The 81,014-nt window shown below is 28.5% G+C and carries 67 protein-coding genes, 2 pseudogenes and 2 riboswitches (1 of these 71 only partly in view); of the genes and pseudogenes, 15 read left to right on the top strand and 54 right to left on the bottom strand.

Annotation, left to right across the window (positions count from 1 at the left end):
- Positions 1–255: 255 nt before the first annotated feature.
- The 3 genes and pseudogenes from IR152_RS10510 to garR all read right to left on the bottom strand — a co-directional run.
- The gene (locus IR152_RS10510) at positions 256–1,692 is read right to left on the bottom strand and encodes a four-carbon acid sugar kinase family protein (RefSeq protein WP_227451801.1); all 1,437 of its coding nucleotides are present in this window, start codon (positions 1,690–1,692) and stop codon (positions 256–258) included.
- A 71-nt stretch (positions 1,693–1,763) separates the two neighbouring features.
- Positions 1,764–3,146, bottom strand: a complete 1,383-nt coding sequence (locus IR152_RS10505) for a GntP family permease (RefSeq protein ID WP_227451800.1) — start codon at positions 3,144–3,146, stop codon at positions 1,764–1,766.
- Positions 3,147–3,282: 136 nt separating this feature from the next.
- Positions 3,283–4,191: pseudogene (gene garR, locus IR152_RS10500) on the bottom strand (2-hydroxy-3-oxopropionate reductase); the annotation flags it as partial.
- A 403-nt stretch (positions 4,192–4,594) separates the two neighbouring features.
- Between garR and IR152_RS10495 the strand changes: the two are divergent.
- The 3 genes from IR152_RS10495 (at position 4,595) to IR152_RS10485 (ending at position 6,485) form a co-directional block, all read left to right on the top strand.
- Positions 4,595–5,266, top strand: coding sequence for a GntR family transcriptional regulator (locus IR152_RS10495; RefSeq protein WP_227451798.1), 672 nt, complete (start codon positions 4,595–4,597; stop codon positions 5,264–5,266).
- A gap of 101 nt (positions 5,267–5,367) precedes the next feature.
- Positions 5,368–5,916, top strand: coding sequence for a hypothetical protein (locus IR152_RS10490; protein ID WP_227451797.1), 549 nt, complete (start codon positions 5,368–5,370; stop codon positions 5,914–5,916).
- Positions 5,917–6,176: 260 nt separating this feature from the next.
- The gene (locus tag IR152_RS10485) at positions 6,177–6,485 is read left to right on the top strand and encodes a hypothetical protein (RefSeq protein ID WP_021385744.1); all 309 of its coding nucleotides are present in this window, start codon (positions 6,177–6,179) and stop codon (positions 6,483–6,485) included.
- 164 nt (positions 6,486–6,649) lie between these two features.
- Here IR152_RS10485 and IR152_RS10480 read toward each other — a convergent pair whose 3' ends face one another.
- The gene (locus IR152_RS10480; protein WP_227451796.1) at positions 6,650–8,440 is read right to left on the bottom strand and encodes an ABC transporter ATP-binding protein; all 1,791 of its coding nucleotides are present in this window, start codon (positions 8,438–8,440) and stop codon (positions 6,650–6,652) included.
- Entirely contained in the window at positions 8,440–10,167 is a 1,728-nt protein-coding gene (locus IR152_RS10475; RefSeq protein ID WP_227451795.1) for an ABC transporter ATP-binding protein, read from the bottom strand. Before IR152_RS10475 ends, IR152_RS10480 begins: the two co-directional genes overlap by 1 nt.
- 590 nt (positions 10,168–10,757) lie before the next feature.
- Here IR152_RS10475 and IR152_RS10470 point away from each other — a divergent pair.
- Entirely contained in the window at positions 10,758–11,870 is a 1,113-nt protein-coding gene (locus tag IR152_RS10470; RefSeq protein ID WP_227451794.1) for an alanine racemase, read from the top strand.
- A gap of 311 nt (positions 11,871–12,181) precedes the next feature.
- Here the strand turns inward: IR152_RS10470 and IR152_RS10465 are convergent, their stop codons facing one another.
- Genes IR152_RS10465 through IR152_RS10455 form a run of 3 tightly spaced genes read right to left on the bottom strand, consistent with a single transcriptional unit; the run spans position 12,182 to position 14,526 of the window.
- Entirely contained in the window at positions 12,182–12,691 is a 510-nt protein-coding gene (locus IR152_RS10465) for a YjiG family protein (protein ID WP_227451793.1), read from the bottom strand.
- Position 12,692: 1 nt separating this feature from the next.
- Positions 12,693–13,340, bottom strand: coding sequence for a nucleoside recognition domain-containing protein (locus IR152_RS10460; RefSeq protein WP_227451792.1), 648 nt, complete (start codon positions 13,338–13,340; stop codon positions 12,693–12,695).
- A gap of 13 nt (positions 13,341–13,353) precedes the next feature.
- The gene (locus IR152_RS10455) at positions 13,354–14,526 is read right to left on the bottom strand and encodes a M20 family metallopeptidase (RefSeq protein ID WP_227451791.1); all 1,173 of its coding nucleotides are present in this window, start codon (positions 14,524–14,526) and stop codon (positions 13,354–13,356) included.
- Between the two features lie 267 nt (positions 14,527–14,793).
- Here IR152_RS10455 and IR152_RS10450 point away from each other — a divergent pair, with 267 nt between their 5' ends.
- Positions 14,794–16,170 (top strand): hypothetical protein, encoded by a 1,377-nt coding sequence (locus tag IR152_RS10450; RefSeq protein ID WP_227451790.1) that lies wholly within the window; start codon positions 14,794–14,796, stop codon positions 16,168–16,170.
- Positions 16,171–16,585: 415 nt separating this feature from the next.
- Here IR152_RS10450 and IR152_RS10445 read toward each other — a convergent pair whose 3' ends face one another.
- From IR152_RS10445 to bilQ, 4 genes are all read right to left on the bottom strand, one after another.
- Positions 16,586–16,819, bottom strand: coding sequence for a hypothetical protein (locus IR152_RS10445; protein ID WP_227451789.1), 234 nt, complete (start codon positions 16,817–16,819; stop codon positions 16,586–16,588).
- A gap of 319 nt (positions 16,820–17,138) precedes the next feature.
- Entirely contained in the window at positions 17,139–17,669 is a 531-nt protein-coding gene (bilS, locus tag IR152_RS10440) for a flavodoxin family protein BilS (protein ID WP_227451788.1), read from the bottom strand.
- Between the two features lie 86 nt (positions 17,670–17,755).
- Positions 17,756–18,850 (bottom strand): bilirubin reductase, encoded by a 1,095-nt coding sequence (bilR, locus tag IR152_RS10435; RefSeq protein ID WP_227451787.1) that lies wholly within the window; start codon positions 18,848–18,850, stop codon positions 17,756–17,758.
- 1 nt (position 18,851) lies between these two features.
- Positions 18,852–19,298 (bottom strand): bilirubin utilization transcriptional regulator BilQ, encoded by a 447-nt coding sequence (gene bilQ, locus IR152_RS10430; protein WP_227451786.1) that lies wholly within the window; start codon positions 19,296–19,298, stop codon positions 18,852–18,854.
- 305 nt (positions 19,299–19,603) lie between these two features.
- Between bilQ and IR152_RS10425 the strand changes: the two genes are divergently transcribed.
- Positions 19,604–20,794, top strand: coding sequence for a pyridoxal phosphate-dependent aminotransferase (locus IR152_RS10425; RefSeq protein WP_227451785.1), 1,191 nt, complete (start codon positions 19,604–19,606; stop codon positions 20,792–20,794).
- Positions 20,795–20,961: 167 nt separating this feature from the next.
- On the top strand, positions 20,962–21,927 hold the full coding sequence (locus IR152_RS10420) for a DMT family transporter (protein WP_227451784.1): 966 nt from the start codon (positions 20,962–20,964) through the stop codon (positions 21,925–21,927).
- A 220-nt stretch (positions 21,928–22,147) separates the two neighbouring features.
- Here IR152_RS10420 and IR152_RS10415 read toward each other — a convergent pair whose 3' ends face one another.
- From IR152_RS10415 to IR152_RS10370, 10 genes and pseudogenes are all read right to left on the bottom strand, one after another.
- Positions 22,148–22,810 carry an anthrax toxin lethal factor-related metalloendopeptidase gene (locus IR152_RS10415; RefSeq protein ID WP_227451783.1) on the bottom strand — a complete coding sequence of 221 codons (663 nt, stop codon included), beginning with the start codon at positions 22,808–22,810 and terminating at the stop codon, positions 22,148–22,150.
- 99 nt (positions 22,811–22,909) lie between these two features.
- Positions 22,910–22,995: riboswitch (cyclic di-GMP riboswitch) on the bottom strand.
- 181 nt (positions 22,996–23,176) lie between these two features.
- A pseudogene (locus tag IR152_RS10410) lies at positions 23,177–23,479 on the bottom strand (hypothetical protein); the annotation flags it as partial.
- Between the two features lie 268 nt (positions 23,480–23,747).
- Positions 23,748–23,833: riboswitch (cyclic di-GMP riboswitch) on the bottom strand.
- A gap of 125 nt (positions 23,834–23,958) precedes the next feature.
- Positions 23,959–25,137, bottom strand: a complete 1,179-nt coding sequence (locus IR152_RS10405) for a cation diffusion facilitator family transporter (RefSeq protein ID WP_227451782.1) — start codon at positions 25,135–25,137, stop codon at positions 23,959–23,961.
- A 394-nt stretch (positions 25,138–25,531) separates the two neighbouring features.
- Positions 25,532–28,306, bottom strand: a complete 2,775-nt coding sequence (locus IR152_RS10400; protein ID WP_227451781.1) for a calcium-translocating P-type ATPase, PMCA-type — start codon at positions 28,304–28,306, stop codon at positions 25,532–25,534.
- Between the two features lie 168 nt (positions 28,307–28,474).
- The gene (gene glyA, locus IR152_RS10395; protein WP_227451780.1) at positions 28,475–29,731 is read right to left on the bottom strand and encodes a serine hydroxymethyltransferase; all 1,257 of its coding nucleotides are present in this window, start codon (positions 29,729–29,731) and stop codon (positions 28,475–28,477) included.
- A gap of 184 nt (positions 29,732–29,915) precedes the next feature.
- Positions 29,916–31,004, bottom strand: coding sequence for a hypothetical protein (locus IR152_RS10390; protein ID WP_227451779.1), 1,089 nt, complete (start codon positions 31,002–31,004; stop codon positions 29,916–29,918).
- A gap of 283 nt (positions 31,005–31,287) precedes the next feature.
- On the bottom strand, positions 31,288–31,986 hold the full coding sequence (locus IR152_RS10385; protein WP_227451778.1) for a response regulator transcription factor: 699 nt from the start codon (positions 31,984–31,986) through the stop codon (positions 31,288–31,290).
- 102 nt (positions 31,987–32,088) lie between these two features.
- Positions 32,089–33,594, bottom strand: coding sequence for a histidine kinase (locus tag IR152_RS10380; protein WP_227451777.1), 1,506 nt, complete (start codon positions 33,592–33,594; stop codon positions 32,089–32,091).
- A 194-nt stretch (positions 33,595–33,788) separates the two neighbouring features.
- Positions 33,789–35,060, bottom strand: coding sequence for a serine--tRNA ligase (gene serS, locus IR152_RS10375; RefSeq protein WP_227451776.1), 1,272 nt, complete (start codon positions 35,058–35,060; stop codon positions 33,789–33,791).
- 776 nt (positions 35,061–35,836) lie between these two features.
- A complete protein-coding gene (locus IR152_RS10370) occupies positions 35,837–37,432 on the bottom strand; it encodes an amidohydrolase (protein WP_227451775.1) in 1,596 nt (531 codons plus the stop codon).
- A gap of 383 nt (positions 37,433–37,815) precedes the next feature.
- On the opposite strand from IR152_RS10370, the gene IR152_RS10365 reads away from it, so the two are divergent.
- Positions 37,816–38,742, top strand: a complete 927-nt coding sequence (locus IR152_RS10365) for a carbon-nitrogen hydrolase family protein (protein ID WP_227451774.1) — start codon at positions 37,816–37,818, stop codon at positions 38,740–38,742.
- Positions 38,743–38,862: 120 nt separating this feature from the next.
- On the opposite strand, the gene IR152_RS10360 is transcribed toward IR152_RS10365, so the two are convergent.
- Positions 38,863–39,861, bottom strand: coding sequence for a YhdH/YhfP family quinone oxidoreductase (locus IR152_RS10360; protein WP_227451773.1), 999 nt, complete (start codon positions 39,859–39,861; stop codon positions 38,863–38,865).
- Between the two features lie 103 nt (positions 39,862–39,964).
- On the opposite strand from IR152_RS10360, the gene IR152_RS10355 reads away from it, so the two are divergent.
- Positions 39,965–40,402, top strand: a complete 438-nt coding sequence (locus tag IR152_RS10355) for a MarR family winged helix-turn-helix transcriptional regulator (RefSeq protein WP_227451772.1) — start codon at positions 39,965–39,967, stop codon at positions 40,400–40,402.
- Between the two features lie 85 nt (positions 40,403–40,487).
- Positions 40,488–41,075: a rubrerythrin gene (gene rbr / locus IR152_RS10350; protein WP_003422762.1), complete on the top strand. Its 588-nt coding sequence runs from the start codon at positions 40,488–40,490 to the stop codon at positions 41,073–41,075.
- A 298-nt stretch (positions 41,076–41,373) separates the two neighbouring features.
- Here the strand turns inward: rbr and IR152_RS10345 are convergent, their stop codons facing one another.
- From IR152_RS10345 to IR152_RS10260, 18 genes are all read right to left on the bottom strand, one after another.
- Complete coding sequence (locus tag IR152_RS10345; protein ID WP_227451771.1) at positions 41,374–41,994, bottom strand: YhbD family protein; 621 nt, start codon at positions 41,992–41,994, stop codon at positions 41,374–41,376.
- A gap of 7 nt (positions 41,995–42,001) precedes the next feature.
- A complete protein-coding gene (locus tag IR152_RS10340) occupies positions 42,002–42,547 on the bottom strand; it encodes a polymer-forming cytoskeletal protein (protein ID WP_227451770.1) in 546 nt (181 codons plus the stop codon).
- A gap of 399 nt (positions 42,548–42,946) precedes the next feature.
- On the bottom strand, positions 42,947–44,857 hold the full coding sequence (gene phnW, locus IR152_RS20280; RefSeq protein ID WP_227451769.1) for a 2-aminoethylphosphonate--pyruvate transaminase: 1,911 nt from the start codon (positions 44,855–44,857) through the stop codon (positions 42,947–42,949).
- A gap of 290 nt (positions 44,858–45,147) precedes the next feature.
- Positions 45,148–45,933: a DeoR/GlpR family DNA-binding transcription regulator gene (locus IR152_RS10330; RefSeq protein WP_227451768.1), complete on the bottom strand. Its 786-nt coding sequence runs from the start codon at positions 45,931–45,933 to the stop codon at positions 45,148–45,150.
- Between the two features lie 213 nt (positions 45,934–46,146).
- A complete protein-coding gene (gene dltC, locus IR152_RS10325) occupies positions 46,147–46,377 on the bottom strand; it encodes a D-alanine--poly(phosphoribitol) ligase subunit DltC (RefSeq protein ID WP_003422749.1) in 231 nt (76 codons plus the stop codon).
- 18 nt (positions 46,378–46,395) lie between these two features.
- Positions 46,396–47,544 carry a D-alanyl-lipoteichoic acid biosynthesis protein DltB gene (gene dltB / locus IR152_RS10320; protein ID WP_227451767.1) on the bottom strand — a complete coding sequence of 383 codons (1,149 nt, stop codon included), beginning with the start codon at positions 47,542–47,544 and terminating at the stop codon, positions 46,396–46,398.
- A complete protein-coding gene (locus IR152_RS10315) occupies positions 47,544–49,058 on the bottom strand; it encodes a D-alanine--poly(phosphoribitol) ligase (protein ID WP_227451766.1) in 1,515 nt (504 codons plus the stop codon). The genes dltB and IR152_RS10315 overlap by 1 nt, the downstream gene beginning before the upstream one ends.
- A 120-nt stretch (positions 49,059–49,178) precedes the next feature.
- Complete coding sequence (dltD, locus tag IR152_RS10310) at positions 49,179–50,369, bottom strand: D-alanyl-lipoteichoic acid biosynthesis protein DltD (protein ID WP_227451765.1); 1,191 nt, start codon at positions 50,367–50,369, stop codon at positions 49,179–49,181.
- 282 nt (positions 50,370–50,651) lie between these two features.
- Entirely contained in the window at positions 50,652–51,668 is a 1,017-nt protein-coding gene (locus tag IR152_RS10305; protein WP_227451764.1) for a Gfo/Idh/MocA family protein, read from the bottom strand.
- 172 nt (positions 51,669–51,840) lie between these two features.
- Complete coding sequence (locus IR152_RS10300; protein WP_227451763.1) at positions 51,841–52,380, bottom strand: putative ABC transporter permease; 540 nt, start codon at positions 52,378–52,380, stop codon at positions 51,841–51,843.
- A gap of 100 nt (positions 52,381–52,480) precedes the next feature.
- Entirely contained in the window at positions 52,481–53,161 is a 681-nt protein-coding gene (locus IR152_RS10295; RefSeq protein ID WP_227451762.1) for an HAD family hydrolase, read from the bottom strand.
- Between the two features lie 28 nt (positions 53,162–53,189).
- On the bottom strand, positions 53,190–54,479 hold the full coding sequence (locus IR152_RS10290) for a hemolysin family protein (RefSeq protein WP_227451761.1): 1,290 nt from the start codon (positions 54,477–54,479) through the stop codon (positions 53,190–53,192).
- Positions 54,480–54,702: 223 nt separating this feature from the next.
- Positions 54,703–54,876, bottom strand: coding sequence for an FAD-binding protein (locus tag IR152_RS20445; RefSeq protein ID WP_413927487.1), 174 nt, complete (start codon positions 54,874–54,876; stop codon positions 54,703–54,705).
- 82 nt (positions 54,877–54,958) lie between these two features.
- Positions 54,959–55,258 carry a hypothetical protein gene (locus tag IR152_RS10280; RefSeq protein WP_227451760.1) on the bottom strand — a complete coding sequence of 100 codons (300 nt, stop codon included), beginning with the start codon at positions 55,256–55,258 and terminating at the stop codon, positions 54,959–54,961.
- Positions 55,259–55,319: 61 nt separating this feature from the next.
- On the bottom strand, positions 55,320–56,129 hold the full coding sequence (locus IR152_RS10275; protein ID WP_227451759.1) for an alpha/beta fold hydrolase: 810 nt from the start codon (positions 56,127–56,129) through the stop codon (positions 55,320–55,322).
- An 83-nt stretch (positions 56,130–56,212) separates the two neighbouring features.
- The gene (locus IR152_RS10270; RefSeq protein ID WP_227451758.1) at positions 56,213–56,746 is read right to left on the bottom strand and encodes a ferritin-like domain-containing protein; all 534 of its coding nucleotides are present in this window, start codon (positions 56,744–56,746) and stop codon (positions 56,213–56,215) included.
- Positions 56,747–56,877: 131 nt separating this feature from the next.
- Positions 56,878–58,227: a TldD/PmbA family protein gene (locus tag IR152_RS10265; protein WP_227451757.1), complete on the bottom strand. Its 1,350-nt coding sequence runs from the start codon at positions 58,225–58,227 to the stop codon at positions 56,878–56,880.
- 11 nt (positions 58,228–58,238) lie between these two features.
- Positions 58,239–59,621 carry a TldD/PmbA family protein gene (locus IR152_RS10260; protein ID WP_227451756.1) on the bottom strand — a complete coding sequence of 461 codons (1,383 nt, stop codon included), beginning with the start codon at positions 59,619–59,621 and terminating at the stop codon, positions 58,239–58,241.
- Between the two features lie 456 nt (positions 59,622–60,077).
- Between IR152_RS10260 and IR152_RS10255 the strand changes: the two genes are divergently transcribed.
- The 4 genes from IR152_RS10255 to IR152_RS10240 all read left to right on the top strand — a co-directional run bounded on the left by IR152_RS10255 (position 60,078) and on the right by IR152_RS10240 (position 64,707).
- The gene (locus tag IR152_RS10255; RefSeq protein WP_413927488.1) at positions 60,078–61,991 is read left to right on the top strand and encodes a sigma 54-interacting transcriptional regulator; all 1,914 of its coding nucleotides are present in this window, start codon (positions 60,078–60,080) and stop codon (positions 61,989–61,991) included.
- A 269-nt stretch (positions 61,992–62,260) separates the two neighbouring features.
- On the top strand, positions 62,261–63,235 hold the full coding sequence (locus IR152_RS10250) for a 2-keto-3-deoxygluconate permease (protein WP_227451754.1): 975 nt from the start codon (positions 62,261–62,263) through the stop codon (positions 63,233–63,235).
- A gap of 20 nt (positions 63,236–63,255) precedes the next feature.
- Positions 63,256–63,531 carry a UxaA family hydrolase gene (locus IR152_RS10245; protein ID WP_227451753.1) on the top strand — a complete coding sequence of 92 codons (276 nt, stop codon included), beginning with the start codon at positions 63,256–63,258 and terminating at the stop codon, positions 63,529–63,531.
- Positions 63,532–63,543: 12 nt separating this feature from the next.
- Positions 63,544–64,707 (top strand): UxaA family hydrolase, encoded by a 1,164-nt coding sequence (locus tag IR152_RS10240; protein WP_227451752.1) that lies wholly within the window; start codon positions 63,544–63,546, stop codon positions 64,705–64,707.
- A 161-nt stretch (positions 64,708–64,868) separates the two neighbouring features.
- On the opposite strand, the gene IR152_RS10235 is transcribed toward IR152_RS10240, so the two are convergent.
- The 13 genes from IR152_RS10235 to treB form a co-directional block, all read right to left on the bottom strand.
- Positions 64,869–66,209, bottom strand: a complete 1,341-nt coding sequence (locus tag IR152_RS10235; protein ID WP_227451751.1) for an MATE family efflux transporter — start codon at positions 66,207–66,209, stop codon at positions 64,869–64,871.
- Positions 66,210–66,220: 11 nt separating this feature from the next.
- Complete coding sequence (locus IR152_RS10230; RefSeq protein WP_227451750.1) at positions 66,221–67,003, bottom strand: ABC transporter ATP-binding protein; 783 nt, start codon at positions 67,001–67,003, stop codon at positions 66,221–66,223.
- A 14-nt stretch (positions 67,004–67,017) separates the two neighbouring features.
- A complete protein-coding gene (locus tag IR152_RS10225; protein ID WP_227451749.1) occupies positions 67,018–68,040 on the bottom strand; it encodes a FecCD family ABC transporter permease in 1,023 nt (340 codons plus the stop codon).
- Between the two features lie 5 nt (positions 68,041–68,045).
- Positions 68,046–69,059 carry a FecCD family ABC transporter permease gene (locus tag IR152_RS10220; protein WP_227451748.1) on the bottom strand — a complete coding sequence of 338 codons (1,014 nt, stop codon included), beginning with the start codon at positions 69,057–69,059 and terminating at the stop codon, positions 68,046–68,048.
- A gap of 128 nt (positions 69,060–69,187) precedes the next feature.
- A complete protein-coding gene (locus IR152_RS10215; RefSeq protein ID WP_227451747.1) occupies positions 69,188–70,126 on the bottom strand; it encodes an iron-hydroxamate ABC transporter substrate-binding protein in 939 nt (312 codons plus the stop codon).
- A 419-nt stretch (positions 70,127–70,545) separates the two neighbouring features.
- On the bottom strand, positions 70,546–70,863 hold the full coding sequence (locus IR152_RS10210) for a PTS lactose/cellobiose transporter subunit IIA (RefSeq protein WP_227451746.1): 318 nt from the start codon (positions 70,861–70,863) through the stop codon (positions 70,546–70,548).
- Positions 70,864–70,875: 12 nt separating this feature from the next.
- Complete coding sequence (chbG, locus tag IR152_RS10205) at positions 70,876–71,607, bottom strand: chitin disaccharide deacetylase (protein ID WP_227451745.1); 732 nt, start codon at positions 71,605–71,607, stop codon at positions 70,876–70,878.
- Positions 71,608–71,632: 25 nt separating this feature from the next.
- Positions 71,633–72,943, bottom strand: a complete 1,311-nt coding sequence (locus tag IR152_RS10200) for a 6-phospho-beta-glucosidase (RefSeq protein WP_227451744.1) — start codon at positions 72,941–72,943, stop codon at positions 71,633–71,635.
- 75 nt (positions 72,944–73,018) lie between these two features.
- A complete protein-coding gene (locus tag IR152_RS10195) occupies positions 73,019–74,332 on the bottom strand; it encodes a PTS sugar transporter subunit IIC (protein ID WP_227451743.1) in 1,314 nt (437 codons plus the stop codon).
- Between the two features lie 21 nt (positions 74,333–74,353).
- A complete protein-coding gene (locus IR152_RS10190; protein WP_227451742.1) occupies positions 74,354–74,665 on the bottom strand; it encodes a PTS sugar transporter subunit IIB in 312 nt (103 codons plus the stop codon).
- Positions 74,666–74,864: 199 nt separating this feature from the next.
- Positions 74,865–75,569, bottom strand: a complete 705-nt coding sequence (locus IR152_RS10185) for a GntR family transcriptional regulator (RefSeq protein ID WP_227451741.1) — start codon at positions 75,567–75,569, stop codon at positions 74,865–74,867.
- Positions 75,570–76,104: 535 nt separating this feature from the next.
- On the bottom strand, positions 76,105–77,763 hold the full coding sequence (gene treC / locus IR152_RS10180) for an alpha,alpha-phosphotrehalase (RefSeq protein WP_227451740.1): 1,659 nt from the start codon (positions 77,761–77,763) through the stop codon (positions 76,105–76,107).
- Positions 77,764–77,829: 66 nt separating this feature from the next.
- On the bottom strand, positions 77,830–79,263 hold the full coding sequence (gene treB / locus IR152_RS10175) for a PTS trehalose transporter subunit IIBC (protein WP_227451739.1): 1,434 nt from the start codon (positions 79,261–79,263) through the stop codon (positions 77,830–77,832).
- A gap of 249 nt (positions 79,264–79,512) precedes the next feature.
- On the opposite strand from treB, the gene IR152_RS10170 reads away from it, so the two are divergent.
- A protein-coding gene (locus IR152_RS10170) for an amylo-alpha-1,6-glucosidase (protein WP_227451738.1) crosses the window boundary here: on the top strand, positions 79,513–81,014 show its 5' portion. Its footprint extends 238 nt past the window's final position; the window shows 1,502 of its 1,740 coding nt (coding positions 1–1,502); it begins with the start codon at positions 79,513–79,515; its stop codon lies off the right edge, out of view.

The following is an 81,014-nucleotide window of genomic DNA, read 5'->3' as shown; positions in this document are numbered from 1 at the left end:
ACAATTATATCTTTCATTTTCAAAACCTCCAAAATTTTTTATATGAATATTATTCCAAATTTACCAATTTTGTATACCAAAAAGACTATAGGTAAATTTGTTTTTACACAAATCTACTTACAGCCCCAATATTTTTTGTAAAATGCTCTAAACCTTAATTAATATACTATTATTTTTAATCTTAATTTATAATTTTAGTTTATTTTACTTTTAACTCAGTAAATTTAAGTGTTTAAACTTCAATACACTAATATACTACCCCATCAATATCTCAACTGATTCTCTAAGTGTGCTAATCTCTCCCACATTTCCAGGGAAAATTATATATGGCATATTAGGAAATTTGCTTTCTTTTCCTGTCATCCATACTGGTATACCAGGTTTTATTTGTCCCATTACTGTAGCTTTTTTTACTCTTAGTGCTTTAGTACCAACATCACTAGAAGTAATTCCACCCTTAGCTATAATAAAATTTGGTCTTACATTAAGCATACCAATTATACTAGTAACAGCATCTGATATTTCTATAGAAATCATAAGTTGTTTATCCTTATCGTTAGTATCTAAATCAAAACGCTCTCGTCTAGTATAAACAGCAACAGTTTTGCCACTACTTATTTTTTCCTCTACAAGTTTTATAACTTTTTTTACCTCATTTTTCAAACCATTTTCTTGAAGAACTAAGTGTTGATTAAATTCTACAAATTCTATTGGATATTTACAATTTTTAAGTTCTTCTAACTGTTGAGTAGTCTTATTCACATGTGAGCCAACAAGTATAATTCCCCCATTGTTATTATCTTTTGATACTAACTCATCCTTAGTAAGCACTTCCTTATCACTCACTCCTCCAAGTACCTTTGTTATAGCCGCAGCAGTTCTAAACATAAATTCCTTACCACTATTTACTGCTCGTATAAACGCAATTGTAAATACCTTTACATCTACATAGTCGGTTGCATTTACAATAATTTTATTGAACCTTTCAGCCATTTTAAGTTTTTCTGTTATAGTTTCAATCTTTAGCTCTCTAAGTTCTTCAGAAGAAATATATATCATATCACTAGATTTATACTTTCCATTTGTCTTTTCTTCACACCACTCACCTATATCGGACGATTTGTATCCAAAAGATTTATCCTTTGCAAATTCAGTCATTCCTGCTGGTACAAGTATTTTTCCTTCTTTGACATAATGAACATTATCTATAGTAAACCTGCCACCTTCTTTGAAAAATGGCATTATTATTTCCCCATCAAATAACTTCCCTGATAATCTCTCTACTTCATTTTTTAATAAGTCAGTTTCAAGAGGATAATGACCTCTCATAGTGGAATCACTACGACTTATGATTATAAAATCCTTATTAACTTTCTTAGATACATCCACAATATTTTTTGAAATTTCTTTATGTGCTTTTGTAGTTTGAGCAACAGTAAATCCCCTTGAATTAGTAAGTATAAAAAACATACTATTTTTCTCATTAAAACCTTGTTCCATACTATCCTTATCCCAATCAGTATAAACAGAAATATCATGAACTGTTTGTACACCTGTTGGGTCATCATCTAATACGACAATTTTTCTACCTAAATGTTTAAGCTCATCTGCAAGAAGTTCATTTAATCTATCCTCATCTACTTGTTTAAAAGTATTAAGTATATCTATGCTAATTGGTTTTACTTCTCTCATTTAAAACGCCCCTTTATGTAATTTGTATAGTCTAAATGTAATTTATATAATATAACTCAATAGTTTGTTATTTATATACCTGGAAGTGGTATAATTCCATTTATAACACTAAGTAATAAAACCATTATAAATGCCATAATACCAGCAATAGTTCCTCCAATTGTCCAAGAATTTAAAGTATCTTTAACTGATAATCCACTAAATCTTGAAAGTACCCAAAATCCAGAATCATTTGGAAGAGAGAAACCAACGCCTCCAGCACATATAGCAAGCCCTACTAAAACTGGTGACATCCCAGTTGCTAAAATTGTAGGCCCTAAAATTGATGATGTAGTTACTAAAGCAACAGTTGCAGAACCCTGAGAGATTCTAAGTAATGCACTTAATAGGAATCCAAGCACTACAACTGATATACTAAGACCAGACATAGTATCAACTAAGAAATTACCTATACCACTTGCATTTATAACACTACCAAATGCTCCACCTGAACCTGTTATTAAGAGTATTAAACCTGCTGAATCAGCAGCCTCAATAACTACATCTCCCATAGGTTTATTTATGTATTTCTTTAAAAATCCTATTGCCACCAATATTCCAAGAAGTATTGCTATGTTTTTATCTCCTATAAATGCAAGTATTCCACTCATTGTAGAACCTTTTTCTAAAAACATACTAAATACATTTGATATAAGTATAAGAAGTATTGGAAATAATAAAGAGAACATAGAAATTCCAAAACCTGGTACTTTAGAAGAATTATCATATTCAAGTTTTATGCTATCTCTTTCCTTTTCTAAATTTTTTTCTCTATCATTCTCATCAATAGCATAAGCTGGATATTTTTCAAAACGTTTTCCATAAATCCATCCACCTACAAGAGCTGCTGGAAAAGCAACAATTATAGAATAAAGTATAAAACTACCTACATTTGCATTTACATTTGCTGCAACTGCCAAAGGTCCTGGTGTAGGTATTACAAGTGCATGCCCTACTATAGTTCCAACTCCTAATGCACATACAAAAACCATTAGAGATTTCTTGGTTACTCTTGAAACATACTTAATTATAGGCATCATTATAACGAAAGCTGCATCCATAAAAACTGGAATTGAAATTAAAAAACCTGCTGTAGTTACTGCTAAAGCACTATTTTTTTCTCCAGTTTTAGCTAGCAACCCCTTTGCAATAGATTCTGTTGCTCTTGATTCTGAAAGAATATTTCCAAATATTATTCCAAGTCCAATTACAATACCTATACTCCCTAATGTATTTCCAAATCCAGTCGATATCGTAGTTGAGATTTCATTTATAGGCATTCTAACCATAAAGCCTGTAATTATAGATGTTATAAGTAATGCCAAAAATGAGTTTACTTTAAATTTAATAATCGATACAAGTAAAATTCCTATAGATATAACAAATGCTATCAAAAGTCCATATCCTGTAATCATAATTTTTACTCCTTTATCACTCTACTTTATTATTTATCAATCTTATTTTTCTTTTACTATGATAACTTAACTTTTCTGTATTTATATAATCTAATCTTAATAATATGTACTTACTATCATATTGGCATATTTAAAATTAATTATCGTGTTTTTTTATTTCAACACCTGCCAATTTTTCAAAATACTGTGCTATTCCACCATGGTCATCTTCTAAATGCCCATGTACTTTTAATGTTTGCATAATTTCTAATAATTGGCTTGTCATAGGTAGTGGCACATCCAAATTATGAGCTGTCTGCATTACATTTTTAATATCTTTTAAATTAATAGATATTTTCCCACCTGGTTTAAAATCACGATTCATAATCATTGGTATCTTTGCATCCAATATTGTACTACCAGCTAGACCTCCTCTTATTGCCTTATATACTTTTTCTGGGTCTGCACCTGCTTTTGCTGCAAGTACAAATGCCTCAGATACTGCTGCTATTGTCAAATTAACGATTACTTGGTTTGTAAGTTTTGTAACACTTCCACTTCCATTATCTCCAATTAAGATAGATGAGCTTCCCATTATATTAAAGAATGGCTCTACTTTTTTATAGATTTCTTCTTTACCACCAGCCATAAAAGCAAGTGTACCATCAATTGCTTTTGGTTCTCCTCCACTTACTGGTGAATCTATAAACTCTAAGTTCATTTCTCTTAATTTATTTGCACACAACACAGATTCTGTAGGAGTAACCGAACTCATATCGACTACTATACTTCCCTCTTTTAAAGTTTTTGTCAATCCATCAGCTCCAAATAATACATCCTGCACAATAGTTCCATTTGGAAGGATTGTAAATACAATATCACACTCTTTACCCATTTCTAAAATACTTGCATATTTTGCTCCACATGATATAACTTCATCTACAGCTGATTTATTAATGTCATACACCAAGAGATTACATCCATCTTTCAATAAGTTTTTTGCCATTGGTTTTCCCATTATTCCTAATCCAATAAATCCTAATTTCATTTTATAGACCTCCATATCTTCACATTTTTGAAAACGTTTTTTATGTTTTAGAGTATACTACATGCCAGTATACCGGTCAATGTAAAACACAAAAGTATTTATTTTAACAATAAACTGTAATTTTTAGGCTTATTTATTATATTTAGTTACCCTATATAATATTTTTAATACACACTATTATTTCCAAATATTATATACCACTTTTCATATGTTTGCATTTTAACATTTTGACTAATTTTAACTAGTTTTAATTAATCTACCTTTAATGTTAATCATATATCACATTTAAATAATTTTTTATATTTTTTAATCTTGCATATAATTTAAATTGCAAAAGATTGACCTTATTTTTACTATGTTGTATGCTTAAAATTATATAAGTTTTTGTATTTTTATATTGTTTAGGGGGGTATTATTAGATATGGCTACATTTAAAAGATTACAAGAACAAGCATATGACTACTTAAAAGAATTGATACTATCTGGAGAAATAATAGAAAATGAAATATATTCTGAAACAAAACTTGCTAGTGAAATAGGTATCTCTAGAACACCTATAAGAGATGCTCTTCAAAGACTTAGTCAAGATGGATTTATAGATATAATCCCAAGCAAAGGATTTAGAATCCATCAAATTACAGCAAATGAAATTGTAGAGATATTCCAAATACGCTCCGCAATAGAAGGGTTTTGCACTTTTTTGATTACAAGTCAATACAAAGAAGCTAGAGCAGTTGAAACTATAAGTAAACTAAAACATCTTTTAGATAAACAAAAAGACATTTTACTAGGTGACAAAAATTTAAACTCATTTGCAGAATACGATACATTATTTCACACAACAATAGTTTCATATGCTCAAAATACTGAATTTGACAAGATGTTTAACAATTATATGTACAGAATAAAAAAATTAGCTCTCGATTCCTTGTCACATGAGGGAAGGCTTGAAACAACATTAAAAGAACATACAGATATTTTTAATAACATTGCAAATGGGTGTGTTGAAGACATTTACAGAACTACTCTCATTCATATGGAAACTCCTAAATGCATTAATTTAGAAGATTTTTGTAACAATAAAATATTTTAGTATTATACTTTCATTTATTAAAAATATATCTATCTCAAATTAATTTCCTAATTTATAAAAAATATTCTATAATTATATTGTAACTAATACTATTCTAAGGAGTGATTTTTTTGAACAAAGATGTTGTAACTAATGAAACTATCGACAAAGATTATGCTATTGAAGAAGTTCGTATGGCATGCAAGCATTTTGGTGACTTATATTTTTATTTTTCTAAAGTGTTATTTGAGGAGTTTGGTGAATATAAAACTATCGAAATATTAAAGAAAGTTTTATTTGAAAGGTCTGAAGAAAGAGCTATTGCTATGAGAGAAAGAGCTTATGAAAATGGAGATGAATTAACTGCAGACAATATTATTAGCACAACTGATATTCCATTTCTAGGATGGGTTCCTGAATTTGAAGAGTTACATTGCCCTTATGGAGCTTCCTGGCTTTTAAGATTTGAGGAAAACCCTTGGTTTAAAAAATTCGCTTCTCTTTATTGTGATGTTACAGATACTACTGTAGCTGAAGTATTTACAGGAAATACCTCCCATAAAATAACAAAAAACATTCTATGGGGAGATAAAAGCTGTGAAAGAATATACTTTCATGATGACAAGGTATCTGAAGGTAAATACACTTATGGAAATAAAAACTGTAAATAAATAATTTAAATTTTCTATATTCTTATACTATATTTTATACTTTTTCATATAAATATTATAACTAGTCTTTTATTTTACCTTTGTTTAACCTAAAGATAATTTACTTTTAACCTATATGAATTATCATATAAGTAATCAGAAAGTTATCTTTATAAATTATAGTTTTAAATTTATAATTTATAAAATATTTATGTTCTTTGTAAAATTTTTATAAGCTTCTAATGTTATGCTATAAAACTATCTTGAGAAGGGCTGATTGAATGTTTAATAAAATATATGAAAAGAAAGAATTTATAGTTTTTCAAGTTAAAAAAGGTTATGTAGTTTATAATACTAGAAAGAGTTTTGAAGAAGGTCATACACATTTAAAGCATTTTGAAGCAGCAAAGACAGCTATTGATTTAGCAATAAATAAAAAGATTCCTAGAAGCAAAGATGGATATTATCTGACTAGTTTAATTCGCATAAGTGATGATTGTTATTACATTGATAAGTTGAGCGAATTGTTATATGTTAGAGAACAAAAAGGTAAAAAAGAAAAGTATTGTAATTCTGGTTATCAGATGTAGAAAGACTAGTTGTGAATTATAAGTACCAATTATAAATAAGTACCTTTAGTCTTAAAATCAAAGAGTGTCAGTAAATTTATAAAAAACAACTTACTGATACTCTTTTTAATTATATGATTAATACTTGAATTTGCTACAAAATTTTATGCAACAGTTTATGTTATCTATTCGGATTCTGTATCTGCAAATTGGCTATTATAAAGCTTCTCATAAAATCCACCCTTTTCCATCAATTCATCATGATTCCCCTGCTCTATAATACTTCCATTATTCATAACTAAAATCAAGTCAGCACTTCGAATTGTAGAAAGTCTATGTGCTATAACAAAGCTAGTTCTACCATTCATAAGATTTCTCATTGCTTTTTGAAGCATAAGTTCCAGTCTAGTATCAACAGAACTAGTAGCTTCATCAAGTATCAATATTGAAGGGTCTGATATAAAAGCTCTAGCTATAGTTAAAAGCTGTTTTTCCCCTAAAGATATATTAGATGCTTCTTCATTTAAGAACATATTGTATCCATCTGGAAGAGTGGTTATAAAGTGATGAACATTTGCTACTTTTGCTGCTTGTATAATCTCTTCCTTAGTAGCTCCAAATCTACCATATTCTATATTTTCAAAAATGGTTCCATTAAATAGCCATGTATCTTGAAGTACCATACCAAACATTGAACGCAAATCTTTACGTTTCATATCTCTTATGTCTATCCCATCAATCTTAATAGCTCCTTTCTTCACATCATAAAACCTCATCAATAAGTTTATTAATGTTGTTTTACCTGCTCCAGTAGGTCCAACAATAGCTACCATCTGACCACTTTTTATTTCTGCATTTAAATCTTCTATTAAAGTTGAATTTTCTCCATATCCAAAATTAACATGCTCAAATGTAACATTACCTTTTACATTTTCTACCTTAACTGGATTTTCAACATCAGGTATTTCCTCTTCTTCATCTAAAATCTCAAACACACGCTCTATTGCAGCAAAAGAAGACTGTATTACAGTGGATAACTGAGTCATTTGTGAAAGTGGCTGATTTATCTGCCATATATAACGTACAAATGCTTGTAAATTTCCTACTGTTATCCCTCCACCTACTGCATATATAGAACCGACAACTGCCACTGCTGCAATTCCAAAATAAGTCACTAATGATACCATAGGATTCATCATACTTGATATAAATTGTGCCTTAAATCCATTTTCACAAAGTTCTTGATTTACCTTTTTAAATTCTTTTATAGAATCTTCTTCTTTACCATATAGTTTTATCTCATTAAAGCCAGTATACATTTCTTGTACTTTTCCATTTAATTTTCCAAGAGCATTTTGTTGCAATGAAAATCTACTTTGAGATTTTTTTACTACAAATTTAGATACAAAATAACTAATTGGAATTATAAAAAGAGCTATAAAAGCCATATATGTGTTAATCGTAAACATCATTGAAAGTGCCAAAATTATGACTAAGATTGAATTTACAATTTGCATAAAACTCTGTTGTAGAGCATTTGATATTGTATCTACATCATTTGATATACGACTTAATACATCCCCAAAACTATTGCTATCAAAATAACTAATAGGCAATCGTCTTATTTTATTTTCTACTTCATTTCTTAAATCCCTCATTGTATTTTGGATAGCATTCGTAAGTAGAAAACTTGAAGTATACGTAAAAATTGCATTGGCAACATATATACATGCTAAAATTACCAATATTTTTATTACATAGTTAAAATTTACAGACGCTCCTGGTATTCCTTTTGCTATACGAATTACATCTTTAGTCAATTGTGTTATTATTAATCCCTCAGTTTTAGGTGCAATTGCATTCATAGTGGCTGCTGAAATTATACATATAATAGCTATAATAAAGGAAAATTTATATTTCTTTACAAATGGAAGAAGTCTACCAATTGTTTTCTTAAAACCTTTAGACTTTTTCATTATTCTAATTCCTCCTTTTTCAACTGAGATGTTGCAATTTCATAGTATATTTCACAATTTTTTAATAATTCTTTATGAGTTCCCATACCGACAACTTGTCCTTCATTGAGTACTATAATCTTATCAGCATCAATAATAGAACTAATTCTCTGGGCAACAATCAATACAATTGCATCTTTTGTTTCCTTCTTCAACTTAGCACGAAGTATTGCATCAGTTTTAAAGTCAAGTGCAGAAAAACTATCATCAAAAATATATATTTCAGGTCTTCTTATAATAGCCCTTGCAATAGAAAGTCTTTGTTTTTGACCTCCTGATACGTTTGCTCCACCTTCACTAATCAATTCATCAAACTTTCTAGGTTTTTTTGATATAAACTCATATGCCTGTGCAACTTTTGCAGAATATTCTAATTCTGATTCTCCTGCCTTATGTTTACCAAATCTAATATTATTTGCTATGCTACCAGTAAAAAGCAGTGATTTTTGAGGTATGAATCCTATCTTTTTTCTCAAAGCCTTTAAATCATATTCTCTTATATCTACTCCATTTATCTTAATACTGCCTTCTGTTACATCATAAAATCTAGGTATCAAGTTAATTAGAGTACTTTTACCACTACCAGTACTTCCTATAAAGGCAACTGTTTCACCTATTTTTGCAGTAAATGAAATATCTTTAAGTACAGAAGCCTCTCCATCTGGATAAGTAAATGTTACATTATCAAATTCTATGATACCTTTATTTTTAGTCTCCTTAATTCCATTTTCAGGATTTTTTATCAATGGTTCCTCATTTAAAAGCTCCTTTATTCTATTTGCAGATACCTCTGCTCTTGGATACATAATAAATACCATTGAAAAAAGCATAATTGAAAACATAGCATGGAAAAGATATTCCAAAAATGCAACCAACTGTCCAACTTGAAGTTCCCCAATATTTATCTTCTCACTCGAAATCCAAAATACAGCTAAAACAGCTATATTTAATAGTAAAAAGAATGCTGGTTGAGTAATTGACATAAGCTTAAATAATTTCTTAGAAACATTAGCATAATATGTATTTGTTTTTTCAAATCTTTCTGTTTCATAATCATCATTTCCAAAAGCTCTAATTACTCTTATTCCAGTTAAATTTTCTCTTGATATAAGGTTTAATTTATCCAGTCCTTTTTGTTGTTTTGAAGATATTGCCTGAGATACTTTTGCTATTATTGCTACACCAATAATTATAAAAGGTACTGATATAGCCAATACCATAGAAAGCTCCAAACTTGTTCTAATTGTCATTATTATACTTATGATGAACATAACTGGTGTTAATAAAGCAGTTCTTAGTAGTATATTCACAAATTGTTGAATTTGAAACGCATCATTTGTTGTTCTTGTAATCATTGAAGAAATTCCAAATTTATTATATTCAGTATGTGAAAATTCTTGAGATTTTTCAAATATATCATTTCTTATATCTCTGGTTACACTTGTTGAAACCTTTGCAGAACAATAACCCAACAATATACTACCTACAACCCCTATAATAGAAATAATAACAATCACTATTCCCATTTGTTTTATGTAAGCTATATTCTGATTTGCAATACCGTTATCAATTATTTTAGCTATTATGGTTGGAATACCCAATTCAACTAATGCAAAACTAAATATAGCCAGTATGTTTAATACTATTAATAACTTATAATTCTTTAAATAACTTAAAATTAATTTCATATTTTTCTCCTTTCTTAGTTTTCGAGATAGTGTAATCATGTAATAATACTAAATTTATAAATACTTGATTTTATAAAAAAAGGAGAAAAGAGTTAACGCACTCTCTTCTCCAGCATATTCTTTTTAATACACCCTCCGACAAGTCGTTTATATGTTAACATATTTGACAAGTAATGTCAATTCATATAGCCAAAAGTCTTTTAAATGCTTTATTTTATAATGTTGCAACAAATTGTCATATACTTTTTTTACTTTTTACTGTATTCCAATTTTACAAGTTCTCCAATATTACTAGCTTTCTTAAAATTTAAGTTAGTCCTATCTATACCAGATTTAAATAACGGAATCCCTCTCCCAATATTATTGGCAATATATATATATAATAATCATCAATTAGATTATCTTTCATAAATAATTTAAATTTACTGTAATTTATTGAAAATTCCAATTAGTCTAAATAAATATTGCTCTCACTTAATACTGCTTTTATAATATAATTATAAGCTAGTAATATTGTAAAGCTAGTATTTTAATATAATAACTTTAATACTTATAATTAATTTTACTTTTATTGAAAGGTGGTAAATGACATGAAAATTTCAGAAATTGCTACTCCAAGTTTTTTGCTAGATTTAGACCAGTTAGAAAAGAATATTGATACAGTTCAACAAATTTGTTCAAAGAATAATAAACAACTTTGGCCTATGCTTAAGACACATAAAAGTACCTATATTGCAAAACTTCAAAAAGATGCAGGAGCTACTGGATTTCTCGTTGGAACACTTGATGAAGCTGAAGCTTTGATAAAATCAGGCTTTAAGGATATTATGTTGGCTTACCCTTACATGGGAGAGGCAAATATAAGTAGAATTGTAGCTATGGCATCAAAAATAAATTTAATCTGTGCTACAGATAATATAGAGTGTGCTAAAGCTTACAGTGAAGCTTTTTCTAAATCCAAAATAGAATGTAAACTACTTATTATTGTGGATTGTGGCTTACATCGTTTTGGAATTGAGCCAGAAAAAGTAGTTGAACTTGCTACTGAAATTTCAAATCTAGAAAACATCAAAATTGTTGGTATAAGTTCACATCCAGGTCAAGTGTATGGTTGTAGTTCTCCAGAAGGAGTTCCAGATGTTTGTATTCAAGAAGATTCTTCTATAGAAAAAGCATACAAATCTCTAACTGATAATGGATTTAATATAGAAATTGTAGCCTCTGGTAGCACTCCAACAGTTGAGACTGAAGTTGCTTCTAAAACTATAACTGCTGTAAGACCTGGAAACTATGTATACTATGATGTTATACAGATAGGTCTAGGTTGTGCTACTGAAGACATGTGTGCTCTTACTGTTGTTTGCACTGTAATCTCAAAAAATAGTAGTGGATACTATTTAATTGATTGTGGAAGTAAGTGCCTTGGGCTTGATAAAGGTGCACATGGAAATAGTAGTATTATTGGATATGGTAGAGTTTGTGGACACCCAGAACTTACTATTGATTCACTTTCAGAAGAAGTTGGTAAAATAAAAGTAAATGGTAAAACTGATATAAAAATTGGTGATAGAATAAGAATTATACCTAATCATTCTTGTTCCACTGCAAACTTGACAAGTAATTTATTAGGTTTTAGAGGAGATACAATAGAGAAAGTTATCAAAGTGGATATACGTGGAAACTCACAAAAAATTCTACTTTAAAAACATATTTATATTAATTTCAAAATACATTTAGTATAATATTGGTATTAAAAATATAAAAAGAAAATATAAATTCTAGAAATTATAAATTCAAAAGAAGAAGGTGTCTCAAAATGAGCTTTTTAGTTTATGAGGCACTCTTTTTTGTATGAAATTAAGTATATTTTCATCATTTCAACAATGAAAAAGAAGCTTATCTCTATTTTGAGACAGCTCCTTCTTTTTTGAATAATATGTAATTACTATATACTAATTATTATATATATCAATTCTTGTACAAACTTTATAATTAAGTTATAAGTTTATTTTGTCTACATTAATCCCATAACAGTAAGTAAAACTCTTACTATCAACATTCCCACTATTGCATCAAATATAGGGATTGCTAACAATAGCATTCTATACTTAGTGCTAGCATTTGCTACAAGTACTATTCTTGCATAATGACCAACTAGAGTACCCATTAGCATACATGGCATAATTAATATAGTTGCTTGTGATGCAGTAATTAGACCCTGTGCAAATAAGTTTGCTGCTGTAGCTGCTCCTGCTGCCTTAGCAAAAAACGCTGCTATCAAAACTACAACTGATTCCCCAGGTAGTCCAAAAATACCCATTACTGGACCAAAAATATTTCCTAAAATATCGACTAAACCAGTTAATTGTAAAAACTGTACTATTACATAACCCATTATCATAGCTGGTAATATCTGTTCAACACCTATATAAAAACCTTTTTTTGCTCCTCCCATAAATATCTCAACAACAGTTTTCTTAGGTTTACTATTTACAATAGCATTTCCAGTATTTTGTTGACTCATACTACACAGCCTCCTTAGTCTTATTCTTTTTATTTCTTACACTTATGATTAATCTAACTAGATTAGCACCAAGTATTTTACAGAATATCTCTATAAGGATTATTGGTCCTAATGCCAATAATGCTATTGGTAAAAGAGGAGCTTGAGTATTTATTGTATTTAATATAACGGCTGAACCAGCATATTGATATGCTACAAATATAGTTCTTTCATCATCTGTAATCTCTCCGCTTTCAAATAATTCCTTCGTCATTATTGAAGCTACATCTGAACTAGTAAATGAAGATACAAATGCTATTCCAGCTACTCCAGGTATACCAAGTAGAGGTCTAAGTAATGGATTAAATATCTTAGATGCTGCCTTCATTCCTCCCATAGATTCAACTACATCTATAAGACCTACCGCAAAACAGACAGTTGGAATTAAAGTAAGAGCAAATAAGAACCCATCTTTTGCCCCAGTTCCTCCTTTACCCATAAAATCTACACCATCTGAAATAGTACCAAACGAACCTGTCAAATTGGCAAAATCTAGTGCTTTAAGAAATCCTTGACTATCTTTAAATATTCCTGAAAATAATACTATCAGTACAAACAAAGACAAATACCCTTTCCATGTTACCTTATTATCTCCAGCTATTGTATCCATATAAAATCCCCCTTTATACCTCAAATTTATCTAAGTTTAAAATAATTGTAGAAATTAATTTCACTCTCTCAAACATAGAATCTACTACTGCATATTCTCTTGATGTATGATTCCATTCTCCTCTTACACCAAATGAACAGATTGTAGGAACGTTTGCAATAGTCAAATAACTAGCATCTGAACTGCCTCCAAGTTTCTTAGCATTTAATTCTCCAAACCCATTTTCTTTTGACACTTCATTTACAAATTTATGAAATCTCATAACATCTTTTGTAGTTTCAAATGGCATCATTTCACTTATAAATTTAACTTCTGTAGAAGTTCCTTCTATGTAAGTCTCTTTACATATCTCTCTAACCTGTTCCTTAACATTCTCCATTTCTTCTACCTTTTCAAATCTAAGGTCTACTTCTATACTACAATCTTCTGGAATAGAATTTGCCACTCTTCCTCCCTTAATCACACTTACACTTACTGTAGTTCCAACTTCTAGATTAGTCAATTTTTGTATGCGTAATATCTTATTAGCCATTTCTTCTATAGCATTTCTTCCACCTTCAAAATCATTACCTGCATGTGTCTCTACACCTTTTACATGTATATTACATCCTATTCTTCCTTTTCTACCTATACATAAGCTATTATCTACTAATCCTGTTTCCATATTAAAAGCACAAAGACCGCCTTTTGCTTCTCTTAATATAATATCTGCACCAGTTGAATCCTTATGTCCTACCTCTTCATCTCCAGAAAATACTATTTTTATTGGTCTTTCTTTGTATCCTATTTTATTTAAAGCTTTGATAACATATAAAGAGATTATTATCCCACCCTTCATATCTAAAACTCCTGGACCATATGCTTTTCCTTCTATTATTTTAAATGGATTCTCTCCAAATGTACCCATTTCAAAGACAGTATCCATGTGTCCTGAAAAAATTATTGGCTTTTTATCTATATTAGAACCAAGTATACCTATCAATGTGCTACCATTATCTCCAACATCTACTAACTCACAATCCAAACCTTCTTTTTCAAACTCAAGCTTTAATCTCTCAGCTAACTTATTTACGCTTTCTTTACAATGTGTATAACTTTCTATATTAACAATATCTTCCCATAATAAAACTATTTCTTCTCTATTCTCACCAACAAACGTAGAAATCTCATTTAAATATGTATTCATAATATTCTCCTTTATTTTTAAATAAAATATACTTCTTCCCCAAAATCCAAGATTATTTTAGGAAATTTTAAAAGACTAGTCCTTAATTAAAAAATAGCATAATTATTTCTGCTAGTCAACATATTTTTCAGTCTTTTTTGTATCTTCTGATTTTTCTTGCAATTATCCTTTTGTAAAATAAATTGACGCGTTTTATCTACTATTATAAAATGAGGATATAAATTAATTGATTAGTTACAACACTCTCGAAATTTTAAAGGAGGTTTTATGAAATATAAAATTGGTTTTTTGACAACATCTTATTTTATGTCAGATAAGTTTAAACAAGCTCTTAAAGAGTTAAATGATATTTGCGAAATTACATTTATTGAGCTTAAGGGAGAAAATCCTTTTAACAATTTACCTAATATATACTATGAGCAAGTAGATAATTTTGATGGATTTGTATGTAGTGGTATAGTTCCATATAGTGAGCTTATAATAAACATAAAGGATATAAAAGTACCATTAAACTTTTTAAAGCTTGATGAAAGAGATTTTTATAAATACTTATTTAAAGTATTAAATAGTCAAAAAGATATTGATTTTACAAAATCATTTATGGATTTTTTAAGAGAAGACAACAATTATTATGATATATATTCATTAATAGATTCTAATAAATGCCCATATACAATTAAAAATTTTAATATCCCTCAACCTGTGTATGACTTTAAAAAATTAAATGATAAATTATTAGAAATACATTTAGATTTATTGAGAGATAATAAGATTAACCTTTCTTTTACTAGAAATTATATCATTAGTTGTGAACTTAAGAAGCTTGGGTATAATTGTATTTACATGGTTCCATCTACAGAATCAATCTTGAATACATTTAAATCTCTGGTGAATGAAATAACATTACAAAACTTAGACAAAAATAAATCTGCAACTTGTATAGTTACAGTAAATAGTTCAGAGTACATAAATGAAGATTTGATATTTAAAAATGATGAGATACAAAACCAAATATATAACACCATCTTAAATTCTCTATCAAAACATGGATTTTATGGAGTTCAGGTCAAAAAAAATGATATGAAAATAGAGATACACACTACTAAAGAAATGTTAAATAATATGACCAATAATTATACAGACTTTTTTATTTCAGAAGATTTAAAGGAAATTAAGTATAGTTTAAATATTGGTTGGGGTATTGGAAACACAAATATTCATGCAGAGCAGAATGCTCGTCAAGCTAATGGTAAATCTGCTTCTTTAGGTGGAAATTGTACTTTTATAGTAAATGATACTAATAATACTATAGGTCCTTTATATGCAAATAAAAATTCTCATGATATTGACAAAAGCTCACTAGCTAATAAGGTTGCTTCTTTTATACCTCTATCTAATACTAATGTATCTAAAATTATGTGTATGATTAATGACAGAAATTCAAATAATGTTTCGGCAGAAATATTATCGGACTATATGAATATAACTCTTAGAAGTGCAAATCGAATATTGAGTATCTTGTATAAAGCAGGAATTGCAACCATTGTAAATACAAAGCTTGATAATCAAAGAGGAAGACCAAAAAAAATATATAAAGTTGATTTCTTATCTTTTTTAAATAAGATGCAGAAATTAAATTCTTAATATTTAATTTTTTAATAAAAATAATATATTTTCTCTAACTTTGAAGAATCAAAATTTTTAAATTTTATTAGAATGTACAACTTTTTACTTTAAAATACATGAGCATTTCATCAATGAACTAAACCATAATATATAGTAACCTGTTATAAAGATAAAATAATTTCATATACAAATAATAAAATACAATAGCCACTGCAATCCATAATTTATAGTGGCTATTTTTTACACTATCATTTGTTACTTATTTTTAAAAGTTAATTATATTTCTTAAATAATTTATACAAACCTATTATCAGTAAAACAATAAATACAAATATATCTATAAAAATAATTACTGTAACATGTCTGGCAATATTATAAATAAAAAATATAGAGAACACTTCTATAGATAACACTACAAAACACATAAAATTCGTTAAATAATCTGCAATAGTATATATAAGAAGCTTACAGAGTCAAGTTTGAAAATATGTTTGTTTTTATTCCAGTATTCTGGCAACTCAGTTATGTATTGCTCTACTTTCAAATTCAAATAACTTAGCTCATCAGATTCTAACATTTTTTTACACATAGTTTTTGCATTTTCTAAATCTGATATTTTAGTTTCGAGAACTTGCTCCTGTTTCTCAGCAACTTCACATAAAGACACTTTCTGTAATTTTAAACACTACCTCTCTATTCTATTAATTTATAACTGTAATATAGTCTTAAATATTTTCTCTCTATATAGTGATATATTTACTATGTCTTAAAATCAAGCTAATTATCTTTTATAAATTTTCATACAATAATATCTCCTTTTCTATTTTTAAAACTATCTTATTTTCTATAAAATAATGTATAAACAAGGTTTACAGTCAAGTATTTTTATTATTTTTTTGATTTCATAAAAAAAGTATAGCAAGTCATTGCCATACTTTTTACTGAATTATTGATTCTATATCTTATATAAACTCATTGTTTAACTACTACATAGTACTAGCTTTAATCATCATATCTTTTGCAAATATACTAGCTTCACATATTTCTTGTTTATTTGGATGATTTTGAGATTCTTCATAATTATTTAATTGTTCGCGAATATGCTCGTTCTCAGGATAAAGCTTCGATATCTCTTCGTATTTTGCTTTCAATCCTTCTGCTATCTTACCTTGACATATGAATGAACCTAATATTTCATTATCTTTTGAAATAATTGATTCTATCTTTTCTATTATACTATCACCATAACTTCCTTTTGTACTTGCTCCCATTGTCCCAAATAGTGCTATCTTTTTGTTGTGAATATTTTCAACCACTTGTTTTGAATTTTTATCACAAATTCCCTTATCTACCCAATAGCCTAAAAATACTATATCATAATTTTCATAGTTAATACTATAATCAACTAATTCACTTATATTTTTAATATCCTTTTCTCCTTGAATTGCATCATATATAGAATAAGCAATTTTTTTAGTATTCCCAGTTAAACTTGAATATAAAATTAAACTTTTCATGATATATCCTCCTCTTTATCTAAATACTTATCTAAAGTTACCAAAATGTATTAACATTAACATATTTTAATTTCTATAAATATAGCCTAATCTAATATACATCCAAACTTAGAGTGTGTTTGTAATGCATCTGCACATTTCTTATTACAATAACAGCATTTTTTAATATCATCCACTCTTCCATCTTTTACTTTTTGTAACCAGTTACTATCTGCCAATAATTGTCTTGACATAGAGACCATATCTACCCTATCATTTGATATAATATTTTCTATAAAATCTGGGCTAGATAATTTCCCAACTCCACACACTGGAAGATTTGTGTGTTTTTTCACTTCATCAGCTAAATATAAAAAACACCCTTCATCTTTAAAATAAGGATGATTCTTAGTTGGTATAGTATCTTCTAATTTTGAATGATTTGCAAGTGTTACATGAAAACTATTTACGCCTAATGATTCAAATTTTTTTACAAAATATTCGACCTCTGAAAGTAGCACTCCTGCATTACCATAATGAGGGTTTTCTTGTCTTATTGCAAGTTTATAGTCTATTGGAATATCCTTAACTTCATTTCGAATACTGCTAATTATTTCACTTGCAAATCTACTTCTATTCTCACATGTTTTACCATATTCATCATTTCTCTTATTAAATATACTAGATGAAAAACTTCCTACAAGCCTATCTCCATGAATTTGAATCATGTCAAATCCCGCTTTTTTTGCATTCAATGCTGTTGATTTAAATAAGTTTATAATATTTTTAATTTCTTCTTTAGACATATTTGTTATGTAATCTTTTACTCCATCATTCATTATTTTTTTTATCTCATCATGTGAAGTAATTCCCATCTTCATAGCATCTTTAATTAAATTAACATCATAATCTGAACAAAATATTTGTGCTGATACCTTTGCACCAGAATTGTGTATTTCATCTACAATTTTCTTGTATTTCACAACTCCATCCTCATCTGACAAGCTCATAGCCATCTTGTGAAAACTAGGTCTAACAGATACATCCCCTAAAGTAATTAGAGCTACTCCTGACTTAGCAATATCAGAAAACTTTTTAATTTTTTCTTCAAATTTAAGACCCATGCTTGTAGGTGCAAATGATACTCTATTTTTTAATTCTAAATTTCCAATTTTAATTGGCTTTAACAAATTGCAATACATCTTATTCTTCCTCCACAGTTGTTTTTATATCCTTTACCACATGTAATTTCTTCACTAATTCTTTATATTCTTTATCTGAAAACTCTTTTTTTATGTGGTTATCCCACTTTGAAAATATATTTTTTATATCTCCTAATACTTCCTCACCCTTATCTGTTACTCTCAGCTGAAAAGCTCTGCTATCATTAGGATTTTGTACTTTTTCTATGTATCCACCTTGTTCTAATCTAGATATAGTTCTTGTTGTATGAGCCTTATCAACTTCGAATTCTATCGAAACATCATTCAAAGAACAGTTTCTATTTTTATTAATATAGATTAAATAGAAATACAGACCATTCGTAAGTTTATATGGTTTTAAACATTTTTCACAATAAAGTTTAAAGTTTTTTTGTAAATTACAGATAATATATGACAAACTTTCATACTGTAAATTTTTAAAATCCATCTTAAATTTCTCCTCTATAATTATAATATATTTGACTATATCAACTATATTATATTAAATAATTAATATAGTCAAGAATATTTTATTCTCTAAATCTATGTCTTATTAATTCTTTATAAAATAATTATAGAAAGTAATTATGATTAAGTTAGAAATTGGAATTTTTAATATACACTGTACATAAATATATTTTATATAAAAGTCTATATTTTCAAACAAATAATTTTTCGAAAATTGTCTAATTTCAGTAAAAATATGGTAATATATACATAAGCAATATAAATCTATAAAAAGGAGTGTTACATATGATATCTAATAAAATGCAAACTTTAGTTGCAAACAGTTCTGTTATAAGAGCTATGTTTGAAGAAGGAAAGAAACTTTCTGATATTTATGGAGAGGAAAATGTTTTTGATTTCAGTATAGGAAATCCAAGTGTTGAACCTCCAGAGACTATTAAAGCAGTTATAAATGATATTTTAAATGAAGAATCTCCAAATTTAGTTCATGGATATATGAATAACTCAGGATATGAGGATGTAAGAGATACTATTGCTAAACACATAAATAAAAAAAATGGATTAAATCTTACAAGAGAAAACTTAGTTATGACTTGTGGTGCTGCTGGCGGTCTAAATATTATTTTAAAAACTCTTTTAAATCCTGATGATGAAGTTATTGCTTTTGCACCGTATTTTGGTGAGTATAAAAACTATACAGAAAACTATGATGGAAAATTAATAGAAGTTCCTACAAATATAGAAACTTTTGAACCAGATTTAGATGCTCTAAAAAATGCCATTACTTCAAAGACAAGAGCTTTAATAATAAACACTCCAAATAATCCTACTGGTGTTATATATTCTGAAGAATTATTAAAAAACCTTGGAGAACTATTAGACTCAAAGCAAAAAGAATTAAATACAAATATATATTTAATTTCTGATGAACCATATAGAGAAATAATTTATGATGGTGCCAAAGTTCCTTGCGTACTAAAATACTATAGAAACTCATTTATAGGATACTCTTATAGTAAATCATTATCTCTACCTGGTGAACGTATAGGATATATTGTTGCTAGCGGACAAATGGATGATTTTGACGATGTTATATCTTCGTTAAATGTTGCAAATAGAATACTTGGATTTGTAAACGCTCCTTCTCTTTTTCAAAGAGTTATTGCAAGAAGTTTAGATGCTGAAGTCGATGTAAACATTTATAAAAAGAATTTTGACCTTCTATATAATAGTTTAATCGAAATGGGATATTCTTGTGTTAAGCCTAGTGGTACATTCTATCTATTCCCAAAATCTCCAATTGAAGACGATAAAAAATTCTGCAATGATGCAAAACAGTTTAATTTATTATTAGTACCAGGTTCTTCTTTTGGTTGTCCAGGTCATTTTAGAGTGTCATATTGTGTATCTTATGACAAAGTTAAAAGTTCTTTACCATCATTTGAAAAATTAGCTAAACTTTATAATTTAAAATAATTAAATCAAGGTAATTCAAATAATAAACTACATTAGTATAGAATCTAAGTATTCTATACTAAGGTAGTTTATTATTTTATGTACTATATTTTATATACTATATTATTCCAATAAACTTGAATATTGTCATCTATAGTACTAATATAAATTACAAGGAGGTGTTTGACTTGAAAAAAGGTTATGTTTATATAATCCTGACTACATTATTTTTTAGTTCAATGGAAATTAGTCTAAAAACTGTCACTAATGACTTTAATCCCTTACAAATAACCTTATCAAGATTTTTTGTTGGCGGTTTGGTCTTACTACCTTTTGCTGTAAAAAGATTAAGATCTCTTAGTCTTTCTATTACAAAATCAGACTTAAAATACTTTGCATTTTTAGGTTTTATGTGTGTAGTGGTAAGTATGTCATTGTACCAACTGGCGGTTCTAAACACAAAAGCATCTGCAGTTGCTGTTTTGTTTAGCTGTAATCCAGTCTTTGTAATGCTTCTAGCTTACTTAATTTTAAAGGAAAAAATATATAGGTACAATGTAATTTCACTTATATTAGAAGTCCTTGGAATTATAGTTATAATAAATCCATTGCATACAAAATTAACTTTTAGTGGAATATTCTTAACTTTATCTTCTGCTATTATTTTTTCAATGTATACTGTATTTGGTAAAAGAAAAACCTTAAAATTTTGGGGAATAGTTGTAACTTGTTTTAGTTTTATATTTGGTAGTTTGGAAATGCTAATATTAGTTTTGTTTACTAAAATTAATTTTATCACAGATATATTAAATAAAAACAAACTTCATGTATTTGCAAATATCCCTATTTTTAGTGGCTATACCTTACACAATATGTCTATTATGATTTATGTATTCGTATTTGTTACAGGTGTTGGTTATGCACTTTACTTCATGGCAATGGAAGCTACTTCTACTAGTCTTATATCTTTAGTCTTCTTCTTTAAACCAGTAATATCTCCAATACTAGCATTATTAATACTTAAAGAAATTATTCCTATAAACATGGTTATAGGAATTTTATTAATAGTAGTGGGTTCAATAATTTCTATTATACCTACAATAATTACTCAAGCTCATAATAATCACGTTGAATCATTGTATAAGGAGTCGTAATTGATGTGTTATTGTGGTTATAAAGTGGTTATAAATAAGAATAAAATTATTCGTTATACATGTAATATAAAAGAGGCTATCTAAAAAGATAAGCCTTTTTTTCACTGTTGAAATGATGAAAATATATTTGATTTCATACAAAAAAGAGTGCCTCCTGAACTAAAAAGTTCATTTTGAGACACCCCCTTACTTTGTATTTATTTTAAATTTATTAAATTATCTATTTAGCTAAGTCGTGTAAAAAGCTATAAGTTTGTGGACAAGTTGCTTTTAACTTACTATTGGTATCTTGATTTAAATAGTAATATGCAAATGCTTCTGCAAAGAATTCTTCAGGATATATACCTAAATAATTTACATTACCTAAAAAACGTCCTTCTTTAGCAAATATTCGTTTAAATTGTGCTGACTTAGAAATATCATTTAATGCTATATGATCTATTGCATGTGCTGTTTCATGTAATTCTAAGTTTATTGCATCATGACCTTTACCTTTGTTACTAAATCCTATTCTAAGGGCTACTGTGCTTCCACCTAAACCTGGAACATCATCCCAAGTTTTTCCAGCACCTTCCCAACCCTTAGGAACTACACCTTTTAAATAAGCATATTCTTTTTCGTCTGTTAACCTTCCACTTAATAATTTTATTTTTAAATTATCTTGCTTTAATGCATTTAAATACTTTCCATCTATTTTAGCTAGTCTATTTACCATAGCATTAGCTTCATTTTTATTGTAATTTCCATTTGGAAGAACCACTATTTTACTAAGTATTTTTTTATTTTGTTGTATAGTAGTACTGCCTGCATGTACACTTACTGAAACTGAACTTATTAAGAATATTGATATTATAGCGATTAATAATTTTTTACTTGGTCTCATATTATTCCCTCCTTTGAATTAGGCCGGGAGCAATAAATTTCAAAATAAAAAAGATACCCAAGAGTATCTTTGTATATACAAAAAGAAATTTTTACTCTTTTCGGCAACTGGCTGGCATGGTTTACTAAACTTTAGCCCCTATAGCTTTGCGTCACTAGGTTTCCCTAGTTTTGCCTCATTTAATTTTATATCTATATTATAGCTTATATCTTTTTAACTGTCTATGGGGTCTTGGAATTTTTTTCTAAGAAGTTATTATTTTTTTACATAATACACAAAAAAATATCTTCTAACAATATTTTCACTATTAAATATTATTTTAGAAGATATTTTTTAATATTACTTATATTTTTATAATGTTAGGGTCTAATTTGTATTTTTGTCTCGTCTTAATATAATAATCCCTATAATAGCTCCTAGACCTAATAGTATTACTCCAATAATTGTAGTATTATGTCTTGTCTTTGGTGGTACTGGCGGATTTACTACAGTATCCTCTTTCACTTTATTATTCTTTTCTTCTGATACTGATGGTTTTACTACTTCTGGTATTGGAACAATTGGTTTAATAGGCTTTTCTATTATATCATCTGATGGTGGTATTGGTGGATTCATTACCTCTGGTATTGGTGGATTTACCACATCATCTGATGGTGGTACTGGTGGATTTTCATCTCCAGTTGACAAATTAGTTGAACCACTTTGAATTCTACTGTTCTCTCCTAACTCCAAAGCATAAGATACAGTTGGATATATTGTAGATACTACCATACTTAGAATCATAATTAAACTGATTAATAATGCCTTTTTATTTTCTTTCTTCATATAGATTCCTCCCATCTAGACTGTATATAATTTATAATCTTCCATTAAGATTATATATAAATTAATTTTTACTAAAAAATTATACAAAAAAAGCCATGAAAATAAATAAATTTATATTCATAGCCGGTTGCACCACTGACTCAGTATATCCATAAGGTGCCCAATAATAGAATATACTTCAACATCTCTATAATATTTCATAAAAAACAATTAAAATTGTTATATTCATATTAAATATAATTATATATTTCTATTATATTATGCATTTATACTCTTGTCTATATTTTTTACATTTTTTACCTTATTACAATATTAATTAATCATCAAATAAAATCCTTATCTACAATAATAACGCAATTATATTCAGGGTTTATCTCCTTAACTAATTTTGTTATATCTTCTTTTAAATCGTCTTCTGACATACCTTTGGAAAATTCAGAAGGATTGACTACTATATCAAATACTAAATTCTTCTTACTTCCCTTTCCAACTATTCTAAAATCATGCATAGATTTTACAAGGCTATTTTTCTTAAGTATTTCTTCAAGCTCTTTTTTTGCTGACATAACTTCTTCATCTTCAAGACATATTGGGTCCATGTGGATTACTAAATATATATCTAATTTCTCAGATATTTCTCTCTCTGCAGTATCTATGATTTCATGGATTTCCATTATATCTATGTTAGATGGAATTTCTGCGTGTATAGATGCGATACATCTGCCAACTCCATAGTTATGAATGATTAAATCATGTGTACCTATTATATGTTTATAAGATGACAACAATTCTATAATAGATTTTACCATTTCTTCATCTGGTGCTTCTCCTAGAAGAGGATTTATAGTATCTTTTACAAGAGAAAAACCAGCATAAAGTATTACTAATGATACTACAATACCCACATATCCATCTATAGGAAAACTAGTAAATCTAGCTACAATAAATGATATAACTACACAGCTTGATGTAAATACGTCTCCTAGAGCATCAATTGAAACTGCTTTTAATGCTGAAGAATTAATCTTGTTTCCCATAAATTTATTAAAACGGCTCAACCAGATTTTAATCATTATAGATGCAATCAAAAGTATAAGTGGTATTACTTCAAATTTTACAGGAACTGGATTTACTATTCTTTCTATAGATGACTTTACAAATTGAAGTCCAACCAGCATCACCATAAATGCTACTATTAACGCTGATAAGTACTCTATTCTTCCATGTCCAAAAGGATGCTCTTTATCAGCTGGCTTACTTGCTAATTTAAAGCCTATCATAGTTATTGCTGAAGATGCCATATCAGAAAGATTATTAAATGCATCAGCCATTATAGCTATACTTGATGTTAGCATGCCTGTGAATACCTTTATCACAAATAAAAGTAAATTAGATAATATACCTACTACACCAGCCACATAACCATACTTATTTCTAACATCTGTATTTTGAACGTTTTCGCTATCTCTGATAAATGTTTTGACTAGGATTTTTGAAAACATAAAACTTACCTCCTTGTCTTTTATTTTATTAACAAAATTTAGAATCTATACCTTTATTTATGATAACATAATTTATATATAAAATTCTTAAAAATTACTCTACTTCAATAAAATATTATTCCATATGTCCATCTAGATACAAATTATTATATTCCATAAAATTTTTATAGCTTAATATATGTTTAATATATTCTATATTAAGTTTTACAAAGATTTTTTATTATAATAGTATCATTTTTCCCAAGTATCACTTAGAATATGATTTTTTTGTATCATATATTTTAATTTAAAATGATAAAATTTTGCTATTCCAAAACTCTTGTTGATATAAATTTTTTCTAATGAAAAAACCGCAAAGTCACAATATATATGCTACTTTGCGGTTTCATAAAAATTAATTTTTACTACTAAAATTCATAGTTCCACTATTTTTCATTGTTCTAAGGATTAGCTTTACAAACTCATTTGAAAACAGAATAGTAGATGCAAATAATATTATTTTTATCCACATATCAAAGTCTAAAGAAACAGTATTAAAGAAACTCTGGAATACTTGTGTAAATATTATTTGAATTACACCCGTAACGACTATTATTTGTAATGCCAGCTTATTTTTAAAGAAATTTGGTATTATACTATTCAAACCAAACTCTCTACAATTTAATGCATTAAAAAGGGCACTGAATGCAAATAAAGAAAATATAACAGTACCTTGTTCTTCTGGTGTAGCTCCCAATATATTAAAAGCTGATTGAGTAAATACAATTGTAATTATAAGAATAGCATTTATAATAATATTTACAAACATAGACCTAGCTATTATACCAGAATGTCTATTTATTGGTTTTCTTTTTAATACATAATCTCTAACAGGTTCTAATCCTAAGGCTAGAGCTGGAGGACCATCCATTATTATGTTTACCCATAATAATTGTATTGTGGTAAATGGCATATCCTTACCAGTAAGTTGAGATATTATAGCAATTATAAATGCCACTATATTTACAGTAAGCTGAAACTGTATAAATCTTTGAAAATTCTCATATATACCTCTTCCCCATTTTATTCCCTCTACTATTGTACTGAAACTATCATCAGTCAATATTATATCTGCTGCATTTTTAGATACTTCTGTACCTGAAATCCCCATTGCAATTCCAACATCTGCTTGACTAAGAGCTGGGGCATCATTTATACCATCCCCTGTTACAGCTACAACTTCGCCACTTTTTTGAAGTGCAGAAACTATTCTCATTTTTGTATCTGGTTTGCTTCTTGCAACAATAGATATTCCTTTGATTTCTTCTCTCAATTCTTTATCTGTCAATACATCTATATAAGTTGCTTCAACTGCCTTTTTCCCATCATTCAATAATCCTAATTCATTACCAATAGCTGTTGCTGTATTGATATTATCTCCTGTAAGCATTTTTACATCTACTCCTGCACAAAATGCTTTATCAATAGACTCTTTGACCCCTTCTCTCAGTGGGTCTACTATTCCCACAAATCCACTAAAAACTAAATTATCTTCCTTCATGTAACCTCTTGGATTTCCTATTAAATTCAATTCACCTTCTGAAGTTATTGCAACTTCTGTTTTAGACTTACTCATCTTTTTATAAGCAAATCCTAATGTTCTCATAGATTTAATTTGTAATTTCTTAATCTCATCTAAAATACTTTTTTCTATTTTTGGAGTTATTGGAACAATATTTTTTCCTTGTTGTACATAAGAACATTTTTTTAATAATACTTCTGGTGCACCTTTTGAAAGAAGTATCTCTGAATCCTCTTGACGAATTAATGTCGACATTTTCTTTTCTTCTGAGCTAAAGGGTATTTGTGATATCAAATAAGTCTGTTTTCTCATTTCATTATAGTTCTTATCATTGTGATATAAAAGTAATGCACACTCTGTTGCACTTCCTATATATTTAAATGAGTTTTCTTCTTTTTCTATGTCTGCAGTTGAATTTACTATACAGTTTTGTTCAAAATAGCTATTACTTTGATACTCTCCTCCACCTATATACTTACCATCAACGTATGCTACTTCCACCATCATTTTATTTTGTGTTAAAGTACCTGTCTTATCAGAACATATTACAGAAACAGAGCCTATAGTTTCACAGGCTTCTTTCTTTGTTACTAGAGCATTTATCTTTGCCATCTTTTGCATAGTTATAGCTAGTGTAATATTTATCATAGTTGGCAAACCTTCTGGAACAGTTGCAACTATTAAGGCAATACAAACCATATATGCGTTTTTAGCAGGCTCTAATGATTGTAAGAAAGATAATATACTTCTTGTATCTAAGACTAGCATACCTTTTCTCTGCATTTGTATAATCATAAACATACACAATAAAGTAGCTATTACCCCTGATATGCCTGCTATTTTAGCCCCTAACTTCCCTAATTTAATTTGAAGCGGAGTTTGTTGCTCTTCATTTGATAAATTCTGTGCTATCTTGCCCATCTCTGTCTTATCACCAATATGAGTGACAACCATTATCCCCCTACCATATGCTACAAGAGTTCCTCCAAATACCATGTTGACTTGCTTTGCAGGTATTGCATCCTGTTCAATTATTTCTGTCTTAGAATAAACTACTTCCATATCCAATATAGCATCAGCATTCTTAGCTACATCATCTGACTCTCCTGTTAGCATATCTTCTCTAAGTTTCAAATTTATGGATTGTATAAGTCTTCCATCTGCTGGTATCATATCTCCAGTTTCTATATATACAATATCTCCTGGTACTAAATCATTTTTTGATATTTTAATTATCTTTCCATTTCTAAGTACCTTTACTTCTATATTTTCAGTTAATTTTGATAGGGCATGAGCTGCTTTTTTAGATTTTCCTTCAGTTATTATACCTATTGAAATCCCAATGAAAATAGCCCCTAAAATACCTAATGCATCATGTAATTCCCCTACAAAAGAACTTATCACTGCTGCTCCTATAAGAATTAATATCATAGGCTCTGTCAAGCTTTCTCCCAACTCGTCCCAAAATGTTCGCCCTTCTTTTATAGTAAATTCATTTAATCCATATCTAAGTTTCCTTTCTTCTACCTCATTATCATCAAGTCCAATTTCTGGATTTGTTTTTAAGTATTTTAATACTTCTTTGGTAGGTTTATTATAATACCTCATAACTTTATCCCCCTTGTTAATTATCTATAAAGAATTATATGCTTATGATAGCTTGTATATTACTTTTCAAAAAAAATAAGGCGTTGATTAATCAACACCTTATAGCGGTTATATATTATTAGGTTTTATGTTATAGGCTTTATAGGTTGTGGGCTAAAATCAATACACTTAATCTTCAAAATACCCTTCTGGATATAATGGAAACTTAGATATAAGCTCTTGAGCTTCTGCTTTACACTCATCTAATACTTCTTTATTGTCAATATTTTCTGCTACCTTATTCATTATTCCTGCTATCTGTACAACTTCTTTTTCTTTAAGACCTCTTTGAGATATGGATGTAAGACCTATACGAACGCCACTAGTTACAAATGGTGATTGTGGGTCATCAGGTATAACATTTTTATTAACTGTTATCCCTACATATTCAAGAGCTTTTTCAAACTGTTTACCTGTAAGATTTTTACTTCTTAAGTCAACCATAACTATATGGTTATCAGTTCCTCCACTTACAATACTAAAACCATGTGAAATAAGTTCAGATGCTAGAGTCTGAGCATTTACTACAACTTGCTCCATTATTTTTTTAAATTTATCTGTACTTAAATACAATAGTGAAAAGGCTTTTGCTGCAACTGTATTAAGATGTATAGAACCTAATGTTCCTGGGAAAACACCTTTATCAAGTTTCTTTGCATGTTCTGCTTTACAAAGTATAATACCACTTCTTGGTCCACAGAAAGTCTTTGTTGTGGATGAAGAAACAAAATCTGCATAAGGTACAGGGCTAGGAATTATTTTTGCTGCTACCAAACCTGCTACATGTGCCATATCTACCATAAAGTAAGCTCCTACTTCTTTTGCAACCTTTGATATTCTTTCATAATCTATTAATCTTGGATATGAACTTGCTCCTGCAATTATAAGTTTTGGTTTACATTCTTTTGCTTTTGCTTCAAGAGCATCATAATCTATACGCCCAGTGTTTGGGTCTACTCCATAAAATTCATATCTATAAATGTCATGTAAAAAATTAACTGTACTACCATGTGTTAAATGTCCACCTTGGTCAAGACGCATACTTAAGACGGTATCATTTGGCTTTAATATTGATGAATATACACAATAGTTGGCTGTAGAACCTGAATATGGCTGTACATTTACATGTTCTGCTCCAAATACTTCTTTTGCACGTTTGATTGCTAGAGTTTCAAGTTTATCTGCTTCTTCAGAACCTGCTTGAAAACGAGCCCCTGGATAGCCTTCCTCCGTTTTATTTGTAAATACACATCCACTTAATTCAAGTACTTCTGTTGGTGCTGTACTTTCAGAAGCTATCATTTCAATATTATGCTCTTGTCTAACCAACTCATCAGCTACAATCTTATATAACTCTGGGTCTGAAATTTTTGTTGTTTTTAACATAATAACACCTCTTTTAAATTTAATTATTTTTATAAATTTAATGCAACTTTGTTTATATTTATATATTACTATATCGTTTTAATTAAATATATTATCATATTTTACAATTTATTTAACTATTTTGACTTTTTAAATCTATATTATATGAAAACTTCCCTTAACTATAAACTATTGATAAGTGACCCTATTCCTGACTTTGTGTTGATTTTTCTCTACATGTAATAGCTTTATATACCATACAGACTAAAATTAAAAGTCCCATATAACCCGTATACGGATACAAAATATTTACTAGTTTACCAAATGGTAAGAATCCACCTATACAAGCCAAAATAGCTATTACTGTTGTTATTAATTTAAATTTAGGATGCTCATCTTCAACAATTCTATTAGTTACAGACCATAAAAGTGGAACAGCTGTTGTATATATACCTAATATAAGTGCAACTGAGAAAAGTACACCTACAATAGAAGCTATATTATCTGCTAAATAAAGTGATGGTATTTCTTTCATATATAAGTTTTCTATATCTGAAATCATAGCCAAATACATAACGATTCCTGCAGTCATAAATACTACTCCACCTAACAGACCTCCCCAGAAAGCATCCTTTTTACTTTCAATAGAAGCTCCCATTCCTGTTAAAAAAACAATCATTACAATAATATTTAATGTATTATAAATTACACCTGAAACTATTGGACTTCCTGATGCTTTTGTAACTTCAATATTCTTCATAGCTTCTCCAACCATAGATAAACCATCAAAATGTTTAAACAAGCTTATTAATCCAACAGCAATTGTAAATACTGCTATCACTGGTCCAATACGACCAAGTATACTTACTAATTTTTCTAGACCCATAGACACCGTGATTAACGTAGCAACAGCCATCAAAACTCTTCCCAAATAAGGATTTATACCATAGTATTCAGTTAAAGTTGAACCTGCACCAGAAATCATTACTATAAGAATTCCAAACAAAAATATTGGACTAAACCATTCGTAAAATTTTCCTAAAATCTTTCCACAATAAAAAGTATAAATTCTCGTTGGTTCTTTAAGTTTTAATTCTCTACCTCTAGTTATAACTTCAGCACCAAGAAATGAAAATAACACCATTGATATTAATGCTCCAACTAGCCCCATATACCCTTGGGAGGCGAAAAATTGGAGTATTTCTTGACCTGTAGCAAATCCAGAACCAATTGCTGTTGCTAAATAAGCCCCTGCAATACAGATAATATTTTTCACATTCACTTTGTCTGACATATTAAACTACCTCCATTATAAAGTTACCTTCTTCAACAAATATAAATTCTCAGCAAATTAAATGAAAATTCTGTCTTTTTTGAACAGTATTTTATTTGCTTTTTTTATTTTGTATATCTTTTTATTTTTATTTATATATATTTTTTTATATAAATAGGTACATCTTTTATAAGGTTTAATATCATTAAATATGTTTAAAGCGCTTTAATTTTTACTATAATTAAAGTATACTTATTCAGACACACTCAAACAATTATCTATATTGACTTTTTATTTATCAATCTCAATTTTTAGTATTTAATTTATAGGCTTTTGGAGTCATTCCTTTTTCTATCTTAAAATTCTTGTAGAAGTTGTTTAGACTATTATATCCAACTATTTCTGCAATCTCATTTATACTTTTTGTAGTATTTTCAAGTAATTCAATAGATTTTTCTATTCTTACATGATTTAGATATGATATAAAAGTTGTATTCAAATTACTTTTAAAAATTCTAGATATATTAGATGGATTAGTTAAAAATAATTTAGCACAATCATTTAACTTTAAGTCCTTACCATAATTTAAATTTATATACTCTAGTATCTCATTTAATAAATTATTATTAGTATATTGATAACCGATAATATTTTCTACAGACCTAGTAAACTCGTTCATATCCAATGGTTTAAGGAGTATATCTTTCACATTTAGCCTTAAAGCTTTTTGTGCATATTCAAAATAGTCAAAAGCAGTTATTACTACAAAGTTTATTTTTTTAGACAGATGAGATGTTTTTTCTATTACTTCTAACCCATTATATATTGGCATTTGAATATCTATAAAAACTATGTCTGGTTCTAAACTAATTATCTTCTCTACTGCTTCATCACCAGATGTTGCTTTACCAACAATTTTTATTGGCATATCTTTCATTTCTATAAAGTGTGTTATTATTTTTAAAACAGCTTCTTCATCATCTATTATTAGTGCTTTTCTCATGAGAATTCCTCCCTTTTAGCTTAATAATATAAAAAAGTAAGATATATAAAACATCTAATATATTTCTTAACATTTATAAAACTTATTAAGTTTACACAAGTTCTATACATATTCCTTATAATTTTCAATAGGAATTTTAATCATTATGTAAGTTCCTTCTTTATCACTTGACTTTATATCCATATCAAAATCATTTCCATAAGCAGATGTAAATTTTGTATATATCAAAGACAGCCCATGACCATTATTACTACGAATACCTTCCTTTATTTTGTCTATATTATTTTCCTCTAAAATAGTTCCATTATTATGAATTTCTATAATAGCATACTTAGAATCTACTCTTGCAATTATATCAACTCGCTTTTCTGTATCAATATCTCTAAATCCATGTGTAAAAGCATTTTCTACAATAGGTTGAATAAAGTTAAAAGGTACAGAAAGACTATAGAGTTTCTCAGGAATAAGATACTTTACTTTAAGTGCATCTCCATAACGCAATTTCTGTAAGTTTAAATAATTTTTAATATACAATATTTCTGATTCTAATTCTACAAATCGTAAATCAGACCTCATTGTGTATCTAAACATTTTTGATAAATCTATTATTGCACTATATAAATCATAACTACCATCATCAAGTGCTATACTTGCCATTGAATTTAGAGTATTAAATAAAAAATGATGATTTATTCTTAAGTTGGTAACCATATCTTGAGCTACCCTTAAGTTCATTTCAAGTTGCTCTCCATAATGATATGTTCTTGCAATAGCATTCTCTTTTTCTTGTAAATCCTTTCTTATGTCATTGAATGAACAAAAATTTATTATATTTTTAGATATTTGTTTTAAAAGACGTTTTATACTTCTAGCAGCACCTTCTGGTATATCATATAAATTACTATGCGTTGTATCTAAATTTAAATCAGATAATAATACATATCCTCCTCTTATAACTCCTATACTATTGTTTTTGTATAATATTGGGATATTATATATTGTTATCCCATACTTACATACAAATTGATTGCTACTTTTTTGATTCATACAATCACAATTTTGAGGAAATTTCATAGGATTACATTCTTCAAAACAAAATAGAGGAAAATAAGGATTTTTTAAAACTATATTCCATGAATCATCATATATAATTAATGGAATTTTAAATGGGTCTATAAATTGACCACGAATTGATTCTATTGCTGCATATAAATTTAAAGTGCTTTCACTATAATTTATTAAAGTCTTCTTCAAATAATTATTAGGATTAATTTCTATAACTTCACTTTCTCCTATATCACTTACATTATTTGAAACAATAAGCTCTTTTATAGCTCTATCACCCGTATTTATAGTTTCATGTGTACTTCCAGATTCTATATAAAAAATCATACCTTGGTAAAAAGGCTTCCAGACTCCGTTAATAATATACAGACCCTCACCTTCTAAAATATATATCATTTGCTCTTGACCATAATGAACATGATTAAAATGTTTTTTACCTTGCATAGTTACTGCAATATATATATTCATAGCTTGTTTTGGATTGTTTTCGTCATAAGTGTGTTTCCATTCAATATATCCCCACTCTGTCTTTTGAACTTTCATAAAAAATTCCTTTCTACTTGCAAATTATTTATATTTATTTTTTTGTAAATTTAGTAAATAAAAAAGTGTACATACTCTTTCATATGATAGCTTACTATATCAATATTCATTAGTTTGTACACTTTTTTATATTCATTATTATTTTTTAATTGCTTCTAGTTTATCGTATTATTTAAAAATACATAATTTAACTCTTATTTAATAACAGAAACTCCCATATATGGTCTCAAAACCTCTGGAACAACTACAGAACCATCTTCCTGTTGATAATTTTCCAATATAGCTGCAACACTTCTTCCAATAGCTAATCCAGAGCCATTTAATGTATGTGCATATTCAGCTTTAGAATCTTTATCTCTTTTAAATCTTATTCCTGCTCTTCTAGCTTGGAAATCTTCACAGTTTGAACAAGATGAAATCTCAACATATCTATTGTAACTTGGCATCCAAACTTCCACGTCGTATTTAAAAGAAGCTGTAAATCCTAAATCACCTGTGCATATCTTTACTACTCGATATGGTAATTTCAATAATTGTAGCATAGTCTCAGCATTGTTAGTAAGTTTCTCTAATTCATTGTAAGATTCTTCTGGTGCTACTATTTTAACCATTTCTACTTTGTTGAATTGATGTTGTCTTACTAAACCTCTTGTATCTCTTCCAGCAGAACCAGCTTCTGACCTAAAACATGGAGTATAAGCTGTATAATTTATTGGTAATTGTTCAAATTTAAGTATTTCATTAGCATGTATGTTAGTCAAAGGAACTTCTGATGTTGGAATTAGAAAATAGTCCAGCCCTTCTATTTTAAACATATCTTCTTCAAATTTAGGTAGTTGACCTGTACCTAAAAAACTATTTCTATTTGCCATAAATGGTGGAATAACTTCTGTATATCCATTTACTGTTGTATTTGTATTTAAGTAAAAATTTAATAATGCTCTTTCTAACCTAGCTCCTAATCCTCTATAAAGAGTAAATCTTGAACCAGTTATCTTACTAGCTGTTTCAAAGTCAAGTATACCTAACTCAGTTCCTATTTCCCAATGAGCCTTAGATTCAAAATCAAAAGTAGTAGTCTTCCCCCAAGTTCTTACCTCAACATTGTCCTCGTCAGTTTCACCTTGTGGCACTTCTGGATGTGGTACGTTTGGTATTCTCATTAATAAGTATTCCATCTTGTCTTCTACTTCTTTAAGGTTTTGGTCTATTACTTTAATTTTATCAGATAACTCTTTTAGTTTAACTTTTTCACTTTCTACATCTTTACCTTCTTTTATAAGATTTGGTATATTTTTAGATGCTGTATTTAGTTCATTTTTCATAACTTCAACTTCTTGAAGAATCTTTCGTCTTTCATCATCTAACTTAACTACTTCATCAAGGTTAAAGGCTTTTTCGCCCCTTCTTTCCATTGCTTTTTTTATACAATCTAAATTTTCCCTTATTCTTTTTATATCAAGCATTTTTTCCTCCTCAGTACCTAAGATTGGATTTTATCTCTTAATCTCAAATAACTTCGATAATATACTTTATGCTTGAGGTTAAGAAACCCTTTTATTTTATCCGAACCTATTATTTTTATTTTATTTATATTTTACTCACTTTTTTACTCATTGTCAAATTATATTTAATTAAATCAATATAATTTAATTTTAAGAGAATATTTCTAGATTTAACTTCATTATAATTATATCGATTTTGCCAATCAATTATCTATTTTGACTTTTTCTTTATCAATCTTGTATAGTTATTAACTTTCATATAAGTTTCTTTATATTATAATATATCTCTTATTTATATAGAACAATTTTAATGAATAATTCAAGTATAGGTATGAAATTGAATTTTTTAGAACTGATTGTAAGAAATACTCAAAGAAGAATAGTAGTTTCCCAAGATTCACAATATATTTTATATGAAATGTTGTAATGTAATCCATTAATGAATTTAAATTTGATATTATAAATTTAGCTCCAAAATCTTACTGTAAAGTAATATACATAGTTGTTTCATAAACTAATAACTGCTTAATTATTTTATATAGTACATAGATAACTTTAATAAATTGATATTTCTTTAAAAAAGTAGAATTAATAAAATTATACTGATAAATCTTCAATATAATAATTAAAATTTAATAAAAAAAATAATTGTTGATTTAACTGTAATTTTATTTAATTCTACCTAATTTATTATCTAAACCTATTTTTATATAAATGATAAAGTATCTAATTTACATCTACTTTAAAGAATACAATACTTCTCCTTCTCTTATAGTCTGCAACACTTTAATATCTTTTATTTTCATAGTGTCGATTGTAAGCGGATTTTCATCTAATATTATCAAATTAGCCAATTTACCTTCTTTAATTGAGCCTTTTTTATCTTCTTCAAAATATTGATATGCTGCATTTATAGTAACACCCTTTAAAGCATCTAGTGGGCTTATCTTTTCATTTTCTCCTATTTGTATACCTTTTTTTGTAATTCTATTAACAGCACACCATACTGTTTCCAGCATATTAGGAGCTATTACTGGTGTATCTTGATGAAGAGTGTAAATTAAACCTTTTTCTATAGTCGTTTTAAGTGGGCTAATCTTAAATGCCCTATCTTCTCCAAGGTTTTTGATATGAATGTCACCCCAATAGTATGTGTGAGCTACAAAGTATGAAGGTATCATATTTATATTCTTCATACCATCAACTTGGTCTGCTCTTACCGTTTGAGCATGTATCATAACTGGTCTTGCATCATTTTTACTATTTTCTTCTTTTAAATTCTTTTCAAATGAATCTATTAATTGGTCTGCTGCTGCATCTCCATTACAATGAGTTAAAAGCTGCATTTTTTCTTTTAGTGAAGTCTTTATAAATTTTTCTACTTCTTCATCTTTATATATAGGATATCCACAGTAATCATCTGAATTTTCATACGGTCTAGTTAACCATGCTGTCTTACCTTGTGGAGAACCATCTAAGAATATCTTATATCCACCTATTTTAAATCTATTTTTATATTTCTTTATAAAATCTCTATTGTCATCTGCTACAGACTTACTTTTTTTCAAATCCACATACCCTACAGTATCAATTTTTAATTTCTTTTGATTTGCCATTGTCTTTAGAAGGTTAAATTGATTCTCTGCCATTAGGCCTTCTTGAACTGTTGTAATACCATAACTTAGATATATGTCCTGCGCTTTTTCAATTGAGTTAAAAATGTCATCTGGTGATGGTTGTTTTATTTTAGACGATACATTAAAAAATGCATTCTCCTCTAAATATCCATTTGGTTCTTCACTGCCTTCTATTCTACCTATATGCCCACCTTCTGGGTCCTGTGTTTCATGAGTAACACCAAGTTGCTTTAGTCCTAAGGTGTTTGCAACTCCCATATGACCAGAAGCATGTGAAATTAGTATTGGATTCTCTGAAGATGCACTGTCTAGCACGTATTTATCTGGATGTCTATGTTCTTCTAAGAAATTATTATCATATGAAAATCCAATTATCCACTCACCCTTGTTTATATTGTTTGTCTCTTTGAAATCCTTTATTTTTTTTATTATGTCTTTAAAACTAGTTGCATCTTCTAATGGAATTAACTTTAGTGTAGTAGCAAAAGCTATTAAGTGACTATGTGAATCTATAAAAGATGGCATCAATGTCTTGCCTTGTAAATCTATAACTTCTGCGTCTTTATCTTTTAGGGCAAATACTTCTTCTTTTGTTCCTATCTTTTTTATTATTTTGTCTTTGATAAGAATAGCATCTCCACATATTGAGTCTTCCATTGTGATGATATTTCCATTATAATAAATTTTTTCTGTCATAAAATTCTCCTTAAGTTATCTAGTCTAATAAATTTTCTTTATTATTTTCTACTTAATTATATTATCTTATATTAACTTTGTTTCTTTAGACTTTAATCATATAAAAGTTTTATTTTCAATTATTGTTTGCTAAGAAATAAATACTATTCATTCTAAATAAGACAATTTAATGTTCTTTATACTAAGTAAAAAAATATTATAAGTTATTAAGTTTAAATATCTGAACTCAATTATATTTGTGCAATTGTAATTTTTTAAATCATGATGTATTATTTTAAATATACAGTTAAATTATTATTCACAATATAAATATCTTATTTCTCAAATAACATCTTATGTAGTCTATTCAATTCAATAAATTAAATATTTTTTAGGAGGTTTTTATGAGCAATGAAAATAAAAATGTAAGAATTGCTGTTGTTCAGGCATCGCCAGTCATAATGGATTTAGAAAAAACTGTTGAAAAAGCATTGGGATTAATTAAAGAAGCTGGGAGAAAAGGAGCAAATATTGTAGTTTTCCCAGAAGCATTCATACCTGCATATCCAAGAGGTCTTTCATTTGGATTTGTTGTTGGAAGTAGAACAATGGAAGGTAGAGAAGATTGGAAAAGATACTATGATAATTCTGTGCCAGTTCCTAGTGCTACAACAGATTTGTTAGGAAAAGCGGCTCAAGAAGCAGGCGTATATCTATCAATGGGCATAACAGAAAGAGATGGTAATGATATAAATTGTACTCTTTATTGCACAAACTTGTTTTTCTCTCCAGAAGGTAAGCTTATTGGTAAACATAGAAAACTTAAACCTACAGGAACAGAAAGATGTATTTGGGGAGAAGGAGATGGAAGTACTCTTACAGTAGTTGACACTCCATATGGAAAAATGGGTTCATTGATTTGTTGGGAAAACTATATGCCATTAGCTAGAACAGCTCTTTATGCTAAAGGAGTAAAACTTTATATAGCTCCTACTGCAGACTCAAGAGAAGAATGGCAAGCAACCATGAAACATATTGCTTTAGAAGGAAGATGTTTCGTTATAGGATGTAATCAATATGTTGAAAAAAATATGTATCCAACTGACCTTAATTATTATAAGGAGCTAGATGTAGAACCAGAGATTATGTGTCCAGGAGGAAGTTGCATAGTTGACCCTTTTGGAAAATATGTAGCAGGTCCTATTTTCAATAAAGAAGAGATGCTAATAGCTGATTTAGACCTAGAAAAAATAGTACTTAGTAGACTAGACTTTGATTCAGAAGGTCACTATTCAAGACCAGATGTATTTGAATTAATTGTTCATGAATAATCTTTTTACACAAACTTTTGCACAAAAAATTTTTACATAAAAAAATGAGATACTCCTAAATAAATTTAAAGTATCTCATTTTTACTTAAAACCTAAAGTTCTAATCGTAAACTTAATCACTTATATTTTTTCTAAATCAACTACTGTTCTTCCCACGTGTTTTCCTGCCATTATTGAATCTATACTATCATTTAACTCTTCTAATGATACTACATTTACCATATCGTCCAAATCGTCCAATTTCCATTCATTTGATAATAAGTCCCATATTTTTAATCTTAAGTTCATTGGGCATTCTACAGAATCTATACCATACAAAGTAATTCCCTTTAAGATAAATGGATATACTGAACTTGTAAACTCAATTCCTCCTGCATTACCACAAGTTGTCACTGCTCCACAATAATCAGTTGTCTTTATTGCTGTTGACAAAGTATTTCCTCCTACTGTATCTATTACTCCAGCCCATCTTGGTCTAAGTAGAGGTCTACCTGAGTTATCATCCAATTCTGACCTATGTATAACATCTTTAACACCTAAGTTTAGTAATACTTCTTTTTGTTCTTCTAGTTTTCCTGTTGAAACTACAACTGAATAACCTAATTTAATCAATATTTTAGTTGCAATTACAGCAACCCCTCCAGTACCACCAGTAACTAATACATCTCCCATATCATTACCTACAGAATTTATAAATTTGTATACAGATAAAGCTGCTGTAAATCCTGCTGTACCATAACTCATTGCTTCTTTTAGTGAAAGATTTTTTGGAAGTCTGACTATCCAACTAGAAGGAACTCTTATATACTCTGAAAAACCACCAGAAGTATTCATTCCCAAATCATAACCTGTCACTAAAACTTCTTCTCCAATTTTAAAATCATCACAACTACTATATTCTACTATACCAGATGCATCAATTCCTGGTGTATGAGGATATTTTCTAGTAACACCCTTATTTCCATTTGCAGAAAGTGCATCTTTGTAATTTAGAGAAGAATATTTTACTTTTATTAAAACTTCGCCTTCTGGCAATGTGTCTATTTCTCTTTCAACTATATTTCTTCTAAAACTTCCTTCTTCTTCTGTAATATATAATGATTTAAATTTTTTATTCATAAATTTCCTCCCAATACATTTAGTTTTATGTTAAACTAATTATAGTTTATAAATAGTTTTATGTCAAACTAATTTAAATAGGTTAAAGATTGGAGAATAATTTATGGAAGATAAATATATTATACATTTTATAAGTAAAACAAAGGCTAATATGATTAAATTCATTGAAAATAAACTTAGTAAAAATGGTTTATATGAATTGATACCTACTCATGGAAATATTTTAACTGCACTTTATGAAAATAATGGAATACTTACAATGAAAGAAATTGCAACTAAAATAGGAAAAGATAAATCTACTGTTACAGTGTTGGTTAATAAACTTATAAATCTAGGATATATAGAAAGACAAAAATGTACTAATGACAAACGTGTCACGTATATAAAGCTTACAGAAAAGGCATTACTTATAGAAGATACATTTAATAGTATCTCAACACAAGTTAAAGAAACAGCATACCATAATATTACAGAAAATGAAAAACAAGAATTTCTTAGAATTTTAAAAAAAATTAATGATAATTTTAAAAATGCTGACTAAATTGAGCATAATTATATCTCCTATTGGAATAATAAATAAAAAGAATCAAATATTGTAAAAATTTATTGTGATAGAGAGGTAGAATATGAATTTAAAAGATAGTAAAACTAAAGAAAATTTATTAAGAGCTTTTGCAGGTGAGAGTCAAGCTAGAAATAGATACAATATTTCTGCATCTGTAGCAAAAAAAGAAGGATTATATATAATAGAATCTTTATTTAATTACACTGCTGACCAAGAAAAATCACATGCAAAACAATTCTTTTCTAAACTAAAAGAATTTGCTGGTGAAAATATAAATATATCAGGAGCATATCCTGTAGATTTATATGATAAAACAGCACAACATCTTAAAGCTGCACAACATAATGAGCTTCAAGAATGGGATGATGTATATAAAAACTTTGGAAAAACAGCACGTGAAGAAGGATTTGAATCTATAGCTAAATTATTTGAAAATATAGCTGAAATAGAAAAGGTTCACGGTGATAGATTTGGTAGATATGCTACTGATTTAGAAGAAGGTACTTTATTTAGAAGAAATGAAGATATACAATGGATATGTACACATTGTGGACACATCCATGTAGGTAAAGAAGCTCCAAAAGCTTGTCCTGTATGTCTTCATCCACAAGGATATTTCTTAGATTTTAAAAACTCATTATTTGAATAAATTAAGGTAATCATTATATTTAAACAATTTACTATATTTATATTAAATATTTTTATAAATACCGTATTATCTTAATAGCAATAAAATGAACCATAGAGATTACTATAAATATAAAATGTAATTTGAATACAATTTATAGTAATTCATCATGGTTCGTTTTATTATTCATTAATCCCTATAGCTTATCTAAATATATCTTTAATTTTTATATACTTGTAAAAATCTAATTTTTAAACCCAATATTTAAATAAAATGTATTTTAAGTAAGTTATTGTAATACATTATATAAGATAGTCTACTATGATAACCTTATACTTATATCATTTATTTCTTTCATTAAGTCAATCTCAACAATCTTAACCACATCTTTTTCAAATTTTACTTTTTTATAATCCAGACATCCTACTACAAATGGAACTCCAAACTTTCTAAACAAATAAATTTTACCATTTTCATTATATATTGCTGTAAAGTTTTCTTCTATTATACTCATTATCAGTTTTAATTCTTCAAAAGTTATTGTGGATTTAACTAAGAATTTCTCTATTACATTCAATATAAGTAGTTCTTTTTTACCTATACTCTGCTCTTTTTTATATAATTTTTGAAATATTTCCTTTGTATAATTACATATAACTTCTTTACTGAGAATAAAATCAATATCAAACTCTTTATTAGTATCTTTTTTCATAAACATATTTGCAATATCATCAAGAGAAGTCTCTTCTTTCATAGATAATATTAGTTCTATTCTCTCTAGTATTTTATCTCTTGGAAAGAAAGTTTCTTGACCTGTAAAAGCTGATTTTTTTATAAACCATTCTTCTGGTATAATATTTTTTCTTTTCCATCTATATAATTGCCCATAAGATATATTAGTTTTACTCAGTAAATCTTTCTTAGATATTAATTCTTCCATAACTTCTCTAGCCCACCTTTATACTGTTTTCTACAGTAGAATTATCTGAAATTGATAAATTATCACTGTATTCAATATCTCCAACATCACAATTATCTACTAAAGATATATTTTTTCCACGTATATCTTTTATTGATGCATCCTCTAATTCAATAGTATCTCCCTCTATCAAATCACATTTAAATTTTCTAGAAAAAATATTAATAATTTTAATTAATTGAAAAGCATTTTTATTTCTTCCTATTTGTATATTAGTTGCACCTATCTCCTTACAGTAAGAACCTCCTCCTGAATAAACATATATATTTTCTCCATTTAAAAGACCATCACATTTTATAGCTCCATATACCTTTATATCTTCACATTCTATATTTGCTTTATTTCTCATTTCACCATATATTTTTATATCTCGTGCATACATATTTTCATTTATACTTAATTGTCCTTTTATTGTAACATTATTACATTTCAGTTTACCATCAACTTTCTGTTGAGCAGTTATAACCAAGTCATCTATTTCTGCATCTCCATCTATACTAAGTTGCCCATTCACTCTTACACGTTCAGCTTTAATATTATCTCTTTATAACAGCTTTTCCATTTACAACAAAGTTTTTTATATTAAAGTTTAGTGAATTTAACCCTTCATTCATAATGATATCCTTTCATTAACGCATTTTATCCTTGAACTTAATATAACAAAACATTGTTACGTTGTCAAGTGTAATAATTATATGCAATAAAACAACCCTTATTTAATCCCTATTTTAATTTTTATAAATAATCATAAAAAAATAATAGAGAAAATATTATATCCAAACTATAAATCCAAATTTCTTAGATTTGTGGTTTAAGTAAAATACATCCCTATTATTCAATATTTATATATTTATTATATAAACGTCTAAATACGAGTCTCAAAACTCTATAATAACTTATAATCCATTATCATCTACATATTGATGAATTTTTCGATTACATCAGCCAATCTCTCCATATCTGTTGGATAAACTTCTCCTATGCTACCTATTCTAAACGTATCTATATCAGTCAATTTACCTGGATAAATAACAAATCCATTCTCTTTTAGATAAGTATAAAATTCCATAAATTCAAAATTTGCATTTTTAGGGTATAAAAAAGTTGTTATTACAGGTGATTGAGCACTATCATTTACCAAAGTGTCAAAACCTAAAGATTTTAATCTTGAAGCTATTGTAAACTGATTTTCTTTATATCTAGCATATCTTTTTTCAACAGAACCTTCCTCTTCTAGTTCTAATAAAGCTTGATAAAAAGCTCTTACAACATGTGTAGGTGAAGTAAATCTCCATTTGCCATTGTTCTTCTCCATAGTCTCCCATTGTGCATATACATCAAGGGACAATGACTTAGCTATACCTTTACATTTAGATAATTCTTTTTTATTGGCTATTATAAAACCAAATCCAGGTACTCCTTGTATACACTTATTAGAACTACTAACTAGAAAATCTATATTAAAGTCTTCAACATCAATCTCAATTCCCCCAAAACTACTCATAGCATCAACTATATAAATCTTATTATATTCTTTTGCAAGTTTCCCTACCTCTTGTATAGGATTTAATCTACCTGTAGTAGTTTCACAGTGAACCATTGATATATGTGTTATATCTTTATTTTCTTTTAATAAATTTTCTACTACATTTAAATCAACTGCTTCTATATCTTTAAATGTACAATCAACAAATTCTATATTAAGATAATTGCATATATCTTTCATTCTCTTTCCATATGCTCCATTTGCAATTACAAGAAGTTTACCATCCTCTGGAATAGTACTTCCTATTGTAGCTTCCACTGAGAAAGTCCCACTTCCTTGCATCAATACACTCGTGTATTTATCTGTATTTTTTGTTCCTAAAGACACTAATCTTCTTCTAACATCTTGTACTAAGTCATTGTATTCAACATCCCAAGTACACCAGTCCTTTAACATAGATGCTCTTACTGATTTAGTAGTAGATAGTGGTCCTGGTGTAAGTAATATGTAATCATTTTCTGGTACAAAGTCTGATTTAATAATTTCATTTTCTATTTTTATTAAAACCTCTTCTAATTCAGCCATAGTTTCTATTACAAAATGTGCCCCTGCTTCTTTAAATCTCTTTGAAACTGTATCCATCTTAACTTTTAGCTCTTCTTTATCCATGTTATCTACTTCTTCTTGTGTAAGACCTAATTCACTTGAGCCCTTTATTACAGCAACACTCCACATTCCTGCATTTACACCTTCTTTTACATCACTTATTGTATCTCCTACTTTTACCATAGAACTCATAGGTGATACCCCCAAAGCTTCAGCATTTTTATAGCACATCCAAGGGTATGGTCTTCCTTGAGATACTTCTGATGGTGTTACAAGAAAGTCTGGTGAGTATCCTTTCTTTGCTGCATTTGGTTCAACTATATTCATCATCTCTCTTGTATAACCTGTTGTAGAACCTATTTTTAATCCATTTTTTCTTAATTTTTCAATAGTTTCAACAACATGAGGAATTGGAGTTGTATACTCTTCTAATGTCTCAAATAGCATTGGCTCAAATTCAGCATAAAGTTCATTTACATCTTCCTCAGTTGGCACTTTACCAAACTTATCTAACCAAAGATTTTTTATTCTATCCATTTCACACATTTCTCTTATATGGTCTATCTTTAATTTTCCCATAGGTTTTCTTGCTTCTTCCATTGTTACATCTATACCTCTTCTTTTAAATATCTCTATAAATACATTAAGAGGTGCAAAACATCCATAATCTACTGTTGTGCCAGCCCAATCAAATACTACTGCTTTTATTTTTTCTCCATATATCTTTTTCATATTTATAGCCTCCATAGATTCTTTTTAGAATTTTTGTGTTTTTAATTGTTTTTACTTTTAAAGTATAACTTTCATATGTTAATTATACATCATATTTAGGTTAAATATATATTAAATTTCTGTTTTTAGTTGTTTTTATTTGTTTCTAGTTGTTTTTTATTATATATCAAATTTCCATAAAACTCTAAATTACAATCTAAAATTTACTTTCTAATCTTAATCTATTAACTGACTATATTTTTTGAACTTGGTTTTATTAAGCCTAGTTGCATTACATGAAATTATGTTGTTTATTTTGCTTCTATCCATGTTATATTTATCTCATTTAACTTATCTTTCCATTCATTTGGAGGCTCTACATCACAAATAACAAAATCTAATTCTTCCAAATCTACTATCTTATACATACTAGCAATTCCTATTTTAGAACTATCACACAATACAAAACTTTCCTTTGAATTTTTTATATATTCTTTTGATAACAATGCCTTATTTTGGTCTATACTACTAATTCCAAAGCTATCAAGTATACCTTCACTAGATATAAAAGCTTTATCTACATATAAGTCTTTCATAGTATCTATTGACATTGGACATGCTGTTCTTTGATGCTTTAAATTTACTTTTCCTCCAATAAATATAACTTCTCCATCAAATAAGCCTTGATTTTCATAAGAAATCAATTTTGATAGAACTGGATAAGAGTTTGTAATAATCTTTAAATTGTTTATAGACACTATATAATCTACAATCTGCAAATTGGTAGTACCTTCATCTATGATGATTGACTCATTGTCATTCACAAACTTAGCTGCATATTTAGCAATACTTTGCTTTTTATCTAAGTTAGTATTATTTCTCTTTATATGTTCTGGTTCAATCACTCCATAGTTTATTTTTATAGCACCACCATATACCTTTTTTAATTTATTTTCATTTTCTAATTCTTCCAAATATCTTCTTATTGTTTCTGATGATACTTCTAATCTTTTTACTAGCTCTTTAGTGTTTACCTTACCTTTTGAATCTAATAATTTAAGTATTTCTTTTTTTCTATCTATGGAATTTAAAGACATCAATTTTCCTCCTATAATATATTTTGCTCCTATAATATTACAATAATACCTAAGATTTACGAAATCATATTTATATGTTAAATTTTTTTACTTAATCGAAGTTCACTTCAAAATACTATGTATTATCATAAAAAAAGTCCATCAAATATTAGTATAAGATGGACTTTGTAAAATTTTATTTTATAAATTAATATTTAAAACCTAATTACTAATTTATTTCCTTGTCTCTAAGAATTTTACTAAATTATTTACAGTAGACATATCTTTTCTCTCTAAATCAGTTGGTTGAAGTTCTATTCCTAGTCTATTTTCAATTTCAAGTAAAACTTCAATTATAGCTAATGAGTCTAAAAGCTCCGTCTCAAATAAATTAAGGTCTAAATCTTCTCTTATCTCATCAGTCCCTAATACGTCTTCAAATATTTCTATAACTGTTTCTTGCATAAAATTGCCTCCTTAAAATTAAGCTAAATAACCAGAGAATATCAGCAATCCAAAACACACAATGTGGAATGTAATGAAAATTTGTACTCTCTCGAACCATTTTTCTTTTTTATGTTTTTTATAAAATTTAGATTTTCTCTGATATATATCAGTTAAAACAAGTGCCAAACCTTGGTATACACCATAAGCAACGTAATACCAAGTTAGACCATGCCAAAACCCCATTGTTATCATGGTTATCATCTGAGCTACATGAGCAGCAGTAGTTCTTTTCTTAAATCTTTTCTTTCTCATTGATGACATGACAAATCTAGAAAAAATATAATCTCCAAACCATCTTGAAAGACTTATATGCCATCTTGTCCAAAACTCCTTCATATCTTTACTGATAAATGGCTTGTCAAAGTTTATAGGTACTTGTATTCCAAATATATACCCTGTACCTATAGCAAATAAACTATATCCTGCAAAATCAAAGAATAGGTACAAGCTATATGCATACATATAACTTAAAATATTTATAAAACTCATATCTTTAGGTATTATCGATACCCAATATGTATTTATCAAAAATGCTATAACAAACTTATAACCTATTCCCATGACAATATTTTTTATTCCTGTCAGTAAGTATTCTTCTAGATATTCTTTTCTAGATATTTGTTTTTCCAAGTCTTGTTCAAACCTTCTTGACCTATCAATAGGTCCAGAACTCAAGGTTGGAAAAAATAACATAAAATAAAGCATCTTTGAAATTTTAACTTCTTTTATAGCACCATCATAAATTTCAATAACCATTTGTATAGTTCTGAAATTTAAATATGATATTCCAATAAATCCAATCACTCCAAAGGAAGTAACTGGAGATATTTTATTGATTATTATTGGAAGCATTGATGCAAACAAAAAACTCCAATATATGTATTTGTTTTTAGTTTTTCTTCTTACATATTCATATCCTTTAACTATTATTACTTCAAGAATAATAAACATTACCAAGTACTTTAGTTGGACATCTATTCCTACTATTAGGAATATCATAAATAAACTTGCCAACATACCATAATACTTTATATTCTTACCCATTAGACCTAAAATTACTGCTGGTATTGATGTTAATAATAATATATAAAGATAAAAATAATCTCCATACTGTGAAAAAATCATTAAATTTCCTCCATAAGTTTCTTTCTGTCTATTTTACCATTGATATTTGTTGGAAACTCAGAGATTATTGAAATATTTCTTGGAATCATATATGAAGGTATATATTTTCCCAGTTCCTTTTTTATTATCATCCCATTTTTAATATTACTTAAATCATTCTTTTCATTTAACTCAACAATACCTTTTAAGTAAGCAATCTTTTCGTCCTTATATATCGGTAAAACTACTGCATTTTTTACATTATGTACTTTTCTCAAGTTATTTTCTATATCTTCTATTTCAATTCTAAATCCATTTAATTTAATCTGAAAATCTTTTCTTCCACAATAATATATATTTCCATCTAAAAGATATCCAATATCTCCAGTTTTATAAGCCCTCCACTTTACACCATCTATTTCATCATAGAAAAATACTTCATCAGTCTTTTCTTTATTATTAAAGTAACCTTTAGAAACTGATGGTCCAATTATTATAATCTCACCTTTTTCATTTTCTTTAAGTTCATTTCCATCTTCACCAAGTATTTTTATTTTACAATTTGACATAGGGTATCCAACTGGAAGACTCTTTTCATCATCTATAGCGTCCTGAGTCATATCGTTTACACTTACACCAACAGTAGCTTCGGTTGGTCCATATCCATTGATAACTCTTGTATTTGGAAATCTACTCATAAGTTCTCTAGTAAGATTTTTTGAAAGTGCTTCTCCTATGAATATCATTGACTCAAGCTTAGGAAGCATTTTACTATTAAACTCTTTTTCTGTTACACATACACCTGCAAAAGAAGGAGTCGATACCCATATAGCTATATCTGACATACCAAATTGTCTAAATAGTTCTTTGTAGTCTGCTAATACATCTTTTGATATTGAAAATAATGTAGCTCCATGGATAAGACCAGGATATATTGTTGTAACTGAAAGGTCAAAAGAATATGCCGCTTGATTCATTATTACTTTTTCACTTCCATCTATGTTTAGATATGGGCTTATCCAATCCGAAAAGCTATCTAAATTGTTTGAACTTATTTGAACTCCTTTTGGTTTTCCTGTACTTCCTGAAGTAAATAATATATATGCATTTTCATTATCTTTTACCCAGTTTTCTTTATGTAATGATTTTCCCTGATATTCATTTATTATGTCCTTTAGTTTATCCATATCAATTACATTAATATCACCAAAATCTTTTTCATCACTAAAATTAAATAATACCTTTGGTTTTATCTCTTTAGTGACTTCAAAAACTCTATCAAGTGGAAAACTAATATCAAGAGGTACATATGCTCTACCTGATTTTAAAGCTCCTATCATACATGCCATTATCATATTTTCTTTATTTCCATAAATTACTATAGGGGTATCTTCCTCTTTGTATACATCTTTTAGAAATACTGATATAGCATCTGAATACTCATTTAAATCTTTATAAGAAAGTTTATCTCCATTACATATTAGTGCTATTCTATCTGTATTTGAATATTTTTTTACTCCTTCAATAATTTTCATATAAGAATTCTCCTTTAAAATCCGTTATAAATAAATGGCAATTCTTTAAATGGAGTAAATGTTAGAACTCCTATTGCCAATATTATAACCATAGTTAAACAGATACTAGTTAACAAATCCTTATTGCTCTTTAAATATTTTAAATAATCTCTCACAGACATCTACCCATCCTTTCGTACCAAGATGCATTACATCTCTTAAATAATATTTATCTGACCCTTTATCTTTAAGGTTTAGAACTTCAAAACCTTTGCTTTCTGCTATCTTTTGTGCTTTATCATAATATTGAGTTCTTTCTTTTTCAGAGATACCAGTCAAATCATAGAATTTATCCATACTTGGGATTAATACAACAACTGGCTTGATACCTAAGTCAGTACATACATTTAACATAAGTTTATAACTTTCAAACTCCTTAGAAGTTAACAAATTTACGTCTTTGTCTCTTCCTCTATATTGCTCTAAACCATCTTCAAAATGTTTTTTATAATAAAATTTATCAATATTTAGCGGATTTTTACCAACTCTTTTTTTAGCATCTTCAATAGCTTTCTTTCTCTCATGTGACCAATTTATTGATCCCTTTCTTTTTTCTTTTCTTTTTTCATCTAGCCTAATTAATCGTTTATAAAGTATTCCTTTTTCTTTAAGAGCTATACAATACTTTCTTCCTTGAAAATAAGGTTCTAAAATCACCTTAACAGCTTTTTCCGACAAGTTCTTAGGTTCATATAACTTCGCATATAATGCTTCTGCTTTATACTCTTCACTTTCCCATAATAGCTTACTTGATTTTTTTACATATTCAATTTTATTTTGTTTAGATATTTTTGGATTATCCAAAAATCGATAAAATTGTATTGGTGAAAACCTAGACTGATAATGGTGATTTGTGACTCCATCTTTCTCCATAAACCATTGCATAGAAATTAACAATACAACCTTTTTATTATCAATATTAGGATTCATACTTCCTAATATTGCAGTATCTTGTAATGTCTGAGTATAGGCTGTCCCAATTGCAAATGCCTTATTTTTGCTCCTATTCGTATTAAAATAGTACTTTGGATGTTGTTTTGTTGAATTACTAAGTTCTGATGACCCCAAAATCATAATATCTTTTTCTCTTAAAAAATGATTATTTGCTGTAACACCTTTATCTTTTATATCACTTAAAGTATCATCCATAATTGGAAGTAGATTTTTCTTCCTCAAAAGTTCATCAGTTTTAGAATCAAGAAATTTGTCTAGTACAAATAAAAATACTACGCCTATTATAAAAGGTGTAATAAAGTATATCAATTTTCTCATATTTTCTCTCCTCTAAAAATATTCAAATTTATGTTATTATTAATCATATTAGTTTTGATATGTATATTCAACTACAAAATTGTAATAAAATCGTCAAAACTTTTTTTGGTACTGTTACGAAATTGTAAAAAAAGAAAGGAAGTACTAAATATAAATTTCCTTTTAGTGCTTTTCATGCTTATAATTTGACACCTTAATACTTAACTATGTATACATATTAACTTAACTTAAAATTAAATTTATTTTATATATTATAAATTAGTATATATTTTATAACCTAATCTATATACTATCAGCTGGATAAACAATATTACTTTGCCTTCTTATCTCATCCATAATTTCCATTACTATTATTGAATTTTCATGAGAATTTATATTTGACTCTATTTTATTGTTATTTATAAGACTTATAAACTCTACAAGTTCATAATACATTCCTTCTATTTCTCTAGGATTTTCCTTTGCTTTTTCTTTTAAAATAGATATATCTTCTTCTCTTCCATCTCTATATCTAATAATAACTTTTTCAAATAGATTAAGTTTTTCAATTATTATACTTCCCTCTTCTCCTTGTATCTCAGATGGTATATAAGAATCAGCTATTTTAGAATACTGAATTATTGCATCCATATCATCATATTGAAATACAGCTGAACCTTCTCCATCAACTCCAGTTTGAAGTATATGAGAAATTGCCTTCACGGACTTTGGAGCTCCAAATAAATTTACCATAGGATGTATACAGTAAACTCCTATATCCATCAATGCACCATTTGACAATTCTTTTTTAAAAGCATTTTCTACAATTCCATTTTTATATTTATCATATCTTGAAGAATACTGACAATAGCTTCCAAAGAATCTTCTTATTTTCCCTATTTTATACAAGTTTTCTTTAACTACTCTAAAGTTTGGAACACATGTAATCCTCATAGCTTCCATAAGTAATACATTATTATCTCTGGCTGTTTTTATCATTGATTTGACTTCTTTTAAATTAGATGCTAACGATTTTTCACAAAGCACATGTTTTTTGTATTTTAAACAAGTAATGGCTTGCTTTGAATGCATTGCGTTTGGAGAAGCTATGTACACAGCATCTATATCATTCGATTTAGCCATTTGTTCTAAATCATCGAAAAAAATATTCGCTCCATGTGACTCTCCAAATTCTCTAGCTTTTTCTAAATCTCTAGAATATACAGCAACCAATTCAAATTCTTTAATCCTAGATGCCGCTCTTAAAAATATATTTGCTATATTGCTTGTCCCAATAATTCCAAATCTTATTTTATTCATTATAAATCACTTCCTATTTCCTACATTTTATTTTAATAGAAGACTTTATAGCCTATCACCATATTACAAAATAATTTTATCAAATAAAAAAGAAAGCTAATTTTAAATTATTTCACCATTTTAACATAGCTTTCTTTTAACTACAATCTAAATTTAACCTATATTTTTAAAGCTATCTTTCTACTATATCTTTATTTCCTCTCAAAAACTTTATAGTAAAAATTTCATCCACAAACAATGCTGTTAACAATATGGTTACAAGAATTGGCCAGTAAGGAATTATAATACTATACAAATTATCAACTATATATACTTGAAAATATCTAACTCCAATAAAAGTCAATATAGTCCAATATATAGAAAACTTTAGACATACTATCCCTCTACTATTGTATTTATAATCTGAATAATCCCAATAGACCTTATTAAAATATACTTTCATAAGTATTCCTGTAATATACTCTACGACTGTTGGCACTACTAGACATAATAAAAGCAATACAAATATATTATTGGGGTCAATAAACCTTGAGACCTCTATTATAATCGACATTGCAATTGCATACATTGGTTTAAATGGTCCATTTAAAAATCCATCTTCTTGAAAATGACCTTGTTTATAATAACTATATAGATTTTCAATTATCCAACCTATAAAACCATACAAGAAAAAATTAAATAAAAAATATAATAGAGAACCTACATTATCCATGAATATTCCTCCTAATTGTTTATACTTATTTTTTCTCATATTCATGGATTTATTCTAAATTAAATAAATTATATTTAATTTATTTAATTAATATTTTATATTATAGGTTGTGACATTCTTTAGAGTTCAAACTTTTTAGGTATTCTCTAACCTCTAATAAATTTTCAAGTATCTTATGTGATTGTGATTTAATTTTTTCATCTGGCTCTTTTAAATCTGGTACATTTATACATCTTATACCACCGTTATATGCAGCTTCCACTCCCATAGGGGAATCCTCTATAACAATACAATTTTTTGGATTAATGCTCATTTCTTTAGCTGCTTTTAAAAATATTTCTGGATTTGGTTTAGAATTTATAACGTCATCTCCACAAACTATAGCATCAAAGTACTCCTTTAACCCTGCTTTGGTTAATCTCTTTACTGCACTTTCTCTCTTTGTAGATGTTGCAACAGCCATTTTGTAGCCACTTTCCTTTAAAAAAGAGATTAATTCATTAACTCCTAATTTGATAGGAGCTCCTTCTCTATCCATAAATTCAATCATATTTTTAGTTTTTTCATCATACAAATCTATTATTGGTACAGAGCTATCATATATGTTTGTAAGACCTTCTATTATCCCCTTACGATTTCTTCCCATAACTGATGTATAAATTTCCTTAGTCATAGTATATCCATACTTTTCAAACGTCTCTATCCAAAATTCAAGAGAGATTCTCTCTGAATCAAATAAAACTCCATCCATATCAAAAATAATTCCTTCTACTTTTTGCATACAATTCCTCCAATATTTTTTGATATAATTATATTACACTTTTTATGATTAATTTTACAACCCTCAATTTATCCAATTCTAATATCGCAAAATTATAATTTTCAAAAGTTACACTTTGATTTACTTTAATATTTGAACCGAGCATATATGATATCCACCCGCCTATACTGTCAAATCCATCATGTTCTATATCAAGACCAAAATACTTATTAATATAGTTAATCGATTCAGTCCCATCAACTAAATAAGAACCTGCCCCTATTTTCTTAATATGAGTCTCTTCTTTGTCAAATTCATCTTGAATTTCTCCAACTATTTCTTCTAGTATGTCTTCTATTGTTACCACACCAGATGTACCACCATATTCATCTACAACTATAGCAAGTTGAAGCTTTTCTTTCCTTATTCTCTCAAGAGCTTTATCTATAGTTAAATTTTCAGATATATATATAATATCTCTCAATATATCTTCTAGTTCAATTTTATCTTCATTTATCTTTTGATTATATAAATCTCTTATATGTACAAAACCTAATATATCATCTTTATTTTTTCTGCATACTGGATATCTTGTAACACCTTCTTCTTTTAAAATAGCTAATATCTTTTCTTCTGAATCATTTTCATATATACATACCATATCAGTTCTAGGCACCATTATCTCTCTAATTTTCTTTTCCTCAAATTCAAAAATATTATCAACTAATCTTTGCTCTGATTCATCTATAAGTCCACTTTTATAACTTTCTTCCACTAATAGCCTTATTTCATCACCTGTATGGGGTTCAGCAACCTCATCAGCTTGTGAGTATCCAAATGGTTTAAGAAATAAATCAGTACTTAGATTGAAAAAATATATTACTGGATATGTTAACTTATAAAATCCTATTAATAAAAAAGATGTACTCAACATTATTCTTTCTGTATTATAAAGTGCTAAAGCCTTAGGAACCAGTTCTCCTATTACAACCTCCATCATTGTTATAATTAAAAAAGAAATAGAAATTGATATAGTATATATAATACTTTCACTAAGATTAAATATGCTTACTACTGGTAAAATCAACTCTTTAACTGTAGATTCTCCCATCCACCCTAATGCAAGCGAACAAAGTGTTATACCAAGTTGACATGCAGAAAGATAGGAATTTAAATTGTCTTTTATTATTTTACATCTTTTTGCATTATCATCACCTTCAGCTATCATGGTATCTATCCTAGAACTACGAAGTTTTACCATAGCAAATTCACAAGCTACAAAAAAAGCATTTATCAAAACAAGTATTACTATAAGTGTTACATTTAATAATTCCCGCATAAAGTATTGGTTCTTATAATGCAAGAAATCTATAAGAACTCAAAGTTCCCCCCTTATATTAATAAATTTAATTTATAATATATATTCTATCATATTTATTAATATATCTTACTTTATTACAAATAATTTTTATACACTAAATTAACCCCTTTTAATATCTATAATTGAATATATATTAAAAGGGGCTATATTAATAGTTACTCTTTTTGAATGCTGTTTATTTTTACAATATTATTTTCTTTGGCCCATCATCCAATTTTATTTCTACAGAATCTCTACTTATTAGTTTTGCTTCACCTTTTTCTATAATTACAACATTTAATCCAAGTTGAGCTCCTCTAATTGCTGCAACATACCCTCCCAGTCCACCACCAATTACTATTAAATCGGTGTTCATCTCCACAATTCCTCCTTTTAAGTCATAAATATTAATCCACTATAACCAAAATTTTATTATCAATATTTATATCCCATTAAGTCTATTTGATTTTTAATATCATAATGAAGTTTTTGACGTGTAAAAATAAAATTATTTTTCCCCACTGTACATTTCCTAGACCAACATTAGCTATTAATTTATTTAAGATTTGTTGAGTTTTATGTAGTATTTTTTCTTCATCTACAGTTATTATCTGATTATTCTCCATAATCACTTTTCCATCTATAATAGAGGTTTCTATATTATTTGGAGTGGAACCTAGTGAGTCTAATTTATTTATAGATTTTGCTCCTCCTAAAGTTGCCATTTCAAGTATACTTGATGAAGGTAAAAGTTTCACATCTCTATGAGTAACCTTTTACACGTAATCTTACTCTTTTTTAAGCACTAACAAAATATCTTTATTCCTCTAAAAACTGTAAGAATTCTTGATTAAATAGTTTAAGTTCATCATAAAATATAGCATGACCACTATACTCAAAAGTATATAAAGTTGAATCTTCTATTTTTTCATTCATAAAAACTGCAAATTCATATGGGCATACTCGGTCTAGTTTCCCATGAAATATACCAGTAGGCACTCTTACACATTTTAAATCATTAAATAATTCTTCATCTCTTAAAGATACAGCTGTTCCAATTGTACCAATACCAGATGCACTAAAACCAATGTCGTTGAACCACCTTCTAAAACTTTTTGATGGATTTGATGCAAATACCTTTTCGCCAAAATTGGTCACCATTTCTGGTCTATCAGTACATGCTTGAGCTATTAAATTATTAACATCCTCACGTGTCATACCGTACGGAAACTCTGGAGGTCTCTGTACAAATGATGGTGCTGCTGCTGCAAGCAATGCTAATTTTGATACCTCATATCCATGAAACAAGCTCATATATCTAAGTACAATCGCTCCACCCATTGAGAATCCAACAAGAGTGAAATCTTTTAATCCAATGGCCTGTACCACCTTATAAATATCATCCGCCATTTGGCTGTAGGTATATCCTCCTGCTGTTGCATCAGATTTACCAAATCCTCTTAAATCAATTGAAACTGTTCTATATCCAAGTTTTGGAAGTATATTGGTTTGATATTCAAATATCTTATGTCCTAACGGCCAACCATGTATAAAAAGTACTGTTTTTTTAGCACTCGGATTTAAATCATAAACTGCTATATTTATATCATTTACATACACATAATACATATCAATAGCAACTCCCTTCAAGAAAATGTATGATATCTATTTTATATATATGAATAAAATAATTAATAACTAAGCTTTCGAGTTTATTCGCAATACTTTTCTATTGCTTTTTTAAACAAACCTACATGAACTTTTTCGTCTAAAATTATTCTATTTAATATAGCTTTTATATAAGGGTCTTCTATAATACTTATATCTCTATAATAATTATCAATAGCTACATATTCTAAATGTAAATCTGATTTTAGTCTGTCGCAAATGGAGTCTCCATAATATACAAAACTTCCATTCCAATATGCACCACATGAACTTGTAGAACCTCTGTATACAGGATTTCCACCCAATAATCTTATAGTCTTTGCCAATATCTCCATATGTAACATTTCCGTTATAGATATATTTACCCACATTTCATTAAGTTCTTTATAATTTTTCTCTGAATCAAAATCATGATATAAGTACTGTGTTACACTTGTAAATTCACTAGCTCTACCAGAATAATCATCCATCAATAGTTCTGCATAGTACTTATTTGGTCCTAAGACTTTTATTTCTGGGTATGGTTCATCACTTGAATATCCCTTTCTTTTGTGCATATCGTAATGTACATCACTCATAATATATCCTCCTTTAAATCTAACATATGATATTAATTATATGCATTGCGACTTTATTATATAACGTAAATAATAAAAAGCCATGTTAATTAAAATTAACATAGCCTTTTGCTTACAAAATTACTTTTTAATTATTCATCTTTTCCAGCTACTGATAACTCTTTAATAACAACTGAAGGTGAGCCTATACTACTCATTGGAAATTCTAAATCTTCTCCCACAACTTCAATGTCTTTTAATAAATCAAAGTAATTACCTGCAACAGTAATTTGCTCTACTGGAAATACTTTTTTACCTTCTTTAATATAAAAGCCTTTAGCTGCTAAAGAAAAGTCTCCTGTTACTGAATTTGCGCCTGAATGAAGACCTGCAAAACTAGTAACCATCAAGCCTTCACCTATATTTTTCATAATTTCATCTAGAGATTTATCTCCTTTTTCTATATAAAAGTTAGTTGGATGTATACCTATAGGTGAAGAATATGAAGATTTTATTCCATTTCCTGTAGTCTTTACATTTGCCTTATTAGCCGTCTTTAAATTATGAAGTAAAGTTATAAGCTTTCCATTTGAAATAATTTCTTTTTTAAATGTAGCTACTCCCTCATCGTCAAAAGGAGTAGATGCCATACCATTTTCTAAAAGCGGGTCATCAACCATTGTAACTATAGAAGATGCTATCATATCTCCTTCTCTACCTTTTAATAGAGATAATCCTTTTTGAGCTGAATCTGCATTAAATATTCCAGAAAATGTGCTAAGTAAAGATACCATAGCTTCATTAAACAATATAGTTTTATATTTACCTGATGGGATACTCTTACCACCTACTTTAGATAAAGCATCATCAACACCAAGTTTTGCTATCTCACAAGGCTTTATTTCTTCAATAGAAGTTGCTATATTATATCCTATTCCATCATATTTTTGTCCATTGTCTTCTATGATAGGAACTACAAACCCTATAAGGATATTGGTTGTATTGCTTAAATCAAGAGCTTTAGTATTACATATACCATTACTCGATACAGAATAAGATATAGTACACTTAGATAAATTTACTACCTTATCTGAATAAGCTTTAGTCTCTCTTTCCATTTCTAAAGCTAAATCAATCAACTTATCTGCTTCTAAATTTTCTAGCTCTTTAGAATAAGTTTTTACCTTACTATATTGCTTATCACCTTCATATATAAATTGTATATCTTCATTTTCAATGGTATTTACTCCATCTTTTACATTTTTTATCAACATATCAACAGCTTTATCATCTAAAATTTCTGTATAAGAGTAACCTATCTTTCCATTTATTTTTCCTCTAAAAGATAAACCAAAAGATTTATCAAGACTGTATTTTTCAACTTCTCCTTCGTATATATTTATACTTAAATTTTCTCCTGTATAATAATATACTTCACACTCTTCAAAGCCTTCACTTATAGCCTTTTTAAATAATATATCATTAAAACTTTTAAGTTCCACAATTATCCCTCCTATCTTCCACCTACAGTAATTTCTTTCACCCTTATCATAGGTTGACCTACATTAGTTGGTATACTTCCTGATGATGAACCACACATCCCTTGAGCTTGTTTTAAGTTGTTCCCAACCATATCTATATTCATAAGTACCTCGCTACCTTTTCCAATTAAACTAGCACCTCTAACTGGCTCTTGTATTTCTCCATTTTTTACCAAGTAACCTTCTGAAACTGCAAAATTGAACTCTCCTGTTACAGGATTTACAGAGCCACCCCCCATTTTTTTAGCATAAAGTCCATCTGGTATTGACTTTATAATGTCTTCTGGTTTATCTTCTCCAGCAGCAATATAAGTGTTAGTCATTCTTGAAGTTGGAGCAAATTTGTAGTTTTGTCTACGAGAACTTCCTGTAGGATTCATTCCCATTCGTCTACCATTAAGTTTATCTATCATATAAGACTTCAAAATTCCATTTTCAATCAGTATATTTTTTTGAGCTGGATTTCCCTCATCATCTATATTCATAGAACCCCAGTAATTTGGTATTGTACCATCATCTATAGCTGTAATCTTTGTAGAAGCAATCTGTTGACCTAATTTATCTGCAAATACGGAATTGCCCTTTGCAACTGATGTAGCTTCTAAAGAATGTCCACAAGCTTCATGAAATATTACTCCACCAAATCCATTATCTATTGCTACCATCATATTGCCTGCTGGACAATTTTTAGCATGCAACATAGTATGTGCTACTCTAGCTGATTCTTTTGCATAGTATTCTGGGTCTATTTCTTCAAATATTTCAAACCCTTTACAACCTCCAGGTCCTTCAAATCCAGTTTGATTTTCAGTACCTTTAGATGCAATTGAACTTATTCCAAGTCTGGTTCTTATTCTTCTATCTTCAACATATATACCTTCAGTGTTTGCAATTAATATTTTTTGGTCTTTATCCAAATAACTAACACTTACTTGAGATATATCACTACTAAATTCTTTTGCACTCTTATATGCAACCTTCATTACGTTTACTTTATCTTTATTAGCTATTGAATTTGGATAAATTTTTATATTATGTATATTATTTATTTTATTACTGTCATTTAATATTACACTTTTTCCATCCTCTAATTTTCCTAACGCAACAGCAGCTTTATATGCTACATCCAACAAACTATTTAACGAATTATCACTTGTATAAGCATATATGCTTTTTAATCCTTTAAATATTCTTATTCCTATACCATAATTTCTCCCGCCTATTGCATTTTCTACTTTATTATCTATTAAACTAATAGAATTATTTATAGTATCTTCTTCAAAAATCTCAGCAAAGTCTCCTCCAGTAATTAGACACTTTTCTAATACCTTTGAAGCTATATCTTTTGAAAGCATAAATTTACCTCCTACTTTAAATTTTTAATTAACTTTTACTCAATTTTTTTACTTGTTAACAAACATTATATACTATATTACTTAAAATAAAGTATTTATTAAATATATTATACATATGTTTTATACTAAAATGTTATCACATTTTATCTATACATACCCATATAACTATATAATTAAAATATATAATATCATTTACTATAGAAAATAATACATTCATACATAATAAATGTTAGGAGTGAAATATATGAAATTATTTAGAGTAGATAGATTTGACAAATAGATATTAGATATTAAAAGACTGTAAGAAGATGAAACTTTAGAATTTTAGAAGTTAACTTTGATGCAGTCTTTTATAATGTTCTTTTTAAAAATACTTTATTTATAATTAAATATAAAGTAAAATATTAAAATATAACTGATAAAATTTAGTCATGAGATAATATTTAAGTTTATTTGATGAAATATGGAGGAATCATTATGAAAGAAATACTCGTTATTGCTCCCACTAAAGGAACCTATGAAAAATCAATTCACATAGTTAAAAAAAACAAATATACAAATATTGATGTTGTATTTGGCAATCTAAAAGAAGGTATACCTCTTGCTGAAAAAAGTATTAATCATGGTACTAGAGTTATCATAAGCCGAGGTGGGACTTACAATATGTTAAAAGCTACCTACAACATACCTATAGTTGAAATTAAAGTAGATGCTTATGATATTATAAAAAGCTATAAAGAAGTAAAAAATTCCGATGAACCATTTGGAATAATTGGATTTAATAACGTCATCTATGGCTTCGATATTATAGAAGAAATATTGAATAAAAAAATAACTATGATTGAAATTGAAAAAGAAGAAGAGATTTATGATGCTATAGAAAAATACAGAAAAAAAGGTATCAACACATATATAGGAGATACTACTGTTGCACATATTGTTAAAAGACTTAATTGTAAGGGAATATTAATTGAATCTAGAGAAGAGAACATACTTAGAGCCATTCAACAAGCAGAACAAATACTTGAAGCAACCAAAGATGAACAAAAAAGAAGATTACAGATAGAAGCTATGACAGATTTCGTACATGATGGAATAATAACAGTTGATAAAAATTTTAAAATCACATTATTTAATAAGAGTGCTGAAAAAATATTTGGTATAAAAAAGGAAAATGCACTTTATCATAATGTTATCGATGTTATTCCAAACACGGTTCTTCCACAAGTAGTTGAAACTATGGAACCTCAAATTGGTGAAATACAAAATATAGGAAGTACAAAAATTATTACAAATAGAGTTCCAATCATAGTTGATGGTCAAATTCAAGGAGCTGTTTCTACATTTCAAGATAGTAAGGAGATAAGTTCTTTTGAACATACAATAAGAAGGAGTCTATTAAATAAAGGTCTATCTGCTAAATACACTTTTGATGATATAATCCATGCTAGTGAAAAAACAAAAGATTGTATAGAAATTGCTAAAAAATATGCATGTTATGACACTCCAATGATTATTACTGGAGAGTCAGGTGTTGGTAAAGAACTATTTTGCCAAAGTATACACAACTATAGTAAGCGTAAAAATGCACCTTTTGTTGCTGTAAATTGTGCTGCTATACCTCCATCTTTAATAGAGAGTGAGTTTTTTGGTTATGAGGAAGGTTCATTTACAGGTGCAAGAAAAAAAGGTAAATCAGGAGTATTTGAGTTAGCACATGAAGGTACAATCTTTCTAGATGAAATAAGTGAAATTCCTCTTGAACTTCAAGGTCGATTATTGAGAGTCTTACAGGAAAAACAAGTTATGAGAATTGGTGGTGATAAAGTTATTCCTATAGATGTGAAAATTATCTGTGCTTCAAATAAAGACTTAAAAAATATGATGCGTGATGGTTTATTTAGACAAGACCTTTATTTTAGAATAAATATACTAACATTGCACCTTCCTTCATTAAAAGAAAGAAAAGAAGATATTATAAAATTATCAGAATTTTTTATACATAAATATTCAATCAAATACAACAAAACACCTTTAATTATCACTCCAAATATTAAACAAGCACTTCTTGAACGAGAATACGAAGGTAATATAAGAGAATTGGAAGGTATGATGGAAAGGGCTGTTATTGTAGAATCATTTGATTCAATTTTATTAGAAAAATATAAAAATGAATATACAAATAATATATCACATAAGAATAATAATGATTTTGAATGTAGTAATTTAGATTTAAAGACATTAGAAAAAAAATATATCTATAAAATTTATAATGAAAACAATAGAAATACTACAAAAACTTGTGAAATTCTAAAAATAACTCGCTCTACTCTATGGAGAAAATTAAAAGAAATAGAAAATGATGTTTAAAAATAAAACATACTTAATATATCAAAACGTTTTATGTTTCAATTTAATACATAAGACGTTTATTTGTTTTTACTAAAAAATATAATTATATAATAAAAATATTATTTTTAGTGTGAAATTTTCTACAATTATACGTTTAACTCTAAGTAATCTACAGCATTTTAATCAATAATCAAAACCAATCATAATAATTTAAAATATAAAACCTATATATTGGCATAGTAATTGCTTTTAGATACCTATATAAAAATGAAAAGGAGTGATACTAGATGCACATCTTAAAATCAGTGAAAAAGATACCAGGAGGACTTATGGTATGTCCCCTGTTATTGGGAGCACTATTTAATACAGTATGTCCACAGGCTCTAGAAATTGGAGGATTCACAACATCCTTATTTAAAACTGGTGCAATGAGTATACTTGCTCTATTTTGTCTATGTAATGGAGCTCAAATTAACATAAGACAAGCAGGTAAACCTTTGACTAAAGGAATAGTACTTACAGCAACAAAATTTATAATCGGTGCAGTATTAGGTATTATCGTCAGTAAATTTATAGGACCTAAAGGTATAATTGGCATTACACCTCTTGCCATAGTTGCTACCATGACCAATTCAAATGGAGGTTTGTTTGCTGCACTTGCAGGTGAATATGGAGACTCTACAGATGTTGGAGCAATATCTATATTATCTCTAAATGACGGTCCTTTTTTCACAATGCTTGCTTTTGGCGTGACTGGACTTGCAAATGTACCTATAGTAGCACTATTTGCAGCACTCATACCAATACTACTTGGATTTATACTTGGAAATCTCGATGAAGATATACGAGAATTCCTTGCACCTGGTACAACATTATTAATTCCTTTCTTTGCTTTCCCTTTAGGAGCTGCATTAAACTTTAATCAGATTATAACTGCTGGATTACCTGGTGTTGTACTTGGCTTAGGAGTTACTCTAATAACAGGTATGGGTGGATACTTCGTAATGAAGCTTATACGTGCAGAACATCCAGCAGTAGGTGCAGCTACAGGTACAACAGCCGGAAATGCAGCTGGTACTCCTGAAGCTTTAGCGGCTATAGACCCTACTCTAGCTACAATTGTAGCCGTTTCAACAGTACAAGTTGCTGCTGCTATCATTGTTACAGCAATATGTTGTCCAATGTTAGTTTCTTATCTCGATAAAAGGGAAAAAAAGAAAAAAGCTCTTTTTAAAACAAATAAAAATATTGAAGTAAATTAATATTTAAGGAGGTAAAAGTAATGAATGCAATTATTCATGCAAATGAAAAAGATAATTTAGTTACATGTGTTAGACCTTTGATTAAAGGTGAAAAAGTTTCAATTGATGGAAAATCTTATATAGTAAATGATGATATCCCTGTTTTTCACAAGATGGCTACAGAGGATGTAAAAAAAGGTGATGTTGTCTATAAATATGGTGAAATTATAGGAATCGCAACAGTTGACATAAAAACTGGTGACTATGTACATGTACATAATATTGAAAGTACACGTGGTCGTGGAGACAAAAAATAGGAGGTAATTGAAATGAAATTAATGGGTTATTTAAGAGAAAATGGGCAATTTGGTATTCGTAATCATGTTTTAGTTATTCCAACATCTGTATGTTCAAGTGAGACAGCTACAAGAATTGCAGCACTTGTTCCAGGCGCAATAGCTATCCCCCATCAACATGGATGTTGTCAAATTGGTTCTGATATAGAACTTACAGCAAAGACATTAATAGGTTTTGGAAAAAATCCTAATGTTGCTGCCGTTTTAGTAGTTGGGCTTGGATGCGATGGTATTCAAGCAAAAGACTTAGCATCTGAAATAGCTACAACAGGAAAAAAAGTAGATTATGTTGTTATACAAGAATGTGGTGGAACGTTGAAAACAGTTTCTAAAGGAGCTGAAATAATAGGTAAAATGGTTCGTGAAGTATCAAAGAAAGTAAGGGTTGAATTTGATATGAGTGAGATTACATTAGCACTTGAATGTGGTGGTTCTGACCCAACAAGTGGAATAGCTTCAAACCCTTCAATAGGAGTTGCCTCAAACCTTCTTGTAGATGAAGGAGGAAGCAGTATACTAAGCGAAACGACAGAAGTAATTGGTGCAGAACATTTATTAGCTACTCGTTTTGAAGATGAAAAAATGAAAGATAAGTTTCTTAAATTTGTAAGTGATGTAGAAAAGAGAGCAATTGCCATGGGAGAAGATTTACGTAGTGGTCAACCTACTCCAGGTAATAAAGCTGGTGGGCTTTCAACAATTGAAGAAAAATCACTTGGATGTATGTATAAAGCAGGCAACAAACCATTCAAAGGTGCTCTTGAATATGCTGATATTGTACCTCCTGATAAAAAAGGATTATATTTTATGGATACTCCAGGACAGGATATAGATTCTATAACTGGTATGGTAGCAGGTGGTGCACAGATTGTAATCTTTTCAACTGGTAGAGGTACTCCAACAGGAAGCCCAATTTCCCCAGTTATTAAAATCACTGGAAATAGTGATACATACAACAAAATGCCAGATAATATAGATATAAATGCAGGTAGAATTATAACAGATGGTGCTAAAATAACAGATATAGGTCAAGAAATATTCAACGAAATAGTAGAAGTTTGTAATGGCAAATACACTAAAGCTGAAAGCCTTGGTCATAGAGAATTTGGTATTTACAGAATTGCTTCTACATTCTAATCTATAATAGATTATTAAGCATCTTTATATAAAGATACTATTCCCCTATAAATATATAAACTAAAAATCCTTTAACATAAAATTTAAAATATATAAAAATAAAAAGGCTATCTCTCAATAATCAAAATTATTTTTAGATAGACCTTTTTATTTTTAATTCTTTATACTTGATTTATTTTAAATTCCCTTTTTAAGAATAACAATACGATTATCATAGCAATAAAATCTGCAATTGGCTGTGCTAACCAGACTCCATCTAAATTAAATTGAATTGGAAGTACAATAATTAATGGTATAAATAAAATAAATTGTCTTAAAAGAGTTAAAAACATAGAGTGTTTAACCTTACTTATACATTGAAAATACACAGGTCCTACAATAGAAATCCCCATTATAGGCAATGTAATTAGATTTATGTTTATACCTCTTACAGCTATCTCCATTAAATCTGAATCTTTATTAAATATACCTACAAATACTTCTGGAAAAACTTGTACTACCAAAAATCCAAATGACAATATGATAATTGATACTATGATAGATAGTATTAAAGTTTTCTTTGCACGCTCATATTGTTTTGCACCATAATTGTATGATATTATAGTTTGCATACCTTGATTCAAACCAAACACAGGCATCATAAACATCAATAAAATAGATGTAAGTGCTGTCATAGCTCCGATAGCCAAATCTCCGCCATAAACTTTTAGAGAATTATTTGTAAACATATGAGTTATACTTATAGCTACCTCCATACAAAAAGGTGTTATACCTATTGCAAGTACCTTCTTTACTATATCTTTATCCAATTTTAAGTTACATTTTTTTAGTTTTAAATTAGACTTCCCTCTTATAAAGTAATGTGTTACCCAAATGAACACCACTATTTGACAGAGTACCGTTGCTATAGCTGCTCCTTTTATTCCTAAATCAAATACAAATATAAATATAGGGTCCAATATCAAGTTTAATACGCAACCTACAATCATTGTTCTTGCTGCTAATTTTGGATTACCCTCTGCCCTAATTGCATTATTAAGAGAAAATGCAACTAGATTAAATATACTTCCAACCAATATGACACTCATATAGTCTTTTGCATAAGAGATTGAATCTTTACTTGCCCCCAAAATAAAAAGTATATCTTCTAAAAAAACTAATCCTAATATAGTTATCATTAAAGATATAATTATAGATAGTGTCAAAGCATTGCCCAATATCTTTTCTGCTTCTTCTCTATTTCTTTCACCTAATTTAATAGACAATCTTGTGCTAGCACCTACTGATATCAGCATTCCAAAAGCTATTATTAGTGTAAATACTGGCATAGTTACACCAAGACCTGCGATAGCTATGGAGCCAATACCTTCCATAGAACCGATAAAAGCTCTATCTACTACATTATAAAGTGAAGTTACCATCATTGCTATTATTGCAGGTATCGAATATCTAGGTAATAAAATCCATATTTTTTCATGTCTTAATGCTTCTTGATTTTCCATGTTGTCACCATTTATACCATGTCATAAGTTATACAAATTGGTTTATTTGTTCTTGGGTCTGTTGCTATTTCTGCATCAATGTTAAATAATTCTTTTAGATTATCTTTCGTCATGACATCATATGCATCACCTTCACAAACTATTTTACCTTTCTTAATACCTATCATGTGGTCAGCAAATCTCGCTGCATTATTAAGTTCATGTATTACCATAACAATAGTTCTTCCTTGTTTTTTATTTAATTCATCTAACAATTTTAGTATCTCTAACTGATGAGCTAAGTCTAAATATGTTGTAGGCTCATCTAGTAGTAATATATCAGTCTCCTGTGCTAAAGCCATAGCTATCCATGCCCTTTGTCTTTGTCCTCCTGATAAATCTTCCATATTTCTATCCTTAAATTCTGCAATTCCAGTAACTTCTAAACTCCAATTTACAATATCTCTGTCCTCTTTACTAGAATTACCAAATCCACTCTTATGAGGAAATCTTCCATAAGAAATTAACTCTGAAACAGTAAGACCACTAGGAGCTTGAGGGCTTTGTGGAAGTACAGCCATATCTTTTGCTATTTCTTTAGATTTCTTTTTATAAATATCCTTTCCATTTATATATATACTTCCACTCTTAGGGCTAATAATTCTTCCTATAGTTTTAAGTATTGTCGATTTTCCACAACCATTAGCCCCTATTATAGTAGTTATTTTTCCTTTTGGTATATTTAGATTTAAATTTTTTACAATATCTGTATTTCCATATGATATATTTAAATTTTTAGTATTTATACAGTTCATAATAACACCCTTTCCTAATCATTTGCCAACATTAAATAGATAAAGTATGGCACTCCTATTATAGAAACCACTATACCTACTGGTATTTCTATAGGTGCCAGAATATTTCTAGATATAGTATCTGCTACTAAAAGTAATAATGTCCCTATCAGTGCTGATACTGGTATTAATCTTTTATGTTTTGGTCCTATTATCTTTCTACCTATATGGGGAGCTATTAAACCTATAAATGAAATACTACCTGCTACTGCTGTCGATACACCAGATAAAATTACTGCATATATTATAAGCCTTCTCCTTTGTTTTTCTACATCTACACCAAGACTTGTAGATACTTCATCACCCAAATTTAAAACATCTATATATTTAGATTTATAAATAGTTATCACCATAAAAATCACTATAAATGGAAGTACAGCTATTACGTATTTCCAGCTAGTTCCCCAAATACTTCCTGATGTCCATGCCATAACTCTATTAAATTCTTGTGTTGTAAATTTCAATTGAAATATCGTCAAAATAGAAGTAAAGGCTATGTTTACACCTATACCAATAAGTAGTAATCTTGACGAGTTTATACCACCTTTCCATGCAAGAGAATATATAAGAAATGCTCCAAATAAAGCTCCTACAAGTGCAACAATAGGCATTGTAAATACAGTCAAGTTACTCATACCTTCATATACATTACCATTCATAAGGTATATATAAACTACTACAAATAATGCAGCACCTGAATTTATTCCCAAAATTCCAGAATCAGCTAAATCATTCTTTGTAACTCCTTGAAGTATTACACCTGCTGTTGATAATGCAGAACCAACCAAAAGTGCTATTACTATTCTTGGTAATCTTAATTTAAATATTGCAATTTCATGATTACGCTGACCTTGCCCTAAAAAAGTCTTTATAACATCCATTGGTTCTATAGAAAATGAACCCATATTTAAACTCAATAAAAAAGTGATAAAAATAAGCACCATTAAAATTGATATAACAAGTAACGTTTTAGAATTTATTTTTATAATATTTTTCATAGCACCTATTTCTCCCCCTTTCTAACAAGATATATAAATATTGGCACTCCTATAAGTGCTGTTATAGAACCTACTGGTGTTTCATATGGAGGATTTATCATCCTACTTAATATATCTGTATATACAAGCAATACAGCTCCTAATACTAAAGAACTCGGTATTATATACTTATAATCTGAACCTACTATTCCTTTAGCTATTTGAGGAACTATAAGACCTATAAAAATAATATTACCAGACACTGACACAGATGCTCCAGTCATTAATATTACAAGTACTATACATATAAATCTAACAGTGTTAGTTTTTTGTCCTAATCCTATTGCCACTTCTTCTCCAAGACTTAATATAGTTATTCTTGGAGCCATAACCATGGCTAATATGAATCCAATACCTCCAGCTATAAATAATAGCTTTACACCTCCCCAATTTACTCCTACAAGACCTCCTGATATCCAGAAGCTCAATTGTTGAGATAGATTAAAATACATAGATATCGCTGATGCTAAAGAAATTAACAGTGTTCCAAGTGCTACTCCTGCAAGAGCTAATTTTACATTATTAGCTCTGCCCCTTGATTTGGAACTTATAAAATATATAAATAATCCACTTATACTTGCCCCAATAAATGCAAACATCATTACACTAAAACTTCCATGTATAAGTTGAGGAAGTTTTTTTTGAAGTACTAGTGATATCGAAATTGCAAATGTAGCTCCTTGTGTAATACCTATAACAGATGGTTCAGCTATAGGATTTCTTGTTATGCCTTGCATTATTGCCCCGGAAATTGCTAAAAACCCTCCAACAAGTGCAGCTGCTATTGCCCTTGGAAGTCTAACATCCTTTACTATTCTCATATTTATTCCATCTTCCATTTTTATCAAACTATCTATAACGGTTGATAGATTCATATCTTTTGCCCCAATAGTTATGGATAATACAATTCCAAACACAAGTACAACCATACTTACTAATATCAACAAATAAGTTATATTTTTTTTACTTAACTTAGTCAATTATCCTACCTCCTTTTCCCTTTTAATCGTCAGTATAATATCATCTATTAAGTATTTTTAATTTTAAGCTTTATTAAAAATAGGTGTGAAAAATGAATATCATTATCTCACACCTACTAAGTTAAGAATTACTTTGTTAATTCATTTTTAACTGATTCTAATAATAACTCTTTTCCAATTGGATTATATGATTGACTGAAAAATGGAGCCGCATCAAGTATTGTTACATTGCCATCTTTTACTGCTCTTATTTGAGCCCAGATAGCACTATTTTCTAAATCTTTCTTATCTGATTCTCTAGCAATTACAACTATATGGTCTGCATCTATATCTGTTAAACCTTCCATACTTACCATTGGTAGTGTTATTCCATCCTGTTTTGGCATATTCTTAGGTCTAGCTAATTTCATATCATCATTAATTAGAGTACCTATTCCACCATCACTAAATACCATAAATTGACCTGAACTTGCCAACACTGGTAAATAAGTTTTTTCTCCTTTCTTTTCTATAACTTCTTTACCTAATTTTGTAGCTTTTTCATCATACTTCTGTAGCCATTTTTTAGCTTCTTCTTCTTTGTCAAATAATTTTGAAATATCAATCAACTTACTTCTCCAGTCATTTGCATAATCTTTCATCATGACTACAGGTGCTATTTCTTTTAATTGGTCATATATTTTCTCTTGTCTTTGACTCATTATTATTAAATCAGGATTTACTTCTAATATAGCTTCCATATCCATAGTATCCATCATTGAGTGTCCAACTATTTTTACATCTTTAAGTTCTTCTCTTATGTAACTTGGTAATTTATCAGTTTCATATGAGTCTACATTTGCTGTTGCAACAGGTTTATGACCCGATAATAATAGTTCTTCACTACTTCCTGATATATCAACTATTTTTTTAGGATTTGATGGTATCTCAATCTCTCCTTTAACAGATTGTACAACTCTTGTTTCTGATTTATCTTTATTCCCTGTATTCTTATCTGAACATGCTGTAACAAGTACTAGCGTAGTTATAATAGATATAAATATTGCAAGTGATTTTATTTTTTTCATGATTATTTCTCCTACTTGTTTATTATACTTACATGATATTGATTATCATAAGCACATATTTATTATAGCATTTTTCTATTTTTAGTCAATATTATTTTGTAAAAGGATAAAAATTCCTAATTAATCTTAATTATATATACTACAGATAAGGTTTTCTTGTATTAAACAATAGATTGATACTTAAACTTTCATATATATAGAATGAATTTTCAATTAAACGAATATGGATGATTAGCTTATTGTTGAAAAAATTGAAGATGTAGTTGTTGATACTAGTATACCTTACAATTATGAGAAACCTAAATTTTAAAACATCAATAAAATGATAATAGATTACTAAATACTATTTCAATAAAAAAGAGTATCTATAATAATTATAAAAATTATTTTTAGATACTCTTTTTGATAGCAATTTTAAACTACTTATTTTCCAATCTTTCATATACATCTATAAATTCTTCTGCTAGCTGTTGAAAATTCATAGCTGTCATTAAATGGTCTTGTGCATGAATTAGTATAACACTTATCTCAGTTTTATTACCACTGGCTTCATTTTGTATCAATTCTGTTTGGAACTTATGAGCTTTGTGAATTGATTCTTTTGATTTTTCAATGCATTCTCTAGCTTTATCTATACTCCCGCTCTTTGCTTCTTTTATAGCTTCAAATGCTAGCCCTTTTGCATCACCTGCAAATCCAATTATTCCAAAAGATATTTCTATCATTTTTTCATCCATTTATTCTACCTCCTAAATATCTCTATAGCTTGATATGACTAATCCATTCTTTTCTAAAAATTCTTTGACTTCTTTAGATGTAAGTATCTTGTGCTCCTTCGTTCTATCAATAGCATAGGATGTAGAATTCAAAATATAATCATCTAAAAAAGCTGGGTGAGACATAATATCCACTACATCATACTTCATTATTTCGTCTATATTTTTTATAAAATATTCTTCACTTACATTTTCCTTATAAAAACTATCTATTAAAGGAACTATTTTAGAATACTCTAAATTATATTCAAATCCGCCTCTTATTGGAAGATTATACTTATTCACAATCTTCTCTATTACTGGCTTTAAACTTACTAAAGTATGAATATGATGGTGACTGTCTAAATGAGATATATCTATTCCAAGCCCTTCTACTCTATCTATTTGAGCACAAAGTTCTCTATAAATCTCATCACAATCCATTTTTTTAATAACTTCGTCTGTAATCCTTCTAATAAAAAAGCCATCTTTGTCAACAATAGTTTTTAAGTTAGATAATAATGGTCTACCACAACTTAAAGTCATATGAACTCCACAATTTAAAGTTTTATTTTCTTTAAGTAACTTAACTCCATGTTCTACCCCGGGCATGTTTGCCATCATAGAAGTAGACCTAACTATTCCATTATTATGAGCTGACATTATCCCATAATTCACAGCTTCGCAATATCCAAAGTCATCTGCATTTATTATAATCTTAGTCATACCACAACCTACTTTCTATAGACAACTATCTATTAAATCTAGGAAGATAATTTTTATGAGCTTCCAACATTTCATCTAATATAGTTTTTGCTAAATCATCGGATGGAATCAGCGGATTTATACAAAGTGCCAAAAGAGCAGATTCATAATCACCATATACAGCTGCTTTAGCTGCCAATACTTCAAATGATTTAATTTGACTTACTAATCCATGTACAGAATCTGGTAAATATCCTATGCTTAATGGTTTTGGACCATTTTTTGTTATTACACTACTCACTTCTACAGCTTGTTCATCTTTAAAATCTCTTATAGAACCATTATTTAATGTATTAACTACTTGGATGTCTTTTTTATCATTATATATAGAGCTTATTAAATTACAAGCAGCATCACTATAGTAAGCTCCTCCTCTTTTTTCAAGTTGAGGTGGTTTTATATCTAGTTTTTCATCCTTATATAATTCAAATAATTGTTCTTCTAATTCTTTAACCACTTGACCTCTAGCTTTTCCCTCTTTAAACTCTCTCAACTCATCTTCAAGCATTTCCTTAGTTTTATAGTAATATCTATGATATGGACAAGGTATTGCACCTAAAGATTTTATAAATTCTGCATTAAAATCAATTGCCTTTATATTTTGCATACTTATATCTGCTTTGACAAATTTGTCTATTGCTTCTTTTGTAACATCTTCTCCATCCAAAGATACATTTAGACCATAAACCATGTGATTAAGACCTGCAAAATCCATACTTATTCTGTCACTTTCTACGTTAAATAGTTTAGCAATATCATTTTTCAAATGAATTGGTACATTGCATAGACCTATATATCTTTTAAAATTAGTATATTTGAATACAGCTTCTGTTATTATCCCTGTTGGATTTGTAAAATTCACCATCCATGCATTTGGACATAATTCTTTCACATCTTTTATTATATCAAATATAACTGGTATTGTGCGAAGAGCTTTAAATAAGCCTCCAGCACCATTAGTTTCCTGACCCATAACTCCATAAGATAAAGGAATAGTTTCATCTTTAATTCTCGCATCTAAAAGACCTACTCTAAGTTGTGTTGTCACAAAATCTGCATCTTTTAGAGCTTCTCTTCTATCCAAAGTAAGATTTATTTTCATGTCTATTCCAGCTTTTTTTACCATTCTTTTAGCTAGATTTCCAACTATCTCTAGTTTTTCTTTTCCATCCTCTATATCTACAAGCCACAATTCCTTTACAGGTAACTCTTCATATCTTTTTATAAAACCTTCTACAAGTTCAGGAGTATAACTTGAACCTCCTCCTATTGTAACTATTTTTAGTCCATTTTTCATCTCATTATACCATCCTTACCTATAATTTAGTATATATTTCGAAACCCCATATATTTATCAACCAGATAAAACTACCTAGTTGTTAATTTTCAACTTCTTAGCTTCCATTTTTTCAGATGCTATGACAAATGGAATATATATTAATATTGATAATATTAAATTAAATAGTGCTAAAGCTCCACCAGTCCAATCACCTGTAGCCATTGCTCCACCTAATATAGGAGGCGTTACCCAAGGTATTTTAGGTAAAATTACTGGTGCTACTAACCCAAAATCTATTGCTAAGTATGATATAGCACTACATATTACTGGTGCAAGTACAAATGGAATCATAAATATAGGATTTAAAACTATTGGAAGTCCAAATATCAATGGTTCCCCTATGTTGAATATTGCTGGTGGTCCACCTAATACTATCATTTCTTTACGTCTTCTTCCTGCTATTATTAAAGCTATAACCAATCCTAATACCATTCCAGAACCACCTAAATATACAAATGCATCAAAGAATGAGCCTGCAAGTACATGGTATCCTTCTGTTGCTCCTGCTTGAGCCAAGGCAGCATTTTCTCCACCTAACTTCATAAGTATAGTTTCTGTAAAAGGAAGTGCTATATTTGCACCATGAAGACCAACAGTCCAAAGTATATGAATTATAAATGCAATAAGCATTGTAGAACCTAGACTATCAGCTACATTTGATAGTGGTGCTCCTAAATAAGTATTTAAAATATCTGTTAAGAAACTTCCATTTGAAAGCATCTTTATAAATATTCCTATTACAGTAAATATCATTATAGTTAACATTCCTGGTATTAACTTTGCAAATGACCTTGAAACTGCTGGTGGAACTCCATCTGGCATTTTTATAGTTAATTTCTTTACTTTAGATAACCTTACAAATATCTCAGTTGATAATAATCCTATTAATATAGAAGAAAATAAGGCTGCTGTACCTAAGTAAGTTTGTTGTATCATTCCCCATCCTTCAACTGCTGTAGTTCCACCCTCAGGAACTATTTTACCGATTTGTGGAGCCATTATAAAAAAGATAGATAATGCTATAAGACCAGCTTGTAACCCATCACTTTCATAAGATTTTGCTAGAAAATAGGCAACACCTATTACTAAGAATACTGCCATTGTACCTATTGCTCCCCACCAAAGGTCGCTTCCAAATGTAGTCCAGTTTTCTCCAAATATACTTGCCATCAAATTTTTGTATGCTTCTAATGGTAAGTTATTTATCAATGTTCCTAATGCACCTACCATAGTTATAGGTATCATTGCTATAAATGCATCTCTTACTGCTACTAAGTGCCTTTGAGCTCCTATCTTAGCAGCTACAGGCACTATATATTTATCCATAAATGACATGAATTTTTCCATTTTACATCCTCCAGTACAACTTTATTTTGAACTATTTAATTCTACTGCTCTATCTAACACAGCTTTTCCATTACATCTTCCATAATCCATCATATTTATAACTTCAACTGGAATATTATGTGGTTTTGCCATTTCAGTTGCTTTTCCCAATACATATCTAACTTGAGGTCCTAAAAGTAAGACATCACAATTTTCTATTTCATTTTTTAAATTCACTTCTGATATAGCCCATATTTTTGCTTCTATATCGTTTTCCTTTGCTGCCTCCTCCATTTTTGTGACCAATAAACTAGTTGACATTCCTGCTGAACAAGCTAACATTATTTTTATCATTTTTTCCCCTCCAAATTAGATTTATTAAATATTTTTTAAGTCATAATTTCTTTAAACTATACATTTAAAGTATGCTTTTCTATTAATTATTATCTCAATGTATATATCTTATTTTTAAATGTATATACATTTAATCTTGATATTATTATATATCAAATGTATATACATTTCAAGAAAACTTTTTCATTTTATTTAAATTTTATTCGACAACAGCACTCAAAGTTAAGGTATATCCATGATGATATGTGTGTGAGTATTCAAAAATCTCACTATTTTGTAACTTACATATTTGATTTATATACAAAAGAGGCTCTGGCTCTTCTAATTTTAGATTATCCATACATTCTTCATTTGATATTACAGCTTGGACCTCTCTCTCTGACACAGCTATCTTGTATCCACACACTTCTTCAACAAAATTATAAAGAGAATTTTCACAATGTGTCTTATTTAAATTTGGAAATAACTTAACTGGCATATAAGTAATCATATATGAAACTCTTGCATCATTTGCTAATCTTACTCTTTTGATTTCCCATACGTTTTCTTCTAAACTTATATTTAATTTACTTGATAATTCTTCATCTGCTTGAACTATTTCAAGAGATACCAATATATTAGATACTTTATATCCTTTGCTTTCCATCTCTTTAGTAAACCCACTTACAGATGATATATTATCGTATATATTATTTGCAAGAACTATACTCCCTACTCCTCTTTGTCTAGTTATATATCCCTCTTTAACTAGATTATTAAGTGCAGACCTTACAGTCATTCTCGTTACATTAAACTCTTCACTCAACTGTTTTTCAGAAGGTATTAAATCTCCTTCTTTCAAACTATCTGAATTTATCAAATCTCTAACATGATTTTCTATAACTTTATAAATTGGCTCTTTCATTTAATTCACTCCTCATTAATTAAATCTTTTACATAATAAGATAATTTTATATACAAATAATGAAAATGTCTATACATTTAAGATAAATTAAATTTTATTCAGTCATCTTATTATAGTTTTCCAAGTCTAATTTAGAGATATAGCCATAAAATTTATTGATGAAATCTATTATAAATATAAGTCTATTTTTCCTTCATATGATTTTCTACATAGGTCATTATATTTAGCAACTATGGATATTCCTGAAAAAGGAGTCAAAGGATTAGAAGTTAAAATCAAATTTTAATTCATTTAAATATTTATTTTGAGAAAAGAAATTTAATTCTAGATTAATAAAGATAAATATTTTTTAAAATCAAATAATTTTCTCAATATAATAAATTTTCTTAATACAGGTAATAATTTGTATGTATGGAAAAAATATTAAAATAAGGCTATGATTCTTTCAATCACAGCCTTACTAATAAATATTAAATTATCACTTCAAAACTAAAATTTATTTAAAGAGTACACATAAATATTTTCTGATTTTAGATTATTTTTCATTTTTAAATAAAACTATACATTCATATGGTCTTAAAGTAATTGTTGAAGTAACTTTTCTGTCTTCATAATTAGATATTATACACTCGTATTTTTCAAGCTCTTCATTATCTAAAATAACATCAATTTCTTTATCATAAAAGTTATTTAACACCACTAAAGATTCCCTTTCGTAACATCTCTTATATGCAAATATAGAATCATTATCTTCTAATAATGGCTTAAAATCCCCATATGCTACTACATCATACTTTTTCCTTAATTCTATTAACTTCTTATAATAATAAAGAATAGAATCTTTATCTTTTAAACTATTTTCTACATTTATATTTCTATAATTATTTATAACTTCTATCCATGGTTTTGATTCACTAAAACCTGCATTCTTACTACCATTCCATTGCATAGGTGTTCTTGAATTATCACGAGACCTTTCCTGTAATATCTTGTATATCTCTCCATCTTTCATTCCTTGAGATTTTAATATCTCAAAATAATTTAAACTCTCAACATCTACATATTGTTTTATATCAGTAAAGTATGCATTAGTCATACCTATTTCTTCACCTTGATATACATATGGTGTTCCTCTTAAGAAATGAATCATAGTGGCTAACATTTTAGCGGACTCTTTATAATACTTTTTATCATCTCCAAATCTAGATATTATACGTGGTTGGTCATGGTTACACCAAAATACAGCATTCCATCCATTACCTTTTTCCATTCCTATCTGCCACTCATTAAGTAGTTTTTTTAATTTAACAAAATCACAATCTTGCAACATCCATTTATTTTGATTTTTATAATCGACTTTTAAATGGTGAAAATTAAAACACATAGACAATTCTTTCTCATCTGGATTTGAATATTTTATACAGTTTTCTACAGTCGTAGAAGACATCTCACCTACAGTCAACATATCATGTTCTAATACTCCACTTTCTTCACACATTTCTTTTAAGTGTTGATGTACTTTTCTACCATCTGTATAAAAACGTCTACCATCACCTTGTAAATCATCTTCATATTTCTCTGGTTTAGATATTAAATTTACTACATCAAATCTGAATCCTTTTATTCCTTTATCTATCCAAAACTTTAATATATTTTTTAATTCTTTTCTTACATTAGGATTTTCCCAGTTTAAGTCTGCTTGAGTTTTATCAAATAAATGTAAATAATATTGATTAAATTTCTCTACAAACTCCCAAGCATTGCCTCCAAATTTTGATTTCCAATTTGTTGGAGCACTTTTATCTTCTTTAGGATTTTTAAATATATAAAAATCTTTATAGTATTCATCTCCTTTAAGTGCTTTTTTGAACCACTCATGCTCTGTAGATGTGTGATTAAATACCATATCAAACATGATACCTATATTTCTTTTCTTAGCTTCTTTTATTAAATTTTCCAAATCATCCATAGTTCCATATATAGGGTCTATATTATAATAGTCAGCTACATCATACCCATTATCATTTTGTGGTGATACAAAAAATGGAGTAATCCATACATAATCAACACCTAAAAATTCCAAGTAATCTAATTTTTCTGTTATTCCATTTAAATCTCCTAAACCATTATTTGTTGTGTTATTAAATGATTTTAAATATATTTGATACACTACACTCTTTTTAAAATCTAACATATTATCTCCTATCTAGCCAATGCATATTAACATCCCTTGATATAAAACCAAGGGAATTGTATTTATTTATATGTTGTCATTTGCATTAAATTTACCACTCTTATAAAATAAGTACGTTAATCCTATTGTTATTACAAATGTTATTGCCATTCCTGTGAAATATACACCCCAATATTCAGGCATTACTGAAAGGAATGAGAATACTCCTCCAACTCCAACAGCTGTAGCTTTAACATTGTGATATGATATAAATGCTCCTCCTATTGCACTTGCTACCATAACTGCTATAAATGGATACCTAAATCTTAAGTTTATACCGTATATAGCTGGTTCTGTTATTCCTAGCCATGCTGATATAGTAGACGTAATAGATACACCTCTTAGGTTCTTATTATTTTTTAATATGAAAAACATTGCTAACGTAGCAGCTCCTTGAGATAATGTAACAGTCTCTGATATTGGCCACAATGTTACGTATCCTAAAGTTCCTGCCATTTGTAGGTTTACTCCTAAGAATAAATGATGCATTCCTGTTATTACTAATGGTGGTGAAATAAATGAATATAACGCTCCTGCTAAAACTGGTGCTACTTCAAATAAATACACTACTCCATTAGTTATCATATTTGCGCCTGTCATAGTTATAGGACCTATAACTACAAAAGTTAACATACCTGTAATTAATAAAGCTATCGGTGAAACTAATACTAATTGAACTGCATCTGGAACAGTCTTTTTTAAGAATAATTCAAGTTTAGCCAAAATGTATGTAGCTATTAAAACTGGTACTACTTGACCTTGGTATCCAACTTGAGCAACCTTCATACCAAATATATCCCATGTTGGTGCTGCTGATGGATTTGCCGCAAAATCATATGCAGACATCAAAGCTGGATGAACTAATACAAGACCTAAAACTACGCCTAATAAAGGATTTCCTCCAAACTTCTTAGCAGCTGACCAACCTATTAATGCTGGTAAAAATGTAAACGATGTATTTGCTATTAAGTTTATAATACCTGAAATTCCAGCAATACCTGTATTTACCTCTATAACAGACTGCTCATAAAAAATCCCTGGATTAGCTATCATGTTGTTAACGCCCATAAGTAACCCTGATGCAACTATTGCTGGTAATATAGGAATGAATATATCAGCAAGAACTCTTATAAACTTTTGTAATTTATTTGACTTTTCATTGACTTGTTGTTTTATTTCTTCTTTGGATACCTCTTCTGCTCCTGTTTGATCTATTAAATCTTTATATACTTTATCTACTCCAACTCCTATTACTATTTGAAACTGTCCACCTGCATTGAAGCACCCTTTTACTATATCAATGCCTTCTAGTTTATTAATATTTGCCTTGCTAGTATCTTTTAGTATTAAACGTAATCTTGTTACACAGTGTGTTGCACTTTGTATATTTTCTTTTCCCCCAACATACTCAATAATTTGAGAAATACTTTCTTTTGAATTCAATGCATTATTCTTCCTCATATCCACTTATCCTTTCTCTTTTTCATTATTAGCAACAAGTTGTTTAAACAAGCATCTTGTTTGAACAACTTCATTGTAATATTTTACGTTAACTTAGTCAATAGTTTTTTGAAAACATTTTCTTATTTATTTTTTTGATAAATTAACTCTTGATAATTATTTTATTATTTGGTAAGTTAAATATATAATTACTTGTATAAACAAGTCAAATAAATATATAAAATAAATTATGAAAGGACTATACTACAAATGAATATAAAAGAAATTCCATTTAGTTACTTTGGATCTTATATGTCTATTTCCTATTCAGATGAACTTGGATTTACATTAAAATCATTAAGAGGAAAAGCAAAGAAAAATATGGATGTACTAAGGATTATACCTACAGTAAATAACATACCTGTAGATTATGAATTTGAGGCTAATTATTTTAGTATATTAATTAAATTCAGCAGTGGTAGTATATCTATATGTTTTGACGGAGATTCTAAAATCGTATTCTATGGTAAGGGAGAAAATGTAGGGCTTAAATTAGATACACTTCCTATATACAATTTTGAATATAATTATCTTCTGGGGAAAAAAGGTGCAGAATATTGTGTTATAAATAGCTACAAAAATTTAACTAAGTTTTTAGTATTCTCTGTTAATGGTAAGGTTACCTTATCACAAAACATATTTATAGATGGCTGTGCTTCTACAAATAAAGCTAATAATACTTCAATAATAGATGTTAGCAGTAATAGTGATAATGAATTTATATGTGTTATAGAGGATATTCCTACTCATATGAAGATTCCAGATTACAAGGAATATAACTTTGAAACTTCATTAAATAAAACAAAAAAATTATTTGATGAATATTATCTAGCTCAACCTAAAGTAGATGAAAAGTATAAAAACTCACTTTTAAGAGCGAGTTATATAAACTGGTCTTCTTTTGTTAAGCCTCAAGGATATCTAAAGAGATATACTATACTTGCTTCAAACTCAACATTCTTAGGTGCATGGAGCTGGGACCACTGTTTTAACGCATTAGCTTTAGCTGGTGTAAATGATAAATTAGCTTTTGACCAAATGGCAGTACTCTACGACTACCAAGATGAATATGGTCAAATTCCTGGTTCTTTAAGCGATTCTACTATTAGATGGAATTTTACAAAGCCACCTATTCAAGGATTATTCTTTAGTAAGATGATGAAAAAAATTAACTTTACTAAAGAAACATTAGAGGAAATTTATAATTACATAGAAAAACAAGTATTGTTTTATGTAAAGTTTAAAGATTCAAATATGGATGGTATTTTTGAATATCACCATGGAAATGATTCTGGTCAGGATAACAGTACAATATTTAAAGGAGCCATGGTTGTTGATACTCCTGATTTAACAGCCTTTATAATAAATGCTATGGACATGCTATCAAAAGTAGCTGAAAAACTAAATAAGAATAGTGAAAAAGAGTATTGGTCTAATAAAGCAGACGAACTTACAAAGTTATTCTTAAATTATTTTATAGTCGATGATTTACCTGTAGCTCGCGAAACTGTAACTGGTGAAATACTTCCTAATAATGCCTTACTTCCTCTTGTTTCTTTAGTGCTAGGAAATAGACTTCCTAAATATACTAGAGATAAAATGATAGCTTTAGTTACTAGCGAAAGATATTTAACTAACTGGGGAATCGCAACAGAAGCTATAGATAGTGATGAATATCAAGATGATGCTTATTGGAGAGGTCCTATTTGGGC

Origin of the sequence: Clostridioides sp. ES-S-0108-01 (genome assembly GCF_020662285.1) — a bacterium.
Classification (GTDB): Bacteria; Bacillota; Clostridia; order Peptostreptococcales; family Peptostreptococcaceae; genus Clostridioides.
Note: the sequence above shows the minus strand (reverse complement) of the source record. Positions and strands in the feature narration are given on the sequence as shown.

Excerpts from the sequence above, each read along its gene's own strand:
- IR152_RS10470 (WP_227451794.1), top strand. The coding sequence starts at position 10,758 with ATGAAAATTTCAGAAATTGCTACTCCAAGTTTTTTGCTAGATTTAGAC.
- IR152_RS10235 (WP_227451751.1), bottom strand. The coding sequence starts at position 66,209 with ATGGAAAATCAAGAAGCATTAAGACATGAAAAAATATGGATTTTATTA.
- IR152_RS10370 (WP_227451775.1), bottom strand. The coding sequence starts at position 37,432 with ATGACAGAAAAAATTTATTATAATGGAAATATCATCACAATGGAAGAC.
- bilQ (WP_227451786.1), bottom strand. The coding sequence starts at position 19,298 with ATGGATTTTAAAAATTTACAGTATGAAAGTTTGTCATATATTATCTGT.
- IR152_RS10505 (WP_227451800.1), bottom strand. The coding sequence starts at position 3,146 with ATGATTACAGGATATGGACTTTTGATAGCATTTGTTATATCTATAGGA.
- IR152_RS10305 (WP_227451764.1), bottom strand. The coding sequence starts at position 51,668 with ATGAATAAAATAAGATTTGGAATTATTGGGACAAGCAATATAGCAAAT.
- IR152_RS10480 (WP_227451796.1), bottom strand. The coding sequence starts at position 8,440 with ATGAAAAAGTCTAAAGGTTTTAAGAAAACAATTGGTAGACTTCTTCCA.
- IR152_RS10215 (WP_227451747.1), bottom strand. The coding sequence starts at position 70,126 with ATGAAAAAAATAAAATCACTTGCAATATTTATATCTATTATAACTACG.
- IR152_RS10245 (WP_227451753.1), top strand. The coding sequence starts at position 63,256 with ATGAATGCAATTATTCATGCAAATGAAAAAGATAATTTAGTTACATGT.
- IR152_RS10355 (WP_227451772.1), top strand. The coding sequence starts at position 39,965 with ATGGAAGATAAATATATTATACATTTTATAAGTAAAACAAAGGCTAAT.
- IR152_RS10495 (WP_227451798.1), top strand. The coding sequence starts at position 4,595 with ATGGCTACATTTAAAAGATTACAAGAACAAGCATATGACTACTTAAAA.
- IR152_RS10185 (WP_227451741.1), bottom strand. The coding sequence starts at position 75,569 with ATGAAAGAGCCAATTTATAAAGTTATAGAAAATCATGTTAGAGATTTG.
- IR152_RS10415 (WP_227451783.1), bottom strand. The coding sequence starts at position 22,810 with ATGAGACCAAGTAAAAAATTATTAATCGCTATAATATCAATATTCTTA.
- rbr (WP_003422762.1), top strand. The coding sequence starts at position 40,488 with ATGAATTTAAAAGATAGTAAAACTAAAGAAAATTTATTAAGAGCTTTT.
- bilS (WP_227451788.1), bottom strand. The coding sequence starts at position 17,669 with ATGAAAAGTTTAATTTTATATTCAAGTTTAACTGGGAATACTAAAAAA.
- IR152_RS10390 (WP_227451779.1), bottom strand. The coding sequence starts at position 31,004 with ATGTCAGACAAAGTGAATGTGAAAAATATTATCTGTATTGCAGGGGCT.
- IR152_RS10380 (WP_227451777.1), bottom strand. The coding sequence starts at position 33,594 with ATGAAAGTTCAAAAGACAGAGTGGGGATATATTGAATGGAAACACACT.
- IR152_RS10230 (WP_227451750.1), bottom strand. The coding sequence starts at position 67,003 with ATGAACTGTATAAATACTAAAAATTTAAATATATCATATGGAAATACA.
- IR152_RS10400 (WP_227451781.1), bottom strand. The coding sequence starts at position 28,306 with ATGAGGTATTATAATAAACCTACCAAAGAAGTATTAAAATACTTAAAA.
- IR152_RS10295 (WP_227451762.1), bottom strand. The coding sequence starts at position 53,161 with ATGCAAAAAGTAGAAGGAATTATTTTTGATATGGATGGAGTTTTATTT.
- IR152_RS10405 (WP_227451782.1), bottom strand. The coding sequence starts at position 25,137 with ATGTTTTCAAAAATCCTAGTCAAAACATTTATCAGAGATAGCGAAAAC.
- IR152_RS10330 (WP_227451768.1), bottom strand. The coding sequence starts at position 45,933 with ATGTCTTTAAATTCCATAGATAGAAAAAAAGAAATACTTAAATTATTA.
- IR152_RS10260 (WP_227451756.1), bottom strand. The coding sequence starts at position 59,621 with ATGCTTTCAAAAGATATAGCTTCAAAGGTATTAGAAAAGTGTCTAATT.
- IR152_RS10465 (WP_227451793.1), bottom strand. The coding sequence starts at position 12,691 with ATGAGTCAACAAAATACTGGAAATGCTATTGTAAATAGTAAACCTAAG.
- serS (WP_227451776.1), bottom strand. The coding sequence starts at position 35,060 with ATGCTTGATATAAAAAGAATAAGGGAAAATTTAGATTGTATAAAAAAA.
- IR152_RS10300 (WP_227451763.1), bottom strand. The coding sequence starts at position 52,380 with ATGGATAATGTAGGTTCTCTATTATATTTTTTATTTAATTTTTTCTTG.
- bilR (WP_227451787.1), bottom strand. The coding sequence starts at position 18,850 with ATGTATTGCAATTTGTTAAAGCCAATTAAAATTGGAAATTTAGAATTA.
- IR152_RS10315 (WP_227451766.1), bottom strand. The coding sequence starts at position 49,058 with ATGAAAATTATTGAAGGAGTAAAAAAATATTCAAATACAGATAGAATA.
- dltD (WP_227451765.1), bottom strand. The coding sequence starts at position 50,369 with ATGAGAAAATTGATATACTTTATTACACCTTTTATAATAGGCGTAGTA.
- IR152_RS10290 (WP_227451761.1), bottom strand. The coding sequence starts at position 54,479 with ATGCGGGAATTATTAAATGTAACACTTATAGTAATACTTGTTTTGATA.
- treB (WP_227451739.1), bottom strand. The coding sequence starts at position 79,263 with ATGAGGAAGAATAATGCATTGAATTCAAAAGAAAGTATTTCTCAAATT.
- IR152_RS10250 (WP_227451754.1), top strand. The coding sequence starts at position 62,261 with ATGCACATCTTAAAATCAGTGAAAAAGATACCAGGAGGACTTATGGTA.
- phnW (WP_227451769.1), bottom strand. The coding sequence starts at position 44,857 with ATGAAAAAGATATATGGAGAAAAAATAAAAGCAGTAGTATTTGATTGG.
- IR152_RS10425 (WP_227451785.1), top strand. The coding sequence starts at position 19,604 with ATGATATCTAATAAAATGCAAACTTTAGTTGCAAACAGTTCTGTTATA.
- dltB (WP_227451767.1), bottom strand. The coding sequence starts at position 47,544 with ATGATTTTTTCACAGTATGGAGATTATTTTTATCTTTATATATTATTA.
- IR152_RS10345 (WP_227451771.1), bottom strand. The coding sequence starts at position 41,994 with ATGGAAGAATTAATATCTAAGAAAGATTTACTGAGTAAAACTAATATA.
- IR152_RS10455 (WP_227451791.1), bottom strand. The coding sequence starts at position 14,526 with ATGAATACATATTTAAATGAGATTTCTACGTTTGTTGGTGAGAATAGA.
- IR152_RS10460 (WP_227451792.1), bottom strand. The coding sequence starts at position 13,340 with ATGGATACAATAGCTGGAGATAATAAGGTAACATGGAAAGGGTATTTG.
- IR152_RS10360 (WP_227451773.1), bottom strand. The coding sequence starts at position 39,861 with ATGAATAAAAAATTTAAATCATTATATATTACAGAAGAAGAAGGAAGT.
- glyA (WP_227451780.1), bottom strand. The coding sequence starts at position 29,731 with ATGTTAAAAACAACAAAAATTTCAGACCCAGAGTTATATAAGATTGTA.
- IR152_RS10190 (WP_227451742.1), bottom strand. The coding sequence starts at position 74,665 with ATGATAAAAATAATGTTAGCTTGTTCAGCAGGAATGTCAACTAGTTTA.
- dltC (WP_003422749.1), bottom strand. The coding sequence starts at position 46,377 with ATGCAAGAAACAGTTATAGAAATATTTGAAGACGTATTAGGGACTGAT.
- treC (WP_227451740.1), bottom strand. The coding sequence starts at position 77,763 with ATGTTAGATTTTAAAAAGAGTGTAGTGTATCAAATATATTTAAAATCA.
- IR152_RS10450 (WP_227451790.1), top strand. The coding sequence starts at position 14,794 with ATGAAATATAAAATTGGTTTTTTGACAACATCTTATTTTATGTCAGAT.
- IR152_RS10200 (WP_227451744.1), bottom strand. The coding sequence starts at position 72,943 with ATGAAAAATGGACTAAAAATAGTTACAATAGGAGGAGGTTCAAGTTAT.
- IR152_RS10210 (WP_227451746.1), bottom strand. The coding sequence starts at position 70,863 with ATGGATGAAAAAATGATAGAAATATCTTTTGGAATAATTGGATTTGCA.
- IR152_RS10365 (WP_227451774.1), top strand. The coding sequence starts at position 37,816 with ATGAGCAATGAAAATAAAAATGTAAGAATTGCTGTTGTTCAGGCATCG.
- IR152_RS20445 (WP_413927487.1), bottom strand. The coding sequence starts at position 54,876 with ATGAACACCGATTTAATAGTAATTGGTGGTGGACTGGGAGGGTATGTT.
- chbG (WP_227451745.1), bottom strand. The coding sequence starts at position 71,607 with ATGACTAAGATTATAATAAATGCAGATGACTTTGGATATTGCGAAGCT.
- IR152_RS10385 (WP_227451778.1), bottom strand. The coding sequence starts at position 31,986 with ATGAGAAAAGCACTAATAATAGATGATGAAGAAGCTGTTTTAAAAATA.
- IR152_RS10255 (WP_413927488.1), top strand. The coding sequence starts at position 60,078 with ATGAAATATGGAGGAATCATTATGAAAGAAATACTCGTTATTGCTCCC.
- IR152_RS10225 (WP_227451749.1), bottom strand. The coding sequence starts at position 68,040 with ATGAAAAATATTATAAAAATAAATTCTAAAACGTTACTTGTTATATCA.
- IR152_RS10195 (WP_227451743.1), bottom strand. The coding sequence starts at position 74,332 with ATGGAAAAATTCATGTCATTTATGGATAAATATATAGTGCCTGTAGCT.
- IR152_RS10475 (WP_227451795.1), bottom strand. The coding sequence starts at position 10,167 with ATGAAATTAATTTTAAGTTATTTAAAGAATTATAAGTTATTAATAGTA.
- IR152_RS10275 (WP_227451759.1), bottom strand. The coding sequence starts at position 56,129 with ATGTATTATGTGTATGTAAATGATATAAATATAGCAGTTTATGATTTA.
- IR152_RS10510 (WP_227451801.1), bottom strand. The coding sequence starts at position 1,692 with ATGAGAGAAGTAAAACCAATTAGCATAGATATACTTAATACTTTTAAA.
- IR152_RS10270 (WP_227451758.1), bottom strand. The coding sequence starts at position 56,746 with ATGAGTGATGTACATTACGATATGCACAAAAGAAAGGGATATTCAAGT.
- IR152_RS10485 (WP_021385744.1), top strand. The coding sequence starts at position 6,177 with ATGTTTAATAAAATATATGAAAAGAAAGAATTTATAGTTTTTCAAGTT.
- IR152_RS10240 (WP_227451752.1), top strand. The coding sequence starts at position 63,544 with ATGAAATTAATGGGTTATTTAAGAGAAAATGGGCAATTTGGTATTCGT.